The organism is Neobacillus rhizosphaerae (genome assembly GCF_937468385.1).
GTDB lineage: Bacteria > Bacillota > Bacilli > Bacillales > Cytobacillaceae > Neobacillus > Neobacillus rhizosphaerae.
Genome location: NZ_CALBWS010000017.1, coordinates 1 through 101,555, shown reverse-complemented (window position 1 = coordinate 101,555; position 101,555 = coordinate 1). Strand labels below are relative to the sequence as shown.

General features: G+C 37.9%; 107 protein-coding genes, 1 other RNA gene and 1 pseudogene. 80 read left to right on the top strand and 29 right to left on the bottom strand.

Going from position 1 to position 101,555, the window contains the following annotated elements:
* Positions 1–450 precede the first annotated feature (450 nt).
* From M5A78_RS13885 to M5A78_RS13860, 6 genes are all read left to right on the top strand, one after another.
* Positions 451–822 (top strand): CotD family spore coat protein, encoded by a 372-nt coding sequence (locus tag M5A78_RS13885; protein WP_248735867.1) that lies wholly within the window; start codon positions 451–453, stop codon positions 820–822.
* Between the two features lie 127 nt (positions 823–949).
* On the top strand, positions 950–1,507 hold the full coding sequence (locus M5A78_RS13880; RefSeq protein WP_312473013.1) for a DUF1273 domain-containing protein: 558 nt from the start codon (positions 950–952) through the stop codon (positions 1,505–1,507).
* Positions 1,508–1,632: 125 nt separating this feature from the next.
* The gene (gene gpsB / locus M5A78_RS13875) at positions 1,633–1,935 is read left to right on the top strand and encodes a cell division regulator GpsB (protein ID WP_248735865.1); all 303 of its coding nucleotides are present in this window, start codon (positions 1,633–1,635) and stop codon (positions 1,933–1,935) included.
* A 79-nt stretch (positions 1,936–2,014) separates the two neighbouring features.
* An RNA gene (gene rnpB / locus M5A78_RS13870) (RNase P RNA component class B) lies at positions 2,015–2,412 on the top strand.
* A 187-nt stretch (positions 2,413–2,599) separates the two neighbouring features.
* On the top strand, positions 2,600–3,751 hold the full coding sequence (locus M5A78_RS13865; RefSeq protein WP_248735864.1) for a THUMP domain-containing class I SAM-dependent RNA methyltransferase: 1,152 nt from the start codon (positions 2,600–2,602) through the stop codon (positions 3,749–3,751).
* Between the two features lie 21 nt (positions 3,752–3,772).
* Positions 3,773–5,695, top strand: a complete 1,923-nt coding sequence (locus M5A78_RS13860; protein WP_248735863.1) for an ATP-dependent DNA helicase — start codon at positions 3,773–3,775, stop codon at positions 5,693–5,695.
* A gap of 55 nt (positions 5,696–5,750) precedes the next feature.
* Here M5A78_RS13860 and M5A78_RS13855 read toward each other — a convergent pair whose 3' ends face one another.
* From M5A78_RS13855 to M5A78_RS13835, 5 genes are read right to left on the bottom strand one after another with little or no spacing between them, the layout of a single operon-like run.
* Positions 5,751–6,050, bottom strand: coding sequence for a metal-sulfur cluster assembly factor (locus M5A78_RS13855; RefSeq protein WP_248735874.1), 300 nt, complete (start codon positions 6,048–6,050; stop codon positions 5,751–5,753).
* Between the two features lie 13 nt (positions 6,051–6,063).
* Positions 6,064–7,308: a hypothetical protein gene (locus tag M5A78_RS13850; RefSeq protein ID WP_248735862.1), complete on the bottom strand. Its 1,245-nt coding sequence runs from the start codon at positions 7,306–7,308 to the stop codon at positions 6,064–6,066.
* Positions 7,309–7,321: 13 nt separating this feature from the next.
* Positions 7,322–7,528 carry a DUF2249 domain-containing protein gene (locus M5A78_RS13845; protein WP_248735861.1) on the bottom strand — a complete coding sequence of 69 codons (207 nt, stop codon included), beginning with the start codon at positions 7,526–7,528 and terminating at the stop codon, positions 7,322–7,324.
* 25 nt (positions 7,529–7,553) lie between these two features.
* Entirely contained in the window at positions 7,554–7,787 is a 234-nt protein-coding gene (locus tag M5A78_RS13840) for a DUF2249 domain-containing protein (protein ID WP_248735860.1), read from the bottom strand.
* A 44-nt stretch (positions 7,788–7,831) separates the two neighbouring features.
* Entirely contained in the window at positions 7,832–8,524 is a 693-nt protein-coding gene (locus M5A78_RS13835; protein WP_248735859.1) for a Crp/Fnr family transcriptional regulator, read from the bottom strand.
* Positions 8,525–8,739: 215 nt separating this feature from the next.
* On the opposite strand from M5A78_RS13835, the gene M5A78_RS13830 reads away from it, so the two are divergent.
* Positions 8,740–11,103, top strand: a complete 2,364-nt coding sequence (locus tag M5A78_RS13830) for a nitric-oxide reductase large subunit (RefSeq protein ID WP_248735858.1) — start codon at positions 8,740–8,742, stop codon at positions 11,101–11,103.
* A gap of 20 nt (positions 11,104–11,123) precedes the next feature.
* Here M5A78_RS13830 and M5A78_RS13825 read toward each other — a convergent pair whose 3' ends face one another.
* Positions 11,124–11,276 carry a hypothetical protein gene (locus tag M5A78_RS13825; RefSeq protein ID WP_248735857.1) on the bottom strand — a complete coding sequence of 51 codons (153 nt, stop codon included), beginning with the start codon at positions 11,274–11,276 and terminating at the stop codon, positions 11,124–11,126.
* Positions 11,277–11,406: 130 nt separating this feature from the next.
* On the opposite strand from M5A78_RS13825, the gene M5A78_RS13820 reads away from it, so the two are divergent.
* Both M5A78_RS13820 and M5A78_RS13815 read left to right on the top strand, forming a co-directional pair.
* On the top strand, positions 11,407–11,640 hold the full coding sequence (locus tag M5A78_RS13820) for a DUF2249 domain-containing protein (protein ID WP_248735856.1): 234 nt from the start codon (positions 11,407–11,409) through the stop codon (positions 11,638–11,640).
* Positions 11,641–11,843: 203 nt separating this feature from the next.
* Complete coding sequence (locus M5A78_RS13815) at positions 11,844–13,346, top strand: carboxypeptidase M32 (protein ID WP_248735855.1); 1,503 nt, start codon at positions 11,844–11,846, stop codon at positions 13,344–13,346.
* A gap of 121 nt (positions 13,347–13,467) precedes the next feature.
* Here the strand turns inward: M5A78_RS13815 and M5A78_RS13810 are convergent, their stop codons facing one another.
* Genes M5A78_RS13810 through M5A78_RS13800 form a run of 3 tightly spaced genes read right to left on the bottom strand, consistent with a single transcriptional unit; the run spans position 13,468 to position 15,783 of the window.
* Positions 13,468–15,135, bottom strand: a complete 1,668-nt coding sequence (locus tag M5A78_RS13810) for a b(o/a)3-type cytochrome-c oxidase subunit 1 (protein ID WP_248735854.1) — start codon at positions 15,133–15,135, stop codon at positions 13,468–13,470.
* On the bottom strand, positions 15,135–15,611 hold the full coding sequence (locus tag M5A78_RS13805) for a cytochrome c oxidase subunit II (protein WP_248735853.1): 477 nt from the start codon (positions 15,609–15,611) through the stop codon (positions 15,135–15,137). Before M5A78_RS13805 ends, M5A78_RS13810 begins: the two co-directional genes overlap by 1 nt.
* Positions 15,612–15,633: 22 nt before the next feature.
* Positions 15,634–15,783 carry a cytochrome c oxidase subunit 2A gene (locus tag M5A78_RS13800; protein ID WP_248735852.1) on the bottom strand — a complete coding sequence of 50 codons (150 nt, stop codon included), beginning with the start codon at positions 15,781–15,783 and terminating at the stop codon, positions 15,634–15,636.
* An 853-nt stretch (positions 15,784–16,636) separates the two neighbouring features.
* Between M5A78_RS13800 and M5A78_RS13795 the strand changes: the two genes are divergently transcribed.
* From M5A78_RS13795 to M5A78_RS13775, 5 genes are all read left to right on the top strand, one after another.
* Positions 16,637–17,725: a type III polyketide synthase gene (locus tag M5A78_RS13795; protein WP_248735873.1), complete on the top strand. Its 1,089-nt coding sequence runs from the start codon at positions 16,637–16,639 to the stop codon at positions 17,723–17,725.
* Complete coding sequence (locus M5A78_RS13790) at positions 17,726–18,295, top strand: isoprenylcysteine carboxyl methyltransferase family protein (protein ID WP_248735851.1); 570 nt, start codon at positions 17,726–17,728, stop codon at positions 18,293–18,295. It begins immediately after the preceding gene.
* A 339-nt stretch (positions 18,296–18,634) separates the two neighbouring features.
* A complete protein-coding gene (locus tag M5A78_RS13785) occupies positions 18,635–22,306 on the top strand; it encodes a dynamin family protein (protein ID WP_248735850.1) in 3,672 nt (1,223 codons plus the stop codon).
* A gap of 14 nt (positions 22,307–22,320) precedes the next feature.
* Positions 22,321–23,148, top strand: coding sequence for a sulfurtransferase (locus tag M5A78_RS13780; protein ID WP_248735849.1), 828 nt, complete (start codon positions 22,321–22,323; stop codon positions 23,146–23,148).
* Positions 23,149–23,222: 74 nt separating this feature from the next.
* The gene (locus M5A78_RS13775) at positions 23,223–24,116 is read left to right on the top strand and encodes a 5'-3' exonuclease (RefSeq protein ID WP_319942293.1); all 894 of its coding nucleotides are present in this window, start codon (positions 23,223–23,225) and stop codon (positions 24,114–24,116) included.
* Positions 24,117–24,178: 62 nt separating this feature from the next.
* Here the strand turns inward: M5A78_RS13775 and sspL are convergent, their stop codons facing one another.
* Positions 24,179–24,313, bottom strand: coding sequence for a small, acid-soluble spore protein L (gene sspL, locus M5A78_RS13770; RefSeq protein ID WP_248735871.1), 135 nt, complete (start codon positions 24,311–24,313; stop codon positions 24,179–24,181).
* A 90-nt stretch (positions 24,314–24,403) separates the two neighbouring features.
* Between sspL and M5A78_RS13765 the strand changes: the two genes are divergently transcribed.
* The gene (locus M5A78_RS13765) at positions 24,404–24,895 is read left to right on the top strand and encodes a divergent PAP2 family protein (protein ID WP_248735848.1); all 492 of its coding nucleotides are present in this window, start codon (positions 24,404–24,406) and stop codon (positions 24,893–24,895) included.
* Between the two features lie 41 nt (positions 24,896–24,936).
* The gene (locus M5A78_RS13760; RefSeq protein WP_248735847.1) at positions 24,937–25,206 is read left to right on the top strand and encodes a DUF6123 family protein; all 270 of its coding nucleotides are present in this window, start codon (positions 24,937–24,939) and stop codon (positions 25,204–25,206) included.
* A 40-nt stretch (positions 25,207–25,246) separates the two neighbouring features.
* On the opposite strand, the gene M5A78_RS13755 is transcribed toward M5A78_RS13760, so the two are convergent.
* Both M5A78_RS13755 and M5A78_RS13750 read right to left on the bottom strand, forming a co-directional pair.
* The gene (locus M5A78_RS13755; protein ID WP_248735846.1) at positions 25,247–26,164 is read right to left on the bottom strand and encodes a DMT family transporter; all 918 of its coding nucleotides are present in this window, start codon (positions 26,162–26,164) and stop codon (positions 25,247–25,249) included.
* On the bottom strand, positions 26,161–26,580 hold the full coding sequence (locus tag M5A78_RS13750; protein ID WP_248735845.1) for an RNase H family protein: 420 nt from the start codon (positions 26,578–26,580) through the stop codon (positions 26,161–26,163). Before M5A78_RS13750 ends, M5A78_RS13755 begins: the two co-directional genes overlap by 4 nt.
* Before the next feature lie 184 nt (positions 26,581–26,764).
* Between M5A78_RS13750 and M5A78_RS13745 the strand changes: the two genes are divergently transcribed.
* Positions 26,765–27,421, top strand: coding sequence for a reverse transcriptase-like protein (locus tag M5A78_RS13745; RefSeq protein WP_248735844.1), 657 nt, complete (start codon positions 26,765–26,767; stop codon positions 27,419–27,421).
* A 45-nt stretch (positions 27,422–27,466) separates the two neighbouring features.
* A complete protein-coding gene (locus M5A78_RS13740) occupies positions 27,467–27,628 on the top strand; it encodes a zinc-finger domain-containing protein (RefSeq protein WP_248735870.1) in 162 nt (53 codons plus the stop codon).
* Between the two features lie 233 nt (positions 27,629–27,861).
* Here the strand turns inward: M5A78_RS13740 and cspD are convergent, their stop codons facing one another.
* Entirely contained in the window at positions 27,862–28,062 is a 201-nt protein-coding gene (gene cspD / locus M5A78_RS13735; RefSeq protein ID WP_071459908.1) for a cold-shock protein CspD, read from the bottom strand.
* Between the two features lie 557 nt (positions 28,063–28,619).
* Between cspD and M5A78_RS13730 the strand changes: the two genes are divergently transcribed.
* Both M5A78_RS13730 and mntR read left to right on the top strand, forming a co-directional pair.
* Complete coding sequence (locus M5A78_RS13730) at positions 28,620–30,788, top strand: DNA topoisomerase III (protein WP_248735843.1); 2,169 nt, start codon at positions 28,620–28,622, stop codon at positions 30,786–30,788.
* Positions 30,789–30,881: 93 nt separating this feature from the next.
* Positions 30,882–31,358: a transcriptional regulator MntR gene (mntR, locus tag M5A78_RS13725; protein ID WP_248735842.1), complete on the top strand. Its 477-nt coding sequence runs from the start codon at positions 30,882–30,884 to the stop codon at positions 31,356–31,358.
* A 97-nt stretch (positions 31,359–31,455) separates the two neighbouring features.
* On the opposite strand, the gene M5A78_RS13720 is transcribed toward mntR, so the two are convergent.
* On the bottom strand, positions 31,456–31,668 hold the full coding sequence (locus tag M5A78_RS13720) for a DUF3892 domain-containing protein (RefSeq protein ID WP_248735841.1): 213 nt from the start codon (positions 31,666–31,668) through the stop codon (positions 31,456–31,458).
* A gap of 114 nt (positions 31,669–31,782) precedes the next feature.
* Positions 31,783–32,691: a homoserine O-acetyltransferase MetA gene (gene metA / locus M5A78_RS13715; protein ID WP_248735840.1), complete on the bottom strand. Its 909-nt coding sequence runs from the start codon at positions 32,689–32,691 to the stop codon at positions 31,783–31,785.
* Positions 32,692–32,921: 230 nt separating this feature from the next.
* Between metA and M5A78_RS13710 the strand changes: the two genes are divergently transcribed.
* The 20 genes from M5A78_RS13710 (at position 32,922) to M5A78_RS13615 (ending at position 53,243) form a co-directional block, all read left to right on the top strand.
* Positions 32,922–34,610 carry a formate--tetrahydrofolate ligase gene (locus tag M5A78_RS13710; RefSeq protein WP_319942292.1) on the top strand — a complete coding sequence of 563 codons (1,689 nt, stop codon included), beginning with the start codon at positions 32,922–32,924 and terminating at the stop codon, positions 34,608–34,610.
* A gap of 14 nt (positions 34,611–34,624) precedes the next feature.
* Positions 34,625–35,164 carry a hypothetical protein gene (locus M5A78_RS13705; RefSeq protein WP_248735838.1) on the top strand — a complete coding sequence of 180 codons (540 nt, stop codon included), beginning with the start codon at positions 34,625–34,627 and terminating at the stop codon, positions 35,162–35,164.
* A gap of 102 nt (positions 35,165–35,266) precedes the next feature.
* Positions 35,267–36,115, top strand: coding sequence for a DegV family protein (locus M5A78_RS13700; protein ID WP_248735837.1), 849 nt, complete (start codon positions 35,267–35,269; stop codon positions 36,113–36,115).
* Between the two features lie 95 nt (positions 36,116–36,210).
* Entirely contained in the window at positions 36,211–36,861 is a 651-nt protein-coding gene (locus M5A78_RS13695) for an HD domain-containing protein (protein ID WP_406603699.1), read from the top strand.
* Positions 36,858–38,747: an ABC-F family ATP-binding cassette domain-containing protein gene (locus M5A78_RS13690; protein ID WP_248735836.1), complete on the top strand. Its 1,890-nt coding sequence runs from the start codon at positions 36,858–36,860 to the stop codon at positions 38,745–38,747. Before M5A78_RS13695 ends, M5A78_RS13690 begins: the two co-directional genes overlap by 4 nt.
* Before the next feature lie 108 nt (positions 38,748–38,855).
* The gene (locus M5A78_RS13685) at positions 38,856–39,989 is read left to right on the top strand and encodes a conserved virulence factor C family protein (RefSeq protein WP_248735835.1); all 1,134 of its coding nucleotides are present in this window, start codon (positions 38,856–38,858) and stop codon (positions 39,987–39,989) included.
* 58 nt (positions 39,990–40,047) lie between these two features.
* The gene (locus tag M5A78_RS13680) at positions 40,048–40,482 is read left to right on the top strand and encodes a BrxA/BrxB family bacilliredoxin (RefSeq protein WP_248735834.1); all 435 of its coding nucleotides are present in this window, start codon (positions 40,048–40,050) and stop codon (positions 40,480–40,482) included.
* A 239-nt stretch (positions 40,483–40,721) separates the two neighbouring features.
* Positions 40,722–41,315, top strand: coding sequence for a YpjP family protein (locus tag M5A78_RS13675; protein WP_248735833.1), 594 nt, complete (start codon positions 40,722–40,724; stop codon positions 41,313–41,315).
* A gap of 105 nt (positions 41,316–41,420) precedes the next feature.
* A complete protein-coding gene (locus M5A78_RS13670) occupies positions 41,421–42,002 on the top strand; it encodes a TerD family protein (protein WP_248735832.1) in 582 nt (193 codons plus the stop codon).
* 80 nt (positions 42,003–42,082) lie between these two features.
* Complete coding sequence (locus M5A78_RS13665; RefSeq protein ID WP_248735831.1) at positions 42,083–42,859, top strand: TerC family protein; 777 nt, start codon at positions 42,083–42,085, stop codon at positions 42,857–42,859.
* Positions 42,860–42,935: 76 nt separating this feature from the next.
* Positions 42,936–44,123: an HpcH/HpaI aldolase/citrate lyase family protein gene (locus M5A78_RS13660; protein WP_248735830.1), complete on the top strand. Its 1,188-nt coding sequence runs from the start codon at positions 42,936–42,938 to the stop codon at positions 44,121–44,123.
* Entirely contained in the window at positions 44,074–45,450 is a 1,377-nt protein-coding gene (locus tag M5A78_RS13655; protein ID WP_248735829.1) for a phosphoribosyltransferase family protein, read from the top strand. The genes M5A78_RS13660 and M5A78_RS13655 overlap by 50 nt, the downstream gene beginning before the upstream one ends.
* Positions 45,431–46,552 carry a cysteine protease StiP family protein gene (locus M5A78_RS13650; protein WP_248735828.1) on the top strand — a complete coding sequence of 374 codons (1,122 nt, stop codon included), beginning with the start codon at positions 45,431–45,433 and terminating at the stop codon, positions 46,550–46,552. Before M5A78_RS13655 ends, M5A78_RS13650 begins: the two co-directional genes overlap by 20 nt.
* Positions 46,549–47,349, top strand: a complete 801-nt coding sequence (locus M5A78_RS13645; RefSeq protein WP_248735827.1) for an HAD family hydrolase — start codon at positions 46,549–46,551, stop codon at positions 47,347–47,349. The genes M5A78_RS13650 and M5A78_RS13645 overlap by 4 nt, the downstream gene beginning before the upstream one ends.
* 459 nt (positions 47,350–47,808) lie before the next feature.
* A complete protein-coding gene (locus tag M5A78_RS13640) occupies positions 47,809–49,452 on the top strand; it encodes a YceG family protein (protein WP_248735826.1) in 1,644 nt (547 codons plus the stop codon).
* A 3-nt stretch (positions 49,453–49,455) separates the two neighbouring features.
* Complete coding sequence (locus M5A78_RS13635) at positions 49,456–50,559, top strand: toxic anion resistance protein (protein WP_248735825.1); 1,104 nt, start codon at positions 49,456–49,458, stop codon at positions 50,557–50,559.
* Positions 50,560–50,607: 48 nt separating this feature from the next.
* On the top strand, positions 50,608–51,219 hold the full coding sequence (locus M5A78_RS13630) for a TerD family protein (RefSeq protein ID WP_248735824.1): 612 nt from the start codon (positions 50,608–50,610) through the stop codon (positions 51,217–51,219).
* 37 nt (positions 51,220–51,256) lie between these two features.
* Positions 51,257–51,835 (top strand): TerD family protein, encoded by a 579-nt coding sequence (locus tag M5A78_RS13625; RefSeq protein WP_248735823.1) that lies wholly within the window; start codon positions 51,257–51,259, stop codon positions 51,833–51,835.
* Positions 51,836–51,963: 128 nt separating this feature from the next.
* Positions 51,964–52,758 carry a thymidylate synthase gene (locus tag M5A78_RS13620; protein WP_248735822.1) on the top strand — a complete coding sequence of 265 codons (795 nt, stop codon included), beginning with the start codon at positions 51,964–51,966 and terminating at the stop codon, positions 52,756–52,758.
* Positions 52,755–53,243 carry a dihydrofolate reductase gene (locus M5A78_RS13615; RefSeq protein ID WP_248735821.1) on the top strand — a complete coding sequence of 163 codons (489 nt, stop codon included), beginning with the start codon at positions 52,755–52,757 and terminating at the stop codon, positions 53,241–53,243. The genes M5A78_RS13620 and M5A78_RS13615 overlap by 4 nt, the downstream gene beginning before the upstream one ends.
* Before the next feature lie 90 nt (positions 53,244–53,333).
* Here M5A78_RS13615 and M5A78_RS13610 read toward each other — a convergent pair whose 3' ends face one another.
* Entirely contained in the window at positions 53,334–53,573 is a 240-nt protein-coding gene (locus tag M5A78_RS13610; protein ID WP_248735820.1) for a hypothetical protein, read from the bottom strand.
* Between the two features lie 326 nt (positions 53,574–53,899).
* On the opposite strand from M5A78_RS13610, the gene M5A78_RS13605 reads away from it, so the two are divergent.
* From M5A78_RS13605 to hypE, 13 genes are all read left to right on the top strand, one after another.
* Positions 53,900–54,094 (top strand): twin-arginine translocase TatA/TatE family subunit, encoded by a 195-nt coding sequence (locus M5A78_RS13605; RefSeq protein WP_248735819.1) that lies wholly within the window; start codon positions 53,900–53,902, stop codon positions 54,092–54,094.
* Positions 54,095–54,299: 205 nt separating this feature from the next.
* The gene (tatC, locus tag M5A78_RS13600; protein WP_248735818.1) at positions 54,300–55,037 is read left to right on the top strand and encodes a twin-arginine translocase subunit TatC; all 738 of its coding nucleotides are present in this window, start codon (positions 54,300–54,302) and stop codon (positions 55,035–55,037) included.
* A gap of 240 nt (positions 55,038–55,277) precedes the next feature.
* Positions 55,278–56,354, top strand: a complete 1,077-nt coding sequence (locus tag M5A78_RS13595; RefSeq protein WP_248735817.1) for a hydrogenase small subunit — start codon at positions 55,278–55,280, stop codon at positions 56,352–56,354.
* On the top strand, positions 56,351–58,072 hold the full coding sequence (locus M5A78_RS13590; RefSeq protein WP_248735816.1) for a nickel-dependent hydrogenase large subunit: 1,722 nt from the start codon (positions 56,351–56,353) through the stop codon (positions 58,070–58,072). The genes M5A78_RS13595 and M5A78_RS13590 overlap by 4 nt, the downstream gene beginning before the upstream one ends.
* A gap of 11 nt (positions 58,073–58,083) precedes the next feature.
* The gene (gene cybH, locus M5A78_RS13585) at positions 58,084–58,884 is read left to right on the top strand and encodes a Ni/Fe-hydrogenase, b-type cytochrome subunit (RefSeq protein WP_248735815.1); all 801 of its coding nucleotides are present in this window, start codon (positions 58,084–58,086) and stop codon (positions 58,882–58,884) included.
* The gene (locus M5A78_RS13580) at positions 58,874–59,362 is read left to right on the top strand and encodes a HyaD/HybD family hydrogenase maturation endopeptidase (RefSeq protein ID WP_248735814.1); all 489 of its coding nucleotides are present in this window, start codon (positions 58,874–58,876) and stop codon (positions 59,360–59,362) included. The genes cybH and M5A78_RS13580 overlap by 11 nt, the downstream gene beginning before the upstream one ends.
* The gene (locus M5A78_RS13575) at positions 59,359–59,802 is read left to right on the top strand and encodes a hypothetical protein (protein WP_248735813.1); all 444 of its coding nucleotides are present in this window, start codon (positions 59,359–59,361) and stop codon (positions 59,800–59,802) included. The genes M5A78_RS13580 and M5A78_RS13575 overlap by 4 nt, the downstream gene beginning before the upstream one ends.
* On the top strand, positions 59,795–60,148 hold the full coding sequence (locus M5A78_RS13570; protein WP_248735812.1) for a hydrogenase maturation nickel metallochaperone HypA/HybF: 354 nt from the start codon (positions 59,795–59,797) through the stop codon (positions 60,146–60,148). Before M5A78_RS13575 ends, M5A78_RS13570 begins: the two co-directional genes overlap by 8 nt.
* A gap of 1 nt (position 60,149) precedes the next feature.
* Positions 60,150–60,809: a hydrogenase nickel incorporation protein HypB gene (gene hypB / locus M5A78_RS13565; protein ID WP_248735811.1), complete on the top strand. Its 660-nt coding sequence runs from the start codon at positions 60,150–60,152 to the stop codon at positions 60,807–60,809.
* Complete coding sequence (gene hypF / locus M5A78_RS13560) at positions 60,794–63,103, top strand: carbamoyltransferase HypF (protein WP_248735810.1); 2,310 nt, start codon at positions 60,794–60,796, stop codon at positions 63,101–63,103. Before hypB ends, hypF begins: the two co-directional genes overlap by 16 nt.
* A complete protein-coding gene (locus M5A78_RS13555; RefSeq protein WP_248735809.1) occupies positions 63,076–63,312 on the top strand; it encodes a HypC/HybG/HupF family hydrogenase formation chaperone in 237 nt (78 codons plus the stop codon). Before hypF ends, M5A78_RS13555 begins: the two co-directional genes overlap by 28 nt.
* Positions 63,284–64,396 (top strand): hydrogenase formation protein HypD, encoded by a 1,113-nt coding sequence (gene hypD, locus M5A78_RS13550; RefSeq protein ID WP_248735808.1) that lies wholly within the window; start codon positions 63,284–63,286, stop codon positions 64,394–64,396. The genes M5A78_RS13555 and hypD overlap by 29 nt, the downstream gene beginning before the upstream one ends.
* Entirely contained in the window at positions 64,396–65,397 is a 1,002-nt protein-coding gene (hypE, locus tag M5A78_RS13545; RefSeq protein ID WP_248735807.1) for a hydrogenase expression/formation protein HypE, read from the top strand. Before hypD ends, hypE begins: the two co-directional genes overlap by 1 nt.
* A gap of 280 nt (positions 65,398–65,677) precedes the next feature.
* Here hypE and M5A78_RS13540 read toward each other — a convergent pair whose 3' ends face one another.
* The gene (locus M5A78_RS13540) at positions 65,678–65,872 is read right to left on the bottom strand and encodes a hypothetical protein (RefSeq protein ID WP_248735806.1); all 195 of its coding nucleotides are present in this window, start codon (positions 65,870–65,872) and stop codon (positions 65,678–65,680) included.
* Positions 65,873–66,129: 257 nt separating this feature from the next.
* Here M5A78_RS13540 and M5A78_RS13535 point away from each other — a divergent pair, with 257 nt between their 5' ends.
* The 5 genes from M5A78_RS13535 (at position 66,130) to M5A78_RS13515 (ending at position 69,605) form a co-directional block, all read left to right on the top strand.
* Positions 66,130–66,381, top strand: coding sequence for a DUF2535 family protein (locus tag M5A78_RS13535; RefSeq protein WP_248735805.1), 252 nt, complete (start codon positions 66,130–66,132; stop codon positions 66,379–66,381).
* A 148-nt stretch (positions 66,382–66,529) separates the two neighbouring features.
* A complete protein-coding gene (locus M5A78_RS13530; protein ID WP_248735804.1) occupies positions 66,530–67,372 on the top strand; it encodes a DegV family protein in 843 nt (280 codons plus the stop codon).
* A gap of 135 nt (positions 67,373–67,507) precedes the next feature.
* Positions 67,508–68,086: an SCO family protein gene (locus tag M5A78_RS13525; RefSeq protein WP_248735803.1), complete on the top strand. Its 579-nt coding sequence runs from the start codon at positions 67,508–67,510 to the stop codon at positions 68,084–68,086.
* Between the two features lie 109 nt (positions 68,087–68,195).
* On the top strand, positions 68,196–69,020 hold the full coding sequence (locus tag M5A78_RS13520; RefSeq protein ID WP_248735802.1) for an SGNH/GDSL hydrolase family protein: 825 nt from the start codon (positions 68,196–68,198) through the stop codon (positions 69,018–69,020).
* Positions 69,021–69,026: 6 nt separating this feature from the next.
* Positions 69,027–69,605, top strand: a complete 579-nt coding sequence (locus M5A78_RS13515; protein ID WP_248735801.1) for a YpmS family protein — start codon at positions 69,027–69,029, stop codon at positions 69,603–69,605.
* Positions 69,606–69,660: 55 nt separating this feature from the next.
* On the opposite strand, the gene M5A78_RS13510 is transcribed toward M5A78_RS13515, so the two are convergent.
* The gene (locus M5A78_RS13510; protein WP_248735800.1) at positions 69,661–70,413 is read right to left on the bottom strand and encodes a DUF4397 domain-containing protein; all 753 of its coding nucleotides are present in this window, start codon (positions 70,411–70,413) and stop codon (positions 69,661–69,663) included.
* 332 nt (positions 70,414–70,745) lie between these two features.
* Here M5A78_RS13510 and rsgA point away from each other — a divergent pair, with 332 nt between their 5' ends.
* The 3 genes from rsgA to msrB all read left to right on the top strand — a co-directional run bounded on the left by rsgA (position 70,746) and on the right by msrB (position 72,912).
* Positions 70,746–71,813 (top strand): ribosome small subunit-dependent GTPase A, encoded by a 1,068-nt coding sequence (rsgA, locus tag M5A78_RS13505; protein ID WP_248735799.1) that lies wholly within the window; start codon positions 70,746–70,748, stop codon positions 71,811–71,813.
* 180 nt (positions 71,814–71,993) lie between these two features.
* Positions 71,994–72,485 carry a peptide-methionine (S)-S-oxide reductase MsrA gene (gene msrA, locus M5A78_RS13500; protein ID WP_406603700.1) on the top strand — a complete coding sequence of 164 codons (492 nt, stop codon included), beginning with the start codon at positions 71,994–71,996 and terminating at the stop codon, positions 72,483–72,485.
* Positions 72,475–72,912 (top strand): peptide-methionine (R)-S-oxide reductase MsrB, encoded by a 438-nt coding sequence (gene msrB, locus M5A78_RS13495; RefSeq protein ID WP_248735797.1) that lies wholly within the window; start codon positions 72,475–72,477, stop codon positions 72,910–72,912. The genes msrA and msrB overlap by 11 nt, the downstream gene beginning before the upstream one ends.
* 235 nt (positions 72,913–73,147) lie before the next feature.
* Here the strand turns inward: msrB and M5A78_RS13490 are convergent.
* A pseudogene (locus M5A78_RS13490) lies at positions 73,148–73,381 on the bottom strand (transposase); the annotation flags it as partial.
* A 731-nt stretch (positions 73,382–74,112) separates the two neighbouring features.
* Here M5A78_RS13490 and adhE point away from each other — a divergent pair.
* From adhE to M5A78_RS13455, 6 genes are all read left to right on the top strand, one after another.
* Positions 74,113–76,716, top strand: a complete 2,604-nt coding sequence (gene adhE / locus M5A78_RS13480; RefSeq protein ID WP_248735796.1) for a bifunctional acetaldehyde-CoA/alcohol dehydrogenase — start codon at positions 74,113–74,115, stop codon at positions 76,714–76,716.
* 400 nt (positions 76,717–77,116) lie between these two features.
* Positions 77,117–78,748, top strand: a complete 1,632-nt coding sequence (locus tag M5A78_RS13475; protein WP_248735795.1) for a long-chain-fatty-acid--CoA ligase — start codon at positions 77,117–77,119, stop codon at positions 78,746–78,748.
* A 14-nt stretch (positions 78,749–78,762) separates the two neighbouring features.
* The gene (locus M5A78_RS13470; RefSeq protein WP_248735794.1) at positions 78,763–79,599 is read left to right on the top strand and encodes an alpha/beta fold hydrolase; all 837 of its coding nucleotides are present in this window, start codon (positions 78,763–78,765) and stop codon (positions 79,597–79,599) included.
* A gap of 16 nt (positions 79,600–79,615) precedes the next feature.
* Positions 79,616–80,356 (top strand): hypothetical protein, encoded by a 741-nt coding sequence (locus M5A78_RS13465; protein WP_248735793.1) that lies wholly within the window; start codon positions 79,616–79,618, stop codon positions 80,354–80,356.
* A gap of 19 nt (positions 80,357–80,375) precedes the next feature.
* Positions 80,376–81,116: a hypothetical protein gene (locus tag M5A78_RS13460; protein WP_248735792.1), complete on the top strand. Its 741-nt coding sequence runs from the start codon at positions 80,376–80,378 to the stop codon at positions 81,114–81,116.
* 22 nt (positions 81,117–81,138) lie between these two features.
* Positions 81,139–82,212, top strand: a complete 1,074-nt coding sequence (locus M5A78_RS13455) for an alpha/beta fold hydrolase (protein WP_248735791.1) — start codon at positions 81,139–81,141, stop codon at positions 82,210–82,212.
* 62 nt (positions 82,213–82,274) lie between these two features.
* Here the strand turns inward: M5A78_RS13455 and M5A78_RS13450 are convergent, their stop codons facing one another.
* Positions 82,275–83,057 (bottom strand): alpha/beta fold hydrolase, encoded by a 783-nt coding sequence (locus tag M5A78_RS13450; protein WP_248735790.1) that lies wholly within the window; start codon positions 83,055–83,057, stop codon positions 82,275–82,277.
* A 147-nt stretch (positions 83,058–83,204) separates the two neighbouring features.
* Here M5A78_RS13450 and phaQ point away from each other — a divergent pair, with 147 nt between their 5' ends.
* On the top strand, positions 83,205–83,642 hold the full coding sequence (gene phaQ / locus M5A78_RS13445) for a poly-beta-hydroxybutyrate-responsive repressor (protein WP_248735789.1): 438 nt from the start codon (positions 83,205–83,207) through the stop codon (positions 83,640–83,642).
* A complete protein-coding gene (locus M5A78_RS13440; RefSeq protein WP_248735788.1) occupies positions 83,623–84,222 on the top strand; it encodes a hypothetical protein in 600 nt (199 codons plus the stop codon). Before phaQ ends, M5A78_RS13440 begins: the two co-directional genes overlap by 20 nt.
* Positions 84,223–84,503: 281 nt before the next feature.
* Here the strand turns inward: M5A78_RS13440 and M5A78_RS13435 are convergent, their stop codons facing one another.
* The 3 genes from M5A78_RS13435 to M5A78_RS13425 form a co-directional block, all read right to left on the bottom strand.
* Entirely contained in the window at positions 84,504–84,932 is a 429-nt protein-coding gene (locus M5A78_RS13435) for a hypothetical protein (protein ID WP_248735787.1), read from the bottom strand.
* Between the two features lie 171 nt (positions 84,933–85,103).
* Positions 85,104–85,544 (bottom strand): DUF6114 domain-containing protein, encoded by a 441-nt coding sequence (locus M5A78_RS13430; RefSeq protein WP_248735786.1) that lies wholly within the window; start codon positions 85,542–85,544, stop codon positions 85,104–85,106.
* Between the two features lie 39 nt (positions 85,545–85,583).
* Entirely contained in the window at positions 85,584–86,168 is a 585-nt protein-coding gene (locus M5A78_RS13425; RefSeq protein WP_248735785.1) for a DUF6230 family protein, read from the bottom strand.
* 279 nt (positions 86,169–86,447) lie between these two features.
* Here M5A78_RS13425 and M5A78_RS13420 point away from each other — a divergent pair, with 279 nt between their 5' ends.
* Complete coding sequence (locus tag M5A78_RS13420) at positions 86,448–87,632, top strand: response regulator transcription factor (protein WP_248735784.1); 1,185 nt, start codon at positions 86,448–86,450, stop codon at positions 87,630–87,632.
* Between the two features lie 300 nt (positions 87,633–87,932).
* Positions 87,933–88,763 carry an undecaprenyl-diphosphate phosphatase gene (locus M5A78_RS13415; protein WP_248735783.1) on the top strand — a complete coding sequence of 277 codons (831 nt, stop codon included), beginning with the start codon at positions 87,933–87,935 and terminating at the stop codon, positions 88,761–88,763.
* 154 nt (positions 88,764–88,917) lie between these two features.
* Here M5A78_RS13415 and M5A78_RS13410 read toward each other — a convergent pair whose 3' ends face one another.
* Complete coding sequence (locus M5A78_RS13410; RefSeq protein ID WP_248735782.1) at positions 88,918–89,727, bottom strand: glycerophosphodiester phosphodiesterase; 810 nt, start codon at positions 89,725–89,727, stop codon at positions 88,918–88,920.
* 223 nt (positions 89,728–89,950) lie between these two features.
* On the opposite strand from M5A78_RS13410, the gene M5A78_RS13405 reads away from it, so the two are divergent.
* Both M5A78_RS13405 and M5A78_RS13400 read left to right on the top strand, forming a co-directional pair.
* On the top strand, positions 89,951–90,061 hold the full coding sequence (locus tag M5A78_RS13405) for a YjcZ family sporulation protein (protein ID WP_248735781.1): 111 nt from the start codon (positions 89,951–89,953) through the stop codon (positions 90,059–90,061).
* Positions 90,062–90,082: 21 nt separating this feature from the next.
* Complete coding sequence (locus M5A78_RS13400; RefSeq protein WP_248735780.1) at positions 90,083–90,229, top strand: YjcZ family sporulation protein; 147 nt, start codon at positions 90,083–90,085, stop codon at positions 90,227–90,229.
* A gap of 66 nt (positions 90,230–90,295) precedes the next feature.
* Here the strand turns inward: M5A78_RS13400 and M5A78_RS13395 are convergent, their stop codons facing one another.
* The 3 genes from M5A78_RS13395 to M5A78_RS13385 form a co-directional block, all read right to left on the bottom strand.
* Complete coding sequence (locus M5A78_RS13395; protein ID WP_248735779.1) at positions 90,296–90,721, bottom strand: YkvA family protein; 426 nt, start codon at positions 90,719–90,721, stop codon at positions 90,296–90,298.
* 198 nt (positions 90,722–90,919) lie between these two features.
* Entirely contained in the window at positions 90,920–92,659 is a 1,740-nt protein-coding gene (locus M5A78_RS13390) for an AAA family ATPase (protein WP_248735778.1), read from the bottom strand.
* A 143-nt stretch (positions 92,660–92,802) separates the two neighbouring features.
* Positions 92,803–93,063, bottom strand: a complete 261-nt coding sequence (locus M5A78_RS13385) for a hypothetical protein (protein ID WP_248735777.1) — start codon at positions 93,061–93,063, stop codon at positions 92,803–92,805.
* 196 nt (positions 93,064–93,259) lie between these two features.
* On the opposite strand from M5A78_RS13385, the gene M5A78_RS13380 reads away from it, so the two are divergent.
* From M5A78_RS13380 to M5A78_RS13355, 6 genes are all read left to right on the top strand, one after another.
* Entirely contained in the window at positions 93,260–94,840 is a 1,581-nt protein-coding gene (locus M5A78_RS13380) for a peptide chain release factor 3 (RefSeq protein ID WP_248735776.1), read from the top strand.
* A 137-nt stretch (positions 94,841–94,977) separates the two neighbouring features.
* Positions 94,978–96,078 carry an SDR family oxidoreductase gene (locus M5A78_RS13375; protein WP_248735775.1) on the top strand — a complete coding sequence of 367 codons (1,101 nt, stop codon included), beginning with the start codon at positions 94,978–94,980 and terminating at the stop codon, positions 96,076–96,078.
* A gap of 15 nt (positions 96,079–96,093) precedes the next feature.
* Entirely contained in the window at positions 96,094–97,632 is a 1,539-nt protein-coding gene (locus M5A78_RS13370) for an aldehyde dehydrogenase family protein (protein ID WP_248735774.1), read from the top strand.
* 112 nt (positions 97,633–97,744) lie between these two features.
* A complete protein-coding gene (locus M5A78_RS13365; RefSeq protein ID WP_248735773.1) occupies positions 97,745–98,212 on the top strand; it encodes a hypothetical protein in 468 nt (155 codons plus the stop codon).
* 185 nt (positions 98,213–98,397) lie between these two features.
* Positions 98,398–99,144, top strand: coding sequence for an RNA polymerase sigma factor SigI (gene sigI, locus M5A78_RS13360; RefSeq protein ID WP_248735772.1), 747 nt, complete (start codon positions 98,398–98,400; stop codon positions 99,142–99,144).
* The gene (locus tag M5A78_RS13355; RefSeq protein ID WP_248735771.1) at positions 99,141–100,253 is read left to right on the top strand and encodes an anti-sigma factor domain-containing protein; all 1,113 of its coding nucleotides are present in this window, start codon (positions 99,141–99,143) and stop codon (positions 100,251–100,253) included. The genes sigI and M5A78_RS13355 overlap by 4 nt, the downstream gene beginning before the upstream one ends.
* A 47-nt stretch (positions 100,254–100,300) precedes the next feature.
* On the opposite strand, the gene M5A78_RS13350 is transcribed toward M5A78_RS13355, so the two are convergent.
* Together M5A78_RS13350 and M5A78_RS13345 are read right to left on the bottom strand one after the other, a co-directional pair.
* Positions 100,301–100,504 carry an alpha/beta-type small acid-soluble spore protein gene (locus M5A78_RS13350; RefSeq protein WP_248735770.1) on the bottom strand — a complete coding sequence of 68 codons (204 nt, stop codon included), beginning with the start codon at positions 100,502–100,504 and terminating at the stop codon, positions 100,301–100,303.
* Between the two features lie 127 nt (positions 100,505–100,631).
* The gene (locus M5A78_RS13345; protein ID WP_248735769.1) at positions 100,632–100,985 is read right to left on the bottom strand and encodes a DUF3905 domain-containing protein; all 354 of its coding nucleotides are present in this window, start codon (positions 100,983–100,985) and stop codon (positions 100,632–100,634) included.
* A gap of 132 nt (positions 100,986–101,117) precedes the next feature.
* On the opposite strand from M5A78_RS13345, the gene M5A78_RS13340 reads away from it, so the two are divergent.
* Positions 101,118–101,282 carry a hypothetical protein gene (locus tag M5A78_RS13340; protein WP_248735768.1) on the top strand — a complete coding sequence of 55 codons (165 nt, stop codon included), beginning with the start codon at positions 101,118–101,120 and terminating at the stop codon, positions 101,280–101,282.
* Positions 101,283–101,555: the final 273 nt, after the last annotated feature.

The following is a 101,555-nucleotide window of genomic DNA, read 5'->3' as shown; positions in this document are numbered from 1 at the left end:
TTGTATTGTTGTACCTTTCATTTTGGTCAATCTAATGAGGAGCTAAACTAAACGTGGGTCGGAATCATTTTCATTTTAGATGGTGGTGACGAGGAACGAGTCACCATATGAGTTTTCTGTGAAAATCCAGAAATTCCATATTGTTTATCAAGGGTAGAAAAGGTAGAATTTAAAATTGGATTTAGATAAAAAAGTGACTACTGAAAACCTTATGGAGCTGGTAATATGTATAAAGCAATTTTATTCTTATTTTTTATTGTCATTTGTTTGACTGCAGTTATTTTTACAAGCTTAAAAGACAGCTTTTATTCCCTTTTGTAAGAATACTAGGTGGCGCAAACGTTGAGATTAATCCTGATTCGTGAAAAATAGGTATTTTCATTAGTACAAGATTAACTCCTTCAACATAGGCTGTTAATGTAAACAGAATATTTGAAGGGAGAGCATTATATGTATCTTGGAACAAATTTTTTGCCGCCAGTCATTCACCCGACTCAACAAATTGTAAACCACACGTTCTCAACCACGGTGGTGCCACATATTCATCCAGTACACGCAACAACGGTGAATCATCATATGTACCAACATAAGCATTACTGCCCGGAATCAGCTTCATGCTGTGAAGATGTATGCAATCAGCATATTAACTGCTGTAATCCATGTGCTCCAGGCGGAATGCCGGCTGCAAATGTCGTACCCGGCTTTGGAATGGGTGGTCCAGGTTTTGGACCAGGAGGCCCAGGCTTTGGACCAGGAGGCCCAGGCTTTGGACCAGGAGGCCCAGGCTTTGCTCCGGGACCTTTTATGGGGCCTAGACCTTAAGAGTACTGTTAATTGCAAGGGCTTTTTAGCCCTTGTTTTTTTAATTTGTTTTACTATATGATATGCTATGTTTGTAAAAGTGTTTGTCCATTTTTAAAAAATTTTTCAACTGAGGAGAAAGCTCTTGATAAAAGTGCTGTCCATTTCAGGCTATAAACCTTTTGAATTAGGGATTTTTAAGAAAGACCATCCATCGGCATTATTTATTAAGGCTGCTATCAAGAAATCTTTGCTAACTTTGTTAGAAGAAGGACTAGAGTGGGTGCTGATTAGTGGTCAGTTAGGTGTAGAATTATGGGCTGCTGAAGTTGTTTTTGATTTGAAGAAGGACTTTCCTAATGTAAAGCTTGCGGTAATAACCCCTTTTCTAGACCAGGAAGCCCAATGGAATGAAAACAATAAAGAATGGTATCAGTCTGTACTTGCAGCGGCAGATTTCATTGATTCTGTTACGAAAAAGGGATATGAAAAACCTTGGCAATTCCGGTTGAAAAATCAGTTTTTTATTGAAAAAAGTGATGGGCTCTTGCTTCTATATGATCAGGAAAAGGAAGGAAGTCCAAAATATCTTTATGAATTGGCAATGCAATATCAAAAAGATCGTGACTATTCTATAGAGCTTATAACCTTTTATGACTTACAAATGATTGTTGAGGATGAACAGTTAAAACGTACTGATTTTTAGGAATAGTCGAGATGCATTTTCCGCTAAAAAAGCGATTCTAAATTTAAATACACAAGAAAATTGACAAAAGCAATTATTTTTGAAAAAATAATAGGTAATGATTGGCGAATACTGAGGTGATTTTGATGCTTTCTGATAAAGTGAAATTAACAGCTAAGGATGTTTTAGAAAAAGAGTTTAAGACCGGCGTAAGAGGTTATAAACAAGAAGATGTTGATAAATTTTTGGATTTAATTATTAAAGATTATGAAACCTTTCATCAAGAAATTGAGGACCTTCAACAGGAAAACCTCAGGCTACGAAAACAGCTCGAGGATAGCTCAAAAAGGCAGCCGGTGGCACAACCAGCTGGGACAACAAATTTTGATATATTAAAACGTTTATCCAATTTAGAAAAACATGTTTTTGGCAATAAACTATATGATTAACAGATTGTGCTAGTATTTCCTAATAAAAACCATTGAATAAACAGCATAATATACATATAATAATAAAGTATCATTAATGACGTTCGGGTAATCGCTGCAAGGAGCATTTGCAAATTGCAGAGGAAAGTCCATGCTCGCACGAGCTGAGATGCTCGTAGTGTTCGTGCCTAGCGAAATCATAAGCTAGGGCAGTTGGGGCTAGCATCCAGCTGACGGCCGGGAAAATACCTAAGTCCAACGGATATGGTATGAATACCTATAAAAGTGCCACAGTGACGTAGCCTTTCTAGAAATAGAAAGGGTGGAACGGGTAAACCCCACGAGCGAGAAACCCAAATAATGGTAGGGGCACTTTCTCTGAGGAATTGAACGAGGAGAAGGACAGATTCCATATGAATCTGTAGATAGATGATTACCACCTCTGTACGAGACAAATAGTCGCTTGTAGTACGATGGTACAGAACATGGCTTACAGAACGTTATTAATGGGAAAATATGCTGGTTATTTAACGGCTCTCCTAATTTGGGGAGCTTTTTTATTGTAATCTTGTTTGAATAGTGCATTCGTTGACTGCTATTTGTTAATAATGTTAGCGAATATCATAAATCGTTGTTATTGGATAACGATATATACATAACAAAAGTAGAAGTTAAGGGTGAAGAAATGGGAAACTATCAAATAATTGCTACTGCGGCAATGGGTCTAGAAGCCCTAGTTGCAAAAGAAGTACGGTCACTTGGATACGAATGTGAAGTAGAAAATGGGAAGGTTATTTATTCAGGGGATGAATCTGCGATTGCTCGCAGTAACTTATGGCTGCGAACGGCTGACAGAATAAAGATAAAAGTTGGAGAGTTTAAGGCCTATACCTTTGATGAATTGTTTGAGAAAACGAAGGCACTGCCATGGGAAAAATTCCTTCCTGAAGATGCGGAATTTCCTGTGATTGGAAAATCTGTCAAATCAAAATTGTTTAGCGTTTCGGATTGTCAGGCTATTGTCAAAAAAGCTGTTGTTGAACGGATGAAGAAATATTATAAGCGAAACAGTTGGTTTGAGGAAAATGGTGCTTTTTATCGCATTGAAATAGCTTTGTTAAAGGATGTTGCGACTATTACCATTGATGCCAGCGGTCAAGGCCTCCATAAACGCGGATACCGAATCGATCAAGGGGAGGCACCGTTAAAGGAAACCCTGGCTGCTGCTCTTGTGATGTTAACCAATTGGAAGGCTGATAGCCCCTTCATTGATCCTTTCTGTGGTTCAGGTACCATTCCGATTGAGGCAGCAATGATTGGACAAAATATTGCTCCAGGGTTTAATAGAGAATTTGTTTCAGAAGGCTGGAATTGGATTTCGTCGAAAGTTTGGGATGATGCTCGTATGGAAGCAGAAGACTTGGCAAAATACGACCAGCCAATAGACATAACAGGTACAGATATAGACCACAGGATGGTGAAAATCGCTCAAGAGAATGCGATTGAGGCCGGTTTTGCTGACATCCTTCAATTTAAACAAATGCAAGTAAGAGACATTTCTACAAGTAAAGAATATGGGGTTATTGTTGGTAATCCTCCATATGGAGAAAGACTTGGGGAGAAAAAGGCTGTTGAGCAGATGTATAAGGAAATGGGTCAGGCCTTCGGTAAGCTCGAAACATGGTCGATTTATATCCTGACATCAAATGAAGAGTTTGAGCAATTTTACGGAAAGCCGGCAACGAAAAAAAGAAAGCTGTTTAATGGCTTTATCCGGACGGACCTTTATCAATATTGGGGGAAAAAGCCCCCTCGTCAAAATGAAATGATGAAATAGAGGGTTTTTGGGGGGAATAAGATGCAGAATCGGATGCCGTTTATTGTTTCAAAGACTGATTCCTTTTACGATAAATTAGGTGAATGGATCGGCGATTTATTCTATGATATTTTACCGGAAGCCGGTTTCGAACTTAGGGATGAGCAAATTTTTATGGCTTTTCAACTTGAAAAAGCATTTAAGGATAAAAAAGTGATGTTTGCTGAAGCGGGAGTTGGAACTGGGAAAACGATTGTTTATTTACTTTATGCGATTATGTATGCACGGTACATGAATCGGCCTGCCGTTATTGCCTGTGCGGATGAAACATTAATTGAGCAGCTTGTAAAAAAAGAAGGCGATATTGCAAAATTAGAGAAGGTCCTGAGTCTAAATATCGATGTGCGCTTAGCAAAATCGAGGGATCAGTACCTTTGTTTAAAAAAGTTGGACCAGGTAAGGGATAGCGGTTTTTCAGATGAAATCTCTACTATTTATCAGCAGCTACCGGATTTCGTACACACGGCAGGCTCGATGCAGTCGTTTGAAAAATATGGAGATAGAAGGGATTATTCCACTTTATCTGATGATTTATGGGGTCAGGTTAATTGGGATCCCCTTCAGGATTGTTTTTCTTGTGAAAAGCGCCATCGCTGTGGCCTAACTTTACACCGAGATTTTTATCGTCATTCAACAGATTTAATCATCTGTTCCCATGATTTTTATATGGAGCATATTTGGACTAAGGAATCACGAAAGCGAGAAGGTCAGTTGCCATTATTACCAGAACATTCATCCGTTGTTTTTGATGAGGGCCACCTGCTTGAATATGCAGCACAGAAAGCGTTAAGTTACCGCTTTACTGAGTATACCTTAGAGAAATTGCTCACAAGGTTAATGGAAAATGAAGTGCGTGAGAAAACCTTATTCACAGTTGAAGAGGCTCTTTTAGATAGCGAAGCATTTTTTGATACAATTTCACAATTTTCCTCATTGTCACAAGGCTCTGAAAAACAAGTTATTACCAAACATCCATTAGTAATGAAGGCATGCCGAAAGTTACATTCAACCCTTCAAGTATTGGAGGAGGAATTGGTTTTTGAAAGTGAGTTATATGTCATTAATGAGTATGAATTGAAAATTGTTGAGGAGTATTTGGAACAAATCACCTACTCGTTATCGCTTTTCCTGCAAGAATTAAATGGAATCACTTGGTTTGAACAGGACAAGGGAGAGCGGACGTTGGTTATTATGCCAAAAATGGTCGAAGAAGTTATGCGGGAAGAGGTTTTCTCACAGAAAAAACCGTTTATTTTTTCTTCTGCAACGCTCTCAAATCAAAAATCCTTTGACTATATTGCTAATAGTCTTGGTGTAAAGGAATACTTATCATTTTCAGTTGCATCGCCATTTGAATATGATGAAAAAATGGAGGTTCATCTTCCTAGATTCTCTAGTGGTATTTCTGAAAAAATCAATTATCTTGTTAAAATGATTAACAAATCAGAAGGGCGTGCGCTAATTCTTTTAAATAGTAAGGAAGAGTTGGCCGAGATAAAGCAAAGACTTTCGGAAGAAATACACTATCCCATCTACTTTGAAGGGGATGCAGAAATTAGCACGCTCGTTTCGAAATTTCAAAATGAAGAGCATGCAATTCTATGTTCGATTCACCTTTGGGAAGGGCTTGATATCCCAGGTAGATCGCTTGAAAATGTTTTTATTCTTTCGCTGCCTTTTCCTCCTAATGATCCTGTGTTTACGGCAAAAAGGAATGGCACAGACAATCCGTTTCTAGATGTCGACTTACCATACATGCTCCTGCGCCTTCGTCAAGGAGTAGGGAGGCTAATCAGGAGTGAAAAGGACAAAGGAACTGTTCATATTTTAATAAATGAAGAGATCAATCCGGGTGTTTTACAGAAAATAAAAGAGGTTTTGCCAACTCAGGCACTTGAGCATTAATTAAGGATAAAAGAAAAGCGGAAGCAGGCTAATCCCTGTACTTCCGCTTTTTTAATTAACGTCCTAATGCTTTAAGACCCTCTGGGGTCATTTTTTCTGGCGACCAGGCAGGCTCCCAAACGAGATTAACTTCAACTTTTTGAGTTTCTTCCATACCTTCAACACAATAACGAACACCACTGGTAATGCTGTCATGAAGCGGGCAGCCAGGTGTTGTTAATGTCATTGTTATCCTAACATCTGCATCAGCTGAAACTTCTATATGATAAATTAAGCCAAGGTCTACCACATTAATATTTAACTCTGGATCATAGACAGTTTTTAACTCATTAAGGATTTTTTCTTTTAATTTCATCATTAACACCTCACTATTTTTTTAAGACACTTAGGATACTAAGGGCGATAATAATAAATAAGATTGATAAAATAAACTGTCCAGTATTAAAAAGAATAGCAATTTTGAAGATTAATCCACAAAAGACGATTAAAACAGCTGCTATAAACAACGAAAATACAGGAACGACAATCCTTTCATTCATCATCTCTTTTAAGGATGGAACCTTACTTTTCCCAATCTTTTTACTATATTTATAAGTCCACCAAAGGAAAGGAACAATTTTATATAAGTAACTCACAATACTTAGGACAATCCATAGTAATATATAGCTATAAATGAGTGGAGCAGCTAATGTTGAACTAGAGCTAGTCCACAGCAGGATAAAAGCTGCAAAATGAATCGCATTTCCAAACCCAATCGCTACTAAGGCGAACGTAAATGGTTTATCCAGTTTTTTCTTCAACCTTTTTTTAATAACGATCTTAATATGCCAACTAAAAACCGAAAAACCAGCTAAAAGCAAAAAGAAGCCCATTTTCAGAAGAACATGATTATTGGTACTGAAAGAAATCATCGTAATTATCAGTCCAGAGACATACATTCCGTATACATATCTCGCATGGACCATAGGAAAACCATGGGATAAGGAAAACATCGGCACCATCTTATAAGAAAATCCAAAGATTAATAGCGTAAACCATCCAGTTAATCCAAATAAAAGATGGGTTTTAAAAATTACTTGATAGTATTCGATACCAATACCTGTTTTTAAACAATAAATCAGCGTAATCCCCATGAAAATAGTAATAAACAGGCAAACCAATGCTGAACCAACAAAGGCTGTTAAGATAGTTGGTTTTGCTTGCCGTTTTAATGTCATGAACATTTGGAATAAAAACATCAATATGCCTAGTAAGGTAAGTATGCCCGGGATTAATGCCCTTTGCGGTGACCAATAAAGCATTCCTGAAAAGGTCGCAATTCCTGCTGCAGTGATGAGAAATTGGACAAACCCAAATTTCTCATTCCATATATTAGTTAGGAATGCAACAGGTACGAGCTGGTACATTGCTCCCATTGCTGCCATTAGGGCCCAGCCTAAGACTAATAAATGGGCTGAGGACCAGATAGCTGGAATACGAAAGCTTCCGTCTACCATCAAATTTCCTTTGAGCAAAAGTAGAATTTGGGATAGAACCAATGCAATTAGACTAAAAAAGACAAATGAAAAAGGAAGCTTGATATTGGTTTCACTTCCCATATTTTGAGGAAGCATGTCGTTCACCTTCTTATCGGAAGATTTCAATTTTAAAACTTCCATCGTTTTGTGATTCTGTTCGTTGTTTGTAGCCCAGTTCTTCAAGCTGCTCATAAAGAAACATGGGTCTCCTGTCATTAATAATCGTTAAAACCTCATTTTCTCCAAGTGTTTCTAATGCAGCTAAAGTTTTCATCATCGGTTGTGGCGGTTCTAGGCCGCGATTATCCAATATCATTTCATTCACCACCCCTTTACTTCCCTTAGCTTTTCTTTGTGAATGTGACCATCCAATGTTTCTTTTCAATTTTTTCTTCATCATGGGTAAAGCCTTTTGCCTTTAACACGGCGAAAAGTGGGACAGGTTTGAAGGGGACATGAAGGATAAAAATATCATCATTCTTTAGTTCCTTAATAGCCTCCATTATTTTTTGAAAAGGTTCAATTTTATTTTTTAAATCCTCACGTACATCAAGTTCAATAATTCTCGGTTCCATAATATCCACATCTCCTTAAATTTTCGGGGTGAAAATATTGATTATTAATAGAATAGCTCTTGTTGTAATGCCTCACGGTCGATTAAGTAAAACCCTTCTTGGTCCTGTGTAACATATTCTTTCTTCTTAACATGATTGATGGTCCTGCTAACGGTTTCTCTTGAAGTGCCAATCATGTTGGCTAATTCTCGATTAGTGAACTGTGTAGTTAGCTTATACCGTTCACCGACCTCTTCACCATTTGATTTACATAGCCTTATAAGAAGTAAAATAATTTGTTCGTACGTATTATGGAGAACTTGTGCTTCTAATCTCCCCTGCAAATCAACGATTTTTTCTCCTAGAACTTTAAATAGCTTTATGCAAAGTTCTGGATAGGAGATAAGTATATCTTCAAATTTGTCAATCGGGATGACAATCAGAATGGCATCGTCCATAACCTCTGCATGTGCAGGGAAATTCCCTTTCCTGAAAAATCCAGCATGGGGGAACATTTCTCCTTGTTCAAGTACAGAAATAAGTTGTTCTTTGCCAGATTGGTCAGTTTTATATATTTTGATTTTTCCACTATGGATAAAGAAAACACGGTCAAGATGATCATCCTGCATAAAAACATACATCTTATGTTTATAAAACCGTGTTTGAGCAATTTTTACGATAGGATCTAGTTCTGCTGCCGATAATTCTTTGAAGATTGGGACATCAGACAACCTTTTAATAATGTCCTCTTGCTTCATTAACATCACCTTCATATTATTTATTCGATTTATTACATTGTAGCAATGATTTCACACTGGCTATGTGACCTCCGTCATAGCTGACTATTTTTTATGAAAATAATTCTCATATGCAGTGATAAAAATCACTCAGTATAAATGAGGTGCTTCACTTTGTAAGATTGTTACCAAAGTTACAATACAAAATGAAAAGAAACACGAGAGGATGAACACGTATGGAAATACAAAGAGGGACATCAACAAATAAAGTGTTGAAGGCGGATAAAAATGGTCTATTAAAATCTATTTTAATTGCTACCATTTTAATTAGTTTCACTGTCTTGCTTGTTGGTGGCTATTGGATATTTAAGGAACAAGCACCTAGACCATTAGAGGTCACAAATGAAAAAGGTGACGTTCTATTTACAAAAGATTCGATCATGGGTGGTCAGGCTGTTTTTCAAAAGTACGGCTTAATGGATTATGGTACTGTTTTAGGTCACGGTTCTTATATGGGTCCCGACTATACTGCTGAAGCCCTTCAGATTTATACAGAAGGAATGCAAGCTTTTAAAGCAAATGAAAAGTATGGGAAAGACTTTTCCACATTAAATGAAGATGAAAAAACCGTTATAAAAAATAATGTTATTAAGGAAATGCGCAAAAATCGCTATGATAGCGACAAGGATACAATGGAACTAACGAATGCACAAGCTTACGGACTTGAGAAAGTAAGGGTGCATTATAAAGAGATCTTTACAAAAGGTGACGGCTGGGGATTAAAAGCAAACTTAATTAAAGAAGGAGATATGCCAAAAACAGATCGTGCATATGTTGCACAAGGTGACCAAATCACGCAAATTTCTGATTTCTTCTTCTGGACAGCTTGGCTTTCTAGTACCGTTCGTCAAGGTGACAAAATCACGTATACAAATAACTGGCCGTACTTCGAAGATGCCGGAAACCAATTATCATTCTCAGCTATTTGGTGGAGCGGTGCCAGTATAACAATCCTTATCTTAATGATTGGAGTTATTCTGTTCTTCTTCTATCGTTACCAATTCGGCATGCAAGAAGCATATAAAGAAGGTAACTTCCCACGAATTGATTTACACAAAATACCAGTAACGAGCTCTCAGGTGAAAACAGGAAAGTATTTTGTTATAGTAGCTGCCTTGTTCTTCGTCCAATGTATGTTTGGGGCATTACTGGCACATTACTACATTGAGCCTGATAGTTTCTTTGGAATAAAGTGGATTCACGACATTCTTCCATTTAATATTACAAAAGGATATCACTTGCAGCTTGCGATTTTCTGGATTGCTACTGCATGGCTTGGAATGGGGATATACGTAGCTCCGCTTGTTGGTGGTTATGAGCCTAAGAAACAAGGTTTATTAGTCGATATTTTATTCTGGGCATTGGTTGTCCTTGTTGTTGGAAGTATGGTTGGAGAATGGCTTGGAGCAAACGGCTTCTTAGGTAACAATTGGTTCTTATTCGGACACACAGGGTGGGAATATATAGAGCTAGGACGTATTTGGCAGCTGATTCTGATTGTCGGCATGTTTATCTGGCTGTTCATCGTTTATCGAGGGCTTAAGGCAGGTCTTAAGAAAGAAACTGATAAGGGCGGACTTATCCATCTCTTATTCTACTCAGCAATTGCCGTACCTGCCTTCTATGTTTTTGCATTATTTATCAATCCAGGTACAAGCTTTACCTTTGCTGATTACTGGCGCTGGTGGATTATCCACTTATGGGTAGAAGGTATTTTCGAAGTATTTGCGGTGGTTGTTATTGGTTTCTTATTGGTTCAATTAGGTCTAGTAACGAAAAAATCAACAGTAAGACAACTGTATTTCCAATTAATTTTACTTTTAGGCAGCGGTGTTATCGGAATTGGTCACCACTACTACTATAACGGTTCTGCAGAAGTTTGGTTAGGACTTGGAGCTGTATTCTCAGCATTAGAAGTTATTCCCTTAACATTGCTCATTCTAGAAGCATATGAGCAATACAAAATGATGCGTGAGGGAGGCGTAGATTTCCCTTACAAAGGAACCTTCTGGTTCTTGATCTCAGTTGCCATTTGGAACTTGGTTGGCGCAGGTGTCCTTGGATTCTTAATTAATTTACCAGCAGTAAGCTATTTTGAACACGGCCAATTCTTAACACCAGCACATGGCCATGGTTCGATGATGGGTGTCTACGGTATGTTTGCCTGTGCTGTACTTCTTTATTCATTACGAAACATTGTAAAACCAGAAGCATGGAACGATAAATGGCTTAAATTCAGCTGTATCATGTTGAATGTTGGACTTGCAGGAATGGTCTTCTTATCCTTACTTCCTGTCGGTATCATCCAAATCAAGGAGGCTTTCTATCATGGATATGCTGCTTCCCGATCAGCATCGTTCCTACAAAAGCCTCTTGTGGAAACCTTATTAACCTGGCGTGCGGTGCCTGACACCATTTTCCTTATCGGCGTAGTAGTATTATTGTCATTTTGTATTAAAGCAATCTTTAATTTACGTAAGCCGACCCATAAAGAGGGGGAAAAGCTTCCAGTTAAAGACTTAGCACTTGATGAGGAATAGGCACGAAAAAACCGCAAAGCTCAGCTTTGCGGTTTTTCTTCAATTTTGGAAATTTTTTGATAGCATTCAAAACAATAATTCTCTTTTTCTTTGGTAATGACACCATTAAAAAATCCGTCTAGACAAAAGATTTCTTTGTTACAGCTTATGCATAAACCGACTAATTCCTTCATTCCTTGCCCTCCAGGCAGTTTCCAAAAGTATAAAAAAAAACATGTGTTAAGTGTGATACGAAGCACTTAATGGTCGAAGATGTTTTCATATAATAAAAGTGAAGTTAACAAACTAAAAGGAGTGATAATCATGCAAACTTACGCAAAAGTTATTAATGTACCAGATTTTCCCCCACGCGAAAAACATCCAACGATTTTTAACGGTTTTGACGAATTGGCAGCTGGCGAGACGATGATGATAGTGAACGACCACGATCCAAGACCGCTTTTATATCAGTTTATGATGGAACGAACAGAACAATTTTCTTGGGACTACCTAGAAGAAGGTCCTGAAACCTGGAAAGTAGCAATTAGTAAGAAGTAATTCTTATGCAAGAGTGTTTGAATTTTTAGTATACTTAACTCTCTTTAAGCATTTTACATTAATACTTATTTCAAGGTACCATCTACTTATCCCTATCCATTTATTTTACAACAGAAATTCTTTCTGTTGTTTTTTTAATTTCCATTGCTTTCTACTTTTCAGAAAAATATGATAAAATTTGTTTATAAAAAGGGGGTACTAAAATGAATGAAGCGCAAGTAGAGAAGGAGTTTTTGGAGTATGTAAAGAAAATGTCTGCTTATAATGAGGCATTAGGGTTAGTTTATTGGGATCTACGAACAGGAGCTCCAAAGCAGGGGGTAGACCAGAGGTCAGAAGTGATTGGAATGTTATCTTCGGAAGTTTTTAAAATGTCCACTTCTGAAGAGATGGCCGCATACATAGCCAATTTATCTAAACAGGAACTTCCTGAAACCACTAGAAAGATTCTTGAAGAATGCAAAAAAGAATATGACCGGAATAAGAAAATTCCTGCAGAAGAATACAAAGAGTTTGTGATTCTTCAATCAAGGGCAGAAAATGTATGGGAGGAAGCGAAGGAAAAAGCCGATTTTGCACTGTTTAGTCCTTACTTAGAGAAGCTGGTAGCGATGACAAAACAGTTTGTCAGCTATTGGGGGTATGAAGAAAATAAATATAATGTTTTATTAGATATGTATGAACCCGGTATGACCATCGAAGTATTAGATGGGGTTTTTGATAAACTTAAGGATAAAATCATTCCCTTAGTTAAAAAGATTGCTGATTCTGACAATAAGCCTAAAACTGATTTTCTTTTTGAAGCATTTACGAAGGAAAAACAACGAGATTTTAGTTTAGAAATTCTCGCTAAAATGGGTTATAACTTCAATGCAGGAAGATTGGATGAAACCGTCCATCCCTTTGCTATTGGATTAAACCCTGGTGATGTTCGCGTGACAACAAAGTATGATGAAAATGATTTCCGTACCGCAGTTTTCGGAACGATTCATGAAGGTGGTCATGCGTTATATGAACAAAATATTGCAAAAGACTTGATTGGTACGCCGCTATGCACAGGAACTTCAACGGGCATTCACGAATCGCAATCCCTTTTCTATGAAAATATCGTCGGACGAAGCTTGCCATTTTGGAAAAATAATTACGGACTTTTAAAGACTTTTGCAAATGGCCAGTTCGATCAAGTTGACATTATGGATTTCTATCGTGCGATTAATGAATCCAAGCCATCATTCATTAGAATTGAAGCAGATGAATTAACATATCCTCTTCATGTGATTATTCGCTATGAAATTGAAAAGGGTTTATTTAATGACGAGATTGAAGTGGCAGATCTGCCAACAATTTGGAATGATATGTATGAGCAGTACTTAGGAATTCGTCCTGAGAATGACGCTCAAGGTGTTCTCCAGGATGTCCACTGGGCGGGGGGGAGCTTTGGCTATTTTCCGTCGTATGTCTTAGGGTACATGTATGCAGCACAATTTAAGCATAAAATGATTGAAGATATCCCTAATTTTGATCAATTGTTAGTGGAAGGAAATTTACTGCCAATTAAAGAATGGCTGACGAAAAATATCCATCAATATGGAAAAATGAAAAAGCCTCTAGAGCTATTAAAAGATATCACTGGTGAAGGATTAAATGCTAAGTATTTAATAGATTATCTATATGAGAAGTATGGAGAGGTTTATCAGTTAACTTGAAGAAAAATCTGTATTGCTTATTAATCTTCCGAAGTCGTCTCTTAATAAAATTCAAAAAGAAAAGGCTTCAATCGATTAGATTGAGGCCTTTTTCGTACTAATCAGGTTTTCTTTCGTCCTTTTACCATTTATTCCAGGTCTGGAATCCTTTGGAACCTGGAGGTGCATTTTGAATGATATCGATAAACGGTATCGTATAAGCGAAAAGAATAAGGGCTGCCGTAATACCAAGCCATAATTTCCAGTTTTCAAACACCATTGGTGCCTTTTCTGCATTGTCTTCTGCTTCTGCCACTGGGAATTCTTCTTCTCCTTTTGGAGCAAAGAAAGCAAGATTAACAAAGATGATCAGTACTAGAATAATGCCTAGGAATAAAATGGAACCGCCAACTGCTTGGGCAACTTGATAAGGAATCCATTCCGCCGCTTGCTTTGCACCTCCATAAGTGGAGAAAGCAGAACGTCTTGGGCCGCCAAGCAGACCTTCGAAATGCATCGCACCGGACATAAAAGTCATACCAATGAACCACACCCAAGCTTGAATAATCGCTAATTTATTCATTGCCTTTGTTAATTTTCGCCCAGTTAAATGGGGAATCAGCCAATAAGAAATTCCGAAAAATGTTAACACAACAGATGTTGCTAATGTTAAATGAAAGTGTCCAGTTATCCAAATAGTGTTATGAACGACCTGATCCATTTGGTTGGAAGCATTGATAATACCACCTGCACCCGCAGGGATAAAAGCCGCCATTCCGATAAATGGAACGGTAAAACGTGCATCATTCCAAGGAAGCACTCTAAACCAGCCAAACAGGCCTGTTGCTCCTTTACTGCGGCCATATCTCTCAAAAGTTGCAAATAAAGAGAATGCAGTCATTAATGATGGAATAACAACCATGAAAGTTAGGATAACCTGTAAAAACTTCCAAGCGGGATCAATTCCTGGCTCCGTTAATTGGTGGTGGAAACCAACTGGGATAGAGAAGAGCAGGAATAAAATAAACGATAAACGTGCTAACGAATCTGAGAAAATTTTGCCGCCAATAATTTTTGGAATAATGGCATACCAGCACATGTAAGCTGGTAATAACCAGAAGTAAACTAATGGATGTCCAAAATACCAGAACAATGTTCGGCTGACAAGAACATCTACAGTGTCAACTAATCCTAGAGACCAAGGAAGTAATTGGAAAAGGACAGTTGCAGCTACACCCAGTGTCGCGACAATCCACATTACCGTATTTATTACCGCCATAAAGCTTAATAATGGACTTGGTTGACCTGGATTGTTCTTACGCCATTTTGCATAGGTCATAATCTGAGCAGCACCATCAATCCAACTGCCGACCACGACAAAAGTTAATCCTAAATAAAAAATCCAATGTGCTTTAAGTGGTGCATAAAACGTATAAAGAACAGATGCTTCCTTAAGTAAAATCATGGTCGCGGCCATTAAGGTTCCAATTAACATGATCCAAAAACCAATCCAGCCCAAGCGTCTTGCAGCGTTTGAATGGCCCCCAGTTGTTCTGCTCACAGCAGCATATTGAAATCCCATTATAAAGAAGGTTGTTAATACAAGTCCTAATAATACACCATGAACGGTCAAGACTTGATAATAATCAATTCCCCATGGAAGTTCCCATTTACCAGAGCGAACAAGTGTTTGTAAGAGTCCCATTAATCCGCCTAGAGCAAGAGCCGAAAAGGCAACAAAAAAGTGTGCCATTGAAAGCTTTGCATCACGCGGGTCAACCTTTACTTTTGCAACTGTTTCGTTAGCCATTATTTTACCACCTCAATCATTGAACTCATTAAATGGTGTCCAGCACCACAGTACTCATTACAAACAATTAAATATTCACCAGCTTTGTCAAATGTGGTTGTATATTCGCTTACATAGCCAGGTTCAAGCATCATATTAATATTAGTACCAGCAACATTGAAGCCGTGAATAACGTCTTTCGTTGTGGCAATAACTTTCACCTTTGCACCTAGAGGTACCTCTACTTTTCCAGGATTATATGAAAAGGCTGATGCGACAAAGACTAATTCGTAGTCCCAAGCTTTTCCTTCAACCTTATTAAGGCCAGGCTTATCAAATGGTTTTTGTTGATCGACCTTTTCAGGATCAATAGTCGTTAAACAGCTTGGTGGCTTGTTACCAAGATAAAATGCGCTTACTCCAATTACTGTTAAGAAAACCACGAGTGCGCTGATTCCAAAAATAAGCCAAATTTTTTCTAATTTATGCATATGCATAAATTTCTCCCCCCCTCTATCATTAAAAACGTTCTAAGAAAAGATAGTAGACACCTACCCAAGTGACAATAATAAATGCTCCCACAAAGAAAACGGACGCTAATGTCCCTTTAAGGGAGGATTTGTCTTCGATTACTGTTTTTTGTTTAGTTTTTAATTCCGCTTTCGCCATCCCCCTACACTCCCTTCGGAAAATTGAAAATTAATTAAATAAGTTCTCTTTCATAATACAAAACAATTGTGAAAGTAAAACACTAAATTTGTTAGTTCACAAATTGTTCATTTCTTAGATATTTACTATGTTAGTGTTAAAAACCTGATATAACAGTGATTAATATCACAATTCTCCGAGAACAAATGTGAAAAAAATGTGAATAATATATGAACAATCACACCTTACCTGTGATAAAAGTAATTGATAAATATTTCACATACTTTTAATTCCGGTTTTTTGACAGGGAGTCACACTTTGAAGTATTTAAAATATGATATAGAAAACCTGCCGATTGGAGAGCCTCTATGGGCGAAGACAGAGGTGTCGTAACACTTATGACTGAAAGGAAGTTATACTTTCCTATCGGCTAAAAATAATGCCATATTTTCTTTCAGAAAAGAGTGTGTTTTTGTGGAGAAGTATTATTGTGAAAAATGTCGACTCTTATACAATGAAGCCGCAATTTGCAAAATTTGCGGTATAGTAGCAGGAAATAAAATAAAAATCGAAGTTCAAACACAACCAGTAAAATAATGAATCTTAAAAAAGCACTGCTCCTAAGGTGCTTTTATGTTCATGGACAGACCCTTTTCATTGACGAAGGTATGACCATACAAGGTTTTTGATAAGAAAATTGGAAATGATTGCGTAATGAAGGAAGTCCAAATCCGCGTTATAATTTAAGTGCACAACAACAACCTTCAAAACGTTTGCTTCCCTAATCGGGAAGTTTTTTTTTGCCTAAGGATTCTCTGAATAATTTTCGGTTAATTGGTAAAAATACCCTTACAAGTGGTAAAGGAGTATGATGATGCCTACGATTATGTCAATTGCAGAGGTTATTCCTCCTCATGAAATTAACCAAGACCAAGCGTCGGAATTTGCAAGAGAGCTTTTTGCCGATTCATTTAAAGATATAGAGAGATTAATGAAAGCCTTCCAAAATGGACAAATTAAGAAGCGACATTTTGTCAAAGATATTGAGTGGTTCCATCATAATCATTCATTTGCAGAAAAGAATGATGCCTATATCGATTCTGCTGTCAGGCTAGGGAAAGAAGCAGTTGAGAAGTGCTTACATAATGACAACTTTCTAAAAAAGAAGATTCCTTATGATGATATTGACGCGATTTTTTTTATTTCAACAACCGGTTTTGCGACACCGAGTATTGAAGCGAGAATCATGAATCAATTACCATTTAATCCGCATACGAAACGGGTGCCGATTTGGGGACTCGGCTGCGCTGGGGGGGCTGTCGGTTTATCAAGAGCATTTGAATATTGCATAGCATTCCCAAATGCCAAAGTTCTGGTTCTATCTGTTGAACTTTGCAGTTTAACATTCCAGCGCAATGATCTGTCAAAAAGTAATTTAATTGGAACGACTCTTTTTGCCGATGGAGTTGCCTGTGTGTTGGTTTGCGGTGATTCCGCCGTTATGAGTGATTTCAAGAAAATGGAAACGATACCTTCCATTCATGCAACCCAATCGACACTTATGCCTAATTCTTTAGATGTGATGGGCTGGGATATGAAAGATACAGGATTGAATGTTGTTTTTTCACGGGATATCCCACGAATTATTGAAAACTGGTTAAAGCCAAATGTAACTGGATTTTTAAAGCAATACAACGTTGGATTGGAGGAAATTGACTGTTTTATTGCCCACCCTGGGGGTAAAAAAGTATTGGATGCATATGTTACGTCTCTAGGTATTCCTTCATCGATGATTGATGTTGCTCTTGAAGTATTAAAAGAATTCGGAAATATGTCATCAGCAACTATTTTTTATGTGTTAAAGCGCTACATGGAAATGAATATTCCAACCGGGTCTTTAGGGCTTTGTACTGCCCTTGGTCCAGGCTTTAGTTCTGAATTACTACTTTTGAGGTGGCAATGAATGATTGATTTTCTTCCGTTCATTTTTATATTTGCATTTATCATCCTTCAGCGAGTGATTGAACTTTTTGTTGCGAAAAGAAATGAGAATTGGATGAAGCAGCAAGGAGCTATTGAATTTGGAACACAGCATTATCAATATATGGTGTTAATGCACCTGCTGTTTTTTGTCAGTTTTTTCATTGAAAAGACCCTTTTTAATCGAGGATTATCTCCCATATGGCCTTTGGTATTATTCATTTTTGTTTGTACTCAACTAATGAGAATTTGGGTGATTACCTCACTTGGAAGGTATTGGAACATAAAAATTATTGTTAGGCCTAATGCCGATATTATCAAAAAAGGGCCATACCGTTTTATTAAGCATCCTAATTATTTTGTTGTTTCTATTGAAATAATCGTTATTCCAATGTTCTTTACCGCTTATTTTACGGCTTTTTTGTTTACTGTATTAAATGTGATTATGCTTGCAGTTCGAATTCCTGAAGAGGAAAAAGCCCTTAGGAATTTAACAGAGTATGAAGGTAAGTTTCAGGACAGTAATCGCTTTTTTCCGAAGTTTGTTAAATAAATGTGACAGTTCCTCTCGTGGTATTGAAAATGATTATCAGCTGTGCTAAAATTTTGTTAACGATGAAAATCATTCTCACTATAAGTCTAAAAAGGAAGGTGTTACATATGACTTATGCTTTTGTCGGCGGCACCATAATTGTTTATGCATTTGTCATGAAGCACGTTTTAAAAAATGTTACCCAACAATGAATAGCTTATTTAATTGGCCAAGGATCCTCACCTTGGCCTTTTTGTTGTTTATAATTGTTTTTGGTAAAAGGGATGTCAAGATAGGAAAAGTTTGAATTATCGTATAAAATAAAAAATATTACTATGTTATTAAGGGGAATAATTAAAAATGGTACAAACAGACAATCAGAAAGAAACCATTCAAACTCTAAAACGTAAAATCGTTTCGATATATGAATATTTAATCGAGCATCATGATACCGAGCAGGCCGGAAAAGTAAAACAGTTGGCAACAAAGTTAGAGAATAGGGAATTTCTAATTGCCTTCTGCGGACATTTTTCAGCAGGAAAATCGACAATGATTAATCAAGTGGTCGGTGAGAATTTACTGCCATCAAGCCCGATACCGACAAGTGCAAACTTGGTGAGAGTAAAATCCGGTGAGGATTATGCTAAGGTATTTTTTAAACATGAAACACCTAGACTTTATTTAGCACCTTATGATTATGAATTAGTAAAAAATTATTGCAAAGACGGGGACAAAATTGAAGAATTGGAGATAAGCCATAGCGATTCTCGTTTACCGTTGAATACGGTCATTATGGATACACCAGGTATTGATTCTGCCGATGATGCCCACCGGGTCGCAACGGAATCGGCCATCCATCTGGCTGATTTAATCTTTTATGTAATGGATTATAACCACGTTCAAGCTGAATTGAACTTTTTATTTACAAAAGAATTGTCTGAGGCTGGGAAAGAGGTTTATTTGGTTATCAATCAAATCGACAAACATAAAGAGGAGGAATTAAGTTTTTCTGACTTTAAAAACAGTGTTGTCGATTCCTTTGCTTCATGGGGTGTAAAGCCGGCCAGGATTTTTTATACTTCATTAAAGCATAAAGACCACCCCTTCAATGAATTTAGTGACCTTCAAAGATTTATTGCGGAAAAATTGACTACCAAAGACCAAATGTTAATTCCGTCCATTTATCATTCATTAAGAAAAATTGCCCAAGACCATATTAACGAGGAAAATAAGGCGGAACAAGAAAATCTCACCCCGATTCTTGAAATCCTAAATGAATTATCAGAGCAAGAAAAACAAGAATTATCAACAGCTTATCAAAAAATTAGTTCTGATCTTAAGATGATAAAAGATGGTTCAGGAGAAAAAGAAAACGAGTTTGAGAAGAAAATAGCCCAAATCATGAAAAATGCATATTTGATGCCTTTTCGAACAAGGGAATTAGCTGAAGGCTATTTGGAAAGCTGTCAGCCTGAGTTTAGAGTAGGCTTCCTGTTCTCCAAGCAAAAAACCTTGGAGGAGAAGAATAAGCGACTAGACAGTTTTTATCAAGATCTTCTTGAAAACATAAAATCACAGCTTGAGTGGCATTTACGTGAATTTTTACTTTTAAACTTAAAAGAAACGGAACTTCATCAAGTCGAACTTCAGAGCTTAGCCCAATCCTTTTCCATCCAAGTCCCCCCCGATTTATTAACGACTACGGTGAAGTCAGGTGCACGTGTTACCGGAGACTATGTTCTCCATTACACAGAAGATGTGGCCCATGAAATAAAAAGAATTGCGAGAAATCAACTTTCTGAATTTAAAGAGAGCTTTTTAGCCGCCTTAAATGACCAGGCTTTAAAGGTAAAGGAGCAGTATGAAAAGGAAATTAGCAAAATGGGGAGATATCTAAATGCAATATCAGCAATAAAAAAGCAGGAACAAACTATATTTTTAAGAGAAAAGACCATAGATGACCTGCTTATGCAATCAGAAAGTCTCGAGGAAGATGTGTATCAGCTTTTTGCACAAGAGGAAGAGGAATATGAAGTAATTCATTCTCAAGAAGCCACTGGCACATTAAAAAGAGAAACAGACATCTTAGATAAAACAATTGAAGCAGAAATCAATCTTGAAAATTCGAAAAGTGACACCCAACAAGCAGAGAATAACTTGAAATTCACAACCGAGAAACTCCATCATGCTTCAATGCTAGTTAAAGAACTGCCGGGTTTTCAAAAGCTTGCAAAAGAATTAACAGATAAAGCAGAGAGATTGGAAAACAAGGGCTTTACAGTAGCGTTATTTGGTGCATTTAGCGCAGGGAAATCATCATTTGCCAATGCTCTTATGGGAGAAAAGGTGTTACCTGTATCGCCTAATCCGACTACTGCTGCCATTAATAAAATCAAGCCGATTTCTGCAAAACATCCGCATGGAACTGTTCTAGTCAAGTTTAAGGATCCAGACATCATGATCGAGGATGTAAATCGTTCACTAAAGGTTTTTGATTTACACGCTAGAGATTTCGCGGAGGCTTCAAACATAATCGATCAGATTATGCTCGAGAAGGGGCAGGAAGGTGTATTGGAAAAAACACATTTTGCCTTTTTACAAGCATTTAAAAAAGGCTCCAACTCCTATCGTCAATTGCTCGGAACCGTCAAGGAAACAGATGTAACCGAATTTCACGAGTTTGTCGCGAAGGAAGAAAAATCTTGCTATGTAGAATGGATTGAACTTTATTATGATTGTGAGTTAACACGAAAAGGAATCACACTAGTTGATACGCCGGGAGCGGATTCCATTAACGCTCGTCATACAGGAGTTGCCTTCGATTACATTAAAAATTCAGATGCCATATTGTTTGTCACGTATTACAATCATGCCTTTTCCAAAGCTGACAGAGAGTTTTTGATTCAGCTGGGTCGTGTGAAGGAATCCTTTGAGATGGATAAAATGTTCTTCCTTATTAATGCGATTGATCTTGCTGAAAATGAAGTTGAGAAGGAAACAGTGGTTGAATATGTCGAGGAGCAGCTGCTAAAATATGGAATAAGAAATCCACACCTTTATTCGTTATCAAGCATGCTTGCTTTAAATGAAAAGACGACTCCATCACTTCATGCAAGTTCAGGTATGAACCTTTTTGAGAAGGCTTTTTATCAGTTTATTTCCAATGACTTAACGGAAATGACCATTTCCACTGCAGAAAAGGAATTGACGCGTGTTCAGGAATTAGTAGCCAAACTTCTTCAAAGCTCTAGCGAAGATAAGGTCGTTAAAGAGCAAAAACGAGCGGAAATTGAAAAGCAAAAGGCACAAATGTATCAGTTATTTGTAGAGCAAACCGCTGCAACTATTCATGACCGTATGAACCAGGAGGCAGAAGAATTAATTTATTATATTAACCAAAGAGTATTTTTACGTTTTGGTGATTTCTTTAAAGAGACATTTAACCCTTCCACACTCAGGGACGACGGGCGCAATTTGAAAAAGGCATTGAAATCCGCGCTTGAAGAATTTCTAGAGAGTTTAGGCTATGATTTCACGCAGGAAATGAGGGCAACAACGCTAAGATTAGAACGGTTTGCTGAAAAACTCATTGTTGATTATCAATCAGGGCTATTTCAACATCTTTATAAAATCAACGGAGACCTTTCATTTTCTGTGTTTGAAAAAAGTAAGGGTGAAGAAATTGATTTTCCAATTGCCTTTAAGGATGTTAATCAGCAGCTGTTCATGAAAGCAATGTCTTATTTTAAAAATCCAAAGTCCTTTTTTGAAAAAAATGAAAAAAAATCCATGAGCGATGAACTTTCTAACGTCTTACAATCACTTGCTGACGACTATTTGCAGCATGAATCTGGCCGTTTGAATCGTCATTATACAAAAGAATTAACAATCGAATTCAACCGTCTAATAAGACAAATGAAAGATCAGGCAGATGATTTTTATTTAAGCCTGCTTTCGGCCTTAGATGGTGGAGTTTCGACCGAACTTTTGACCGAGATACAACAAAAGCTTTCATTGAAATTATCCGAATAAGTGAGGGATTATGAATGAAATATGTTAAAGACAAGGAATGGTTATTGAAAAACTTGAATGAAAAAAATGTAAGAATTGTCGATTGCCGATTTTCTTTGGCAGAATCCCAAAAAGGAAAAATTGAATATTTACATCAGCATGTGCCAGGGGCTGTCTTCTTCGATTTAGAAAAAGATTTGTCAGGAACAGTCGGGGAGCATGGGGGCCGGCATCCATTGCCAAATGTAGTTGAATTGGTAAGCAAGCTAGAAAATGCCGGAATTAGTGATGACACAACAATCATCGCCTACGATAATGGAGAAGGCGCCTTTGCTGCGCGTTTTTGGTGGCTTCTTCACTACCTTGGCCATGAACATGTATATGTGCTGGATGGAGGATTTAACGGTTGGCTTAATGAAAATTATCCTCTAACAGCAAACATTCCTTCGTATGAAAAAGCTGATTTCCATGTTAACTTGAAATCTGAATTAATTGCAACTGTGGAAGAAGTAAAAGAAGTTGTCGAAAAACAGCAGATAAATAAGATGTTAATTGATTCTCGTGAAGAAAAACGATATCTTGGTTTGGAAGAACCGATTGATAAGAAAGCGGGACATATTCCTGGCGCCATTAATAAACCTTGGATGGAGGGCTTCAAGGGGAGCCAATATCTATCAGCAGAGGAACAGAGACAAAGGTTTTCAGATGTTGATGCTAATCAGCAAATAATTGTTTACTGCGGCTCCGGGGTAACGGCTACGCCCAACTTTCTTGCTTTAAAGGAAGCCGGATTTGAAAAAGTTAAGCTTTATGCCGGTAGCTTTAGTGACTGGATTTCTTATAAGGAAAATAAAGTCGAATAATTTTTCTGACGATCTTATGATATAATGGGACACATGTTGTTTTTACTAACAAGAAAAATGGGAGGACTGAGAAATTGGAAAATCAAAAACCTTCACTAATGCTTGTTGACGGTATGGCGTTGTTATTCCGGGCATTTTACGCTACGGCTGTATCAGGGCAATTTATGATAAATTCAAAAGGAATTCCGACGAACGGAATTCATGGCTTTGTAAAGCATTTGTTTACGGCAGTTTCATCCTTTAAACCCTCTCATCTGGCTGTATGCTGGGATATGGGAAGTAAAACTTTCCGAACAGAGTTATTTTCAGATTATAAAGGAAATCGTGGAGAGGCACCTGTCGAGCTAATTCCACAATTTGACTTGGTAAAAGAGGTAGTCGCTTCCTTTGATATTCCTAATATTGGCCTGGAGGGCTACGAAGCGGATGATTGCATCGGCACGATTGCCAACCAAGTAAAGAATCATGCGCATGTGTCCATCTTAACGGGCGATCAAGATATCCTACAGCTGCTTGATGAAAGTATCTCCGTTATTTTGATGAAAAAGGGATATGGAAATTACCTTGTCCACACGCCACAAACCTTCTTTGAGGAAAAGGGGATAACACCAAGGCAAATGATCGATTTAAAAGCACTGATGGGGGACCCAAGTGATAATTATCCTGGAGTAAAAGGAATTGGGGAAAAGACAGCCCTAAAACTTTTACAGGAATTTGAGAATGTTGAGGGCATCATCGCTAGCTTAGAACGATTATCAAAATCTAATAAAACGAAAATAGAGCAGGATTTAGATATGCTGCATCTGTCGAGAAGGCTTGCTGAAATAAAATGTGATGTACCGGTAAGCTGTGGATTAGAAGAAGCAGGACTTAGAATTGAAAAAGAAAAAGCGTTAAATAAATTGTTGGAGATTGAGCTTCGTGGCCTGCAACGTTTGCTGCCGTTCGATGAAGCCATTATTTCCTAATGAAAAAGGTTGTCTCCATTTGGGACAACCTTTTTAATTGAACCAAAATATGGGTTGGTTTACTATTTTGTATTTATCTTCTTTGCTGCATTTTCTAATTTGCTCTTTGGTTCCTCAGCAAATTCAGTATCCTGACCATATCCTTGTGGGTTTACCCCATGAGCTTTTACACCACGGTTATTTCCTTTTTTGCTCATCAACGTTTCACCTCCTGTTTAGTTAGTATTTCCATTAGGAATAATAAAACTCGGGCTTTCTAACACTAATGATAGAGGTGATAAAACGAAATGAACAAAGGTGTTTATTTAGCCCTTTTTAGTATTGGTCTTGCACAAGGAGTGAAAATTCCACTTCATTATTTTAAAAAGAAAGAATGGCGCCCAGATCTGTTTTTTGGTACAGGTGGGATGCCAAGTTCTCATTCAGCGGGAGTCTCCACACTAACCACATATATTGCCCTAAAAAGAGGACTGACAACTTTTGATTTCGCACTTTCACTTATCTACGGATTAATTGTCATGTATGATGCTCAAGGTGTCCGTAGGCAAACAGGCGAACTCACTCTCAAGGTAAACTCAATGAACGATTTAATTGAAAAAATACAGAAAGAAGATAGCATCAAATTTAAACAAAATGCACCTAACAAGCTAAAAGAAATGTTAGGACATCAACCTGATGAAGTAATTGGGGGTGCTTTATTGGGGCTATTAATTGGCATCATTGGACACTTGTGTACAAAAAAGGATAGGAAATTACTGTGTTTTAAGTTAAAATTTTAAAGGGATGTTTTAAGAATAAAGGGAGAGGGATGGTAAGGTAAGTGCGAACAGTGGAGGATTATCTGCATTACCTCGAAGGGAAAGGATTCCAATTACAAGAGGATGCAATTGGTTTTATATACTTCGGGAAACACTACACCAATGCGACCGATGAAATCATCAATACGGCAATTGAAATGACATTAAAGGTCCAAAAGAGCTTTGATGGCAGTTTTTATGTTTCATTACTGGAAACATTATCTTCGAACAAAATAAGAACTAGGAAAGATGCGATAAAGTTCATTAAGGAAAAGGAATTGCTCGCTATTTAATCTACAATAAGAACTCTCTTCTTCAGTTGAAGGGAGTTTTTTAATTATTTTTCACGGATTTCCTAAGCAAAGGGATTTTATTAGTAGGCAGTTCGGCACATATCATTCCTGTAAAAATGAGAATACATCCAAAAAGAGCACTAATTGATAACCGTTCCAGAGCCCAAAAATACCCTGCTATCGCCGCGAAAACGGGCTCCATCGCAAATATTAAGGCAACCCTTGTTGCAGAAGTATATTTTTGAAAATTTGTTTGAATAAAAAACGCTAAAGCAGTTGCAAAGACACTAGTAATAATTAAAGCAACGATGACATCTTGTGATAATAGTATGTCTTTATTAAGCGACTTTCTCCAATCTTCAAAAAGGAATGAGGAACCAATTGATAATAAGGCAACAGTTGTAACTTGGATAATCGTTAATAAAAGTGTTGGGAACTTACTGCTAAATTTTCCTGTTAATATAATATGCAAGGCGAAACTGATAGCACCAATAAAAACAAACCCATCACCGATATTCAATGTGGCTGCGTCAGTCATAGTCAGCAAAAATAAACCGAATGTTGCGATTAATACTCCAAGAATCGCATTCTTACTAGGGTACTGTTTTAGTAAGAACATTGAAAATAAAGGAACCAGGACTACGTTTAGGCCGGTAATAAATCCCGCCTTTGAAGTTGTTGTATATAAGAGCCCCATCGTTTGCGTTACATAACCAAGAAAAAGCCAAAATCCAATGAAAATACCGGAAGCAATTATCTTGAAATTCAATTGTTTAAGCTGCCTTCTTTCGAAAATGAGCAGACAAACAATAAGTAAAATTGCTGCAATTAAGAAACGAATTCCATTAAAGGAAAAAGGCTCTAAAAAATCAATGGCATTTTGAACTAACACAAAAGTTGTGCCCCAGATTAATGTAACAAGGAGCAAAGATAAGTCAGCCATTATTGGTTTTTTCATGATTGATTATTAGGCTCCTCTCTTGGATTTTTTTGAATAGCATGTCTGGCAAGTTCATCGGCAAGTTTGTTTTCGGCACTGGGAATCCATTTCATAAAAAATAGCTCTATCTTTCCAGCTAATTGTAATGCTTCTTCAAGTAAGGGAGCGTATAATTTGTTTTTGACAAACTCTTTTTCAACAGACTTATTGACTAATTCTGAATCTGTCCGAAAAGATACGACCGAATCGACAAATCCCTTTTCCAGACATATCTCCAGTCCTTTAATAAAGGCATGAAATTCTGCTTCATGGTTAGACATTATTCCAAGTGGGATTGAATATTTTTCAGTTATGCCGTGTGCTTTAATAAATATTCCGGCCCCGCTACGTCCAGGATTTCCTGCGCTTGCTCCATCAATGTATACCTCAATCACTATTCTTTCCCCCACTTTTTTATTACTGAAAGTTTATCATATTTGAATAAAGCTATGCAGATAAATATTTTTCTATTGCACAAGTGGGTATGATATAAAGGAATATATTTAAGTATGAAGTAAATCTAACATTTCCTTTTGGATAAAGTGATGAAGTAAAATTTTTCATGAGAGGCTGAAATCAATGAAATATAGACTTGAGTGGAATCATAAATTAAAAAGTAATGAGAAGGTTCGATTTTCATCAGATTGGGTAGTAGGTGAAACAGCCGTTCAAATTGGGGAAGAGCTAGAGGCCACAGGTAAAGTAACTGATTTGTATTTTTACGATGAAAAAGGGACATCTTGGATTTTAAAGGAAATGAAAAAGCTGTTGATAGAAATTGAGGATGACCCCCATGAAATTACCGTTTATTTTGATGGCGGCTTTCTTAAGGAAACGAATCAGGCAGGACTTGGAGTGGTCCTGTTTTTTAAACAAGGAAAAAAGAAATACCGTATACGCTCTAATGAGCGCTTGGATGAATTGGAATCTAATAATGAAGCAGAATATGCGGCATTTTACTATGCATTAACTATTTTGGAAGAGTTGGGCGTTCATCATTTATCATGTGAATTTAAGGGTGATTCACAAGGAGTTTTAAAGCAACTGGAAGGGGAATGGCCATGTTATGAAGAAACGCTAAACCGATGGCTGGACCGGATTGAGGAAAAAATGAAAACACTTGGTCTTGAGGCCAAGTATACCGTGATTTCAAGAAAAGATAATAAGGAAGCAGATAAACTAGCTACCCAAGCGCTGGAAGGGAAGGAAATCTTTGCAAAAACATTAATCCTATGAGAAGAGTGGTGTACCGAATTAGTGGAGCATACGGTCAGAAAAGAAATGTTTAGTCATGTAGAAAGTTTAATGAAGCAATACTGTGAGGGTTGTTTTTTACATCAACAATTGAAAAAAGAAGGCGGTAGGAGAATGGCACATCGTTTTTGCATTTCACAATGCACAGTAGGCGAAAAACTACAGGAATATGGGAAAAAGCTGATATAGACTATCATGAGTTCCAACTACTAACCAGTGGATGGATATGAATTGAAAATGAGTCGTACACTAACATAATAAATGCAGTGTAACCAGATCAGGGCTTCACCTAATTCAAAGTAATGCATGTATATTTTCACTGTGACAAGATAAATAGCTTCATTTTTGCGACGCTCTCCCCCATTTCCACAGAAAAAGCTGACGATTTTCGTCAGCCTTTATTTTGTCATTATAATTTAATATTATAGTTTTACTACGTTAGCTGCTTGAGGTCCACGGTTTCCTTCAACGATTTCAAAAGAAACTTCTTGGCCTTCTTCTAATGATTTGAAGCCATCGCCTTGGATTGCACTGAAATGTACGAATACATCGTCGCCGCCCTCAACTTCGATAAAACCAAAACCTTTTTCATTGTTAAACCATTTTACTTTACCGTTTTGCATGTACTTCTTCCTCCTAAGCCTTTCGAGACACCAAAATCAGTGTCAAAGTTAAATATTATCAGGCAACAAAATACCATAGCGAATGCTATTGTTCAGTTACATGATGCTTTAAATATACAATAACGGAAATGGTCAGTCAAGAAAAGGAAAGCGGTTTTTTGACTGAAAATAAAGGTTCTACTAAATTTGTGGAAAAGACAAATAATATCTAGATCAACACAAATTTTGTTTCAACATATCGTTTAAATTTTTTAAGTTTAATCGGCTGTCATAAAATGGTGGCTTTTTATTGATTTGTTTAGATAAAACCGTTTAAGATTAACAAGTGATTTTGTCAAAATTATGACATACAATTTAGCATTAATCATAAAAATGTTTGCTAATATATAGGTGACATTCATAGATTGATATTAATTCCAATTAAAAAACAATAAATATAAATATGATGATAAACTGTTGTAATGGGGGATAATTAGCAAAATATAATCTTTACGAGGAATTAAAATAGTGGGTAAAATGGAGAGCAGACGCTTTTTGCAAAAAAAGGGGCTATTCAAATGAAATTGATAATTGCTGAAAAACCTGATCAAGGGTCAACTTTGGCTTCCATCTTTAAACATAAAAAACAAAATGGTTTCATTGAAATTTTTCCAAATGATCTTTTTCCGAAGGGTGCTTATGTGACCTGGGCTATTGGCCACATTTGTCAGCTGGTCTCACCCGAAAAGTATCAGCCGGGATGGAAAAAATGGTCATTGGATAATTTACCGATGATACCTGAACACTTTGAGTACGAAGTAACGAAGGATAAGGCCAAACAATTTTCAGTCGTAAAAAAATTGGTATCCAACTCGGCAGTGTCTGAAATTATTCATGCGGGCGATGCCGGGCGGGAAGGCGAGTTAATCATCCGCAATATTCTAAGATTAACAAACTGCCGGAAACCGATGAAACGATTGTGGATTTCATCACTTACTGCAAATGCTATTAGAGAAGGGTTTAAAAAGTTATTAGACGAGAAGGAGACAAAAAGCTTATATTATGAAGCCTATACCCGTGCCTGTGCTGATTGGGTCGTTGGAATGAATGCATCACGGCTTTATAGTCTGCTTCTGCAGAAAAAGGGTTTTTCTGATGTCTTTTCAGTTGGTCGAGTTCAAACTCCTACCCTGGCCCTAATTGTAAAACGAGAATTAGAAATTGAAAATTTTAAGTCGGAGCCGTTTTGGGAGGTACAAGCCCATTTTTTAATCAACGGTAAAAAGTATAGCGGGAAATGGCAAAACGATGGTGAAACTCGTGTAAAAACAAAAGAATTAGCAGAGAAGATTGCTGCATTTTGCCGTGAAAAACCCGCTGAAGTTAGCGAGGTTATTTCGGAAAGGAAGGAATTTTTACCGCCTCTCTTATATAATCTTTCTGCCCTCCAGGCGGAAGCAAATAAACGTTTTAAATTTTCGCCGAAAAAAACACTTGATGTCATGCAAAAACTCTACCAAAAAGGTAACGTCTCCTACCCACGTTCGGATTCACGGTATGTAACGAAGGAGGAGGCCATTGGATTTCCGGGAATTTTAAATAAATTAAGTGATATCAAGGATTATGCGGTTTTTTTTCCATTGCCGATTGCTTCAATAACAGATAATAAACGATATGTAAATGAAAAGAAAGTTACGGATCACTATGCGATTATTCCAACTGAACAAATACCGAATCTTGATCGGCTTGATCCAGACGAACGGAAAATCTACGATTTAGTCGTTACTAGTTTAATCGCTGCGCATTATAATAAGGCCATAGCAGAGTATACCACCATTACAACATTGGTAGATGGACGGGCAGCATTTGTTTCTAAAGGCAAGGTCCAAATCGATGATGGCTGGAGAAAAGTTCTGAATCAAAAGGAACATGATGAGGACCCAGCACTTCCACTGCTGACAAAAGGAGAGCAGGGCCAGACTGTAAAGGTAGATGTGAAAGAGAGTCAGACCCAGCCGCCCAAACGCTATACTGAGGGCCAATTGATTACATTAATGAAAACAGCTGGTAAGCATATAGATGATAAAGAGCTCGAGAAAATCTTGACTAGGACTGAAGGACTTGGGACCGAGGCGACCAGGGCAGGAATTATCACGATGTTAAAAGACCGCATGTATATTGAGGTTAGAAAAAATGTAGTTTATGCGACTGCAAAGGCTAAAATCTTGGTTGAAGCAATTGGGCATGAAATTCTTGCTTCCCCGGAAATGACAGCAAAGTGGGAGCAAAAGCTGAAGGAGATATCGGAGGGTACAGCTTCCGCGAAGCAGTTTATGGACCAAACCAAAAAAATGGTTTATCATTTAATTTCATCAAGTGTAGACCAATCAGCGAAGTGGGCTTTTTCTAAAGAGGTTTCCGAAAATTTCGCACCTGGTAAGAAAAACACGAGAAAAAAGGCAGTGACAAAGCTGGGGCCATGTAAAAAATGCGATGGGTTTGTCATCGATAAGGGCAGCTTTTATGGCTGCAGCAAGTATAAAAATAATCAATGCAATTTTACCATTTCAAAAATAATCCTGGGGAAAAACATTACCCAGAAAAATATCAAACTGCTTCTCACGGAAGGAAAGACAGATTTGATTGAAGGATTTACAAACAAGGAAAAAACCTTTAATGCCAGGCTTTTTCTTGATGAAAAGGAAAAGAGAGTAAGACTTTTATTTGAAGAAGCTACATTGAAATAGTTCCAGATAATTGGATTTGAGTGATAAAGAGCCTTGTCACTCTATTTTTTCTATAGTAAACTTTTAGTGATTATGGACAATGGAGGGTACGGGATGCCAACACCTAGTATGGAAGATTATATCGAACAAATTTATATTTTGATTGAAGAAAAAGGATATGCTCGAGTCTCTGATATTGCCGAAGCGCTGTCTGTACATCCCTCCTCAGTTACGAAAATGGTTCAAAAACTCGATAAAGATGAATATTTAGTCTATGAAAAATATCGGGGGCTTGTCTTGACAACTAAGGGTAAAAAGATTGGCAAGCGCCTAGTCTTTAGACATGATTTGTTAGAACAGTTTTTAAAAACTATCGGAGTAAAAGAAGAGAATATTTATAATGATGTAGAAGGCATAGAGCATCATTTAAGCTGGGATTCAATTGATCGCATTGGAGATCTTGTGCAGTTTTTTGAAGAAGACCAGAATCGGATTGATGCGTTGAAAGATATTCAAAAACAGTTCTTTGAAGAAGACCAGAACCGGATTGATCCAATAAAAGAAGTTCAAGAACTAAAGGAACAAGAATAAGAAAAGCGGAAGGCCCCTGGAGCTGGACATTTCTCGAAGTCCAATGTTATAAATTCTTATATTTTAAAAAAGAAGCACTTAGCATGGCTAGGTGCTTTTAAAATACACTCGGATAATGGTCAAATGACTGAGCGGCTTCTGGGATTAAGGATATGGTTCCGTTCATATCCTGAACAGCCTGTATTCCTTGAATTAGACCATTTTCAGTATCCATTAAGGCTTTACGGTAGGATATGATCCGTCCCCCGGAAGTAACAAAACTAATAATTTCTCCAAAATGATTGCGATGAACTGCAGCGATTGTTTCCAAAAGAATGCCCCCTTTCTCATTTATTCTTTCTTTAATATACGATTAATAAACAAAAAGGGATTATCGAAATTCTCGGAAATTAGAAAAAAAGCATCGGAAAAACCGATGCTTGTTTTAACCCCAGGAATAGGGGGTTTCTTGGTAAACATAATAATTGAGCCAGTTTGAAAAGAACAGGTGACCATGGGAACGCCAGCGATTAATTGGCGGCTGGGTTGGGTCGTTGTTTGGAAAGTAATTTTCCGGCATATGGATCTCCATGCCTTTATTCAAATCTCGTTCATATTCTTGTGCCAGTGAATCCGATTCATATTCCAGATGTCCAGTTATCATAACGTGTTTACGATCGTGGGAAGCAATCAATAATGCCCCCGCTTCATCTGAGGCCGCTAATAATTTTAAGTTTGTATTATTCTTTATCGCTTCAATTGATACATCAGTATAGCGGGAATGGGGAGCATAAAAATGATCGTCAAATCCCCGCAGAAGAATATCATTTTGTTCGAAGATACGATGTGGATAAATTCCAGAACATTTTCGCTGTAACTCAAACTTACTAATCCCATAATGATAGTAAAGTGCAGCCTGTGCTCCCCAACAAATATGTAAGGTTGAGGTGACATTTTGTTTGGTCCAATCCATAATTTTTGTTAATTCGGACCAATATTTCACTTGGTCAAATTCTAATAGTTCAACCGGTGCACCGGTAATAATCATTCCATCAAATTTTTGATTTTTAATTTGTGGGAAAGTAGTGTAAAACTGCTCAAGATGCTGTTTACTTGTATGAGTTGATTCATAGGAGTTCGTTTTTAAAAACTTGACATTTACCTGCAACGGTGTGTTTCCCAATAATCTTAATAGCTGTGTTTCTGCTGTTTCCTTTTCAGGCATTAAATTCAAAATGAGTATATTTAAAGGCCTAATGTCCTGGCTGCCAGCACGTTCATTGTCCATTATAAATATATTTTCCTGTTCTAGAACTTCCCTAGCAGGTAAAAGCTTTGGAATGTTAATTGGCAAGTGACCATCTCCCCCTCTTCTTTTGCATATTACAAAATGCTACATCCATTAATACTGCTTCAAGCAGATATAAGTCAATGAATATTTTAAAAATTCGATATTAACATTATAAACATTATTATTAATTCAGAAAAGATAATAATTTGTTCATATTTAGTTATCGGAATGAAAGCGCTCTTTTGGTACAATAAAGAAGTAATTTCTATTCTAGTTGAATGTGGGGGATTAAATTGGTAATGAAAACAACTGTGAAGTCTGACATTGAAATTGCACAAGCATCGACGATGAAGCACATTGTCGAAATCGCAATGAAAATGGGTTTGGAAGAGGACGATCTCGAGTTATTCGGGAAATACAAAGCAAAAATTTCCAATGAGGCGCTTACAAAGCTTAAAACAAACGAAAGTGGTAAAATCATTCTTGTTACATCGATTAATCCAACTCCTGCTGGTGAAGGAAAATCGACTGTGACAGTTGGACTGGGAGATGCTTTCACTCGGATTGGGAAAAAAGCAATGATTGCGATGCGTGAGCCTTCATTAGGACCAACAATGGGTATTAAAGGTGGAGCAACTGGCGGTGGTTATTCTCAAGTATTGCCGATGGAAGACATAAACTTACATTTCACAGGAGACCTTCATGCGATTACCACTGCAAATAATGCGCTTGCAGCCTTAATCGATAATCATCTTCAGCAGGGAAATGAACTAAACATTGACCAACGTCGAATCGTTTGGAAACGGGCTGTGGATTTAAATGATCGCGCCTTAAGAAAAGTGATTATCGGACTTGGCGGACCGCTCCAAGGTGTTCCAAGAGAAGATGGCTTTGATATCACGGTGGCATCAGAAATAATGGCTGTCTTATGTTTAGCGAAAGATTTAAAGGATTTAAAATTACGATTATCTCGAATGGTCGTTGCCTATAATATTAATAAAGAACCAGTTACCGTCGCAGACCTAGGAGTTGAAGGAGCCTTAACATTATTGTTGAAAGAGGCTGTAAAACCAAATCTTGTTCAAACGATTGAACATACTCCTGCACTTATTCATGGAGGACCATTTGCCAATATCGCTCATGGCTGCAACAGCGTAATTGCCACAATAGCAGCAGCAAAGTTAGCTGACTATGTTATCACTGAAGGCGGTTTTGGGGCTGACTTAGGTGCAGAGAAATTTTTACATATTAAATCTAGAAGTGCTGGTATTAAACCGGAAGCCGTTGTTATCGTAGCGACTATTCGTGCTTTGAAAATGCATGGTGGCGTCGCAAAAACAGAATTAGAAAAAGAAAATATTTCCTCTTTAATCCTAGGATTTGCCAATTTGCAAAAACATATTGAGACGATCAAAAGCTTTGGCTTGCCAGTTGTTATTGCGATTAACAAATTTATTACTGATACAGATTTAGAGGTTCAAACATTATTAGACTGGTGTCAAAAAGAGAATGTTGCTGTTGCTTTAACCGAAGTTTGGGAAAAAGGCGGAGCAGGAGGCATAGAACTTGCTGAAAAGCTTTTATCGGTAATTGAAAAAGATGAAAATGATTTTCATTCTTTATATGATTTATCTGATTCGATTGAACAAAAAGTTAGAACGATTGTTCAAAAGGTTTACGGTGGCAAGGATGTAGAGTTTTCTCCAAAGGCCAAAAAACAACTAGTTGATTTTGAAAAATTCGGCTGGTCAAATTTAGCAGTCTGTATGGCGAAATCACAATATTCCTTGTCCGATGACCCAACAAAGCTTGGCAGACCAACAGATTTTATCGTTAACGTTAGAGAGTTTAAACCATCCATTGGGGCTGGATTTATAGTTGCGTTAACAGGTGAGGTAATGACGATGCCGGGCTTGCCTAAAAAACCAGCAGCTTTAAACATGGATGTGGATGAAAATGGAAATGCAGTGGGGCTTTTCTAAAGGAGAAATAGTATATGTTTGATCCAACGGCCTTTGATAATATGAAAGTGGTTATTGAAGGAGCACTTTATGATCGGGATCTTAGTGGAGAAATTGTTATAACGGACCGAAATGATATGCTTAACATTGCTAAAATGTCCCGTCTGTTTAATCTTTGCTTCAGATTACCGGAAAATAAAGGGAGTGTAATTTCAGCAAAAATCGAAATCGAAGCATTACTTAATAATTTGGCGGCTGAGCTCTTGCCGGGCTCGGTGTCAAATAGGCAAGCTGGGTGCTATGTAAGTTTGCATTTTTTTCTCGAAAAAACCGGAACCATAGATTTCGAAGCGCTACAAGCCATCCTCTCTGAAATTTGGGGAGCAAATAGGAAGGTAACTCAGACTGTACAATCAAACCCTCTAGAAGAAGAAAAAAAGTACACTACTATTATGACAGTGGAATTTGATCGAATAATAAGTGAAGATCAAATGGATGATTTAATTGAAATGATTGATTTTATGATTATAACTGTAAAGCAGTTGCAATCGATGAAAGGGAACCGGCTTCTTTAGCCGGTTTTATTTTTTTATAAATATTTACATTGTTCAAATTTAAGGGTACGATAATTTTAACTAGATATTATGACCTCATACTAAAAATAAGGGGAGATGGACTTGGTCAAAACGGCATGGGTAACCGATAGCACATCCTATTTAGATGATGAATTAAGAAATCATCCAGATTTATACACCATACCATTAACGATTTTGCTTGATGGGGAAGAATTTTCTGATGGGATTGACTTAACTCCTGCACAATTATTTGAAAAATTAAAGCAACAAAAAAATCCGCCAACTACCTCACAACCGTCTGTTGGAGCATTTCAAACATTATATGAACAACTCGCAAACGATTACGACCGAATTGTTGCCGTTCTTTTGTCAGGGAAATTAAGCGGCACTGTTTCCTCTAGCGAGCAAGCCGCGAAGCTCGTCGAGATACCGGTTACTACGTTCGATTCCAATATCCTAACCTATCCCATGACTGCCTTACTAAAAAAAGGGATGGAATTGCTGGAAGCTGGCCACAGTCTAGATTCCGTGATTGAGCAAATGGAAAAAATAAAGGGCACAAATGAGACTTATGTTCTAATTGGCAGCCTTGAACAGCTTCATCGCGGCGGCAGGATGTCAGGTGTCCAATTTTTCTTGGGAAGTTTGTTAAACGTCAAACCAATTATTACTTTTGAAGACGGAGCACTAACGGTAAAAGAAAAAGTAAGGAGTGAGAAAAAGGCAAAAGAAAAAATCTTTGATTACTTTAGGTTATCCTATGAAAAGCATCAGTTTAAAGAAGTATATATCCTGTACGGTTTACACCTAGACCATGCTAAAGTTTGGGAAGCTGAATTGAAAGAACAATTTCCACTACTAAAGGTAATTTGCTGTCCATTAGGAGCAGTAATTGGTGTTCATGCTGGTGAAAATACTCTTGGAATCAGCTGGCATAATGGTTTAAACTAACTTAAGCCATTGAGATGATAACCTCGAACCTTCGGGGTTATTTTTTATGGCTGGTTCATGTTAAAATAGCTAGGATAAAGGCAGGTGTTGTAATCGTGAAAAAGCAAATCATAAAACAAACCGAAATTTTTGTTCACAACGAATTGGGAGAAGATGCAACTGGACATGACTGGTTCCATGTCGACCGCGTCCGTCGAAATGCATTACATATTTGCAGGGAGGAAAGACAGGGAGATCCGTTTATCATTGAAATGGCAGCGCTTCTCCATGATATACCTGACGAAAAACTTAACGAAACAATCGAAATTGGGAAAGCGAAACTTGACTCTTTTTTGCACTGCATTTCATTACCTAATGAGGCTAAAAACCATATCATTCAAATCATTGATTCCATTTCATATAAAGGTGGAAGAAAGACTGTGCTCGAAACGGTCGAGGCGAAAATAGTCCAAGATGCTGACCGTTTGGATGCAATTGGAGCAATTGGGATTGCGAGGGCATTTGCCTATGGCGGGAAAAAGGGACAACCCATCTACGACCCAAATATCAATGTAAGAGAAGAAATGAGTTTGGAAGAATATCGAAAGGGAAAATCAACTACCATTCATCACTTCTATGAAAAACTCCTTAAATTGAAGGATTTACTGAATACAAAATCAGCTAAAGAAATGGCCGAAAGCCGTCAACAAATGATGGGGCTATTTTTAGAACAATTTTACCAAGAATGGGATGAAAATCACTCATGAAAATGCTCACGGTGGAAAATGTTTCGAAAACGTACGGGGAGAAACAACTTTTTAATGATATTTCCTTTACGATTAGTGAAAAAGAACGAGTTGGCTTAATCGGAATCAATGGGACCGGCAAATCCACATTATTAAAAATCATAGCTGGATTGGATGTTCCTGATGACGGTAAAATTATCACGGGCAAAGACTATTCGATTGCCTTTTTGGATCAGCAGCCTGAGCTGGATACAGAGAAAACGATTCTTGAACAAGTTTTCCACGGCGAAGCGCCCATTTTAAAATTGATGCGAGAATATGAAAAAACACTTTTGCAGCTTAATGTTAATCCAAATGCGCCGAAGGTTCAGGAAGAGCTTTTTCAATTACAAAAGCAAATGGATGCACTTAATGGCTGGGATGTGAGCACCAATGCCCAGTCCATTTTAATGAAATTAGGAATTGAAGATTTTACTAAGAAAATCGGTGAGCTTTCTGGCGGACAAAAAAAGCGGGTCGCACTTGCACAGGTATTAATTGCCGAGCCTGATTTACTGATCCTAGACGAACCAACCAACCATCTTGACTTTGATTCAGTTAAGTGGCTCGAAGATTACCTAAGCAGGTATAATGGATCGATTTTACTAGTCACCCATGACCGCTATTTCTTGGACCGGGTTGCTAACAGAATGTTTGAATTAGATGGCGGTAATCTATATAGCTATAAAGGAAATTATGCGGCCTTTATAGAATCCAAAGCCATCCGTGAAGAAAATGAGGCAGCCACCTTTGAAAAAAGAAAAAATCTTTTTAGACGAGAGCTTGAATGGATGAGACGTGGTGCCAAAGCAAGAACGACAAAGCAAAAGGCCCGGATTCAGCGCTTTGATGAGCTGGGGGACAAGCTTTCAAGTGGAAAGCTGTCTAGTGAAAAACTGGATATTTCCTTAAATGGGAGCAGACTTGGCAAGCAGGTTTTTGAGCTGAAGGATGCTTCGAAACATTACGCAGACAAAAAGATCTTAGATCACTTTGATTTACTTGTTAAACCAGGGGATCGGATTGGAATTATTGGCCGTAATGGAACAGGGAAATCAACCTTATTAAATATTTTTGCAAAAAGAATCCCTCTTGATATTGGTGAATACATCATGGGACAAACGGTGAAAATCGCTTATTATACGCAGGAAAGCGAAGATATGGACGAAAACAAGCGGATGATTGAGTACATTAAAGAAACCGCTGAGATTGTCGAGACATCTGATGGGAAAACGATTTCGGCAGCACAAATGCTTGAACGCTTCCTCTTTCCATCTTTTTCTCATGGTACTCCAATTCGCAAGCTCTCAGGCGGGGAGAAGCGCCGGCTCTACTTATTGAAACTTTTGATGACGGCACCAAACGTCCTCCTGCTAGACGAGCCGACTAATGATTTGGATACACAAACTTTGACCGTTCTTGAGGATTATCTTGATGAATTCCCCGGGGTCGTTATTACGGTTTCACATGATCGCTATTTTCTCGATAAAGTGGCGGAACAACTCCTTGTTTTACTTGGTGGCGGTGCCATTGATTCCTTCTATGGAAATTATTCGGAATTTCTTGAAAAAGAAATGTCAGTTGAAACGCAAAAACTAGTAACTGTTTCTAGTCAGCCTTCTAAAGCGCCAGAAAAAGAAAAGAAGAAAAAAATGACCTTTAAGGAGAAAAAAGAATGGAGCGAAATTGACGAGCACATTGAAAATACAGAAGCACGGCTTGAAGAAATTGCTCTTGAAATAGGAAACACCGGTAGCGATTTCACAAAAGCACAGGATTTGATGAAACAAGAAGCAGAATTGAATGAAATGCTCGAACATTTAATTGAACGATGGTCCTATCTGGGTGAACTAGCTGAAAATGAGTAAAGAGTGCGTCTATCGGACGCATTTTTTTTGCGTTAAGCATCTCCTATGAATGAACGGTAGCCAATGTGTTAAACTTGAAAGAGAAAACAATAGAATTAGGTGATTGTGTTGAAAATTCAGGCGATTGAACCAACGCCAAGTCCAAATACAATGAAAATAAGTTTAGATCAAGAATTACCAATGGGGAAAAGCCATAATTACAAAAAAGAAACTGCGATTGATGCACCACCCATCATTCAATCCATTTTACAAATTGATGGGATTAAAGGTGTGTACCATGTAGCAGATTTTCTTGCGGTTGAACGGAATGCTAAATATGACTGGAAGGAATTATTACCTAAAGTTCGGCAAGCCTTCGGTGAAAAAGCCCATGAAGCTACTGGGATAAATAAAGCGAATGACCATTTTGGTGAAATAAAGGTGGAAATCCAAATGTTTAAGGACATTCCACTGCAAGTGAAGCTAACAGATAATTCGGCTGAGCGGAGGTTTGGTATGCCGGAATCCTTCTTAAAGGCAAGAGAGCGAGCACAGCTGCCTGAAGACAATTATATCTTATTGCGGAAATGGCAGAACCAAGGTGTCCGGTATGGGGATTTTGATCAAATTGGACAAGAAGTTGTCGAGGAGTTAATCGCAGCCTATCCCAAAAATCGTCTCGAAGCACTTATCACAAAAGCTCAAACAAGCGAAGCCAAATCCGAACAAAAATCTAAGATAATGCGAAAAAAAGTAACCATTGCCGATTTGCAAGTGCCTGATTGGCAGATTCGCTTTCAGCTCCTTGAGCAAATGGTTGGTCCTGAACTAGAGGATTTGCCTGTCCTTGAAAAAGCATTAGCGGATGAGAAGCCTTCTATTCGCAGACTTGCGACTGTATACCTCGGGATGATCAAGAATCAGGCTGTACTGCCGCTCTTATATAAAGCCTTAAAGGATAAGACCGTAACTGTTCGTAGAACCGCAGGTGATTGTATATCAGATTTAGGCTTTTCTGAAGCTGCTGATGCAATGGTCAATGCCCTAAATGATCCAAGCAAATTGGTACGTTGGCGGGCAGCTATGTTCTTATACGAGGTAGGCGATGAACATACCCTCCCAGCTTTAAGGGCGGCAGAAAATGACTCTGAATTTGAAGTAAGCATGCAAATAAAAATGGCGATTGGAAGAATTGAAGGCGGAGAAGAAGCCAAAGGATCTGTCTGGAAGCAAATGACTGAGGCAAGAAAAACAGACCAGTAATTTTGTAAAATAACAATTGGTATTGTATCATAAAAAGGAAGAAATGGAGTGATTGAGATTGTCAAATGCATATGAAGAATATATGAAACAAATGGTATTACCAATGCGTGAAGAGCTAACTATAGCGGGCTTTGAGGAACTAACAACTTCTGAGGATGTTGAGGAGTTTATGGGAAAAACTTATGGGACAGCATTGGTCGTGATTAATTCTGTATGCGGTTGTGCCGCTGGATTAGCCCGTCCTGCCGCAACTCAGGCAGTTTTAAATAGTGAGAAAAAACCGGATCATCTTGTGACGGTATTTGCCGGACAGGATAAAGAAGCAACCGCTAAAATGCGTGAGTATTTTGCAGGTATTGAGCCATCCTCACCATCAATGGCACTATTAAAGGATAATAAGGTCGTTCATTTTATTCCACGTCATGATATTGAAGGAATGCCATTGGAAACAGTTATGCAAAATCTTATCGGGGCATTGGAATCACATTGCTAAAACTACTAGGGGGGTCTCGTGCCGCCCTTTTCTTTTTCAATACGTTCGAGAAAGTGGTTTCAAGATAATCGCCGAAAAACTGAAGCTACTGCTTTCAGGTTTTTTTTATAACCTCTCATTAATTGTTTGGAAAAATTTCAAACTGTTTTTTCCATTTTTCCGAAAAAAGAAGTATAATATTTTCTAAGATACCCAAATTCAACGTAATTAAAGTTCAATAGATTAAAGGGGAATTAGCAATGAATAAATGGCTCCGTAAATCGTTTTTTGTAATAGTTTCCGTCTTAACCTTTGGTCTTGTTACGCCAACACAGTTAATGAATTCAGTAAACGCAGAAAATCTGGGCGACCGCGATGCATTTGAAGCACCCGCGCAAGAAAGTAGTTTAACTTCAACGACTGCATTTTTCGAAGAAACGGATTTTAATAGAGAAAAATTTATTGAAGAATTAATCAAACAGGCAGAAATTCAATCCTATCAAAAGTTTGGTAGCAAAATTAAGCCGGTTATAGAAAATGAATTTCGAGAGATTATTCTACCAAATATCGAAAAAGCCCTTGATGAAACATCTGCTCAATTTCCTGAAGACGATTTAAAAAATCTGACAATTACTGAACAGCCTAGCGCAGGTCACTCGGAAAAAATTTTTAATATTAAAAATCGCTTAACTGGGAATGATATCCTTCTATTCCATGTTAGACGAGATAATCCACCTCAGGCCGGCTATTGGTTTAATTTTCACTATCACACCTACCATGATGAATTCCAAAGTCATCATGAGCTGGGATCCATTTATTGGGCCAAAAACACTCCACCGAAATGGATGAGCTAGTGATTGAATTTGCAAAAGGGCAGGAAGAAAATTTATTATAATAATTGAAACCTTTTTAAAAGAAAATCGTAAATAGACTATTACCTAAAATGGAGGAATGAAGAAATGGCAGTAAGTTTATCAAAAGGTCAAAAAGTTGATTTAACGAAATCTAACCCAGGTTTATCAAATGTTGTGGTTGGCCTTGGCTGGGATACTAATAAATATGATGGGGGACATGATTTTGATCTAGATTCATCTGTTTTCCTTTTAGGAGAAAACGGAAAAGTTTCAAATGACACAGATTTTGTTTTCTACAATAATCCGCAGGGGGCTAACGGGTCCGTTGTACATAATGGAGATAATCGTACTGGTGCTGGTGACGGAGATGATGAACAAGTAAAAATCAATTTAACAACCATACCAGCAAATGTTCAGCGCATTGCTTTTACCATCACAATCCACGATGCAGAAAGCAGAAATCAGAACTTCGGGCAAGTTTCAAATGCATATGCCCGTATTTTTAATGAAACAAGCGAAGAAGAGCTCATTCGCTTTGATTTAGGTGAAGACTTCTCTATTGAAACCGCGATTGTGGTTGGAGAATTGTATCGTCACAATGGCGAGTGGAAATTCAGTGCTATTGGTAGCGGCTATCAAGGTGGACTAGCAGCGTTGGCAATGGATTTTGGCTTACAAATTGGTTAATTATTAGAAATTGAGAGATCCGGCGATCGGCGGGGTCTTATTACAAAAATTGTGTACACATTCTAGGAGGAATTACTTTAATGTCAGTTTTGAATCATATCCTTGACACCTACGCCCAATTTTTTAACTGGGAAATGTGGGGTGAGGTTTTAACAGACCCTGTATCTTGGGGACTTATTGGTACTTTAGTTATTCTTGAAGGGCTGTTATCTGCAGATAACGCGCTTGTGTTAGCTGTAATGGTTAAACATTTACCCCCTAAAAAGCGGAAAAAGGCACTTTTTTATGGATTAATAGGAGCTTACACGTTCCGATTCATTGCGATTGGAATTGGTGTTTTTCTTATCAAACTTTGGTGGGTGAAGATATTAGGTGCAGGGTACCTTGCCTGGTTATCGATAAAGTACTTCATAGACAAACGAAAAAGTGCTGAAGGTGACAGTGATGAAGCAGAAGGCATGAATCAGAGCGGAATGCTGATTCGCTTATTTGGAACCTTCTGGGGAACAGTTGTAGCTGTTGAATTAATGGATATTGCATTTTCCGTTGATAGCGTTCTTGCAGCCTTTGGCGTGAGTGAACAAGTTTGGGTTTTATTAATTGGTGGTATGCTAGGTGTGTTAATGATGCGAGGAGTTGCCGGTTTATTCTTAACCTTAATTGATCGTGTGCCAGAACTTGAGACTTCCGCTTATATATTAATTCTTATTATTGCCGTGAAAATGCTACTTGCGGCAGTCAATATTGAAATGGGACATCTAACCTTCTTTATTATTTTACTAGTTACATTCGGTGCAACATTTATCGTTCATTTTATGAATAAGAAAAAGGGCGAAGAAAAAGAAAATAGTTTGTAGAAACTTTGCATAAAAAAGGGAGCTGACGAAAGTCCGTCTCCTTTCTTTTTTACCTTAAATTAAGGAGAAATAAAATATGAATTTTTTTACATATTTTTATGAAGACGAAATCGAGCGATTTTTCTTTCAAAAGCCGCAGCCTTTTAATAAATACTCAAACAGTGAGCTTTTGTCCTATGGTTTGGGTGCGACCCTTTATATGCCTGCTACCCGCTCAAATATACATCAGGAAATTCTTTCAAGAAAGCATGAAGGTTTAACATCCCTAGTCATTGACCTTGAAGATGCCGTTGGCGATAACGAAGTGTTTCGTGCTGAAACAATGCTTATCGAGGAAATGCTGAAATTAGATGGAGAATTGAATAAAGGGTTTTTAGGTTATGTAGATTTGCCACTAATATTTATCCGAATTCGGGACCTTGAGCAATTTAAACGTATAACAGATCAATTAGGTGATGCGCTTAGGCTCCTAACTGGGGTTGTCCTACCCAAGTTTACCGTTGGAAATGGTGAAGAATTTTTAACAGAGATACGAAAAATTCACTCTGATCAGCATCCTTTTTACGCGATGCCTATCTTAGAGACAGCCAAAGTTATTCAAAAAGAAACGAGAATGGATGAATTATTAGCGATCAAGCATCTACTCGATTGCTACAAAGATAATATTCTGAATGTTCGGATTGGCGCGACAGACTTTTGTGGTTTATATGGAATTCGCCGGAGTGCGGATACAACAGTTTATGAAATTGAGGTATTAAGAGATTGTATTTCCGATATTATTAATGTCTTTCAAAGGTTCAATAGTGGGTATGTGGTATCTGGTCCAGTCTGGGAATATTTTTCAGCTAAAGAGAGGATGTTAAAACCACAGCTTCGGCAAACGCCGTTTCGCGAACGGTACGGTGATGAAGGACTGAAATGGAGAGCCAAACTGATTGATGAGAACATGGATGGATTGATTCGTGAAATCCTTATGGATATTGCAAATGGTTTGACTGGAAAAACGATCATCCATCCTTCACATATTAAAATAGTTCAGTCACTGAATGTTGTTTCCTACGAGGAATATATTGATGCCAGCAATATAGTTAAAGCAGCTACTGGGGATATCGGAGTTATGAAAAGTAATTTTGCCAATAAAATGAATGAAGTAAAGCCTCATTATTTTTGGGCCAAGAAAATCATCTTAAAATCACAGCTTTACGGGGTGTTACATGAAGAATTCACAAACATTGACCTTATCAAAAAAGAAGTATACGTTTAATATCCTTGACTCCATTGAAACGGAGATAGAAATAGTAGAAAATCCATATGATATACCCATAGAAGAGCTATTCACAATGGCCGCCCGAATCAATAAGAAACGATCGTTTTTGTTTGTAAGTAAGGTACTAGGTAAACATTTACCTATTGATCCCAATAAGGGACTTCTAACTGCGGCTCTTTTAGCTGCTAGGTTTGGAGAATCAGTAAAGGGTTTGGAAGGTGTGGAAAAGGATAGGCTGTTATCATTATTTACAAAAAACGCCACTTACTCCGGTGTTCCATTTATTCCCAAAAATATTCATCCAGTAGTCATTGGTTTTGCTGAAACCGCTACAGCACTCGGGCATGCTTTCTTTGATTGCTTCCAATCCGCTGTGTATTTTCATACTACCAGAGAGGAACTCCTAAACAATAGTCCGAATATTACTTTTGAAGAAGAGCATTCCCATGCGACATCACATCGCTGTTATATCCCATTAGAGATGATTGATAACGAACAGGAAATCATTCTGGTTGATGATGAAATAACAACGGGAAAAACGGCCTTAAATATAATCGAGTCCATTCACGCCAAGTTTCCTAGAAATGAATATACGGTAGTGTCCATTTTAGATTGGCGCTCAGACATCCATAAAAAAAGGTTTTTACAGCTAGAGCAAGAACTCGGGATAAAAATCAATGTTGTAAGTTTATTATCTGGAGCTGTAAACGTGAAGCAGTTGAAGGAAATAGAGGACCGCTCCGAAAAAAATGATGAGAATGGTAGTCCGGATTCCATTGTAGAAATTCTGCAGCTCGGTACATTTTTTACCGCAACCCCTCATATATCTAAAAACCATTTGAACAATGCCATGTTTATTGAGGAAACTGGAAGATTCGGCTTAAGAAGCCATGGAAATATCCTTTTTCGTGAAAAGGTTGGAAAAGCAGCTTCGTTTTTAACACAAAAAAGAACAGGTGAAAAAACGCTTTGTTTAGGAACCGGGGAATTCATGTATATTCCTATGAAATTGGCTGCAAATATGGGAAGCGGTGTTTTCTATCAATCGACAACAAGAAGCCCAATCTATATCGAAAATAATGATGGATATGGGGCAAGGTTTGGGGCCAAATTTCCAAATCCAGAAGACTTGGATATTTCTCACTTTGTTTATAATATCGTTCCAGGATATTACGATGAATTGTTTATCTTTTTTGAAAGAGAAGTAGAATTTGAGAATCTACAGCCCCTACTTAACAAATTGGGTAAATTTGGATTCAAGTCAATGAAGGTTGTCTTTTTCTCTAAAGGGCGAGGTGATTCAAATGCAAAAAACAACCAATAAACCAGCCAATATCGGAACTTATCATAACGATGATGTCTTGTTTCTATTAAAGGATTTAAGTAATATTCAGCTCGAAGATTCAACTGCTAATCGGGAAGTAAAGATCCAATCAGGTGTACATTATAGTGAATCCTTGCCAATTGAGTATCAGCCTCCAAAGAAGTATGTGGAGTTATTCTGGAAAACTTTACACGAATATAAACAAAAAGTGGCCTTGTGTGTAGGGATTGTTGCGGAAGAAATTTATCAATTGAAAGGGAAAAATGCCGTTCTCGTTTCCCTTGCACGGGCGGGAACACCGGTAGGGATTTTGATAAAAAGATATTTAAATATGTGCTATGGAGTTTCGCTTCCGCACTACAGTATTTCCATCATCCGTGACAGAGGGATTGACTCAAATGCAATTCAATATATTTTAAGCAAGCATCCTAATGGAAACATTCAATTTGTTGATGGCTGGACAGGAAAAGGAGCGATTTCGATTGAATTAACAAAGGCTTGTCAGGACTATCAACAAAACTTTGGGATAGTACTTGATGATACACTTGCTGTGATTGCAGATCCAGGCTACTGCACGTCTCTTTTTGGAACAAGAGAAGACTTTTTAATCCCGAGTGCTTGTTTAAACTCAACTGTATCTGGTCTAGTGAGCCGGACAGTTTTAAATGGCAAATACATTGGAAAGGGTGATTTTCACGGGGCTAAATTTTACCATGAATTGCTTGCCGATGATGTGTCTAATGAATTTATTGAATTGATTTGTAAGGAGTTTGCCCTTATTTCGGAGAAGGCTGCAGAACTCGCGTCGAAAAAATACTCTGAGAAAATTGAAACAGGATTTTTAGGGATGGAGGATGTAAAGAGAATCCAGTCTGAATTCGCGATTGAGAGCACTCATTATATTAAACCTGGGGTGGGAGAGACGACTAGAGTTCTCCTCCGCAGGGTTCCTTGGAGGATTTTAATGCGCGATCCTGCAAGTCCCTTTGTTAAACACATCATTATGCTAGCCGAAGAAAAAGGGGTTGAAGTAGTGCTATATCCCAATTTAAAATACTTGTGCTGCGGTTTAATCAAATCGGTGAAGGAGAGGCATGAATGATTTTTGCAGCTGATCTTGACCGAACTTTGATGTATTCCAAACGGGCAATCAATGAGCTAGGTGAACCCAAAGAATTGGACCTTACTCCTGTTGAAAAGAAAGATGGTTACTGGGTTGCCTATATGACAACATCATCCTTTCAAGCCTTAAAAGAACTATCTCAGCAACATTTATTTGTGCCAGTTACAACGAGAACAACTGAGCAATATAATCGGTTTGTTATTTTTCCAGAGGAAATTTCTATTAAATATGCGATTACCTCAAATGGTGCCAATATTCTTTGTCGAGGAATTCCATTGGAGGAATGGTCAGAGCATATTAATACTCGCCTGCAATCAGAGTCTATTTCCCAAGCTGAATTACGGTCTATTTTACATGGGGCAGGCTTTCATTTTGATGGACAAATGAGGCATGCAGGGAAACAATTTTTTTACTATATATTAAATAATCTGCCTTCAGCTTCAGACAAGAAAGTAATTAATGAACTGGTGGGGAAATATGGTTGGAGAATTTCCTTGCAAGGGCGAAAGCTGTACTTTATCCCAAAGGCTATTAATAAAGGTTCAGCCCTAGAATATATTTGTAAGCGTGAGGGAATGAAGGCAATAGCGGGAGCGGGTGACTCGATCCTTGACTGGGACTTTCTACAAAACTGCCAATACCGTTTTGTCCCAAGACATGGCGAGCTTGCTGGTGAGTTAACTACCACTAAGTTCACCTTAACGAAAAAATATGGTGTTTCTGCAGGCGATGAAATTCTCCAACAGTTTCTAAAACTACTTCCTCTTAAAACCTAATATTTTTTTAGTATCAGGTTGAAAATCAAGAAGTAAAGGCAGGACAATAATCCATAACAAGCTAAAAAAAATAGAATCGACATGGCTATAGAAGGTAATACCGGGGAGAGCAATAGTGTAAAGATAAAACTGAACACAAATAAATCAAGATAAACAAACACATCAGAAACCATTACTTCCATAACGGTATTTAATTCTTCATTTATCAAATCCAACTTAGGTCGCCTATATAAAAATCTCATTCGAGTCACCTTCTTTTGATTGGTACTCAAATAGTATGTAAGGACAAGGAAAAAGGTGAAAATTAGAAAGTAGCCTAAAAAACGAAACATTTTTAGAAGACTTTCGTAGAAAAAAATGAACACTTTTATTAACTGTGATATGATAATAAGGAAACCTTACATAATTTACTAAACGTCTTGAAAATAAGCTTTCGCTTTCAGAGGGAAGGGATTATGAATGTATCCACCATTAAATCAATTGAACGTCCGTCCTGTAGGATCCCTCTCCTATGAAAATTGGCCTGGTATGTTGAAAAAACAGTTGCCGGAACGGCCAAATTATTCATTAGAAAATGGAACAATTCAGATTGGGCAAGTATTAGGAAAGTTTTTTGGAATACCGATTGACACTGATGATTATTATAATCAGCTTTTTGATTATGTAAATAATACTGCAGAATGGAATCTCCACCTGCTAAGTGAGGAGTCACTTGATAAAGCGATAAATAATGCTCACTTTCAATCTATTCAAAAGGTGTTAAATATTAATCAAGAACAGAAGCTGTCCATTAACCGCTTTACCGCCTTTCTTGACGGGGAACAGCTTTTATTAAAGTCGAGTATGCCTGTGATTCATCGAAAACTACGTGAAGCGATGATTACAACTTTAAATTTGTACACGGAACTGGAAACGGATGGATTGAAAAACCAAGAATTGAGGCGGGTTCTTGTTGATCTTGTGAAATGGTCTATCAACCATTTGCAGCCGCTTTTAGAGGATGCGGACCCACAAAAGACGATGCCAAAATTTTTGTGGTATGGTGACTTTAAGAAAAGTCATCAATATTTCTTATATTATTTACTAAAGCTTGGCTGTGATATCGTTATTTTTCATCCGGACGGTAAGGATATTTTAGCAGGGATGATGGACGAGCAAGTATTCACCCATCATTTTCAAAATAAGTTGCCAACAGAGCCGTTTCCCCTGGAAAAACGCAGCAGGAAAACAACCATTGCATATAGGGCTTCAAAAGAGATTGAGACTATTTTAAACCAAGAGGGATCCGGTCTTTACAAACCATGGCAATTAAGGGATTACTCGCCTTCATCCATTACGTTAAAAACCACGTATGATGAGCTATTTATTCTATGTAAAGAAATAGCAATGATACGCCCTGATTTCGAGGTTGGGAATGGTCAAGTTAAAATTCCTTCTATTTTCGCCAAAATACAGGGAGTAAGTAAAAATCGAAAAGAATACTGGGACCGTCTTCAGTCGATTAGTCAACTAGATCATAGTTTGCTGATTCGAAAGCTACCCTTCACCACTGCAAGTACAAGTGATTTTCGCTTTCATTATCGAAATGCATTGGGCGGGGATGGTTTACTTGTCCCTGAAAATATGATGCAATCACATTACTGGCCCTATTCGTTTTTATCATCCGGTCTGCAAAAAGGCATTGCCAATGCTGTTCGGAAAATATGTGAAAAACCGGGTTTAAAGCCCATGCCAATGGAGAGCTTAGAAGATGTGAAAATGTACCTATTTACACAGGCGATGTTTATGCAAAAAAATATTATTCAACTGCTGGAAAGATTTGATTATTCACAGCAGGTCCCTAAATTAGTTATCTATAATAATGAATTAACTGGAATGCTATCGAGATCGGATGCGGCGTTGCTACTGCTCCTAAATCAGTTCGGTATTGATATCGTCCTGTACAATCCACCAGGACATAATGATATCGAAAATTATCTCGATGACCGATTATATGATAAACACTGGCTTGATGATGTTGTATTCGAATTAGAATTTAAAGAACCTTCACTTTTCAAAAAAGGTCTTTTTCAAGGTATCTTAAAAAATTTAAGGGGAGATTAACTAGTGAATCAATCACCAAATCCGTCATCCGGTTTAACTTCAGCGGCCGCGGATGACAAACTTACAGAAACAAAAGCCTCCGACATCAAGCTTGCTCTTCGAAAAGAACCAGAGATTCAAAATTTGGCCCGTACGATCGATGAGCGTGACCAGATTCAAGTTTTAGAGTTTGGGAAAGAACCTGCTGTGCAAATATCTCGTTTTTCTGATCAGATTTTAAGCAATATGCGGACAACCAAAGTAGAAGATTCGGGAGAGCTTCTTAAACATCTTGGTCGTATTATGGATAAATTTGATGCGAAAGATTTCCAGAAGACATCAGGGGGATTTTTCGGAAAGCTTTTCAATAAGGGTGAAAAAATGATTGAAAAGCTGTTTGGAAAATACCAAACAATGGGGCAGGAAATTGACAAGGTGTATGTCGAAATTTCTAAATATCAGCATGAAATGGTCGATTCGACTACTATGCTTGAGCAAATGTATGAACAAAACTACCAATACTATTTGACACTTGAAAAATACATTGTCGCTGGTGAAATAAAGGTCGAAGATCTCAAAAATACTCAACTTCCGCAGCTTGAAGCACGTGCTGCCTCAGGAGATCAATTGGCGTCGATGCAATTGGATACTCTTAAGAATGCCATTGAGCTTTTAGAACAAAGAATTTATGATTTAGAAATGGCCAAAATGGTTTCGTTACAGACGGCACCACAAATCCGCCTGTTACAAAGAGGGAATACAAAGCTGATAGGAAAAATTAATTCCGCCTTTGTTACTACTATACCTATTTTTAAAAATGGCTTAATTCAGGCCGTGGCAGCTAAAAGACAGAAGCTTGTCGCTGATTCAATGAGTGAGCTTGACCGCAGGACGAATGAAATGCTCCTTAAAAATGCGCAGAACATTTCGCAGCAAAGTACTGATATTGCACGGCTTGCCGGCGCACCAAGTATAAAAATCGAGACGATTGAAGAATCTTGGAATATTATCATTAAAGGGATGCAGGAAACTCGAGCGATTGAAGAAGAAAATAAACGAATGCGGATTGAAGGTACTAAACGGTTAGAACAGCTTCAAGACAACTTTAAAAACTTGAAACAATCATAGTTACTATGTTGTTGATAATCTAATAATTTCTTAGTTGGGGTGAATGGAATGGCTATTAATTTGCAAAAAGGTCAACGAGTAGATTTAACGAAAAGTAATCCGGGTCTTTCAAAAGTTTTGGTGGGTTTAGGTTGGGATCCAGTTCAAACTAGCGGTGGAGGCGGTTTATTTGGCTCAATGTTTGGCGGAGGCAGTGCGCCAAACGTTGATTGTGATGCCTCTGTTATAATGCTTGGTGCCAATGACAGGCTTCAAAACAATAAAGATGTTATTTATTTTGCAAATCTTACAAGTAATGACGGGAGCGTGCAGCACGCAGGAGATAATTTGACAGGTGATGGCGACGGCGATGACGAGCAAATCATTGTCGACTTAAGCAAAGTTCCTTCAAAAATTCAAAAGCTTGTTTTCGTTGTAAATATCTATGATTGTGTAAAAAGGAAACAGCATTTCGGGATGATTCAAAATGCGTTTATTAGAGTTGTTAACCCTGGTAATAATCAAGAGCTTATCCATTATAATTTATCAGATAATTATAGTGGGTTAACCTGTCTGGTTGCCGGAGAACTTTATCGTCATGGCAATGAATGGAAATTCGCTGCAGTAGGTACTGGCACGACAGCTGGAAGCCTAAGTGAAATTGTTCGCACATATAGTTAAGGAAAATTCATAAAGTTTTTGTAACGAGGTGATTTATTTGGGCATAAACTTAGCAAAAGGACAAAGAATTGATTTAACAAAAACAAATCCTGGATTAACAAAAGTCATTATCGGGCTTGGCTGGGATACAAACCATTATCACGGCGGCCATGACTTTGACTTAGATGCTTCAGCTTTTTTAACAGATGCAAACAGCAGAGTCATCGAGGATTCTGACTTTATCTTTTACAATAACTTAGTTCACTCTTCAGGTTCCGTCGAACATACAGGGGATAACCGTACTGGTGAAGGTGAAGGCGACGATGAACAAATAAAAATAAATTTTAGCAAGGTTCCCACCTATGTTCACCGGATTGCGATTACGGTAACTATCCATGATGCAGAAGCAAGGAATCAAAATTTTGGTCAAGTTTCTAATGCATTCGTCCGGGTAGTCGATGCAGATTCGGGCCGTGAAGTATTAAGGTTTGATCTTGGTGAAGACTTCTCAGTAGAAACGGCTGTCGTTATTTGTGAGCTATACCGTCATAATGGCGATTGGAAGTTTAACGCTGTAGGCAGTGGCTTTGCTGGAGGTTTAGCAGCACTTTGCCGAAATTTCGGATTGGAAGTTTAAACTATTATTAGAAAAAGCTGCCCGAATCGGTAGCTTTTTCTTGTGCTTGAAATTCTTGAAATCGTTTTTTAACCGATCATATATGTTAAAATGAAAAAATATGAATGGCAGTTAAGGGAGTGTCCGATGTGAAGCAATATTTACAATTATGTGAGCATGTGTTAAAAACTGGTACCGTGAAGGGCGATCGAACAGGTACAGGAACGATCAGCACCTTTGGTTATCAAATGAGATTTAATTTGGAAGAAGGATTTCCACTTCTTACTACAAAAAAGCTTCATTTAAGATCAATTATTTATGAATTGCTTTGGTTTTTAAAAGGAGATACCAACGTTCGCTATTTACAGGAGAATGGGGTCCGTATATGGAATGAATGGGCTGATGAAAATGGAGAGCTTGGTCCGGTCTACGGGTACCAATGGCGTTCATGGACAGGTGCAGATGGAAAAACCGTGGATCAAATTAGCGAATTAATTGATCAAATTAAAACGAACCCAAATTCAAGAAGACTGATTGTCAATGCCTGGAATGTAGCTGAAATTGATGATATGGCGCTGCCGCCGTGTCATTGTTTGTTCCAATTTAATGTGGCAAATGGGAAATTGTCCTGTCAGCTATACCAACGTTCAGCAGATGTATTCTTAGGAGTACCGTTTAACATCGCGTCCTATGCCTTATTAACATTAATGATTGCAAAGGTATGCGATTTAAAGCCAGGTGAATTCATTCATACATTTGGAGATGTTCATATCTATCAAAACCATCTAGAGCAAATAAAACAGCAGATGGATAGAGAACCAAGGCCACTGCCAATCCTTAAAATGAATCCGAATGTAAAGGATATTTACTCTTTTAAATTTGAAGATTTTACATTAGAAGGATATGATCCACATCCGCATATTAAGGGGATGGTCAGTGTATGATTTCCTTTATTGTCGCTATGGACGAAAATAATGTGATCGGAAAGGATAATCAATTGCCCTGGCATCTGCCTGAAGATTTAAAGTTTTTCAAAAAAATAACACTTGGGCATCCGATTGCAATGGGGAGAAAAACGCATGAGTCGATTGGCCGTGTGCTTCCGGGCAGGGAGAATATCGTCATTACCCGCCAGCAAGATTATCAAAGTGAGGAATGTACCATTTTTTACTCAGTAGAGGAGTTTGTAAAGTACTGCCGTAATCAAAATGATGAAATTTTTGTGATTGGCGGAGCGGAAATTTTTAAGGAAACATTTCCCTTTGCAGAATGTCTTTACATCACTCTTATTCATAAAGAGTTTGAAGGTGACACTTTCTTCCCAGAATTTTTTCAAACTAAGTGGGAACTCGTATCCAGTGAAAAAGGGATTAAGAATGAAAAAAACCCTTACGATTATGAATTTAGGAAATATAAACGTAAATCCTAATTTCTGCCTTGTAAAGGAAACTGGCGTGGTCAGCATGGCAAAATAAAAAAGAGCATCAGCAATATGCTGGTGCTCTTTCCTAAAGTAAGATTAGAATGGCGATCCATTTAATTCATAGTCTGTTAATTTTGCAAGCATACCTCTGAATTCATGGGGATGGCAAAATTCTTCTTCACGGAAATGTGTTTTAACCCAAGCAATTAATTCAATTGGGCTATTAAAATATTCCCCACTTCGGTCGCTTTTACGAATGGTGTATCTTCCATTGTCATCATCAATTGTTACCTCTACAGGGAGGGCTCCATCAAAACTGCAAAGTGAAAATTCCATCCTCATCACATCCAATCCATTTGGTTTATAATTTTCATTAGTATATGTTACTATTGTTCAAATTATATGCAAAAAATAACCATTTGTCAAAATATTTTAAAAATTCCACCATAAATACCAAGCATTGACTTAAGTTATGGTTATTGTTAAATTGTCTATAGAGATTTAAATAGGGATAAAAAAGGAAATGCTAAATATCACATAGACGCTTATTTTTATGGATATTGTGAATTTACTATGAATTATTTCGAATTATTAACTCAAAATTAATTTTCGATACTATAATCATAGTAGAAATATACAATCTTTGAAGGGGATGTTAATCCATGTTTTCAAATATCGGAGTTCCGGGATTAATTTTAATTTTAACGCTTGCACTTATCATTTTTGGACCAAAAAAACTTCCGGAAATTGGACGTGCCTTTGGACAAACATTAAAGGAATTTAAGAAGTCAACACGTGAGCTTACAGATGATGTAATGAAAGACATTGATGAAGAAAAGAAAACTTTGACTAAATAGGGTGTAAGATATTGCGTCTTGCACCTTTTCTTTTAACGTTTATTACTATAAGACGTGTTAAAAGGTGTTAATTTAGTGAATTTGTTTTTCGTGAGGTACGCTTCGTTTGATAGAGAGTATTTTTACGGGTGTTCGAGCACGGTGATTCCAAGGATTCCTAATCAGCGTGTTTATTTTCAACCTATGAAATTGGCAGGGGAAGTACATGGCAGATAAAGAATTAAATTTAGTTGATCATTTAGAGGAATTGCGCAAACGGATTATCATTTCTGCACTATCATTTGTTGTCTTTTTTATCGTCGGTTTTATTTATGTAGATGATATTTATCGCTGGTTTGTTGGCGATACAAAACTGATGGTCCTTGGTCCAAGTGACATAATGTGGATTTATTTCATGATTGCAACCGTTATTGCCGTAGTGGGGACGATTCCTGTTTTAGCGTTACAAATTTGGTTGTTCGTAAAGCCGGCACTAAGACCGAAAGAAAGAAAAATAACCCTCTCATATGTACCTGCATTATTTTTCTTATTTTTAATGGGCCTTTCTTTTGGGTATTTTGTTATCTTCCCGATGGTTCTAAAGTTTTTGGTGAACATGGGTCAAGATATGTTCGTTACAAACTTTACTGCTGAAAGATACTTTAGCTTTATTATGAATATGACCCTTCCATTCGGAGTATTGTTCGAACTTCCGGTAGTAGTGATGTTTTTAACCTCACTAGGTATAATTAATCCGTTTGTTTTAGGGAAAGTTCGAAAATATGCATATTTTGTTCTTATTATTATCGCAGTTGTTATTACACCACCAGATTTTATGTCCGATTTTGTTGTAACCTTACCACTCCTGCTTCTTTATGAAATCAGTATTAATTTATCAAAATTTGTTTACCGAAAACGAATGAGAAATCTTCAGCAAGAAGAGGAAGAAATAATAGAAGTATAAAAAGACCTAAAGAGGTGTGAATCTCTTTGGGTCTTTTTTGTTTTTCATTATTTTAGAAAAATATCATCAGTTATTTATACCTTTATTTTTTATTTATTTACTAAAACCACTATTAAAATACAGTTAAGAATTATTTGTGTATTTTTTTGATTATTCAGGACTTTAGTTGCAGTTGTATTCTACAATTACATTGCAATCAAATGTTTCTATTATTTTTATGATAAGTGGAGGAGAAAGCGGATGAAGAGACAGAAAACAGTATATGAAGCCGCAATCGACCATGGATTTAGCCGGAGGGACTTCCTGAAAATGTGTACGGCACTAGCCGCTACACTAGGTTTGGAGTTTACCCAATCTGACCAAGTTGTTAAAGCCATGGAAACAAAAACAAGAGTACCAGTTGTATGGCTGCAATTCCAGGATTGTACAGGTTGTTCGGAATCATTTATTCGGTCATCACAACCAAAGACTGAAAGCGTTTTACTTGAAATGATTTCACTAGAATATTCTGAAGTACTTTCTGCACCATCTGGTCATCAAGCTGAAGCATCCATGAAACAAGTGTTTGAGAAATATAAAGGAGAATATATTCTTGCCGTGGAAGGAAGCATTCCTGATAATGATGCATACTTAACAGTTGCAGGTCAATCAGCCAAGGAAACATTCCTAGAAATGGCAGCAGGAGCAAAGGCGATTATTGCCTACGGTTCTTGTTCATCTTGGGGAGGAATAGCCGCTGCCCATCCAAATCCTACTGGAGCAAAGCCAGTTACCAGTTTTGTAAAGAATACTCCTACTATTCTTGTTCCAGGGTGTCCACCAATTGCTGAGGTAATGACTGGAGTTATTGCCCATATCATTACTTTTGGAAAATTACCTGAATTAGACCAGTTCGGCCGTCCGAAAGCTTTTTATCGTCACCGGATCCATGATAAATGTAACCGACGCGCTTATTTTGATGCGGGTTTATTTGTTGAGAATTTTGACGATGAAGGGGCTAAACAAGGCTATTGTTTATATAAAGTCGGCTGTAAAGGCCCGACAACCTATAACTCCTGTGCAGAAATGCGCTGGAATGGCGGAGTAAGCTATCCTATTCAATCTGGAAATCCATGTTTCGGTTGTTCAGAAAAGGACTTCTGGGATAATGGTCCTTTTTATACAAGAAGAGCGAAAATACCTGGAACACAAACTACTATCAATCCAGACGCTGTTGGCTTAGCAGCCATTGGTGCAACCACTGCTGGAATTGCCGTTCATGCTGCAGGAACGGTATTTAAGAAGAAGCGAGATGACAAACGAGGTGAAGAAGAATGAGTGAGCGCATAGTAGTAGATCCAATAACGAGAATTGAAGGTCACCTTCGTGTAGAAGTAGATGTAGATGAAAAAGGGGTTATTAAAGAAGCGTATAGTTCTGGAACTTCTGTTCGAGGACTGGAACTTATTGTTAAAGACCGTGATCCAAGAGATGTTTGGGCATTTATACAGAGAATATGTGGTGTATGTACAACAGTACACGCGCTTACTTCCATACGGGCAGTAGAGGATGCATTAAAAATAAAAATACCGCGAAATGCCCATTTAATCCGTGACATAATGAACGAAGCTCAATTTGTTCACGATCATGTGGTCCATTTTTACCATTTGCATGCATTGGATTGGGTCGATATTGTGAGTGCAACGAAAGCAAACCCTGCTGAAACATCACGAATTGCTCAATCAATCTCTAATTGGCCAAAATCATCACCAGGATACTTTACTGATGTACAAAATAAAGTGAAGAAATTAGTGGAAAGTGGCCAACTTGGCATTTTTGCTAATGGCTATTGGGGACATAAAGCTTATAAGCTGCCACCAGAAGTTAACCTATTAGCTGTGGCCCATTATCTCGAAGCATTGGATTGGCAAAAAGAAATAGTCAAAATTCATACGATTTTTGGCGGGAAAAACCCTCACCCACATTATGTGGTTGGTGGAATGGCAACTCCGCTTGATATTGATAGCGATAATGGCGTGCACGCTGAGAGATTGATGCATGTATCACAGATAATCGATCAAGCGAGAGATTTTGTTAATCAAGTTTATATTCCTGATTTACTTGCAATCGGATCTTATTATAAGGATTGGACATATGGGGGAGGCTTGAATAATTACCTTTGCTATGGTGATTTTTCAACGGGCGATATTTACGACACAAAACTCTATCGTATGCCGAGAGGAATTATCTTAAATGGAAATCTGAAAGAAGTTTTAGATGTTGATCTTAAAGACCCTAAACATGTGCAGGAGTTTGTTGATCACTCATGGTACACCTATGATGGAAAAGAAGGCGGAGTAGGAAAGCATCCATTTGAAGGTGAGACCACATTTAATTACACAGGACCACAAGCACCGTTTAAAACATTGGATACTGAAAAGCAATATAGCTGGTTAAAAGCTCCACGATGGAAAGAGCATCCGATGGAGACAGGACCACTCGCAAGGATGATTGTTGGCTATGCGTCTGGAAAAGAAGAGATTGTTAATATTGTCGACGATACATTGAAAAAGCTTGATCTCCCAATCACTGCCTTACAATCAGCATTGGGCCGCACTGTTGCTCGTGGATTGGAAAGCGTCCTAATCTCCGGTTGGTTACGTAATGATATGGATGAATTATTGAATAATGTAAAAAGCGGTAACCAAACTACATTTGACCGTTCAAAATGGGAACCAAATACTTGGCCAGAACGGGCAAAAGGTGTGGGCTGGATGGAAGCACCACGCGGAGCACTTGGACACTGGATTGATATTAAAGATGGAAAAACGCATAACTATCAAGCTGTGGTTCCTTCTACTTGGAATGCTTCACCTCGCGATCATAAAAACAAGATTGGTGCATATGAGGCTGCACTTAAAGGTACACCGATGTTAGATAAAGAACAACCTCTAGAAATTATGCGAATCATCCATTCTTTTGATCCATGTCTTGCCTGTGCAGTCCATTTAACAGATTTGGAAACTAATAATACGACTGAAATTCGTTTAGGTTAGGAGAGAGACATATGGCTGAACTCATGCCAAATATTCCGACTCAAACGCCAGGACAATCCCATGATAAACCAGGGATTAACAGTGAGAATACGTTTCACCCCGAAAGGCCAATTGTTTACAAACAAATTAATAATGAAGTGAGAGCCTATGTTTGGCAGCTGCCAGTAAGGATTTTCCACTGGGTAAATATGTTGGCTATCCTCCTGTTAATGGGGACAGGAATTTATATTGGAAAGCCGTTTGCTTCAGCAGGAATTCCCGAAGAAGCCTATTTTTCCAATCTAATGGGCTGGATGAGATATATTCACTTTTTTGCTGCTTTCTTATTTGTTATTTGTCTCATGTTTCGTTTGTATTGGGTTGCGGTCGGAAATAAATTTGCGACATCAAACCCTCTTAGATGGATTTTTTGGAAAGAAGTATTCGAAACAATCAAGTATTATATATTTTTGAAAAATAAAAAGCCTCATTACGTCGGTCATAACCCTTTAGCGCAATTAAGCTACTGGATTTTTATCGGCCTAGGTTCATGGATCGTGATGTTAACAGGATTTTATATGTATTTTGAACCACAACAAGAATCTTTCTGGGCAAAGCTGTTTGTTTGGGTACCATATTTGTTTGGCGGTGAAAGCTACACGCTTCGCTCATGGCATCATCTTACTGCTTGGGGCTTTATGCTTTTTATGGTTATCCACATTTATATGGCTTTCCGAGATGACTATCTTGAACGAAACGGTTCCATTTCATCAATGATTACTGGCTATAAGACAACAACGAAAAAATCAGTAGGTGAAAAGAATGGAAAATAAACTTGCAGGCGAAAAAATAACGATTTTAGGAATTGGCAACACCCTCTTTTCAGATGAGGGTGTTGGCATCCACCTTTTGCCCTTGCTAGAAGAAGCATTAAAGGATGTTGAAAATATCGAAATTGTTGAGGGCTTAACAGACGGAATGAAGTTACTTGGCCCAGTAGAAGATGCTGAAAACTTAATAATTATTGATGCAATTAATGCTGGTAAGCAAGGTGGCACGATAATTACCCTAGTTGGAGATGAAATTCCTGCCTATTTTGGAATTAAAATGTCTGTCCATCAAATGGGATTCCAAGAAGTCCTTTTAGCGGCAAAGATGAGGGAGCGCTACCCTAAACAGATTGTCATGTTTGGGATGCAGCCCACATCACTTGAATTAGGTGTTGAACTTACTGAGATCAATCAAAGTAAGCTAGGAGAATTGGCTAAAGTGGTCATTGATCAAATAAATAACTGGAGAAATCTCCTATGAGGCGAGGCGACTTTTTTAAAGAAATGGGAAACAGCCTTTTTCAAACAGTTAAGTCAGTTTATGAACCTTTTTTAAGTGAGGATTTGGAAAAAATAGAAGTTGCAACTGATCGGGTGCTAGGAATAACTTGGCACCCCATTATGAAAGAATATGAGTTTAATTCTGACCTTGAAATGAAGTTTATTAATGGTAAACCCGTTATAGTAACACGTATCGGAACGAACATGCAGGCAGTTGATGGAGTATGTCCTGTATGTTCGAATATTATTATTCTAACAACACTATATTCAACTGGGAAATGTTTGAATTGTCAAAATGAATATAATTTTAAATCTCAATCTGGCGATTTACAACTCAATTCCTACCCAATAAAACTTAAGAACGACACCTATTTAATTGGGTTTCAGGAGTACAAGAGACAGGGTGATAGCGATGCATGAAATGTCATTAATGGGAGATATCCTCCAGCTTATTCAGGAGGATGCCACTGACAAAGGAATTCAACAAATAGATAAGGTTGAATTAATTGTTGGAGAAATCTCCAATGCTATGCCAGATGCGTTAAGAATGGCATTTGATATTTTCCGAGATCAAAATCTGCATCTGTTTACAGAAACTGCTGAACTTGTTCTACACATTGAAGAAGCAAAAGCAAAATGTGTCCTCTGTGAATTGGAATATCGACCTGACCAGAAAATAGCTCTTTGTCCGAGCTGTCTTGTCCCTTCTGGAAAGGTACTATCGGGGGAAACATTCCAGATTTTATCATACGAAGGGAGAAATTGAAATGAAAATAACTTTAAGAACGGATGTATTAACAAATAACAATAAGGCTGCAGAGTTCAATCGAGAGCTATTCCAAAATACGAAAACCTTAGTAATAAATCTGATGAGTTCTCCCGGTGCAGGTAAGACAACTCTATTGGAGGAAACAGTAAGAGAACTTTCAGGGAAATATCGGATTGCCGTCATTGAAGGTGATTTAGCGACAGAAAGGGATGCTGATCGAATTCGTGCAATGGGTGCAAAGGCAGTACAAATCAATACCCATGGCGGCTGCCATCTTGATGCCCGTATGGTTGCTGCCACATTAACCGAATTTGATCTAGACGAAATTGATTTACTTTTCATTGAAAATGTCGGCAATTTAGTTTGTCCTTCGGGATATGACCTAGGCCAGCACCATAAAGTAGCTGTTCTAAGTGTTCCTGAAGGAAATGATAAAATTCCAAAATACCCACAAATGTTTATGAGAACAGAGCTTGTGCTTTTAAATAAAATAGATTTATTGCCATATCTAGATTTTAGTGTTGAAGAAGCCAGAAAAGACCTAACAGAAATTAATCCTGAGTCTATCTTATTTTCCCTTTCTGCTCGCACACAGGAAGGTATGCATGAATGGTTTTCCTGGATTGAAGGAGCTTATCTCCAATGTGTTCAGCAGTAAGGATTGCCGTCAGGGGGCGGGTGCAAGGCGTTGGCTTCCGTCCGTTCGTCTTTCAGCTTGCCTGTAAATATCAGCTTAATGGTACCGTTCAAAACAATATGGACGGTGTCAAGATTCACCTAGAGGGAGCGGACGAATCCATTCAGTCCTTTTTATCAGACTTGAAAAATAAGGCACCTAGGCTTTCCAAAATCAATGAGATATTGGTTGAAAAGGCTGAGTTTCTGAATATAACCGAGTTTACGATTATTGAGAGTGAGCGAAGCGGCACGTCAATGCTCGTGATTCCGATTGATTCTGCAGTTTGTGATGATTGTTTAACTGAAATGAACGATCCGGATGATTTTCGCTATCAGTATCCGTTTATTAACTGTACACAATGTGGACCCCGCTACACAATCATTGAAGAATTGCCCTATGACCGGCCATATACTTCGATGAAGGGTTTTCCAATGTGCGAGGAATGCCGCAAGGAATACGAGGACCCAACCAATAGAAGACATCATGCACAGCCAATTGCTTGCCCAAAATGCGGTCCGAAAGTTAGGCTGCTTCTTAAGGACGGACAAGAAGTAGATTCTGAGAATCCGATTAAGGATTCCATTAAGCATTTAAAAGAGGGAAAGATTTTGGCCATCAAAGGCATTGGCGGCTACCACCTTTGCTGTGATGCCCAAAATGAAATAGCTGTAACTACGTTAAGAAATAGAAAAAAAAGGCCATTGCGGCCGCTAGCTGTTATGGCTTCTTCACTTTCATCAGTGGAAGATCTTGGGGAAATAGGTAGAGATGAACGTGAACTATTGGATAGTCCAGAGTCATCCATTGTAATTCTCAAAAAAAATAAACAATATAAACTAGCAAAAAGTGTAGCACCTGGAATGGACACAATCGGTGTGATGCTACCTTATACACCACTGCATCATTTATTATTTACTGACCCAGAGTTAGCCTTTCTTGTGATGACAAGTGCGAATCCATCAGGGATGCCGATTTTATATAAGGATGAGGAAGCCCTTCAATACCTAGCTGGCATTACCGATTATTATCTCGTTCATAACCGGGAAATTCTTCATCCAGTAGATGATTCAGTTGTCCAAATTAATGATGGGAAGCTTGATTTCTTCCGTAGATCAAGGGGGTATGTCCCTGATCCATTTACAACCAATAAAGATGTTACTGGAATTGTAGCTTTCGGTGGCCAGCAAAAAACAACCTTTACGATTGGCCGAAATGAACAAATTTTTGTAGGTCCACATATTGGTGATTTAGAAAATATTGAAACGATTAACCATTATCAGGATGAATTAGACCATCTTTTGAAATGGATTGATACACCGAAGAGTCTAGCTGTCATCGATGCTCACCCAGGCTACCACATACAGAAACTAGTGAAGGAATATGATTTTACTGAAGTAATGGAAGTTCAGCATCATCATGCCCATATGGCAGCCTGTATCGACGAACATCAAATTTGCGGCAAAGCTTACGGCATTATCCTTGACGGAACAGGATATGGTCTTGACGGCAATATTTGGGGTTTTGAAATCTACTACGGAGATGCATCTGAGTTCGAACGTATGGCCCATTTACATTATACTCCACTTCCCGGAAGTGAAAAATGCATTCGTGAACCATGGAGGAATGCGGCAGCGATGTTGATTGCCCTTCATGGTGAACAAGGTTTAGATCTAGCCAAAGCTATTTTTGCGGATAAGGTTTTAGAACTTGAAATATTAAAGAGGATGATGGAAAGAAATTTGAACATTGTTTATGCCGGTACATGTGGTAGGCTGTTTGATGCAGTTAGTGCCATTTGCGGGGTGACTAAGGTATCAAGCTACGATGGAGAAGCGGCGATTCAATTAGCTGAACTAGTAGATGAAGCAATTATATTCGAACCATATCCCTTTGGATTACTCGAAAAAGAAGTATTAACGATTGATTTTAGGTCGATGTTGAAGGAAATAGCTTTGGACGTTTTAGCTGGGAAAGATGTTTCTGTATTAAGTGGCAGATTCCACGAAACAGTCGTGCAGGCGATTATTTCGACAATGAAAAGTTTGTCTGAAAAATATCCAAATGCTAAAAAGGACGTTGTGTTATCGGGTGGAAGTATCCATAACCGATATTTGCGGAAAAGAATAACGGCGGAATTAAGAGATCGGGGTTTTAGGGTCTTTGCACCTGAAAATACCCCGTGTAATGACGGTGGATTATCATACGGGCAATTGGTTGTTGCCGCGGCAAAAAGGAGTGCTAACCAATGTGTGTTGGAGTACCAGCAAAGGTAGTTAAAAAAAATGAATATAGCGCGATTGTGGATGTAATGGGTTCACAAACAACAGTCGGGATTATTTTTGTTCCTGATGTAAATATTGGCGATTATGTAATTGTCCATGCTGGACAGGCAATGAGTATCGTCGATGAAACATATGCAAAACAAAGTGTCGAAGAATGGAGGAAGCTCGTCGATGCTCGAAATTCTGAAGCAATCAAGTAATCCGGAAATATGTAAGCCGCTTGTGGAAGCAGTAATTGAAAAAGCAAAAGAATTTCAACAGAAATTTGGACGAAGGCCTGCATTTATGGAAGTTTGCGGCTCACATACTATGTCTTTAGCTCGTACAGGAGTTAAACAATGCTTGAAAGATGAGGTAAACTTAATTTCTGGCCCCGGCTGCCCAGTTTGTGTAACCGACCAAAGATCCATTGACGCCATGATTGCCCTGGCAGAAGGTGAAAATCGAATTATCTGTACGTTTGGCGATATGATGCGCGTGCCAGGATCTAACAAAACACTGCTTGATTCGAAGATTGCGGGTAAGGATATTCGGGTATTATACTCGCCTGTTGAGGCTATTAAGATTGCTGAAGAAAATCCTGATAAAGAAGTCATCTTTCTTGGAGTTGGCTTTGAAACCACCATCCCCATCTTAACGCTAATGGTCGGTGAAGCAGAAAAACGCAGTATTGGGAATTTTTCAATCTGGATGACAACAAAGCTGGTTGAACCCGTTCTCCGCTATTTACTGGATGCGGGAGAAGTCAATTTGGACGGATTTTTACTCCCAGGACATGTATCCATTGTCTTAGGAGAAAATTCTTATAAGTACTTAGTTGATGAATATCATATATCCGGGGTGATAACCGGATTTGAAACAGCAGAACTACTTTTTGGTATTTACAAATCCATCGAGTTAGCGTTAACAGGGCAGGCAGCAATTATTAATAATCATCCATCGATTGTAACGAAAACCGGGAATCAGGTAATCCATCAGTGGATGGATAAATATTTAACCGAATGCGATGAGGCATGGCGCGGCATTGGAGTAATTCCCAATAGCGGACTGGATTTAAAACCGGAATATTCCCAGTTTAATGCAAAAAAAAGATTTACGGTTGAAGTTGGGGAGCCAAGGAAAACAAAATGTCGCTGCGGTGAAGTCATCCGTGGATTAATATCGCCTAATGAATGTTCATTGTTCGGTAAAGCCTGTCACCCAATGAATCCAGTTGGTCCGTGTATGGTGTCGGCCGAAGGAAGCTGTGCTGCTTATTATCAATACATGAGGGAGAGCTTTTGATGGAAAAATTTATTAGCTTAGCGCACGGTGATGGCGGGGAATTAAGTCATCGATTAATCCGGGATGTATTTATCAATGCATTTGGTGATGGTAACGAAGCTATGTTTGATGCTGCTTCCGTCATCATTTCAAACAGTAAAATTGCTGTGACAACCGATTCGTTTGTGATTAAACCAATTTTCTTTCCGGGTGGTTCTATTGGAAAATTAGCCGTAGCCGGTACCGTTAATGATCTTGCAGTCAGCGGGGCAAAACCTGTTTATTTAACCTGTGGCTTTATCATTGAAGAGGGCTTTCCTGTTGCCGATTTAAGGCAAATAGTCTTAGATATGGCGAATGAAGCACGTAAAACAGGTGTGGTAATTGTAGCTGGTGACACAAAGGTAGTTGAACGAGGCAGTGCCGATGGAGTGTATATTAATACAACTGGAATCGGAGTTTATCAACCTAACATGGGTTGTAGCCTTGAATTTGAAGAAGGCGATGCTATCATTGTTTCAGGAACTATCGGTGACCATGGTATAGCTGTCCTTACTGCAAGAGGAGAACTGGGTATTACTGTCCCAATTAATAGTGATTGTGCCTCACTAAATACAATGCTGGATGAGGTCTTACAGCATTCGAAGGGCGTAAGGATTATGCGTGACCCAACAAGAGGCGGCCTTGCTACAACTCTAGTTGAAATTGCCGAAGATTTTAATATTACGATGAAAATCAATGAAATCGATGTACCAGTAAAAGGCGAGGTACACGGTGTCTGTGATCTGTTGGGCTTTGACCCGCTATATCTTGCAAATGAGGGAAAGGCAATTATTGTCGTTGCTGAAAATGAAAGAAATAAAGTAATCGATATATTGCGAGAATTCCCTGAGGGAGAAAACGCTGTCGTTATTGGTACCATCATTGGAAAAGAAAAAGGACAATTGTTATTAGAAACACCGCTTGGATCCAAAAGAATACTAAATAGATTATCAGGAACAATGTTTCCGAGAATCTGTTAAAAAAATAGCCCCCATTTTTACTATAAAAATGGGGGCTATTTTTTTTGTTTACTTATTTTCTTTCATCCAGTTTTGAAATTATATAAAGAACGAACAGTTTGTTATAAAGTTCCTAATAATAAGAAAACAAGAGATAAAACGAGAAAAACAACTATAATTGTTCTTAATTACGAAAATATGCCTGTTTTTAAGATTTTTAATGGTCGTTATTATAGCATATACTTAATCTATTAGTTCTTTAATAAGAACGAACATATCGGAAATTAGTAAGTTAATGATGTCATTTTTCTATTGAAAATACATAGTTTAATAAAAATTCTAAAATATCAGTGCTTGAAAAATAGAAGAAAAGGAGTTGTCTCTTATGTATAAAAAGATCTGTCCGAAATGCCATCAACCATCCTTCAGCAGCAGCGATTCCGATAGATGGGTCTGCCCAATCTGCAGCAATGACCTCACCAGTATTACTTCCCATGACGCTGAAACCCGCAAACAAAGTAAACCGAAATTATTTATTATCAAACATAGTTATCTCCAGCAAAATCCAAAATTGAATGCTCGGATTAGACCTTTTATTTTCGAATCATTCGACTAAAAGCAAGCAAATAACAGTGGGCTGTTTGTGATGTAAATAATTCACAAATATTTTTCTAAACCAGGCATAATTAGACACAATTCGAGATGAATAGGGTGTATAATAAAGTCAAACGGGTAAAAAAGAGGATTGATATTTTGCTATTGAAAAGCCTAGAGTTCAAAAATGTTGTTGGACAGAAGGTTAAAGTCATGGATATTCCTGTATTGGAGGAAGATAGTACTTATAAATTTATGATCCAAGTCCGTTTGCAGACGTTAGTTGCATCACTTTATCAAGAGAAAAAGCCAAAAAGATGCTACTCCTTTAAAGATTATTTGAAAAAGGTCATGAAATGGCCGGACTATGAACAACTGTTTAAGGTCGGAGAACTAAAGAATAACGCATAATGCTATTAGAGCATCGGAAATCGATGCTCTATTATTTTTATCCAAAAAATGTTAAATGTTAAATTTATTATAGAAAAGGATGGATTGTGTTTCATTCAAAAGCCGAAACCTGTATAATACAAGGCAGTAATGGTAGGGATGTGAATGTATGAGCAAAATAAAAATTGTAACCGATTCAACATTAGATATAACAAATGATATGGCGGAAAAGCTTGGTATTATTATTGTGCCATTGGCAGTAACTATAAATGGAGAAACCTACTTAGATCGGGTGGATATCAATCCTGTTGAATTTATTGAAGGTATGAGTGGTTCCAAAGAATTACCTAAAAGCTCGCAGCCTTCTATAGGTGCTTTTCTTGAGGTTTATGACCGACTTGGAGAAGAAGGCTATGAGGTATTATCCATCCATATGACCGGCAAAATGAGCGGGACGGTGCGCTCCGCTGAAAGCGCAGCACAGATGACAGAAACGAAGGTAACTGTGGTGGATTCAAAGTTTATTTCAAAAGCTCTTTCTTTTCAGGTTAGGGAAGCTGCTGAGATGGCAAAACTAGGGAAGAGCATGGAGGAAATCCTTAACCGACTAGAGGCTGTTCGTAATCATACCAAGCTGTACATTATGGTTGACACATTAGATAACTTGGTTAAGGGTGGACGAATCGGAAAAGGGAAGGCCTTTATCGGATCCCTGTTAAATATTAAACCGATTGCATCACTTGAAGGTGCAGAGTATACACCTGTTACGAAGGTACGCAGCCATTCTCAAGTCGTTAAATTTATGGCCAAGCAATTTGCCGAGGATATAAAAGAGAAAACCATTCGCGGTGTTGGTATTGCTCACGCCGAAGCATATGAGCTATCTACAAAAATAAAAGAAAGCATATACGAGTTAACTGGGTTTCAGGATATCGAAATTGATTATACTGGCCCCATTGTCAGCACTCATACCGGACCGGGTGCACTTGCCTTAATGTATTACTACGACTAAAAATAGAGGATGGTGCCTGACGCAGCACCATCCTCTATTTTTTGCCGTCAAAGATTAAGACAGTTTTCTTTCATCTTTTTCAGAACTTTGTTAAACTATTCACGATATGGAAAAGAAAAGGTTGCAGGTGATACGATGAAGGCTCGGTTAATGGTAGTTTTTTTAGTTATTAGTACTCTGTTAATGTCGGCATGTGGAAAAAAAGAAATAGAAAATGCCGTGAATTGGCAGGTAAAGGATTTTACGGCAACAACTCAAGATAACAAGTCATTAGGTTTAAAAGATTTAAAGGGCAAGGTGTGGATTTCAACTTTTATTTTTACAAGCTGTGCGGATGTCTGCCCTCCGATGACCTCCAATATGTTAAAAATACAGAAAAAGGTTAAAGAGGAAGGCTTGAAGAATGTTGAATTCGTCTCTTTTAGTGTCGATCCAACGGTAGATACACCAGAAATCCTAACCCGTTATGGCAATCAATTTGGAGTAGATTTTAAAAACTGGACCTTTCTAACAGGGTACTCTCAAGCGTTTATTGAAGAATTCGCAGCGAAAAATTTTAAGACACTTGTCAAAAAACCTGATGATGGCAATCAGGTCATTCATCAAACCTATCTTTACTTAGTTGATAAGGATGGAAATATTAAAAAATCGTATGATGGCTTTAAAAATGTTCCCTATGATGAAATTATTCACGACATCAAAGCATTACAATAGACCATTTAATTGGTCTATTTTTTTTGGTAGGAATAGGATAGTACATACTTGTTTTGAATGAATACTGTCGTGTTATAATAAAAATAGTTTAGAAGGCAGGTGAATAAAGATGAAAAAGTTTTTCACTCTTCTAATTCTCTCGGCATTATTCTTATCTTCATGCAGTCAATCAGATCAATGGGCCTTACACCAGATAAAGAAATCAGCAGCTCCCGTTTTTGAACCAATTCCTGCAGATTTTCTTCCGGAAAATTTGACGGTCCTATCTGCTGGTGACTCCTTAACACAAGGTGTAGGTGATAGTACAGACCAAGGCGGATACCTGCCATATTTAAAAACGATGCTTGAAAAAGAAAAAGGCATCCAACATGTTGATTTCTTGAATTATGGTGTAAAGGGAAATCGGACCACTCAGCTATTAAAAAGGCTACAATCGATAGAAATGAAGGATTTGGTTAAACAATCGGATTTGGTTATTATTACTATTGGCGGTAACGATATCATGAAAGTGGTAAGGGATAATATTTCTAACCTGCAAATTTCCGATTTTGTGAAGGAGAAAGAAGCCTATCGCAAACATTTAACACAAATAATCGAGGCAATTGTCCAGGAAAACCCTAACGTGTCCATTGTATTAGTGGGGTTGTATAATCCGTTTTCGAAATGGTTTTCTGATATAAAAGAAATGGATGAGATTGTTGCGGATTGGAATAAAGCTGGTCAAAGCGTCATCGTCAATTATCCTAACGCCTATTTTGTCCCAATTGAAGATGTGTTTTTACATGCTGATGAAAATCTTTTGTATACTGATAATTTTCATCCAAATGACAAAGGCTATCAACTAATTGCTGAGAGATTAAATGAGACCTTGGAAGAAAGGGTAATACCTGATATAGAAAAGAAGGCATACCTGGTCACTACAGAGGAGAATTAGATTTTTATGAAAAATAAATGGAAAATAGGATTCCTTCTCTTAATAGGAATCAACCTTTTGTCCGCAATTATTATCTTAACCTTGATTATGACTCCAACTTCAGATAGGAAAGGCAATAATCAAAAGAGCCTTACAGGTGATTATGTTTCCTTTCATGTAAAATCAAATAAATATGATTTAAATCGGCTTATTAACCATTATTTACGAGAGCAAGCTGCCGATTCTCCTATCGGTTATCGTGTTATCTTGGGCGAAGAAGTGGAGTTATATGGAACCATTCCGTTTTTCAGTGAAGAGTTAAATATGAAATTAACATTTGAACCTGATGCCCTTAAAAATGGTGATTTGGTATTGAATCAAAAATCGATTGCAATCGGCAGTTTGCACTTGCCTATTTCATACGTACTAAGTTTTATTAGTGAAAATTACAAGCTCCCAAAGGGAGTTGACATTAGACCAAATGAAAAACAGGTATATATCAACATGCAGCAATTAAAAATGAAAAGTGAAATGAAAATCAAAGCGGACAAATTTGATTTAAAAAAAGATGACATTGCATTTACCATACTCGTCCCTGTAAAATAGGTGCCTCTTATATTGAGGCACCTTTTATTCGTCAATTTTTGAGGTGAGTCTGTGCTTAATCCTTCAATCTGATCATTTGAAACTCCGGTTTATCTTTTGATAGGCCAACAAATACAATCGAGTAGCTCTCATTAGCATTAAATTGAAGCTGATGCAAAGGAAGGATAACGGTCTTACTTCCAGCTTTCCTCACCTCGAGGTCTACAGTCATTGGGGTTAAACCTAAATATTCTGTGGCCTGTTTATAGGAAACGTTATGGAAAATAACATCTCGACCCTGTACGGCTAAATCAAGTGGCTGAGTGTCCGGTGAAAGATGGATAAAGCGGACCTTCGCCTCATTAACTGGAACACCCGGGTGATTTTCAAACATGAGCAGGCGCATCTTTTTAACATGGTCAATGGTAGCCAATGTATACGATTTGCCTGGTTCCACGGTTATTTTTTTATTTAATACACTATCAACCATATTTCCAGACGGGTATATATCGAAATGATATTTCCCAGCCTTTAATGGAAGATCTGAACTGACATTTTTGAAAGGCAGGTCTCTAATCATTCTCTTTCCATTAATATATATGTCTACATTAGGGGAATCATGAGAGGAATGGAGGACGCGAACCTTTGCTTCCCTTTGTGCTGTTTGAGAATTCGTTCGCATCATGTACATTGCTTTATTCATGTTTTTAAGGTGTTTTAAATAAAAATGCATGTGGAAGCTTGGGTTTGTGTATTTATAAAATTGTGCCAACAAATCATACATTGCTGCTTTGTGAAGGTAATCAGCGTGGTTTCTTGTTTCTGACATACAAGCATCTCCTATCAAATCTTATACAACATAATTTATTCATGTTTCATTAGGTAGGTGTCTATCTCCCTGGTAGTAAATAGAAATTTAGCCAATTTATATTTACAAATGAAAAAATATTACATATACTTATTACCAATAAGATTGAAAGTGGGTGACGTGCAATGTTAATTGAAAATGTGAGAAATATATATTATTTGAATATTGTTTGCACAGCCCAAAAATCCCCTTTTTAGGAGTATTTATCTTCTTTATTCCCTTATGCGAATAAAACCATGGGCTGTGTGTGCCTATGGTTTTTTATTTTAAAAAAATTTGCTGGAGGAATAAGAATGAATTTATTAAGCATGGGATTAACGGAAATCATTAAAAAAGATTTTGATCAATTGAACTTGGGTGAGGATTTAATAATAGGCCGAGTGGCACTTGAGCATAAGCGGATATATCGTGTGTGGACGGAATTTGGAGAATTATTATGTGAAGTATCAGGTAAGTTCAGCTTTCATTCTAAGGCTCGTGAGGATTTCCCCGCCGTTGGCGATTGGATCGGCTTAAAGCCGAGGGCTGAAGAAGGAAAGGGAACGATTATAACCGTTTTACCGCGTAAAAGTAAGTTTTCAAGAAAATCAGCTGGAGCAACAGCCGAAGAGCAAATTGTTGCGGCAAACGTGGATACTGTTTTTCTTGTTAACTCCTTAAATGAAGACTTAAATTTACGGAGATTAGAGCGCTATTTATTACTGACATGGGAAAGCGGTGCAAACCCTGTTATTGTGTTAAGTAAAGCCGATCTTTGTCATAACATTACGGAGAAAATTACTAAAGTGGAAGCAATTGCATTAGGTGGAGTTCCCATCATTCCGATTAGCTCTGAAACTCTTGCAGGATTTGAAAAGCTTGAACTATTTTTAAAGCCGGGAAAAACAATTGCTTTGCTCGGATCCTCTGGAGTCGGAAAGTCAACCTTAACGAACCGATTATTAGGCGCAGAGAAGCAATTGGTACAGGAAATTCGCGAGGCAGATGATAAGGGAAGACATACAACCACCCATCGAGAGTTAATTCTCTTACCGAATGGCTGCGTTTTGATTGATACACCTGGGATGCGGGAATTACAGCTTTGGGAAAGTTCAGACGGTTTATCAGAAACCTTTTCTGAGATAGAAGAGTTAGCGGGAAATTGTCGATTCCGCGATTGTCTGCATATGGATGAGCCAGGTTGCGCAGTGGTGAACGCCATTAATGAGGGACAGCTTGCAGCTGGAAGGTTGACAAGTTACACAAAGTTGCAAAAGGAGCTCGCATTTATTGAAAGAAAAGCAGATAAACGTGCCCAAGCTGAAGTAAGAAAACAATGGAAGACTATTAACAAACAAATAAAACAGCGGAAGAGCCGTTAATGTATTTTAAGCCGAACCAGGGAAAATGGTTGCGGCTCTATTTTTTATCATGTCAAGAAGTTTTATTTCTGTAGAAACATTCTGTATACTTTTAAATAAGGTCAAGAATTGCAAAAAAGGGGTGGGCTCGTGGAAAAGGCAACTCAATTAGCAACGTTTGCCGGCGGCTGTTTTTGGTGTATGGTGAAGCCATTTGATGAACAGCCAGGCATTATAAGTGTAATTTCAGGTTATACAGGCGGAACGGTTGAAAACCCGACATACCAGCAGGTTTGTTCAGATACTACCGGCCATTATGAAGCTGTCCAAATTAACTATGATCCATCTATTTTTCCTTATGAAAAGCTGTTGGAATTATTTTGGCAGCAGATTGACCCAACCGATCCGGGTGGACAATTTTACGATCGCGGCCATTCCTATCAAACAGCGGTTTTTTACCATGATGAGCAGCAAAAAAGGCTTGCTGAAGAATCAAAACAACGGCTCCAGGATAGCGGCCGATTTATTAAACCAATTGTTACACCGATTCTTCCTGCACAGACCTTTTATCCGGCAGAAGAATATCATCAGGGCTACTATAAGAAAAATAGGGTCCATTATGAGTCCTATCATGTAGGCTCTGGACGGGCCGGATTTATTCAAAAGCATTGGGGTGAAGAAAATGAAAAATAAAGATATAGAACAGTTGAAAAAGGAATTAACACCAATCCAATATGAGGTAACACAAAATAATGCAACAGAGCCGCCTTTTAAAAATGAATATTGGAATGAAACTAGAGACGGTATTTTTGTGGACATTGTTTCTGGAAAGCCGCTCTTTAGTTCGCTTGATAAATTTGATGCTGGCTGTGGCTGGCCGAGCTTTACAAAACCCATTCAAGAAGAAGAAGTGCTTGAAAAAGCGGATTTTAGTCATTTTATGACTCGGACAGAAGTAAGGAGTAAGTTGGCTGATTCTCATTTAGGCCATGTATTTAATGATGGTCCTGACCCAACAGGTTTGCGCTATTGTATCAATTCCGCCGCCTTAAGGTTTATATCGAAAGAAAGACTTGAAGTGGAAGGTTACGGGGAGTATTCTTATCTATTCAAAAAATAACAAAAAGCCGCATCCATTGTGCGGCTTAGATTGTCGAGAAAGGGTATATTTCTCGGCAATTTTTTAATAATGGATTGGCCCTGCTAACTGGCCTGTTGATTTCCGCTCCGGGCACTCGCTTTCCGCGGGGAGGTCCGGGAGCCTCCTCGGCGCTATAGGCGCCTGCGGGGTCTCCCGTGACCTCTCTATCCCGCAGGAGTCGAGTGCCCTCCGCTCCAATCAACAGGGTGGCAAATCAACCTAAAGAATTGCCACACACTTTTTCTAACCTGGCTAAGTGTGTCGCAATCTTTTTTATTTTTTGGCAGGCTGCTGTAAGGAGAGCCTGTTCACTTGCATTCTTTATTCCCCGTAACCGGCAGTAGCGAAACCCATGCAACCCTTTTGAGTCTGCGAAGCTTCGCTCCATTTTTTCCTTTCTAAATTTATAAAGCAATTTTCCCGATTTAGATAAGCGATTTAACCTTACCTATACCGTAAAGATAACCAATAAAGATCATTTTAAACAAAATTAGGGGATCAGATGGGCGGCCGTTATCATCACTATAATAAGGGCGAACTATTTCAGGAAGAAACGAAAAATCAATCTATTTATCAATCAAACGCAGGAGGTGATCATCAGGAACTAATTCATCAATAGACACAAATTCATATTCACTTTGGGAAGATTCTCTTGGTTTAAACATAGATTTCACCACTTATTTTTTTTGTTGTATGTGGACATTATTGAATTTGCACCTGTTGATTGGAGCGGAAGGCGCGAAGACTCCTGCGGGAGTACGGGGCAGGGGAGACCCCGCAGTCGCGCATGCGCCGAGGAGGCTCCCCGGCACGCCCGCGGAAAGCGAAGCGCCTGGAGCGCAAATCAACAGACATGTTGCATGAACAATATTATAACAAATTAACACGGTGAAATATTAAAGTGACATAAAAAAATAAAGGCTGTTGAGCTTGTGTTTTTTTTTTGCCATTTTGATGTACGACATATTCTTTTTACGATATTTGTGAATTCTTTTTGAACATTTTAAAAATGAATGGTTATTCATTCATTTTTGCGCAAGATTCGACAATTTCTTAAATAGTGCACATGATATATTTTATCCATTAGTGGAAAAGGAGTGAAGGAAAAAAGTTTGTTAAGCTTTGAAAGCCAACTTGGTGTCATTTAGTAAAAGATTGATGATTCTGGAGGGATATTCGATGGCAGTAAAGGAAAGAGTCTTACAAGAGAACCATAATGTTGCTGCGATGATTGATGTATTAGCGAAAAATGGAGCAATAGCATTGGAGGAATTCCGTTGCTACAATCAGGAAATGGTTGACGAAATCGTTAAGCAAGTAGCTCTAACTGCTCTTGAAAACCATAAGGAGTTGGCCAAGCTTGCGGTAGAAGAAACAAAAAGAGGCGTTTTTGAGGATAAAGTTTTCAAAAATATGTTTGCTACAGAGTGTATTTATAACAACATCAGGGATATGAAAACGGTTGGCGTGATTAGTGAAAATGAGAATGAAGGTATGGTTGAGATGGCCGAGCCAGTCGGTGTCATCGCTGGTGTCATTCCAATTACTAATCCTACTTCTACGGTTATTTTTAAAGCTTTGATTTCACTTAAAACGAGAAATCCAATTATTTTTGCCTTCCCTCGCTATGCTCAAAAATGCTGCACGATTACAGCCAAACTGGTTAGGGAAGCAGCGGTAAAGGCTGGTGCCCCTGAGAACTGCATCCAGTGGATTGAAATTCCATCTCACGAAGCCTTTCAAACCTTGATGAAACATCCAAAGATTTCACTCATCCTTGCAACAGGAGGGCCGAACTTAGTAACAGCTGCTTATAGTTCCGGGAAGCCTGCACTTGGTGTTGGTGCCGGAAATGTACCTTGTTATATTGAAAAAACGGCTAACATTAAACGGGCGGTCAACGACCTTGTATTATCGAAAACCTTCGACAACGGCATGATCTGTGCTTCAGAACAAGCACTTATTATTGATAAAGAGATTTATGAGGAAGTAAGGCAGGAATTATTAACTAACAACTGTTATTTCCTCAATGAAGAAGAGCGGAAAATGCTAGAGAAGATTGCTATAGACCCAAAAACATCTTCACTTAACCCGATGATTGTTGGCTTACCTGCATTTATGATAGCGAAAATGGCAGGGATAAATGTACCAGCCAATACAAAGATTTTAATCGCGGAAGTAGAAGGAGTAGGACCGAAATACCCGCTATCATGTGAAAAATTAAGTCCAATTTTAGCATGTTACAAGGTTAATAGTTTCGCCGAAGGCCTCCTCATTGCGGAGGAAACGTTGGAATATGGAGGTCTTGGTCACTCTGCCGCCATCCATTCGGCTGACCAGGATGTGATTGATAGTTTCGCCGCTCGAATGAAGGCTGGCCGAATCATTGTCAATACACCATCAACCCATGGGGCAATTGGGGATATTTATAACACATCTTTACCGTCCTTAACCATCGGGTGCGGGACTTATGGAGGGAACTCTGTGTCACAGAATGTTGGAGCAGCAAATTTAATTAATATCAAGAAGGTAGCGAAGCGAAGAACAATGACTCAGTGGTTTAAAGTACCGTCACAGATTTTCTTCGAGAAAAACTCTGTACAAACGCTTGCTTCCATTCCAGGGATTTCGAGGGCATTCATTGTTACCAGTGGAAGCTCCATGAAAAATGGCTTTGTCGACAAAGTGCAATATTATTTAAAAAAGAATCAAAACAACGTTCAATGTGAGATTTTCTCTGACATCGAACCTGAACCTAGTATTGAAACCGTAATGAGTGGTGCGGAACGGATGAGAAGGTTTCAGCCGGACTTCATCATTGCCTTAGGCGGTGGCTCGGTAATGGATGCAGCAAAAGCGATGTGGCTGTTTTATGAACATCCTGATACCGACTTCAAAAGTTTAACACAAAAATTCTTTGACCCAAGTAAACGAGTCGTTAAATTCCCAACTCTTCGCAGCAAGGCGAATTTCATAGCGATTCCGACTACTAGCGGTACAGGCTCAGAGGTTACAGCCTTTTCCGTTATTTCAGATAGGAAAGCAAATAGGAAATATCCGCTTGCTGATTTTCAGCTGACACCAGATGTAGCTATTATTGACCCGCAGTTTGTGATGACAGTTCCGAAATCTGTCACTGCAGATACTGGCATGGATGTTTTAACCCATGCGATTGAAGCGTACGTTTCCGTTTTGGCGAATGACTATACCGATGGTCTTGCCTTAAAAGCCATTCAGCTCGTATTTGAATATTTGCCTAGAGCCTATCGAGATGGCAACGATGAGCTTGCCCGCGAAAAAATGCACAATGCAGCGACTATTGCGGGAATGGCATTCGCTAATTCCTTCTTAGGAATTAACCACAGCCTTGCCCATGTCCTTGGTGCTGAGTACAACATTCCGCACGGACGTGCTAATGCAATCCTGCTACCGCACGTTATTCGATATAATTCAATGAAACCAAATAAATTCATGACCTTCCCTAAATATGAACACTTCATTGCTGACAAACGATACGCAGAAATTGCCAAAATGCTAGGTCTTTCTTCAAACACGACGGAGGAAGGAATTGAAAGCTTAATCAATAAGATTGTTGAGCTGGCCAAGGAACTGGATATTCCAATGAGCATCAAAGCCAATGGAATAAATGATGAAGAATTCGAAAGCAAAGTAGATGCACTTGCTGAAAATGCTTTTGAGGATCAAGATACGATTGCCAACCCGAGAATGCCGCTAGTAGGTGAGCTTGCGGCTATTTATCGCCAAGCATATAAAGGCGTTTAAGTAATGTTTCTTTTTAAAAAATCAGTCCCAGCGCTCTCTGGGGCTGATTCAAAGTATTTAACACTGTAAGTCAAAGTTTTATCTTAAAAACCTTTTTTACAATACCTTTTTCCGTGTAAATAAGTTTGTAAATTACCGAATGTTTTGTGAACAATAAAAAGGTTTTTGTCTAAATACATCGAAATTTCAATTGATTGTTGTTGTATTTTGTTACTGTTTGACAGAAAAGACACCCTCCTATACTTAATATTATGAAAATTGATGAAATATGTCGATAATGGGACATTTACAAAAATCTTTTTTAAAACAATAATTTAAGTGGTTACAACTTCTTCCAACTTAAAAATAGTGAATCCATAAAATGTTTGAAATTGGAAGGGAAAACAAGGAGGGGAAAAATGTGGATTATCAGAAAAAGCCATGGTTAAAATTTTATGATTCCAGAATCAGTGAAGAGGTTTCAAATGAGTATGACTCGTTATTCGACCTTTTGAAGCAAGCGGCAAACATTCATAATGAAAAGCCTGCGTTGACGTTTTTCGGGAAATCATGGAGCTATAAAGAAACCAGAATGATTTCTGAGTGGCTCGCTGCTTCATTATATCGGATTGGGTTTAAAAAGGGTGATCGAATGGCTATTATGCTACCGAACTGCCCTCATTATATTTTTAGCCTATTTGCCACGTTCAGATTAGGCGGAATCGCTGTCCAGGTAAATCCGATGTATGTGGAAAGGGAAATTGAATATGTTCTAAATGATTCTGAGGCTGAATACATGGTTATTTTTGAAGCCCTTTACCCTAGGGTGAAGCAAGTTCAATCGAGAACTTCATTGAAAAAGCTTATCGTAGTTGGTTTTGGCGGTAAGAAGGTTGAACTTGCCGAAGGAGACCTTTATTTTGAGGATTTTTTGACACATGACAATGTTATACCTGAAATCCCAATCGACATAAAGGAAGATGTTGCCATCTTGCAATACACAGGAGGTACAACGGGGGTTTCTAAAGGGGTTATGCTGACACATCACAATCTCTTGGCCAACATAATTCAGGTATGTGATTTTACCTACAATGCTGTAGACGAAAAACCAGAAAACTTTAAAATTGTTAGTGTTCTCCCGATGTTTCATGTATATGGCCTTTCCTGTAATGCTCTTTCAGGGATAAGAATAGGCTGCAATCAGTTAATATTACCTCGCTTTGATGTAAATGAAGTATTAGAACTTATTAAACGAGAAAAACCATTCCAACTGACGGCTGTTCCAACAATGATATTCGCTTTGAATAGTCACCCTGATTTAGAAGAGAGCAACATTGGTGATATATATTATTTGAGCAGTGGAGGTGCTCCACTTCCTGTCGAACAGGTTAAATCATTTGAGAAGAGAGTAGGTAAACGATTAGCAGACGGCTACGGCCTATCCGAGACCGCACCATCAGCTATCTCCACTCCGCCATTTCTTCCGAGAAAATTAGGAAGTGTAGGGATTCCGATACCGGGTACAGAAGCGAGGATTGTAACAGAAACGGCGGCAGGATATGTAGATGTTCCAGTCGGAGAAGCAGGTGAGCTAATCTTACGCGGCCCTCAGGTTATGAAGGGATATTGGAAACGTCCAGGGGATACCGAGATGGTGTTAAAAGACGGCTGGCTCTTTACCGGTGATATCGCCAAAATGGATGAAGATGGATACTTTTATATACTGGACCGCAAAAAAGATCTTATTATTGCAAGTGGCTACAACGTTTACCCACGCGAAATTGAAGAAGTATTATACCAGCATGAAGGGGTTGAGGAAGCTATAGTTGTTGGTATTCCAGATTCTTATCGAGGGGAAACAGTAAAAGCATTTGTGAAGTTAAAAGCAGGAATAACAATTACACCGGACAAACTAATTGCATTTGCGAAAATTAATCTTGCTCCATATAAAGTACCGAAAGATATTGAAATCCTTGATGAGCTCCCTAAATCATCCGTCGGAAAACTATTACGGAGAATGCTCCGGAAAGAGGAAGAAATAGTCCAAGCCTAAAAAGGAGATATCGTATGCCAATAACAAATGTAAAGGGGATTGAACTGTACTATGAGGTTCATGGTACGGGCGAACCGCTGTTGTTAATCATGGGATTAGCCCATAACTCTTTATCCTGGAAAAAAAGCCTACCCGCTCTTACAGAGCATTTTAAAGTTATTATTTTCGACAATCGTGGTACAGGCAGAAGCAGTAAACCCGATACACCTTACTCTATTGAAATGATGGCAGAAGAAGCAAAGGCTGTTTTAGATGCAGCTGGTGTAGATTCAGCACATGTTTATGGCATTTCAATGGGTGGGATGATAGCACAGCGATTGGCACTTATGTATCCTGACCGAATAAAATCTCTAATCCTTGGATGTACAACATCAGGTGGAATCAAACAAGCCCAGCCTGAGCCAGATGTAATTATGACCTTATTATCTGGTGCATCCATACCAACCACACCACTAGAAGCAGCTTGGGCATCTGTTCCTATACTCTACAGCCAATACTTCATTGAAAATCACCGAGATTCCATCCAAGAACACATACAGACAATGATCGAGATTCCAACACCTCCCCATGGGTTCATGCAACAACTTCAAGCATGTCTTGGACATGATACCTATGACGAACTTGAAAAAATTACTAAACCAACTCTAATTATTCATGGAGATGAGGACAGACTTATCCCTGTTGAAAATGGAAAGATGCTAGCAGAACGAATCGGATGTTCTGAACTATATCTCATCTCTGGTGCTGGACACCTCTACGTGACAGAAGCGCAAGTGGATTCCGATAAAAAAGTGATTGATTTCATTAAAAAATACCCAATAGAGATGGGAAATAATAAAAAATTTCTTTGAAGGGGATTCGAGTAATATGGCTGACAAAAAAGAATATGAAAATGAACCTATGACAGAAACTAAAAAGAAAAAAACAGAAGTTGAAAAACAGACAATAACTGAAGCAAAACAGGAAGAAAAGGTAGAACATGAAAAAGTAGATGACCGAGTTCTTTCAGCGAAACCGGAAGAAGAAAAGATGGTTGAAAAAGTGGAAGTGGAACAGCTTTCCAGCTTAGATATTCTATGGGGGCATGCTTTCGGTGAGATAGACCAATGGGCAAAGCATGCTGATTTCCGCGATGAGATTTTTCTGAAGGAAGCTAAGTACTTTGCTGAAAGCGTCCTAAGAAATCAGGGAAACCTAAAAGAAATTGCTGAGCAATTCAATAAGGAATTTGCTGAATGGGAAAGAACTGCTAGAGAGGAATTTTTAATGTCAACTACCAGCCTGCAGCATTTCTTTCCGGTTAAATCCTATGAAGAGATAAATGCGCAGATTGATCAAATCCAAAAGAAAACCATGTCAATTCTTGCTACTCCATGTCAAGCCTTAACAAAAAATCTGACAATGGAAAAATATCTGGAAATCATCGACCAATATATTGCACTTCGTAAAAAAGGCCGGAGGCAATATATTAAAACTGTTAAACAGGCTGGGAGCCTGATTTATGAAAATCAAAAAGGCTTTGTCAATCTGTTTGCCAGACAGATCAAAACATTGATGTTTCCATTAAATAAATACATGGAAAAAACCGAAGAACTTACAAAATCATAAAATCAAGGGGGGATACATCATGGCTACAGGAAAAACTTATGATCCATTCGCGGGCTATAAGCTTGTGAGTGAAATGTGGGAGAAACAATTAAATGGTCTATTATATAAATTGACAGACAACAAAGAATTTGTGCAAACGGCAAATATAGGTCTTGATGCCTATTCGCGTTATTTAGAGAGATTAAGAAAAAATCAAGAGCTTATTGCTGCTTTTATGAATATTCCTACAAAAAAAGATGTGGCAAATGTAGCAAAGCTGTCCATACAGGTCGAAGAAAAAATGGACATTTTAGAAGAGCAAATTTGGAATTTACAGGAAGGCTTAAGCTCGTTAAATAAAGGAAATTTAGAAATGTTTCAAGAGACGGTGAAAATCGTCACGCAAATGAAGACTGAATTTCAAAAAATGGCCAGGGAGGTTTCGGAAACAAAAAATATGAAAGCAGACCTTCAGGAATTGCGGCAAGGTCTTGTGGATATGAAGATCATTCAAGTGAACATTCAAGAATTAAGAAAGGAAATAGACGGAATTAAAAGCATAAAGGTAGATATAAAGCAATTGAATGATAGTAAGGAGTCTAATCATTTCCAATCAGATATACAGGAATTGAAGCTTGGTGTCGCAGAGATATCAAATATGAAGACTGATCTTGCCGCGATGAAGAGTCTTATCGAAAAAGATAAACAAAAGAAGAAAAAAGAACCAGAAAAAGAGCAGGATAAAGAACTAGTGCTCACTGGAGTAAGCAAATCTAAATAATACGGAAAGGAGCAAACAGTTAATGAGCACTAAAGCGCTAGAAAGCAACTTTTTACTACCCATAAAAAGGGAAGCAAAACGGTGGAACCAGCTTTATAAAATTATGACCGAGCCTAAGCCGGAAATAGTGCCAACACCAAGAGAGTGTGTTTGGAAAAAGAATAAAACAACTTTGTGGTTTCACCCTGCGAAAGAAAAAAAATATGAAACTCCAATATTTTTAGTTTATTCACTTTTGAATAAGGTGTACATTTTAGACATTGGTGAAGGAAGTAGTGTGGTTGGGGGGCTAACTGAACGGGGCTATGATGTCTATCTTTTGGAGTGGGGATCCCCTGGACTTGAAGATAGTCACCTTACACTAGATAATTATATAATTGATTATTTAGAAAATGCTGTAAAACGGGCATTAAGGCATTCCGAAGCTAAAGATATTACTATGGCCGGATATTGTTTAGGCGGGACGGCGGCAGCCATCTTAACTTCAATAACTAACCTCCCAATTAAAAATCTAGTCCTTGCGGCCGTTCCGATTGATTTTAGCATCGGTATCGTACCTGATAAGTGGCTGGAAGGACTTCAAAAGGGGCAGCTTAGTTTTGATCGGTTTGCAGATGCACATGAAACGATTCCATCAGAATTCTTATATTTAATGTTTAGAATGCTTTCTCCAGTTTATGGAAGTCCTAAAATTAACTTAATTACCCGTGCACATGATGAAAAATATGTGGAAAAGTGGCGTCGTATGGACAAGTGGACAAAGGATACCGCCTCGTTTGCTGGAGCTGCCTTTAAACAAATGTTCAATGATCTTTATAGAGATAACAAACTTCTAAAGGGAGATTTAATGATTGGCGGCAGGAAAGTAGATTTAAAAAATATTAAGTGTCCCCTTTTCGTCTTCTCTTGTTCGCGTGATAATCTTGTATTAGAACAGCAAAGTCTTCCAGTAATGGAACTTGTTTCAAGTGAGGATAAGACGTATAAGGTTTATGAAGGGGGGCATGTTTCACTAGCATTGACAGGAGCTTTCGCTGGAATTATGGATCCATGGCTTGCTGCACATTCACAAGAAATTCATGAAGTACTCACGTAAATGAAGTGTAACAGAATAAATGATTAACGGGAAGGAACCCCATCCATCCCGTTAATCATAAATTATGAGGCAATTTTTTGTTGTTTGAGGAATTTCCGCAATAGGTAATTAAACCGGTCCTTTGCTTCCAGTTTGGCAATATGGCCGGTATTCCTCAATATGATAAATTCTGAATGTGGTATCTGTTTGTGCATACACGCCTGAATCCAGACAGGTAATACGGAGTCATATTGACTACCAATAATAAGAGTGGGGATATTTACCCTTGGTAATAAGGATAAATTATTTACTTCAAGGCATGCCTCAAAGGATTTAATAAAAATGTGAGGTTTTGGTTTGAAAAAGTCCCCAAACTTTTCGACTGTGTCTTTATTCCAACTATATAGTGCCATTCGTGATAAATATTCAAATTCTTTTCCTGTTGCTGATAATTCAACAAATTTAGCTTTATGTGTTTTTAATAATAAACTTTTAATCACACTTGGGAAATAATGGAATGTGCTAATCAGCATGAGGGAACGGACTAGAGAGGGATCCTGTCGGAAAATTTCCTGTGCCACTGCTCCACCCATTGATAAACCCAAAATGTGAGCGTTTTCAAATCCTAACTCCTTTAATAGACCAATCACATCAGCAGCAAAGTTTTGAATGGTTATACCATCGATTTTTGTACACTCTCCGTGACCTCGTAAATCAGGAATAATCAATTCATATTGATCCGCTAATTCAAATTGATTTTGCCAGCTCTCCTTGACCTCACCTAATCCATGGATCAGTACAACAGGTTCCCCATTACCAAAATGTAAGTAAGGAACTCCCAACTTACTCACGCTAACTTTTTCCATTTTACACCACCTTATATTTTTATTAAGTTTATATCCAAGTTTAGTTTATTGTAAACCTTAATATAATGCATATAATAATATTTATTTATGACCTTGACGAAATATTACTCATAGGTGTAAAATACATATAGGTGAGGTGATAAGAATATGGTAAACCAAGACAATCAAACAGTCAATCCATCCAAAAATTTTGTGCTGCCATTTATTTTATTGCTTCTTAGCAAGGTTTCCCTACATGGGTATGAACTTAGCCAGAAGCTTGAGTCATTCGGGTTTAAGTCGCTCGATCAGGGGAATTTATACAGATTGTTAAGACAGCTTGAAAAGGACGAACTTCTATCATCAGAATGGGATACAACAGGAAGTGGTCCTGCTAAGAGAAGATATTCAATCACAAAAGCTGGTGTTACATACTTAAAAGGCTATGCCAATCAACTAGAAACCTATCAATCACTTTTAGATCAATTCTTCAAAATGTATACCAGTTTCTTTGAGCTCTATATTCCTTCATTTCAGAAGAAGGATCCAATAGAGAAAGTAAATAATAGTAGGAGGAGGAAGGACGATGGCACAGAAGAAAATTGAAACGGTTCTAGCTGCTGATGAATCTATGATTCCAGCAGCAAAGGAATCGATTGCTACAGGTTCATTTGTAAACACATTTTGGGATCAGTTTGAGCAATCTCGCGAACGTGCACTCAAGCTTCGGGAGAATCGGGAGGACGCCTATATTAATGCATTAAGGGAGTTCATCAAGTTCAATAAGCAATACCGCAAATCAATTGGCAAATTGTATGAGCAAACCAAAAAAACAAACAAAGACATGATAACTGAACTGATGCACCAATTTAATGCCGGCAAAGATGAGTTAAAAGACGAAGCTATTCCATCTAACGACCGAGAAGAACTTAAAATACAACTGAAAGAGGTTTCTGGACAATTAGAGAAACTAGCGCTTACACCATTAAAATCTATTATCAATATGGTCGATCAGTTGGAGGATAATATTGAGAAAAATGCGGAATCAAATGTAGCCTATGCACGTGGACGCAGAAATGCATGGTTTCGGGTTCGAAAAGAATATGTTAAATTAGCAAGAAATACCCATTTAAACCTTGTCAATCGCGGCAAGAGTGGTCTGAAAGAGCTTGTAAAAACTCAGTAGCTTTTAATTAATATTAAGGAGAATTAACAGCATTGAATGACAAAAGAATCCTTTATAAAAGTTGAACCACAATCTCCATCAAAAGGAAGAGATTGTGGTTTTTTATTGTCTTTGAACTACAGCTCTGGCTGGTGGAAAATTCATTGGATCACAAAGTTCTACAGGAATTGCTATAGCAGATGTGAAGTTTGGGTATTATCAACAGAAATTTAATGGGCGTGTAATGAGAATTATCAACAACTAATAAAAATAAAAGAAGCGATGCGTTGCATCGCTTCTTTTTATTGCTGTTTGATTGAAAGTAATTGTTCTAAAAGTGCTTTCGTTTGGAGGAGTTCACCCTCGCTCTTTGGTTCCATTTCGACCTGACCACCATTATTAAAACTTAAATTGAATTGTGGGAGCACCGAGCTATCTGTTCTTACTAAATGAGCCAATAATTTTACATTTTTTAGGCCAATATTACCGGTGGATGGTACATAGTGCTCGCTGAAGCCGGCGTTGGTTATATTTAAGCTTAAGTTACTAAAAAGGGCAGCATCTTTATGGGTCATATCAATTGTAATAAGCCCCTTTGGTGTTTGAACTAATTTCTTAATTATAAAGCCTTCTGCTGTAAGATTTTCAAATTTTAATTCCAGCATAGGCCGCTCCTTTTGTTCTGCCGAATTGCCTACCGTCATAGCAGGGTTTTGCATCGTACCTTCCATTTTATTCGCCTCAATAATAAAACCAATAATTGTCGGATTACTAGCAAAACTATCCTTTGTCAGAAGGAAAAGCCCACTAAAAGTTAGAACCAATATGATAATTATCTTAAAAGTATTATTTCTGAGTAACAATGCCATCACCATTTCTACGAATGCTATAAGTATTTTGGATTATTCCGGTAAAACTTCCTTTCCGGATGCAACTTCTTTTTCAGCAAAATGATCTTGATTTGGTTGTTTTATCGAGTCATTGGTGCCCATCTCAGGTTTCCAGGCAATCAAGAGTGAACCTCCAATAATTCCAAGAATCGTTCCGATAAGGAAGCCTCCTAATGCTCCCATAATCGATAATACCGACGAGAAAATCGCCAAAACTCCAAGAAGGGTTGATAGTCTCGGCATGATATATGAAAGTACTCCCATTAAAAGTGTAAGGCCGCCTAAGAAGAAGCCTACGAATAATATACTTCCTGGTGCAGCAGCTACTTCATAAAGCTTCGCTGGCACCCACAAAATGATTAGTCCAGAAAGAATACACAAGGTCGCCCCCGAAAAAGGGCGCCTTGCTCTCCAATTCTTAAACCTTTCACGTTTTGAATAAGTAGAGTTCATTTTTATCATCCTTACTCAATAGTTCTATGATGCCAGTAATTATTTCAATTTTTCAAAGTAAACCTTCATTCCAGGTAATGAAACTGTTTTTTGGAAAAGATATAAGGTTTGCAAATTACCATTTTCAATTGTAATTTTATTAGCACTTTGGGTGAATTCTTTGGCTATAGCCTCTCTAGGGTCTTTAATATCTGCAATGTAATTTTCAGACATTGTAAGCTCTTCAAATTTAGCATCACCATTTACCATGGTAGCTTTTTGAAGTAGGCCATTAATAACAACAGGTTTATCAGAAGTAATGACAACGCGGATTCCAAGAGCTGGGATTTCTTTAGAAATTTCTAAACCATTAATGGTTGCTTTATCAATGGCATTGACTGCAACGGGGTTATTTTTTGTGGTTGCCCCATCAGCAACACCACCATAAAGCTGAAAACCTTCCCCAACCATTTTATCGAACTTTACGGTAAATTCTCCGAAGCCACTTAATGGAGCCGCAACTGCTACACCTGTAATCCCAAAAGTTGCGAGTAAGGATCCCAAAAATAAAAAACCACCTAATAATGCAAATACTAGCTTCTTCTTGACTGTTTGCCCTCCGATAATAATTGATTCAGCTGTCATACTTTCTTGCCTCCCTTTTTTTGTTTTAAAAGTGTAAGCGGTTAACTAGTAATTGTAATTGCTTGCACTATTCGTCACAATTTTATGATAAGTAAATAAATTTAGAAATCCCTACATTTGTAGGAAGTTTTTCCTATAATTGGACAAAAAAGAACAAGAGATAACAAAATAACCTAAAAGATTGAAAAAAGCAGGAGTTTTGACATGTCTAGCTGAATTATCTATAGATACAAACGAATGGATAATAATAACAGCTTAGATTTTCCAGGAAGGAGTGTGATGAAAGTGTCGAAGTCATTAAACTACCATTTGGACAGTCTCTTAAATGATGCGCTAAAAATATTATCTAATTATCAGGAAGATCTTTTACGCGAGTGGGCTCTTACGCTCCAATCTCTTAAAAATACGAATAAGAAATCAGTTGCGGTTTTTGAATTTATTAGTGAATATCTTGTAAGGTTTCTAAGATCAGTAAATGAGGGAACTATTGATATTTATCAGCTTTTGAATGAGATTCAGGATGATTGGTTGGCTCACTTCCAAAGACATCCGGAACCTGAGGCAATTTTCTTCCATTTAAATCTGTTGGAAAACGCTGCACATAAGGTATTAAAATCGAGGATTACTTACTCTTCAAAGCTGCATCCTTCGATTCATTATTTATTTTCGAAAATAAGTGAAGTAATGCTTTTTCAATCGGAAAAAGAGAATCATAGCATTTGGAAGGATGCCGTAATTCTCTTTAATGAGTGGATTATCCGTTCGCAAAATTTTCAAGAATCAATCGAAAATATTTGCTTTGGATTTGGTTATTTTCTCCCATTTAAACGAAGTGCTCTATTTAAATTTACCAATAAGGAAAGTGTCGGGGTAGGTTTGTATGGACATCATTTAAAGAACGAAGAAGTTCAAGCAATTGCCGAAAGAATTACTAATATCCCGGTGCTCAATCAAAGTCTTGTGAAATTAAAATCTCAAGGGCATGAAATGAAAAATTTTCAGCCAATATATATCCCTTTAGCAGAAAATGATATTCCACAAAAGTATGTAAAAAAATTTGAACTTAATTCCTTAATTATTGTACCGATTTATGTTCCTGAGGAAGGAAAGATCATAGGTGGAGTTGTTTTAGATCAAGGACCGGGAACACATTTTACCCTTGATACTAGTCTTTTTCCTGCACTGATGAAATTTGGACAAAGCTCTGGGGAATTATTATCAAAGTTTATCGGGGCAGATATTAAAAAGAAAGACTTACCCGAAAAGGAATCCATCTCCTTAACACCAAGGGAAACTGAAATAATTAAGCTTTTGGCAGATGGCGCTTCAACTGCAGAGGCAGCCTTAAAGCTTTATTTAAGTGAGTTTACGGTAAGAGATTACATCTCAAATATTATGAAAAGACTGAATGCCCAAAATAGAACAGAAGTAGCTAAAGCCATTCGGATGGGAATAATAAAATAATTTATGCCGATAAATTTCAAAAAAATAGGTTCATAACGACCGTATCCAAGAAAAAAGGGTGCCGCTGGTCGATATAAGAGATTGATAAATATCGCTCAGATTGTTTAAGAGGTTGCATTTTACATTGTAGAATAAATCACTGAAACTATTCGTTCATTTATTTCGTTTGAAATAGAGAAAGTAAAAAATACATAAGTCTGGAAAATTTAATCTTGCAAATCTGGGTAGTTAATTAGTAGAATAGGAAAGTCATTTACTATTAAATCGTTCAGGTGCAATAAAGTTAGGAGATATGACAACATGGATTTATTAATGATGATTAAAGCAATTATTTTGGGATTAGTAGAAGGGTTAACAGAATTTGCACCAGTTTCATCAACCGGGCACATGATAATAGTTGATGATATGTGGCTTAAATCTGAAAATTTTTTGACTACTCACGGTGCCAACACCTTTAAAGTGGTTATCCAGCTCGGTTCAATCTTGGCTGTGGTCGTCACCTTTAAAGACAGATTTATCGATTTGTTAAGTTTAGGACGTTTTAACAAACGTGAAGATCAAACGCAGGGACGGCTAAAACTAACTCAAGTAATAGTTGGTCTTATTCCTGCGGGAATTTTAGGGGTCCTCTTTAACGATTATATTGATGATCACTTATTCTCGACGACGACGGTTTTAGTTGGGTTAGTGATTGGTGCGGTATTCATGATTATTGCTGACTTAATTGGTCCCAAAAATCTGAAAACGGAAACGGTTGACCAAATTACCTACAAGCAGGCATTGACAATTGGTTTATTTCAATGTTTCTCCCTTTGGCCTGGATTCTCCCGTTCAGGTTCAACCATATCAGGTGGTGTATTGATGGGGATGAGCCACCGCGCAGCAGCTGATTTTACTTTTATCATGGCAGTTCCGATTATGGCTGGTGCAAGTTTTCTTTCTTTATTAAAAAATTGGGAATATATGACGATGGATTCGTTGCCGTATTTTATTGCAGGGTTTATAAGTGCTTTTATTTTCGCGCTACTCTCGATTCGCTTTTTCTTAAAACTTATTAACAAAATAAAACTTTTACCATTTGCTATATATCGAATTATTTTAGCAGTGGTCATTTATATTATTTTCTTTTAAAGTATTAGGCAGCTTCACTTAGAGGCTGCTTTTTATATTGTGAAAGATTTGAAATCATTATTAAACCTAAACAGTTCAGTTTGAATAGGTTAATAATTAAGAATGAGGGTCTGCCACCTAAGCATTTTTTTAAAAACCAGACCCTAAATGTCCATCAAAAAATATCTGGAAAGTCAGATATGATTCCGTCAATATTATAGCGCTTTAATAGGTGGACATCCTTCTTCTTTCTAACCGTCCAAACCAGTGTTTTGAAGCCATGGTGGTGGATTCGTCTAATTAGCCGTTTATTTATCATTGTGATTTTGGGGTTTACATAGGCGGCATAGGTTGAAAAAGATTGAAGTTCTTTATTGGAAAGTCCCTTTACTCCCCTTTTTTTTACTAAAACCCCAATAGGCACAGAAGGCAGGAGTTTATGGAATCGTTTTAATGAGTTTTGGTCAAAGGATTGAACAATGATTTTATCAGTGTCCCCTTTCGTTAACCCTCTTTTTAATAGTTCGTTTGCTACTTTTTCCTCGATTCCGGGATATAAGGAAGGTTTTTTTAACTCGATTAATAATCCGGTTTTTTCGGCAAATTCATCTAAAAATCCACTAAAAGAAAGGATTTTTTCCTTAGAGAACTTTGGATGAAACCAGCTGCCTGCATCCAATGCTTGCAATTCTTTTAGGGTAAGGTCCTTAACATGCCCTTTTCCATTCGTTGTCCGGTTTATCGTTGGATCATGTATGATCACTAATTTGTTGTCCCTTGTCATTTGGATATCAATTTCAAGGTAATCAACACCCAATTCTATTGCTTTCTTAAAAGAAGCAGCCGTATTCTCTGGACAGTATCCAGCAGCACCTCTATGGCCAATTTTTATAGGTATCTGACTTTTAGGAATACGAGTAGATCCTTTTACCATCCGAAAAGCCACCATGAAAATAAATAATAGAAGGGATGCAATTGATCTCAAAGTGGTTGGCTCCTATCCATGCTTATTTGTGACAATGGTAAAAAATTCAGACTTAATTGTCAACCTAAAAAAGCAATCATTTTTCATCGAAGTGATTTAGACAGAGATACCGTAGAGATATCAGCCCATTTTTTTCAAAACTTACTAATATGGATATGTGTCTATCGCACATTTTTATCTAGGTGAATAGGATATATAGAAATCAAAAAAGGAGGTAATGTAAATGTCTGGTGCAGCAGTTGGAGTTGGCTATGGCAGCGGATTTGCCCTACTTGTCGTATTGTTCATTTTGTTAATCATTATCGGAGCTTCTTGGGGTTGCGGATTCTATTAAAATAAAAAGGAGGAAATAAATATGTATGGATACGGTGGATATGGTGGCTACGGCTATGGTGGCTGTGGCTGTGGTTATGGCGGAGTTGGCTTTGGTGGCGGTTTCGCTTTAATCGTAGTGTTGTTTATCCTGCTAATTATTGTTGGTGCAGCTTGCTTCAGATGGTAATCAAACTAAAAAAAGAATAAGCGTACTGTGGAAATAAGCCTTTACGCTTTAAGATACCCGCTTGATTTACTCAAGCGGGTTTTCAGGTGCATAGAAGGTGGCAGCCTGTTTCCATTTCTTAAATTCAGCTAATTCAGTTGATAATGTTTTAACGGTATAGCCAATAACAGCAGCGTCATCCACTATACCAAGGCCAATAATAAAGTCTGGGATTAAGTCAATCGGTGAAATAAAATAAAGAATGGCTCCGATGACGGTAATGATCGTCCTAGTTGAGATATTTTTATAATCACCTTTTGAATAAGCTTTAACCAATTCAAAAAATAATTGCAGTTTTTCCCAGGTATCTCCCAAGCTTCTTTTTTTTCGGTTAGCTTTTTTCTGGGCTTGTTCAAGCAACCCCTGCGTTTTTTCCTGATTACCAATGTAACCTCGAGCATCATCACTATATTTGCGCTGCTCTTTTGCGAAGAATTCATCTTTACCAAACAAATTGCTCACATCCTTTTTGCGGAGTTCATCCTTAGTTTACCACCAAATTAAATAATCCATTAGCTTATTTCGGTTTTTCAATGGAAAAAACCAGGTGTGAACGGAGCACCTGGTTTTTTTTATACTATTATCATTAATATCATTGAACCTCGATAACTGTCTAGTCTATACAATGTGCAAAGGAAATGTCCGCTCATATTATACTAGGACAGGGGTATTTATGTTCTTATTAGACTTACCTCGTACAATTTCTTCTATTTCGAATCCTTCTAGTGTTTCTTTTTTTAATAGTGCATCAACTATTTGTTCATACTGATATTGATGGCTATTAATTAGCTTTTCTGCTTTTTCTAGGCCTTTTGCAAAAAGCTCCTGCATTTTTTCTTCTTGATCCTGTTTGTTGAAAGTTAAGGTGAACCCATCTTGAAGCATACCGGTATCCACCATTTGATCGATGATTTGTTTTGCCTGCTGTACGTCACCGCTAACGCCAATACTGTGTTCACCAAGAAATAGTCTTTCAGCAACCCCTCCAGCTAGTACCATTGCAATCCGGTCGAGCAGGTCTGAGGTTGTCGACAAATGCAGCTCTTTCGGAATTGGTGCAACATAGCCAAGGGCTTCACCGCGGGGGATGATGGTTGCTTTTCGAACCGACCCAGGCTTGGTAAGGGACGCGACAATTGCATGACCTGCTTCATGGATAGCAACCCTCCGTTTTGTATCAAGATCCTGTAAGGAGCGGGAAGTGCTTCCTAAAATTGTTCGATCAAGCGCATAATCAAGGTCTTGCTTTTGAATCATGTCCTGGCCATTTCGAACAGCTCGTCTGCTTGCTGTTTCAAATAGGGACTGAAGCTCAGCACCAGAGAATCCTGAAGTGCTTTCTGCAAGATTATCTAAAGTAGTTAGGACATCTTTTGCAAGAGATTTTCCTTTTATATGAATGTCAATGATTTCTCTTCTTCCTTTCGTATCTGGAAGTGGAACATGAAAGGAGAAGTCAATTCTTCCTGGCCGTAGGAATGCTTCATCGAGCATATCCTTTCTATTTGTCGCGGCGATAAATAAAATTCCGTCATTGGAGTGGCCGCCATCAAGCTGTACAAGAAGTTCGGTTAGTGTTTTTTCGGCTTCCTCGCCGCCATGGGCTTTCCTTCTGCCGGCCAGTGCATCCACTTCATCGATGAAAATAACAGCAGGGCCTTGTTTTCGTGCAGTTTGGAACAAGGAACGGACACGGCTAGCTCCGACACCAACAAATAGTTCATTAAAAGCCGATCCGCTTGCCGAGAAGAAAGCAGCATTTAATTCACGTGCTATTGCTTGGGCTAATAAGGTTTTACCGGTACCGGGAGGCCCGTATAACAGTATTCCTTTTGGTGGTTTAATCCCTAATTTCACAGCACGTTCCGGTTCTTTTAGGGTAGAGAGTGTTTGCATGATTTCTTCTTTCATTTCTTCTCCGATTCCGCCTACATCTTCCAAGGTAATCGATGGAAGCGGACGTAACTTGGCAACACTTTTCTTCATTGAATTATTCAGTCCAAAGCCACCTTTTGTTTTTTGCAGGGCAAATGCAGCACCTGCTAATAAAATTATTACTCCCCCCATAATCCATTTTCCGTAAGGACTGGTAGTAGAATAGGAGTAATTAATATTATATTTTTCTACAAGCTTATCAACCATTTGACTGTTTGGCGGAACATGAGAAACAAATTCTGAGTTTCCTACATCTAAATTCAGGCTGCCGTCGGCTTGTTCAATAAGTGTAACTAGTTTCCCATGTTGTTCTTGAATGATTTTCTCGACGGAAGAGAACGGAATGGAGACGGGGTTATTGGTTGTCTGGATAAACCAAACGATTCCAGCGATGCCTAATATTAACGCTGATAACAGCGGAATTAACTTTGAAATTTTCTTTTTACTTTGATTCATTTCCTTCATCTCCCTTTAATAAGGTCATTATTAATTATAAAGGAATTTCCAGTAAAATGGATGTGGGAAACGGTGGAAAGTAATCGTTTCTAATACAAAAAAACACACAAACCATAAAGATAAAGGTTAGTGTGTCATAAAAACTATGATAACAATCGAAGATGGGGAATAATTGGCATTAATACACTTTGAGCAAGTACACCTATACTAACATTGATACTTGATGCTTTACTCCAATTAAAAACATGAACTTTTTCGTCTTTCCCTTCATACAAAAATAATAGTTGTTCTCCTTCTTCAACGATTCCTATTTTTTTAAATGAAACGTTATTTTGCTGAAGAACGATTTCAAATGCTTTTTGCAATAAATCTAAAGTCGGTTTATCGATTGTAGTAATGTTCATGGTTCCTCCCAAGGTTATATGTTATTTCGGCACCTTTTTTTAATCATTACCGCCTCCCTTCATTATATTCTTTTCATTAGTTCGATTAAAGAAAATAATCATTATTGTTAAATTGAAATATTGCAAAGTTAACGTTTGCGAGATAAGATTGAAGTTATGGACAAAAATTTTCGTTGTCAAAAGAGAGGAAGACAAGATGGGTACCAATTTTAAACAAGAAGTATTGTCGCGCCGGACATTTGCGATTATTTCCCACCCGGATGCTGGTAAAACGACACTAACGGAGAAATTATTATTATTTGGCGGAGCGATACGCGATGCTGGAACAGTTAAGGCGAAAAAAACAGGGAAATTTGCTACGAGTGACTGGATGGAAATAGAAAAACAACGGGGAATTTCCGTAACATCCAGTGTGATGCAATTTGATTATAATGGATTCAGAGTCAATATTTTGGATACTCCTGGACACCAGGATTTTAGTGAAGATACGTATAGAACCTTGATGGCAGTTGATAGTGCGGTAATGATTGTCGATTCTGCGAAAGGGATTGAGGAACAAACACTCAAACTTTTTAAAGTATGTCGCATGCGCGGAATTCCGATTTTTACGTTTATGAATAAGCTGGACCGACAAGGGAAATCTCCACTTGAGCTTCTTGCTGAATTAGAAGAGGTTCTTGGAATTGAATCCTATCCGATGAACTGGCCGATTGGGATGGGAAAAGAGTTTCTTGGTATTTATGACCGGTTTAACAATCGAGTTGAACAATTTCGTGTAAGTGAAGAAGAACGGTATATCCCATTAAATGAAGACGGTGAAATAGCAGGAGACCATCCGTTAAAGACATCTGGGCTATATGATCAAACACTAGATGAGATCATGCTCCTAAATGAAGCAGGTAATGAGTTTTCAGCTGAAAAGGTGGCTGCAGGTACATTGACACCTGTGTTCTTTGGAAGTGCATTAACAAACTTTGGGGTTCAAACCTTTCTAGAGTCGTACCTAAAATTTGCTCCGCCGCCAAAGGCTCGTAACTCTTCGATTGGCGAAATTAATCCATTAGGGGACCAATTTTCAGGCTTTGTTTTTAAAATCCAAGCCAATATGAATCCTGCCCACCGTGATCGGATTGCCTTTGTACGCGTTTGTTCTGGGAAATTTGAACGGGGGATGACGGTAAATATTCCACGTTTGGGGAAACAATTAAAGCTTTCGCAATCGACTTCTTTTATGGCTGAAGAACGGAATACCGTTGATGAGGCCGTCAGTGGTGATATTATCGGTTTATACGACACGGGTACCTATCAAATAGGGGATACACTTACGACTGGAAAAGATGATTTTCAATATGAAAAATTACCGCAGTTTACACCGGAATTGTATGTCCGGGTATCTGCGAAAAACGTGATGAAACAAAAGTCCTTTTATAAAGGAATTCAGCAGCTTGTTCAAGAAGGGGCAATCCAGCTCTACAAAACCATCAAAACAGATGATTATTTATTGGGCGCTGTTGGACAGCTGCAGTTTGAAGTATTTGAACATCGGATGAGAAATGAATATAATTCAGAGGTTTTAATGGAACGAATGGGTTCAAAGATTGCCCGCTGGATTGAAGGCGATGTCGTGGATGAGAATCTATCGAGTTCAAGAAGCCTTTTGGTGAAGGATCGTTATGATCATTATGTATTTTTATTTGAAAACGAATTTGCTCTTAGATGGTTCCAAGAAAAAAATCCAAGTGTGAAACTCTACAATCCAATGGATCAGAATGAATAAAACAGCGGCGGGGCTAATACCCGCCGTTGTTTTATTTTTGAATAATACTGAAAATTCAGACTAATTACCCATAGACGAACCTTTTTGAAAAAAATTACAATGAATACATTCAATGTAATGTATAATGAGGAGGAGATATGTTGAAAAAAGGGTATTTTTTCACAGGTTTTCCAGGATTCATTTGTAATCAATTGATTCGTGAAGTATTGAAAAAAAATAATTTGCAAGGGAATGTTTTTGTTCTTGTCCTGCCAGGGATGGTTGAAAAAGCGATTTCGGAGCGCCATGCTATAGTGTTAGAACTTGGTATATCGGAGTCTTCTTTCACGATCATTGAGGGGGATATTACAAAAAAAGGTCTGCTGAATAACCCTGAAGACCAGACAAAGTTAATGGAAGAGGTTACCCATGTTTTTCATCTTGCGGCTATTTATGATCTCGCCGTTCCTAGAGATATTGCTTATAAAGTAAATGTAAATGGAACGGATAATGTGAATCAATGGGTAAAGGGGCTCCAAAATCTCGAGAGGTATGTGTACTTTAGTACGGCATACGTGGTGGGAAAAAGAGAAGGAACTCTTTACGAGACCGAACTCATTAGACCAGATAATTTTAAAAATTATTATGAAGAAACAAAATATGAAGCTGAGGTTTTGGTTGAAGCCTTAAAACCTAGCGTCCCAATTACCATTATTCGCCCAGGAGTAACGAAAGGTCATTCACATACAGGTGAAACCATTAAATTTGATGGTCCTTATTTTATTATGAATTTTTTAGAACGGTTAAAATTTCTCCCCATCATACCACGACTGGGTAAAGGGGAAGCGTTTGTTAATCTTGTTCCTATCGATTATATTATTCAAGCAACTTCGTATCTCGGTTTTTTAGATAAGGCTTCTGGTAAAACTTATCATTTAACGGACCCACATCCATACCGTGCGTCAGAGCTTTATGAGATTATGATGAAGGAATTACTTAATAAACAGCCAAGAGGCATGATTCCATTAACACTTGGTAAATGGTTTTTGTCGATTAAACCAATGAGAAGATTTCTTGGGGTTGAGAAGGAAGCACTTGATTATTTTACATGGATGGGTCAATTTGACTGTACCCAAGCAATCAATGATTTGCAGGGTTCGGGAATTAGCTGCCCTGACTTTAAAGAAGGAATCAAGCCGATGACTAACTTTTATTTAAAGCAAAAAGACAACCCAAGCTACCACATTAACATTTTATAAAGAGGGTGTGTATTCATGAAGGTAGCTCCTGAAAAGCTTAAGGTGATTGCCCCAGCAACAGGTGAGCAAATAGGGGAGATAGACGAAACTCCCATTAGTCAAGTGGATAATTTTTATCAGAATAGCAGATTTGCATTCAATCAATGGAGTCAGTTGGATGTGTCGGAAAGACTTGACTACCTGCAAAAGCTAAAATTAGTAATCGTTGAGCAAATGGATGAAGTGGCTAAAGTGGTTGCTAAAGATACGGGCAAAGTATTAACAGAGGCATTAATAGCCGACGTCATGCCCAGTATTGATGGAATTGATCATATTTGTAAGCATGGGGAAAAAGTCCTCAAAAGACGGAAAGTGAAGACCTCCATATTATTAATGGGGAAAAAGTCGTATATCGAATATATGCCTAGAGGAGTCGTTTTAGTTATTTCTCCTTGGAACTATCCATTCCAACTTGCCATGGTGCCGATCGTAAGCGCACTTGCTTCCGGTAATACGGTGATTTTAAAGCCCTCGGAAGTTACTCCACAGGTTGGCAAATGTATTGAGGATTTATTTTCAAAGGCGGGATTTCCTGAAGGAGTTGTTCAAGTTGCCCATGGTGGCAAAGAGGTAGGGGCAGCATTTACTAATGGAAAACCGGATTATATTTTTTTTACAGGCTCTGTTCGGACTGGAAAAATCATTCAGGAAGTAGCTGCAAAGCAATTAATTCCTACAACCCTAGAGCTTGGTGGCAAGGACCCGATGATTGTATTTGCTGATGCCCATTTAGAAAGGGCGGCCAAAGGAGCAGCATGGGCTGCGTTTACCAATAGTGGTCAAGTCTGCATGAGTGCAGAGAGATTGTATGTCGAAAAAAACGTATACCACTCTTTCCTTTCCCTGCTAAAAAAAGAGATATCGGCCCTAAAACAGGGGACGGATATTGACTCAGATGTAGGGTCGATGACGTTCCCAGCACAAATACAAATAGTTAAAGAGCAGCTGACTGACGCTTTAAGCAAAGGAGCTGTGTTAGAGGCAGGTCTTCCTCCTGAGAAATGGGAGGATGGAATGTTTCTACCATTAACCGTGGTGACCAATGTTAACCATGACATGAAAATGATTCAGGAAGAGTCTTTTGGACCGATTATCCCTGTTATCCCTTTTGAAAGTGAAGACGAAGTAGTAGCTCTCGCGAATGATTCGGTTTATGGTTTAAATGCCAGCGTGTGGACCAAGGATATCGATAAAGCACGTAGAATAGCCTCAAAGCTTGTTACAGGCGCCGTAGTTATTAATGATGCAATTATTAGTATTGCCAATCACGGTCTCCCTTTTGGAGGAGCAAAGCAAAGCGGCATTGGCAGGTACCACGGGGAAGCAGGTCTAAGAATTTTTTGTCATGAAAAGGCGATTGTTGAAGATAGTGGAAGGAAAAAGTCGGAAATTCATTGGTACCCTTACAAAGGGAAATACCCGCTCTTTTTAACATTGTTAAAAAGCTATTTCCAAAAGCAACGGAATTGGCTAACGTTTATAAATAGTTTTCTAAGTATTTTGAAGAAGAGTTAAAACTAGGAAATTAATTTGTTGAAGTACCTGTTAATTTGGTAAAAAACTGGGTAGGCTATATCGAAGAACCAAAGTTATTTAAAAAAATGCCTAAAAAAAGCGAGATTGTTCAATGAAAAAGATGAGCAGATTAGAAGCTGTGTTATGGAATATTGCCTTTCCTGGTTTCAGTCAATTATTAACAGGCCATTATATTAAAGGGGTATTGTTTGTTGTTTTAGAGTTCATAATGAATGTCAAAAGCCGCTTCAATCAAGCAATTATGTTCAGCTTCTTAGGCGAAATCGAAAGAGCTGAGGCGGTTACTAACTATCAATGGCTAATGTTTTATCCGTGTGTTTATATGTTCTCCTTGTGGGACGGTTATCGGACGGCCATGCCGGAGGATGAGAAATACTCCTATTTACCGTTTGTTTTTGGTGCTTATTTTGTCACGGTTGGTTTAATATTATCCCGAAAAGTTATCATTTTTGATCTTTATTTTGGACCGGTTTTTTTGCCGATGTTGTTTTTGATTCCAGGGTTATTGATTGGGTTATTAATCAAATTTTCTTTATCTTACATCAATAGACATCTATAATTCGGCCAGGTAAAAGCTTTAAATCAGGTTAGACCTGTTTAAAGTTTTTTTATATTGGGAAAAAATTTTTTTATAACCCCCACAAAGGGTTTCAAAAGAAACGTAATTTTGTAATGAAAAAGCATCCCCTCTTAAAGTCCAAAATATCATTCATATGTTATAATTGGTCGAATAGAGGTGAGCAAATGCTGAGTTTATTGTTTATGACCAAGAAGAAAAAAAGAACTTTAGAAGAAACGGTCCTTTTAATTCAAGAAGGTGACCGCAATTTACTAGATGAAACAATCGACGCTTATAAACCTTTTATTGCAAAAGCAGTGTCATCCGTATGTAAACGGTATATTTATGAAACTGATGATGAATTTAGCATTGGTCTCATCGCATTTAATGAGGCAATTGAAAAATATTCACCAGAACGAGGAAGCTCGCTGTTGAGCTTTTCAGAAGTCATTATCAAGAGAAGAGTTATAGACTATATCCGTAAACAGACTAAAAATCAACATATAAGTATCGATCTGACCAATGCAACGAATGAAGAAGAATCAGCTGGAACAAGCATCGTTAATGAACTATCACTTGATGATTACAATAAAAAGAATGACGAACAATTAAGGAAAGATGAAATTCTTCACTTTCAATCTTTATTAACTACCTTTGACTTAAGCTTCAGTGACCTACTTGAAAATTCTCCGAAGCATGCTGATGCGCGAAAAAATGCAATTATCGTAGCGAAAATTTTAGTGGAAGACACTGAGTTGAAGGAATTTTTATTTGAAAAAAAACGGATGCCTATTAAACAGCTTGAAAAAATGGTGAATGTTAGCAGAAAGACGATTGAACGGAACCGAAAATATATTATTGCGATTGCACTTATATTATCGAGTGATTATGTATATATGAAGGATTATCTAAAGGGGGTTCTTGATACATGAAAACAGGAATAATAATGGAAATAGATGATGTGTTTCTAACACTTTTAACCCCCGAAGGTGAATTTTTGCGTGCGAACAGACAAAATCACCCCTATGCTCTTGGTGAAGAAATTCACTTTTTTCCAGTTGAAAGCGGTAACCCTTTTAAAGCAATCGATATTTTCAAGAATATTTTTAAGCTTAAAACTGTCTGGGCTGTTATGGCTGCAATTATTATTTTTCTTAGTACATGTGTTCCTATCTATCAAAATAACAAGGCATATGCCTACATGTCCATTGATATAAACCCTAGTATCGAGCTTGGCGTTAATAAAAAAATGCAGGTTATAGAATTATATGGTTACAATAAAGCCGGTAAGCAGGTTATTTCTCAATTGAAAAATTGGAATAAAAAGGATGTTTCGGGTTTAACAAAGGTAATCTTAGCTGAAATGAAAAACGCCGGTTATATCAACAATAATGAACATGTTATTATTTCAACTGTTCGGACAAAAAAGCCAGAGGAAAATGTTGAAAAAGAGCTCCAAAAAAATATGGATAAAATCAAAGCAACCGTGGATAGTCAGCATTTAGAGCTGACAGTTTTAACAGCAACAGAAAAAGAACTGGATAAAGCACACCAATTAGGTATTACTGCTGGGAAATACCAGGAAAACAAAATCCAATCAGCTAATCTTGAGAAAAACAAAGAGAAAGAGAAAGAGAAAGCTTTTGAGAATAAAAATAAGCCTGTAGAAAAGGCAGTTCCATCGGACCATTCTCAAGCAATTCCACCTGGACAATTAAAAAAACAACAAGAAAACAATTCCATTCAAAACGAAAAAAAGGCTGAGACTGTTGGGTCTGGTGATCGAAATCGTTGGGGCGGAAATTCAATGCCACCAGGGCAACTGAAAAAGATGGAAGAAGAGAGTATAAAACAATTTTACCAAAAGGAAAATTCTAACGAGAATCAGGAATACCAAAATAACGAAAGAGATATGGGGGAAAATTACGGAAAACGAAACGGAAATGATAATGGAAAACACAATGGTAACGATAACAAAAAATATAAAAATAATGGAAAATCCAACGGAAACAATAATGGAAAACAGAAATATAAAAATTAGGAAAAGTCCGGTAAATGATACCGGACTTTTTTTCCATATTTATTGAATTATTGTTTGGTAAATTGTCCAGACATTTGAGATTGTGCTTGCTGAACCAGCCTTTTGGTAATTTCTCCGCCCACAGACCCGTTTGCTCTTGAAGCTGTATCTGAACCTAATTGAACACCAAATTCTTGGGCGATTTCATATTTTACCTGATCTAAATATTGTTCAATCCCTGGAACTAATAATTTATTGCTGCTATTAGCCATTTTGTTCCACTCCTTTTTATCAATACAGAGGATCATTTGCCTCTGTATAAATATTATTTTATTGTCAGACCGTTTTTATAAGTGGTAATGTTTTGCGGAGCTGGATATTTTAATAATAGCCACTTTTTTAATCACTCCCACTACCTACATCTTTTGTAGGGTGCATAAACGGGAATGCTTGTGGTTTTCTTTTACTTTCCAACAGATCCCGGTTTTCAGTTGTGTTCCAGCCAATATCATTTGTAGGATGAACCCATTCATCACCTGCCATAATGGCAGGGTCAGTATCCTCAGTCCAGTTTTCTAAAGGAGAATTATCTGAGGCATAAAGGCTGTCGCCAATGGTCACTCCATATTTATTGACAAACGGGGCCATCATGTTGATATTTGTCCCCTTAAAGCTCGGGGCATTTATTTGATGTGGCATTGTTTCATTGATGGTTAATGGGTTTAACGACTCATTCTTATTTTCCTTTGTCATGCTGCTCACTCCTGTTTTTTCTTATTTTTTACCGTAAAGGTAATTTTATTTATGAAAAATAAGGAAAGGAATGATTCCAATCTATTTGTTCAAAACTAATGTTGTACCATTAATGAAAAGGAGGCTTACTATATGGCCAAGCGGAAAGCGGAATTTGATGCAGTAAAAAAATATACGAGGACACCTCACAAAAATGTTCAAGAAAGTGAGTTTTCAGCAGAATTTACCGATAATAATAATGCCATTAGATTTGCGAACCGTAACTCAAAATTAGGGAAAAAAGGTAGAAGTGAATAATGGGTAGCCGACGTAAAACACCCCTCGGATACCGGTAGAGGGATTTAGTATTGAAATTGGCGATGTGAATGGAGTAAAGCTCTATGATGCTAAGAATCGGCTAAAAAAAACAACGCTAGGAAAGAAAAATAAGCCGGATTAATCCGGCTTATTTCAGACTGTCGACAAATCCGAAAATATTCGGGTTTGCCGGCGGTCTTTTTTGTATAATTAAGGTACAGAGATTTTAATGGGGTGGATGAAATGCTAACTAAAAATACACAGATGAATCGT

Excerpts from the sequence above, each read along its gene's own strand:
- M5A78_RS13370 (WP_248735774.1), top strand. The coding sequence starts at position 96,094 with ATGAAGGTAGCTCCTGAAAAGCTTAAGGTGATTGCCCCAGCAACAGGT.
- M5A78_RS13655 (WP_248735829.1), top strand. The coding sequence starts at position 44,074 with ATGAAGAATTCACAAACATTGACCTTATCAAAAAAGAAGTATACGTTT.
- M5A78_RS13690 (WP_248735836.1), top strand. The coding sequence starts at position 36,858 with ATGAAAATGCTCACGGTGGAAAATGTTTCGAAAACGTACGGGGAGAAA.
- sspL (WP_248735871.1), bottom strand. The coding sequence starts at position 24,313 with ATGAGCAAAAAAGGAAATAACCGTGGTGTAAAAGCTCATGGGGTAAAC.
- M5A78_RS13755 (WP_248735846.1), bottom strand. The coding sequence starts at position 26,164 with ATGAAAAAACCAATAATGGCTGACTTATCTTTGCTCCTTGTTACATTA.
- M5A78_RS13730 (WP_248735843.1), top strand. The coding sequence starts at position 28,620 with ATGAAATTGATAATTGCTGAAAAACCTGATCAAGGGTCAACTTTGGCT.
- M5A78_RS13665 (WP_248735831.1), top strand. The coding sequence starts at position 42,083 with ATGTCAGTTTTGAATCATATCCTTGACACCTACGCCCAATTTTTTAAC.
- gpsB (WP_248735865.1), top strand. The coding sequence starts at position 1,633 with ATGCTTTCTGATAAAGTGAAATTAACAGCTAAGGATGTTTTAGAAAAA.
- M5A78_RS13640 (WP_248735826.1), top strand. The coding sequence starts at position 47,809 with ATGTATCCACCATTAAATCAATTGAACGTCCGTCCTGTAGGATCCCTC.
- M5A78_RS13590 (WP_248735816.1), top strand. The coding sequence starts at position 56,351 with ATGAGTGAGCGCATAGTAGTAGATCCAATAACGAGAATTGAAGGTCAC.
- M5A78_RS13465 (WP_248735793.1), top strand. The coding sequence starts at position 79,616 with ATGGCTGACAAAAAAGAATATGAAAATGAACCTATGACAGAAACTAAA.
- M5A78_RS13885 (WP_248735867.1), top strand. The coding sequence starts at position 451 with ATGTATCTTGGAACAAATTTTTTGCCGCCAGTCATTCACCCGACTCAA.
- M5A78_RS13845 (WP_248735861.1), bottom strand. The coding sequence starts at position 7,528 with ATGATATTGGATAATCGCGGCCTAGAACCGCCACAACCGATGATGAAA.
- M5A78_RS13415 (WP_248735783.1), top strand. The coding sequence starts at position 87,933 with ATGGATTTATTAATGATGATTAAAGCAATTATTTTGGGATTAGTAGAA.
- M5A78_RS13650 (WP_248735828.1), top strand. The coding sequence starts at position 45,431 with ATGCAAAAAACAACCAATAAACCAGCCAATATCGGAACTTATCATAAC.
- M5A78_RS13780 (WP_248735849.1), top strand. The coding sequence starts at position 22,321 with ATGAAATATGTTAAAGACAAGGAATGGTTATTGAAAAACTTGAATGAA.
- msrA (WP_406603700.1), top strand. The coding sequence starts at position 71,994 with ATGGTGAAGCCATTTGATGAACAGCCAGGCATTATAAGTGTAATTTCA.
- M5A78_RS13660 (WP_248735830.1), top strand. The coding sequence starts at position 42,936 with ATGAATTTTTTTACATATTTTTATGAAGACGAAATCGAGCGATTTTTC.
- M5A78_RS13765 (WP_248735848.1), top strand. The coding sequence starts at position 24,404 with ATGAACAAAGGTGTTTATTTAGCCCTTTTTAGTATTGGTCTTGCACAA.
- M5A78_RS13540 (WP_248735806.1), bottom strand. The coding sequence starts at position 65,872 with ATGGGAAGTAATACTGGTGAGGTCATTGCTGCAGATTGGGCAGACCCA.
- M5A78_RS13865 (WP_248735864.1), top strand. The coding sequence starts at position 2,600 with ATGGGAAACTATCAAATAATTGCTACTGCGGCAATGGGTCTAGAAGCC.
- M5A78_RS13520 (WP_248735802.1), top strand. The coding sequence starts at position 68,196 with ATGAAAAAGTTTTTCACTCTTCTAATTCTCTCGGCATTATTCTTATCT.
- M5A78_RS13860 (WP_248735863.1), top strand. The coding sequence starts at position 3,773 with ATGCAGAATCGGATGCCGTTTATTGTTTCAAAGACTGATTCCTTTTAC.
- M5A78_RS13350 (WP_248735770.1), bottom strand. The coding sequence starts at position 100,504 with ATGGCTAATAGCAGCAATAAATTATTAGTTCCAGGGATTGAACAATAT.
- M5A78_RS13510 (WP_248735800.1), bottom strand. The coding sequence starts at position 70,413 with ATGTCAGAAACAAGAAACCACGCTGATTACCTTCACAAAGCAGCAATG.
- M5A78_RS13435 (WP_248735787.1), bottom strand. The coding sequence starts at position 84,932 with ATGGAAGGTACGATGCAAAACCCTGCTATGACGGTAGGCAATTCGGCA.
- M5A78_RS13855 (WP_248735874.1), bottom strand. The coding sequence starts at position 6,050 with ATGAAATTAAAAGAAAAAATCCTTAATGAGTTAAAAACTGTCTATGAT.
- M5A78_RS13645 (WP_248735827.1), top strand. The coding sequence starts at position 46,549 with ATGATTTTTGCAGCTGATCTTGACCGAACTTTGATGTATTCCAAACGG.
- M5A78_RS13515 (WP_248735801.1), top strand. The coding sequence starts at position 69,027 with ATGAAAAATAAATGGAAAATAGGATTCCTTCTCTTAATAGGAATCAAC.
- M5A78_RS13575 (WP_248735813.1), top strand. The coding sequence starts at position 59,359 with ATGAGGCGAGGCGACTTTTTTAAAGAAATGGGAAACAGCCTTTTTCAA.
- M5A78_RS13470 (WP_248735794.1), top strand. The coding sequence starts at position 78,763 with ATGCCAATAACAAATGTAAAGGGGATTGAACTGTACTATGAGGTTCAT.
- M5A78_RS13365 (WP_248735773.1), top strand. The coding sequence starts at position 97,745 with ATGAAAAAGATGAGCAGATTAGAAGCTGTGTTATGGAATATTGCCTTT.
- cybH (WP_248735815.1), top strand. The coding sequence starts at position 58,084 with ATGGCTGAACTCATGCCAAATATTCCGACTCAAACGCCAGGACAATCC.
- sigI (WP_248735772.1), top strand. The coding sequence starts at position 98,398 with ATGCTGAGTTTATTGTTTATGACCAAGAAGAAAAAAAGAACTTTAGAA.
- phaQ (WP_248735789.1), top strand. The coding sequence starts at position 83,205 with ATGGTAAACCAAGACAATCAAACAGTCAATCCATCCAAAAATTTTGTG.
- M5A78_RS13425 (WP_248735785.1), bottom strand. The coding sequence starts at position 86,168 with ATGACAGCTGAATCAATTATTATCGGAGGGCAAACAGTCAAGAAGAAG.
- M5A78_RS13400 (WP_248735780.1), top strand. The coding sequence starts at position 90,083 with ATGTATGGATACGGTGGATATGGTGGCTACGGCTATGGTGGCTGTGGC.
- M5A78_RS13340 (WP_248735768.1), top strand. The coding sequence starts at position 101,118 with ATGGCCAAGCGGAAAGCGGAATTTGATGCAGTAAAAAAATATACGAGG.
- M5A78_RS13740 (WP_248735870.1), top strand. The coding sequence starts at position 27,467 with ATGTTTAGTCATGTAGAAAGTTTAATGAAGCAATACTGTGAGGGTTGT.
- M5A78_RS13705 (WP_248735838.1), top strand. The coding sequence starts at position 34,625 with ATGTTTGATCCAACGGCCTTTGATAATATGAAAGTGGTTATTGAAGGA.
- M5A78_RS13580 (WP_248735814.1), top strand. The coding sequence starts at position 58,874 with ATGGAAAATAAACTTGCAGGCGAAAAAATAACGATTTTAGGAATTGGC.
- M5A78_RS13385 (WP_248735777.1), bottom strand. The coding sequence starts at position 93,063 with ATGAACATTACTACAATCGATAAACCGACTTTAGATTTATTGCAAAAA.
- M5A78_RS13430 (WP_248735786.1), bottom strand. The coding sequence starts at position 85,544 with ATGAACTCTACTTATTCAAAACGTGAAAGGTTTAAGAATTGGAGAGCA.
- M5A78_RS13380 (WP_248735776.1), top strand. The coding sequence starts at position 93,260 with ATGGGTACCAATTTTAAACAAGAAGTATTGTCGCGCCGGACATTTGCG.
- hypD (WP_248735808.1), top strand. The coding sequence starts at position 63,284 with ATGCTCGAAATTCTGAAGCAATCAAGTAATCCGGAAATATGTAAGCCG.
- M5A78_RS13460 (WP_248735792.1), top strand. The coding sequence starts at position 80,376 with ATGGCTACAGGAAAAACTTATGATCCATTCGCGGGCTATAAGCTTGTG.
- M5A78_RS13555 (WP_248735809.1), top strand. The coding sequence starts at position 63,076 with ATGTGTGTTGGAGTACCAGCAAAGGTAGTTAAAAAAAATGAATATAGC.
- msrB (WP_248735797.1), top strand. The coding sequence starts at position 72,475 with ATGAAAAATAAAGATATAGAACAGTTGAAAAAGGAATTAACACCAATC.
- M5A78_RS13390 (WP_248735778.1), bottom strand. The coding sequence starts at position 92,659 with ATGAATCAAAGTAAAAAGAAAATTTCAAAGTTAATTCCGCTGTTATCA.
- M5A78_RS13745 (WP_248735844.1), top strand. The coding sequence starts at position 26,765 with ATGAAATATAGACTTGAGTGGAATCATAAATTAAAAAGTAATGAGAAG.
- M5A78_RS13830 (WP_248735858.1), top strand. The coding sequence starts at position 8,740 with ATGGAAATACAAAGAGGGACATCAACAAATAAAGTGTTGAAGGCGGAT.
- M5A78_RS13790 (WP_248735851.1), top strand. The coding sequence starts at position 17,726 with ATGATTGATTTTCTTCCGTTCATTTTTATATTTGCATTTATCATCCTT.
- M5A78_RS13795 (WP_248735873.1), top strand. The coding sequence starts at position 16,637 with ATGCCTACGATTATGTCAATTGCAGAGGTTATTCCTCCTCATGAAATT.
- M5A78_RS13455 (WP_248735791.1), top strand. The coding sequence starts at position 81,139 with ATGAGCACTAAAGCGCTAGAAAGCAACTTTTTACTACCCATAAAAAGG.
- hypB (WP_248735811.1), top strand. The coding sequence starts at position 60,150 with ATGAAAATAACTTTAAGAACGGATGTATTAACAAATAACAATAAGGCT.
- rsgA (WP_248735799.1), top strand. The coding sequence starts at position 70,746 with ATGAATTTATTAAGCATGGGATTAACGGAAATCATTAAAAAAGATTTT.
- M5A78_RS13800 (WP_248735852.1), bottom strand. The coding sequence starts at position 15,783 with ATGGCGAAAGCGGAATTAAAAACTAAACAAAAAACAGTAATCGAAGAC.
- M5A78_RS13525 (WP_248735803.1), top strand. The coding sequence starts at position 67,508 with ATGAAGGCTCGGTTAATGGTAGTTTTTTTAGTTATTAGTACTCTGTTA.
- M5A78_RS13840 (WP_248735860.1), bottom strand. The coding sequence starts at position 7,787 with ATGGAACCGAGAATTATTGAACTTGATGTACGTGAGGATTTAAAAAAT.
- M5A78_RS13815 (WP_248735855.1), top strand. The coding sequence starts at position 11,844 with ATGAATGAAGCGCAAGTAGAGAAGGAGTTTTTGGAGTATGTAAAGAAA.
- M5A78_RS13595 (WP_248735817.1), top strand. The coding sequence starts at position 55,278 with ATGAAGAGACAGAAAACAGTATATGAAGCCGCAATCGACCATGGATTT.
- tatC (WP_248735818.1), top strand. The coding sequence starts at position 54,300 with ATGGCAGATAAAGAATTAAATTTAGTTGATCATTTAGAGGAATTGCGC.
- M5A78_RS13570 (WP_248735812.1), top strand. The coding sequence starts at position 59,795 with ATGCATGAAATGTCATTAATGGGAGATATCCTCCAGCTTATTCAGGAG.
- M5A78_RS13405 (WP_248735781.1), top strand. The coding sequence starts at position 89,951 with ATGTCTGGTGCAGCAGTTGGAGTTGGCTATGGCAGCGGATTTGCCCTA.
- cspD (WP_071459908.1), bottom strand. The coding sequence starts at position 28,062 with ATGCAAAACGGTAAAGTAAAATGGTTTAACAATGAAAAAGGTTTTGGT.
- adhE (WP_248735796.1), top strand. The coding sequence starts at position 74,113 with ATGGCAGTAAAGGAAAGAGTCTTACAAGAGAACCATAATGTTGCTGCG.
- M5A78_RS13355 (WP_248735771.1), top strand. The coding sequence starts at position 99,141 with ATGAAAACAGGAATAATAATGGAAATAGATGATGTGTTTCTAACACTT.
- M5A78_RS13835 (WP_248735859.1), bottom strand. The coding sequence starts at position 8,524 with ATGAAGCAAGAGGACATTATTAAAAGGTTGTCTGATGTCCCAATCTTC.
- mntR (WP_248735842.1), top strand. The coding sequence starts at position 30,882 with ATGCCAACACCTAGTATGGAAGATTATATCGAACAAATTTATATTTTG.
- M5A78_RS13805 (WP_248735853.1), bottom strand. The coding sequence starts at position 15,611 with ATGCATATGCATAAATTAGAAAAAATTTGGCTTATTTTTGGAATCAGC.
- hypF (WP_248735810.1), top strand. The coding sequence starts at position 60,794 with ATGTGTTCAGCAGTAAGGATTGCCGTCAGGGGGCGGGTGCAAGGCGTT.
- M5A78_RS13675 (WP_248735833.1), top strand. The coding sequence starts at position 40,722 with ATGAATAAATGGCTCCGTAAATCGTTTTTTGTAATAGTTTCCGTCTTA.
- M5A78_RS13820 (WP_248735856.1), top strand. The coding sequence starts at position 11,407 with ATGCAAACTTACGCAAAAGTTATTAATGTACCAGATTTTCCCCCACGC.
- hypE (WP_248735807.1), top strand. The coding sequence starts at position 64,396 with ATGGAAAAATTTATTAGCTTAGCGCACGGTGATGGCGGGGAATTAAGT.
- M5A78_RS13850 (WP_248735862.1), bottom strand. The coding sequence starts at position 7,308 with ATGCTTCCTCAAAATATGGGAAGTGAAACCAATATCAAGCTTCCTTTT.
- M5A78_RS13420 (WP_248735784.1), top strand. The coding sequence starts at position 86,448 with ATGAAAGTGTCGAAGTCATTAAACTACCATTTGGACAGTCTCTTAAAT.
- M5A78_RS13630 (WP_248735824.1), top strand. The coding sequence starts at position 50,608 with ATGGCTATTAATTTGCAAAAAGGTCAACGAGTAGATTTAACGAAAAGT.
- M5A78_RS13605 (WP_248735819.1), top strand. The coding sequence starts at position 53,900 with ATGTTTTCAAATATCGGAGTTCCGGGATTAATTTTAATTTTAACGCTT.
- M5A78_RS13530 (WP_248735804.1), top strand. The coding sequence starts at position 66,530 with ATGAGCAAAATAAAAATTGTAACCGATTCAACATTAGATATAACAAAT.
- M5A78_RS13810 (WP_248735854.1), bottom strand. The coding sequence starts at position 15,135 with ATGGCTAACGAAACAGTTGCAAAAGTAAAGGTTGACCCGCGTGATGCA.
- M5A78_RS13785 (WP_248735850.1), top strand. The coding sequence starts at position 18,635 with ATGGTACAAACAGACAATCAGAAAGAAACCATTCAAACTCTAAAACGT.
- M5A78_RS13345 (WP_248735769.1), bottom strand. The coding sequence starts at position 100,985 with ATGACAAAGGAAAATAAGAATGAGTCGTTAAACCCATTAACCATCAAT.
- M5A78_RS13440 (WP_248735788.1), top strand. The coding sequence starts at position 83,623 with ATGGCACAGAAGAAAATTGAAACGGTTCTAGCTGCTGATGAATCTATG.
- M5A78_RS13670 (WP_248735832.1), top strand. The coding sequence starts at position 41,421 with ATGGCAGTAAGTTTATCAAAAGGTCAAAAAGTTGATTTAACGAAATCT.
- M5A78_RS13610 (WP_248735820.1), bottom strand. The coding sequence starts at position 53,573 with ATGGAATTTTCACTTTGCAGTTTTGATGGAGCCCTCCCTGTAGAGGTA.
- M5A78_RS13615 (WP_248735821.1), top strand. The coding sequence starts at position 52,755 with ATGATTTCCTTTATTGTCGCTATGGACGAAAATAATGTGATCGGAAAG.
- M5A78_RS13825 (WP_248735857.1), bottom strand. The coding sequence starts at position 11,276 with ATGAAGGAATTAGTCGGTTTATGCATAAGCTGTAACAAAGAAATCTTT.
- M5A78_RS13450 (WP_248735790.1), bottom strand. The coding sequence starts at position 83,057 with ATGGAAAAAGTTAGCGTGAGTAAGTTGGGAGTTCCTTACTTACATTTT.
- M5A78_RS13375 (WP_248735775.1), top strand. The coding sequence starts at position 94,978 with ATGTTGAAAAAAGGGTATTTTTTCACAGGTTTTCCAGGATTCATTTGT.